This is a genomic window from Rhizomicrobium sp., assembly GCA_037200985.1.
In the GTDB taxonomy this organism is placed as follows: domain Bacteria; phylum Pseudomonadota; class Alphaproteobacteria; order Micropepsales; family Micropepsaceae; genus Rhizomicrobium.
Window position 1 is genome coordinate 801,549 of the sequence record JBBCGJ010000001.1, and the last position, 110,308, is coordinate 911,856.

115 protein-coding genes, 1 tRNA gene and 1 riboswitch (1 of these 117 running past the window's edge) are annotated in these 110,308 nt (G+C 66.9%); of the genes, 58 read left to right on the forward strand and 58 right to left on the reverse strand.

Translation table 11 applies throughout. The features are described from left to right. The 4 genes from WDN01_03570 to WDN01_03585 form a co-directional block, all read left to right on the forward strand. Nucleotides 1–1,414: the 3' portion of an aminodeoxychorismate synthase component I gene (locus WDN01_03570; GenBank protein ID MEJ0025087.1), read on the forward strand. 344 nt of this gene lie to the left of the window's left edge; only the last 1,414 of its 1,758 coding nucleotides appear in the window; its start codon lies off the left edge, out of view; it ends in the stop codon at nt 1,412–1,414. Between the two features lie 71 nt (nt 1,415–1,485). Further along, nucleotides 1,486–1,809 (forward strand): metalloregulator ArsR/SmtB family transcription factor, encoded by a 324-nt coding sequence (locus tag WDN01_03575; GenBank protein MEJ0025088.1) that lies wholly within the window; start codon nt 1,486–1,488, stop codon nt 1,807–1,809. Continuing rightward, on the forward strand, nt 1,806–2,213 hold the full coding sequence (locus WDN01_03580; GenBank protein ID MEJ0025089.1) for an SRPBCC domain-containing protein: 408 nt from the start codon (nt 1,806–1,808) through the stop codon (nt 2,211–2,213). Before WDN01_03575 ends, WDN01_03580 begins: the two co-directional genes overlap by 4 nt. After that, nucleotides 2,210–2,650 (forward strand): DUF1801 domain-containing protein, encoded by a 441-nt coding sequence (locus WDN01_03585; GenBank protein ID MEJ0025090.1) that lies wholly within the window; start codon nt 2,210–2,212, stop codon nt 2,648–2,650. Before WDN01_03580 ends, WDN01_03585 begins: the two co-directional genes overlap by 4 nt. Nucleotides 2,651–2,655: 5 nt before the next feature. On the opposite strand, the gene WDN01_03590 is transcribed toward WDN01_03585, so the two are convergent. Then, nucleotides 2,656–3,030, reverse strand: a complete 375-nt coding sequence (locus WDN01_03590; protein MEJ0025091.1) for a hypothetical protein — start codon at nt 3,028–3,030, stop codon at nt 2,656–2,658. Next, nucleotides 3,027–4,526 (reverse strand): GMC family oxidoreductase, encoded by a 1,500-nt coding sequence (locus WDN01_03595; protein MEJ0025092.1) that lies wholly within the window; start codon nt 4,524–4,526, stop codon nt 3,027–3,029. The genes WDN01_03590 and WDN01_03595 overlap by 4 nt, the downstream gene beginning before the upstream one ends. 244 nt (nt 4,527–4,770) lie before the next feature. On the opposite strand from WDN01_03595, the gene WDN01_03600 reads away from it, so the two are divergent. Continuing rightward, nucleotides 4,771–5,061: a hypothetical protein gene (locus WDN01_03600; protein MEJ0025093.1), complete on the forward strand. Its 291-nt coding sequence runs from the start codon at nt 4,771–4,773 to the stop codon at nt 5,059–5,061. A 3-nt stretch (nt 5,062–5,064) separates the two neighbouring features. On the opposite strand, the gene WDN01_03605 is transcribed toward WDN01_03600, so the two are convergent. Both WDN01_03605 and WDN01_03610 read right to left on the reverse strand, forming a co-directional pair. Next, a tRNA-Ala gene (locus WDN01_03605) sits at nt 5,065–5,140 on the reverse strand. A gap of 93 nt (nt 5,141–5,233) precedes the next feature. Next, a complete protein-coding gene (locus WDN01_03610; protein MEJ0025094.1) occupies nt 5,234–5,737 on the reverse strand; it encodes a TIGR02300 family protein in 504 nt (167 codons plus the stop codon). 142 nt (nt 5,738–5,879) lie between these two features. Between WDN01_03610 and aroA the strand changes: the two genes are divergently transcribed. The 15 genes from aroA (at nt 5,880) to WDN01_03685 (ending at nt 20,785) form a co-directional block, all read left to right on the forward strand. Further along, entirely contained in the window at nt 5,880–7,178 is a 1,299-nt protein-coding gene (aroA, locus tag WDN01_03615) for a 3-phosphoshikimate 1-carboxyvinyltransferase (GenBank protein ID MEJ0025095.1), read from the forward strand. Continuing rightward, nucleotides 7,175–7,843: a (d)CMP kinase gene (gene cmk / locus WDN01_03620; protein ID MEJ0025096.1), complete on the forward strand. Its 669-nt coding sequence runs from the start codon at nt 7,175–7,177 to the stop codon at nt 7,841–7,843. The genes aroA and cmk overlap by 4 nt, the downstream gene beginning before the upstream one ends. Before the next feature lie 144 nt (nt 7,844–7,987). Then, complete coding sequence (gene rpsA, locus WDN01_03625) at nt 7,988–9,730, forward strand: 30S ribosomal protein S1 (GenBank protein MEJ0025097.1); 1,743 nt, start codon at nt 7,988–7,990, stop codon at nt 9,728–9,730. 193 nt (nt 9,731–9,923) lie between these two features. After that, nucleotides 9,924–11,018, forward strand: a complete 1,095-nt coding sequence (locus WDN01_03630) for an ISAs1 family transposase (GenBank protein ID MEJ0025098.1) — start codon at nt 9,924–9,926, stop codon at nt 11,016–11,018. Between the two features lie 422 nt (nt 11,019–11,440). Then, a complete protein-coding gene (locus WDN01_03635) occupies nt 11,441–11,851 on the forward strand; it encodes a VOC family protein (protein ID MEJ0025099.1) in 411 nt (136 codons plus the stop codon). 9 nt (nt 11,852–11,860) lie between these two features. Beyond that, nucleotides 11,861–12,247, forward strand: a complete 387-nt coding sequence (locus tag WDN01_03640) for a TfoX/Sxy family protein (GenBank protein MEJ0025100.1) — start codon at nt 11,861–11,863, stop codon at nt 12,245–12,247. A 58-nt stretch (nt 12,248–12,305) separates the two neighbouring features. Continuing rightward, nucleotides 12,306–14,000, forward strand: coding sequence for an ATP-binding protein (locus tag WDN01_03645; GenBank protein MEJ0025101.1), 1,695 nt, complete (start codon nt 12,306–12,308; stop codon nt 13,998–14,000). 181 nt (nt 14,001–14,181) lie between these two features. Further along, complete coding sequence (locus WDN01_03650; protein ID MEJ0025102.1) at nt 14,182–14,478, forward strand: integration host factor subunit beta; 297 nt, start codon at nt 14,182–14,184, stop codon at nt 14,476–14,478. Between the two features lie 26 nt (nt 14,479–14,504). Beyond that, entirely contained in the window at nt 14,505–14,813 is a 309-nt protein-coding gene (locus tag WDN01_03655; GenBank protein ID MEJ0025103.1) for a hypothetical protein, read from the forward strand. Then, nucleotides 14,810–15,523, forward strand: a complete 714-nt coding sequence (gene pyrF / locus WDN01_03660; GenBank protein MEJ0025104.1) for an orotidine-5'-phosphate decarboxylase — start codon at nt 14,810–14,812, stop codon at nt 15,521–15,523. The genes WDN01_03655 and pyrF overlap by 4 nt, the downstream gene beginning before the upstream one ends. An 81-nt stretch (nt 15,524–15,604) precedes the next feature. Beyond that, complete coding sequence (locus tag WDN01_03665) at nt 15,605–16,264, forward strand: phosphoribosylanthranilate isomerase (GenBank protein ID MEJ0025105.1); 660 nt, start codon at nt 15,605–15,607, stop codon at nt 16,262–16,264. Beyond that, nucleotides 16,261–17,472 (forward strand): tryptophan synthase subunit beta, encoded by a 1,212-nt coding sequence (gene trpB, locus WDN01_03670; protein ID MEJ0025106.1) that lies wholly within the window; start codon nt 16,261–16,263, stop codon nt 17,470–17,472. The genes WDN01_03665 and trpB overlap by 4 nt, the downstream gene beginning before the upstream one ends. A gap of 181 nt (nt 17,473–17,653) precedes the next feature. Further along, nucleotides 17,654–18,472: a tryptophan synthase subunit alpha gene (gene trpA, locus WDN01_03675; GenBank protein ID MEJ0025107.1), complete on the forward strand. Its 819-nt coding sequence runs from the start codon at nt 17,654–17,656 to the stop codon at nt 18,470–18,472. Between the two features lie 22 nt (nt 18,473–18,494). After that, the gene (accD, locus tag WDN01_03680) at nt 18,495–19,457 is read left to right on the forward strand and encodes an acetyl-CoA carboxylase, carboxyltransferase subunit beta (GenBank protein MEJ0025108.1); all 963 of its coding nucleotides are present in this window, start codon (nt 18,495–18,497) and stop codon (nt 19,455–19,457) included. Further along, complete coding sequence (locus WDN01_03685; protein ID MEJ0025109.1) at nt 19,454–20,785, forward strand: folylpolyglutamate synthase/dihydrofolate synthase family protein; 1,332 nt, start codon at nt 19,454–19,456, stop codon at nt 20,783–20,785. The genes accD and WDN01_03685 overlap by 4 nt, the downstream gene beginning before the upstream one ends. 154 nt (nt 20,786–20,939) lie before the next feature. On the opposite strand, the gene WDN01_03690 is transcribed toward WDN01_03685, so the two are convergent. From WDN01_03690 to tsaE, 8 genes are all read right to left on the reverse strand, one after another. Beyond that, nucleotides 20,940–21,305: a hypothetical protein gene (locus WDN01_03690; GenBank protein MEJ0025110.1), complete on the reverse strand. Its 366-nt coding sequence runs from the start codon at nt 21,303–21,305 to the stop codon at nt 20,940–20,942. A gap of 54 nt (nt 21,306–21,359) precedes the next feature. Beyond that, a complete protein-coding gene (locus WDN01_03695) occupies nt 21,360–21,599 on the reverse strand; it encodes a hypothetical protein (GenBank protein ID MEJ0025111.1) in 240 nt (79 codons plus the stop codon). Nucleotides 21,600–21,673: 74 nt separating this feature from the next. Further along, nucleotides 21,674–21,997 (reverse strand): thioredoxin TrxA, encoded by a 324-nt coding sequence (trxA, locus tag WDN01_03700; GenBank protein ID MEJ0025112.1) that lies wholly within the window; start codon nt 21,995–21,997, stop codon nt 21,674–21,676. Nucleotides 21,998–22,030: 33 nt separating this feature from the next. Next, a complete protein-coding gene (gene addA / locus WDN01_03705) occupies nt 22,031–25,480 on the reverse strand; it encodes a double-strand break repair helicase AddA (protein ID MEJ0025113.1) in 3,450 nt (1,149 codons plus the stop codon). Further along, a complete protein-coding gene (gene addB / locus WDN01_03710; protein ID MEJ0025114.1) occupies nt 25,477–28,392 on the reverse strand; it encodes a double-strand break repair protein AddB in 2,916 nt (971 codons plus the stop codon). Before addB ends, addA begins: the two co-directional genes overlap by 4 nt. Further along, complete coding sequence (locus tag WDN01_03715; protein MEJ0025115.1) at nt 28,389–29,120, reverse strand: nucleotidyltransferase family protein; 732 nt, start codon at nt 29,118–29,120, stop codon at nt 28,389–28,391. The genes addB and WDN01_03715 overlap by 4 nt, the downstream gene beginning before the upstream one ends. Beyond that, on the reverse strand, nt 29,117–30,229 hold the full coding sequence (locus WDN01_03720) for a phosphotransferase (protein MEJ0025116.1): 1,113 nt from the start codon (nt 30,227–30,229) through the stop codon (nt 29,117–29,119). Before WDN01_03720 ends, WDN01_03715 begins: the two co-directional genes overlap by 4 nt. Then, nucleotides 30,219–30,698, reverse strand: coding sequence for a tRNA (adenosine(37)-N6)-threonylcarbamoyltransferase complex ATPase subunit type 1 TsaE (gene tsaE / locus WDN01_03725; GenBank protein MEJ0025117.1), 480 nt, complete (start codon nt 30,696–30,698; stop codon nt 30,219–30,221). The genes WDN01_03720 and tsaE overlap by 11 nt, the downstream gene beginning before the upstream one ends. Nucleotides 30,699–30,821: 123 nt before the next feature. Between tsaE and WDN01_03730 the strand changes: the two genes are divergently transcribed. Then, nucleotides 30,822–32,033, forward strand: coding sequence for an FAD-dependent oxidoreductase (locus WDN01_03730; protein MEJ0025118.1), 1,212 nt, complete (start codon nt 30,822–30,824; stop codon nt 32,031–32,033). Nucleotides 32,034–32,044: 11 nt separating this feature from the next. Beyond that, a complete protein-coding gene (locus WDN01_03735) occupies nt 32,045–32,365 on the forward strand; it encodes a 2Fe-2S iron-sulfur cluster-binding protein (protein ID MEJ0025119.1) in 321 nt (106 codons plus the stop codon). Nucleotides 32,366–32,543: 178 nt separating this feature from the next. Here WDN01_03735 and WDN01_03740 read toward each other — a convergent pair whose 3' ends face one another. The 3 genes from WDN01_03740 to WDN01_03750 all read right to left on the reverse strand — a co-directional run bounded on the left by WDN01_03740 (nt 32,544) and on the right by WDN01_03750 (nt 36,714). Beyond that, nucleotides 32,544–33,107: a DUF2807 domain-containing protein gene (locus WDN01_03740; GenBank protein ID MEJ0025120.1), complete on the reverse strand. Its 564-nt coding sequence runs from the start codon at nt 33,105–33,107 to the stop codon at nt 32,544–32,546. A gap of 123 nt (nt 33,108–33,230) precedes the next feature. Beyond that, the gene (locus tag WDN01_03745) at nt 33,231–35,618 is read right to left on the reverse strand and encodes an ATP-binding protein (protein ID MEJ0025121.1); all 2,388 of its coding nucleotides are present in this window, start codon (nt 35,616–35,618) and stop codon (nt 33,231–33,233) included. Between the two features lie 331 nt (nt 35,619–35,949). After that, nucleotides 35,950–36,714 carry an SDR family oxidoreductase gene (locus WDN01_03750; protein MEJ0025122.1) on the reverse strand — a complete coding sequence of 255 codons (765 nt, stop codon included), beginning with the start codon at nt 36,712–36,714 and terminating at the stop codon, nt 35,950–35,952. A 71-nt stretch (nt 36,715–36,785) separates the two neighbouring features. Here WDN01_03750 and WDN01_03755 point away from each other — a divergent pair, with 71 nt between their 5' ends. Then, a complete protein-coding gene (locus tag WDN01_03755) occupies nt 36,786–37,907 on the forward strand; it encodes a zinc-binding dehydrogenase (GenBank protein ID MEJ0025123.1) in 1,122 nt (373 codons plus the stop codon). 8 nt (nt 37,908–37,915) lie between these two features. Here WDN01_03755 and WDN01_03760 read toward each other — a convergent pair whose 3' ends face one another. Beyond that, nucleotides 37,916–38,311, reverse strand: coding sequence for a GFA family protein (locus tag WDN01_03760; protein ID MEJ0025124.1), 396 nt, complete (start codon nt 38,309–38,311; stop codon nt 37,916–37,918). Between the two features lie 87 nt (nt 38,312–38,398). Further along, nucleotides 38,399–39,802, reverse strand: a complete 1,404-nt coding sequence (gene ahcY, locus WDN01_03765; protein MEJ0025125.1) for an adenosylhomocysteinase — start codon at nt 39,800–39,802, stop codon at nt 38,399–38,401. 392 nt (nt 39,803–40,194) lie between these two features. Between ahcY and WDN01_03770 the strand changes: the two genes are divergently transcribed. From WDN01_03770 to WDN01_03780, 3 genes are all read left to right on the forward strand, one after another. Next, the gene (locus tag WDN01_03770) at nt 40,195–40,542 is read left to right on the forward strand and encodes a hypothetical protein (protein MEJ0025126.1); all 348 of its coding nucleotides are present in this window, start codon (nt 40,195–40,197) and stop codon (nt 40,540–40,542) included. A 118-nt stretch (nt 40,543–40,660) separates the two neighbouring features. Further along, nucleotides 40,661–41,305 carry an ankyrin repeat domain-containing protein gene (locus WDN01_03775; protein MEJ0025127.1) on the forward strand — a complete coding sequence of 215 codons (645 nt, stop codon included), beginning with the start codon at nt 40,661–40,663 and terminating at the stop codon, nt 41,303–41,305. Between the two features lie 53 nt (nt 41,306–41,358). Further along, entirely contained in the window at nt 41,359–41,922 is a 564-nt protein-coding gene (locus WDN01_03780) for a type 1 glutamine amidotransferase domain-containing protein (protein MEJ0025128.1), read from the forward strand. Between the two features lie 3 nt (nt 41,923–41,925). Here WDN01_03780 and WDN01_03785 read toward each other — a convergent pair whose 3' ends face one another. The 5 genes from WDN01_03785 to WDN01_03805 form a co-directional block, all read right to left on the reverse strand. Then, nucleotides 41,926–42,201 (reverse strand): HPr family phosphocarrier protein, encoded by a 276-nt coding sequence (locus tag WDN01_03785; GenBank protein ID MEJ0025129.1) that lies wholly within the window; start codon nt 42,199–42,201, stop codon nt 41,926–41,928. Beyond that, complete coding sequence (locus tag WDN01_03790; protein ID MEJ0025130.1) at nt 42,198–42,608, reverse strand: PTS sugar transporter subunit IIA; 411 nt, start codon at nt 42,606–42,608, stop codon at nt 42,198–42,200. Before WDN01_03790 ends, WDN01_03785 begins: the two co-directional genes overlap by 4 nt. A 61-nt stretch (nt 42,609–42,669) precedes the next feature. Further along, entirely contained in the window at nt 42,670–43,080 is a 411-nt protein-coding gene (locus WDN01_03795; GenBank protein ID MEJ0025131.1) for an HPr kinase/phosphatase C-terminal domain-containing protein, read from the reverse strand. Nucleotides 43,081–43,130: 50 nt separating this feature from the next. Then, on the reverse strand, nt 43,131–44,702 hold the full coding sequence (locus WDN01_03800; protein MEJ0025132.1) for a stimulus-sensing domain-containing protein: 1,572 nt from the start codon (nt 44,700–44,702) through the stop codon (nt 43,131–43,133). A gap of 101 nt (nt 44,703–44,803) precedes the next feature. Beyond that, nucleotides 44,804–45,505, reverse strand: a complete 702-nt coding sequence (locus WDN01_03805; GenBank protein MEJ0025133.1) for a response regulator transcription factor — start codon at nt 45,503–45,505, stop codon at nt 44,804–44,806. Between the two features lie 68 nt (nt 45,506–45,573). Here WDN01_03805 and WDN01_03810 point away from each other — a divergent pair, with 68 nt between their 5' ends. Beyond that, complete coding sequence (locus WDN01_03810; GenBank protein MEJ0025134.1) at nt 45,574–46,365, forward strand: class I SAM-dependent methyltransferase; 792 nt, start codon at nt 45,574–45,576, stop codon at nt 46,363–46,365. Here WDN01_03810 and greA read toward each other — a convergent pair. From greA to WDN01_03845, 7 genes are all read right to left on the reverse strand, one after another. Next, entirely contained in the window at nt 46,362–46,835 is a 474-nt protein-coding gene (gene greA / locus WDN01_03815; GenBank protein ID MEJ0025135.1) for a transcription elongation factor GreA, read from the reverse strand. The two genes, WDN01_03810 and greA, sit on opposite strands and share 4 nt — an antisense overlap. Before the next feature lie 191 nt (nt 46,836–47,026). After that, nucleotides 47,027–50,365: a carbamoyl-phosphate synthase large subunit gene (carB, locus tag WDN01_03820; protein ID MEJ0025136.1), complete on the reverse strand. Its 3,339-nt coding sequence runs from the start codon at nt 50,363–50,365 to the stop codon at nt 47,027–47,029. Between the two features lie 201 nt (nt 50,366–50,566). After that, on the reverse strand, nt 50,567–51,601 hold the full coding sequence (locus tag WDN01_03825) for an aromatic ring-hydroxylating dioxygenase subunit alpha (GenBank protein MEJ0025137.1): 1,035 nt from the start codon (nt 51,599–51,601) through the stop codon (nt 50,567–50,569). Nucleotides 51,602–51,708: 107 nt separating this feature from the next. After that, nucleotides 51,709–52,791 carry a DUF4340 domain-containing protein gene (locus WDN01_03830; GenBank protein MEJ0025138.1) on the reverse strand — a complete coding sequence of 361 codons (1,083 nt, stop codon included), beginning with the start codon at nt 52,789–52,791 and terminating at the stop codon, nt 51,709–51,711. A gap of 7 nt (nt 52,792–52,798) precedes the next feature. Continuing rightward, nucleotides 52,799–54,718: a Gldg family protein gene (locus WDN01_03835; GenBank protein MEJ0025139.1), complete on the reverse strand. Its 1,920-nt coding sequence runs from the start codon at nt 54,716–54,718 to the stop codon at nt 52,799–52,801. A gap of 4 nt (nt 54,719–54,722) precedes the next feature. After that, on the reverse strand, nt 54,723–55,457 hold the full coding sequence (locus WDN01_03840; protein MEJ0025140.1) for an ABC transporter permease subunit: 735 nt from the start codon (nt 55,455–55,457) through the stop codon (nt 54,723–54,725). Continuing rightward, nucleotides 55,454–56,413, reverse strand: a complete 960-nt coding sequence (locus WDN01_03845; protein ID MEJ0025141.1) for an ABC transporter ATP-binding protein — start codon at nt 56,411–56,413, stop codon at nt 55,454–55,456. Before WDN01_03845 ends, WDN01_03840 begins: the two co-directional genes overlap by 4 nt. Before the next feature lie 132 nt (nt 56,414–56,545). Here WDN01_03845 and WDN01_03850 point away from each other — a divergent pair, with 132 nt between their 5' ends. The 6 genes from WDN01_03850 to WDN01_03875 all read left to right on the forward strand — a co-directional run bounded on the left by WDN01_03850 (nt 56,546) and on the right by WDN01_03875 (nt 59,681). Further along, complete coding sequence (locus tag WDN01_03850; protein ID MEJ0025142.1) at nt 56,546–57,151, forward strand: TetR/AcrR family transcriptional regulator; 606 nt, start codon at nt 56,546–56,548, stop codon at nt 57,149–57,151. After that, entirely contained in the window at nt 57,148–57,696 is a 549-nt protein-coding gene (locus WDN01_03855; protein ID MEJ0025143.1) for an SRPBCC domain-containing protein, read from the forward strand. The genes WDN01_03850 and WDN01_03855 overlap by 4 nt, the downstream gene beginning before the upstream one ends. Before the next feature lie 12 nt (nt 57,697–57,708). Further along, nucleotides 57,709–58,071: a hypothetical protein gene (locus WDN01_03860; protein ID MEJ0025144.1), complete on the forward strand. Its 363-nt coding sequence runs from the start codon at nt 57,709–57,711 to the stop codon at nt 58,069–58,071. 63 nt (nt 58,072–58,134) lie between these two features. Next, entirely contained in the window at nt 58,135–58,500 is a 366-nt protein-coding gene (locus WDN01_03865; protein ID MEJ0025145.1) for a hypothetical protein, read from the forward strand. A 66-nt stretch (nt 58,501–58,566) separates the two neighbouring features. Beyond that, nucleotides 58,567–59,223, forward strand: a complete 657-nt coding sequence (locus WDN01_03870) for a class I SAM-dependent methyltransferase (protein MEJ0025146.1) — start codon at nt 58,567–58,569, stop codon at nt 59,221–59,223. Nucleotides 59,224–59,267: 44 nt separating this feature from the next. Further along, complete coding sequence (locus WDN01_03875; GenBank protein MEJ0025147.1) at nt 59,268–59,681, forward strand: DUF2794 domain-containing protein; 414 nt, start codon at nt 59,268–59,270, stop codon at nt 59,679–59,681. A 67-nt stretch (nt 59,682–59,748) separates the two neighbouring features. On the opposite strand, the gene WDN01_03880 is transcribed toward WDN01_03875, so the two are convergent. The 3 genes from WDN01_03880 to WDN01_03890 form a co-directional block, all read right to left on the reverse strand. Continuing rightward, complete coding sequence (locus WDN01_03880; GenBank protein MEJ0025148.1) at nt 59,749–60,495, reverse strand: Bax inhibitor-1/YccA family protein; 747 nt, start codon at nt 60,493–60,495, stop codon at nt 59,749–59,751. Between the two features lie 151 nt (nt 60,496–60,646). Further along, nucleotides 60,647–63,178, reverse strand: a complete 2,532-nt coding sequence (locus tag WDN01_03885; GenBank protein ID MEJ0025149.1) for an FtsX-like permease family protein — start codon at nt 63,176–63,178, stop codon at nt 60,647–60,649. Nucleotides 63,179–63,188: 10 nt separating this feature from the next. Further along, the gene (locus WDN01_03890; protein ID MEJ0025150.1) at nt 63,189–63,890 is read right to left on the reverse strand and encodes an ABC transporter ATP-binding protein; all 702 of its coding nucleotides are present in this window, start codon (nt 63,888–63,890) and stop codon (nt 63,189–63,191) included. A gap of 35 nt (nt 63,891–63,925) precedes the next feature. Between WDN01_03890 and WDN01_03895 the strand changes: the two genes are divergently transcribed. Genes WDN01_03895 through thpR form a run of 3 tightly spaced genes read left to right on the forward strand, consistent with a single transcriptional unit; the run spans nt 63,926 to nt 66,651 of the window. Beyond that, a complete protein-coding gene (locus WDN01_03895; protein ID MEJ0025151.1) occupies nt 63,926–64,564 on the forward strand; it encodes an arylesterase in 639 nt (212 codons plus the stop codon). 3 nt (nt 64,565–64,567) lie between these two features. After that, the gene (murJ, locus tag WDN01_03900; protein ID MEJ0025152.1) at nt 64,568–66,106 is read left to right on the forward strand and encodes a murein biosynthesis integral membrane protein MurJ; all 1,539 of its coding nucleotides are present in this window, start codon (nt 64,568–64,570) and stop codon (nt 66,104–66,106) included. A gap of 2 nt (nt 66,107–66,108) precedes the next feature. Next, nucleotides 66,109–66,651, forward strand: coding sequence for an RNA 2',3'-cyclic phosphodiesterase (gene thpR / locus WDN01_03905; GenBank protein ID MEJ0025153.1), 543 nt, complete (start codon nt 66,109–66,111; stop codon nt 66,649–66,651). 12 nt (nt 66,652–66,663) lie between these two features. On the opposite strand, the gene WDN01_03910 is transcribed toward thpR, so the two are convergent. Then, nucleotides 66,664–67,059, reverse strand: coding sequence for a metallopeptidase family protein (locus WDN01_03910; GenBank protein MEJ0025154.1), 396 nt, complete (start codon nt 67,057–67,059; stop codon nt 66,664–66,666). A gap of 36 nt (nt 67,060–67,095) precedes the next feature. Here WDN01_03910 and WDN01_03915 point away from each other — a divergent pair, with 36 nt between their 5' ends. Beyond that, on the forward strand, nt 67,096–67,383 hold the full coding sequence (locus tag WDN01_03915) for a 4a-hydroxytetrahydrobiopterin dehydratase (protein MEJ0025155.1): 288 nt from the start codon (nt 67,096–67,098) through the stop codon (nt 67,381–67,383). Between the two features lie 54 nt (nt 67,384–67,437). Here WDN01_03915 and WDN01_03920 read toward each other — a convergent pair whose 3' ends face one another. The 8 genes from WDN01_03920 to WDN01_03955 all read right to left on the reverse strand — a co-directional run bounded on the left by WDN01_03920 (nt 67,438) and on the right by WDN01_03955 (nt 75,711). Continuing rightward, a complete protein-coding gene (locus tag WDN01_03920; protein ID MEJ0025156.1) occupies nt 67,438–67,608 on the reverse strand; it encodes a hypothetical protein in 171 nt (56 codons plus the stop codon). 97 nt (nt 67,609–67,705) lie between these two features. Beyond that, nucleotides 67,706–68,563, reverse strand: a complete 858-nt coding sequence (locus WDN01_03925; GenBank protein MEJ0025157.1) for an MBL fold metallo-hydrolase — start codon at nt 68,561–68,563, stop codon at nt 67,706–67,708. Between the two features lie 193 nt (nt 68,564–68,756). Continuing rightward, nucleotides 68,757–68,918, reverse strand: coding sequence for a hypothetical protein (locus WDN01_03930; GenBank protein ID MEJ0025158.1), 162 nt, complete (start codon nt 68,916–68,918; stop codon nt 68,757–68,759). A 286-nt stretch (nt 68,919–69,204) separates the two neighbouring features. Next, nucleotides 69,205–71,721, reverse strand: coding sequence for a TonB-dependent receptor (locus WDN01_03935; protein MEJ0025159.1), 2,517 nt, complete (start codon nt 71,719–71,721; stop codon nt 69,205–69,207). Nucleotides 71,722–71,906: 185 nt separating this feature from the next. Beyond that, nucleotides 71,907–73,847 (reverse strand): acetate--CoA ligase, encoded by a 1,941-nt coding sequence (gene acs / locus WDN01_03940; protein ID MEJ0025160.1) that lies wholly within the window; start codon nt 73,845–73,847, stop codon nt 71,907–71,909. Nucleotides 73,848–73,918: 71 nt separating this feature from the next. Then, nucleotides 73,919–74,197, reverse strand: coding sequence for a type II toxin-antitoxin system RelE/ParE family toxin (locus WDN01_03945; protein ID MEJ0025161.1), 279 nt, complete (start codon nt 74,195–74,197; stop codon nt 73,919–73,921). Continuing rightward, nucleotides 74,194–74,472 carry a ribbon-helix-helix protein, CopG family gene (locus WDN01_03950; GenBank protein ID MEJ0025162.1) on the reverse strand — a complete coding sequence of 93 codons (279 nt, stop codon included), beginning with the start codon at nt 74,470–74,472 and terminating at the stop codon, nt 74,194–74,196. Before WDN01_03950 ends, WDN01_03945 begins: the two co-directional genes overlap by 4 nt. Nucleotides 74,473–74,535: 63 nt before the next feature. Next, nucleotides 74,536–75,711, reverse strand: coding sequence for a CoA transferase (locus tag WDN01_03955; protein MEJ0025163.1), 1,176 nt, complete (start codon nt 75,709–75,711; stop codon nt 74,536–74,538). 55 nt (nt 75,712–75,766) lie between these two features. On the opposite strand from WDN01_03955, the gene WDN01_03960 reads away from it, so the two are divergent. From WDN01_03960 to WDN01_03970, 3 genes are read left to right on the forward strand one after another with little or no spacing between them, the layout of a single operon-like run. After that, a complete protein-coding gene (locus WDN01_03960) occupies nt 75,767–76,357 on the forward strand; it encodes a hypothetical protein (protein ID MEJ0025164.1) in 591 nt (196 codons plus the stop codon). Continuing rightward, nucleotides 76,358–77,104: a creatininase family protein gene (locus tag WDN01_03965; GenBank protein ID MEJ0025165.1), complete on the forward strand. Its 747-nt coding sequence runs from the start codon at nt 76,358–76,360 to the stop codon at nt 77,102–77,104. Beyond that, entirely contained in the window at nt 77,101–77,583 is a 483-nt protein-coding gene (locus WDN01_03970) for a GNAT family N-acetyltransferase (GenBank protein MEJ0025166.1), read from the forward strand. Before WDN01_03965 ends, WDN01_03970 begins: the two co-directional genes overlap by 4 nt. Here the strand turns inward: WDN01_03970 and WDN01_03975 are convergent. Genes WDN01_03975 through WDN01_03985 form a run of 3 tightly spaced genes read right to left on the reverse strand, consistent with a single transcriptional unit; the run spans nt 77,573 to nt 78,856 of the window. After that, a complete protein-coding gene (locus WDN01_03975; GenBank protein ID MEJ0025167.1) occupies nt 77,573–78,079 on the reverse strand; it encodes a DUF2569 domain-containing protein in 507 nt (168 codons plus the stop codon). The genes WDN01_03970 and WDN01_03975 overlap by 11 nt on opposite strands. A gap of 57 nt (nt 78,080–78,136) precedes the next feature. Further along, nucleotides 78,137–78,403, reverse strand: coding sequence for a hypothetical protein (locus WDN01_03980; protein ID MEJ0025168.1), 267 nt, complete (start codon nt 78,401–78,403; stop codon nt 78,137–78,139). A gap of 9 nt (nt 78,404–78,412) precedes the next feature. After that, nucleotides 78,413–78,856 (reverse strand): GNAT family N-acetyltransferase, encoded by a 444-nt coding sequence (locus WDN01_03985; GenBank protein ID MEJ0025169.1) that lies wholly within the window; start codon nt 78,854–78,856, stop codon nt 78,413–78,415. 396 nt (nt 78,857–79,252) lie between these two features. On the opposite strand from WDN01_03985, the gene WDN01_03990 reads away from it, so the two are divergent. From WDN01_03990 to WDN01_04000, 3 genes are all read left to right on the forward strand, one after another. After that, on the forward strand, nt 79,253–79,591 hold the full coding sequence (locus WDN01_03990; GenBank protein MEJ0025170.1) for a hypothetical protein: 339 nt from the start codon (nt 79,253–79,255) through the stop codon (nt 79,589–79,591). A 61-nt stretch (nt 79,592–79,652) separates the two neighbouring features. Next, nucleotides 79,653–79,755, forward strand: a riboswitch (TPP riboswitch). Beyond that, nucleotides 79,747–81,564 carry a phosphomethylpyrimidine synthase ThiC gene (thiC, locus tag WDN01_03995; protein MEJ0025171.1) on the forward strand — a complete coding sequence of 606 codons (1,818 nt, stop codon included), beginning with the start codon at nt 79,747–79,749 and terminating at the stop codon, nt 81,562–81,564. Its footprint overlaps the riboswitch before it by 9 nt. 4 nt (nt 81,565–81,568) lie before the next feature. Then, nucleotides 81,569–82,150 (forward strand): isochorismatase family cysteine hydrolase, encoded by a 582-nt coding sequence (locus tag WDN01_04000; GenBank protein MEJ0025172.1) that lies wholly within the window; start codon nt 81,569–81,571, stop codon nt 82,148–82,150. Between the two features lie 55 nt (nt 82,151–82,205). Here WDN01_04000 and WDN01_04005 read toward each other — a convergent pair whose 3' ends face one another. The 3 genes from WDN01_04005 to WDN01_04015 all read right to left on the reverse strand — a co-directional run bounded on the left by WDN01_04005 (nt 82,206) and on the right by WDN01_04015 (nt 84,785). Beyond that, on the reverse strand, nt 82,206–83,078 hold the full coding sequence (locus tag WDN01_04005; GenBank protein MEJ0025173.1) for a hypothetical protein: 873 nt from the start codon (nt 83,076–83,078) through the stop codon (nt 82,206–82,208). A 147-nt stretch (nt 83,079–83,225) separates the two neighbouring features. Next, nucleotides 83,226–84,431 (reverse strand): HAMP domain-containing sensor histidine kinase, encoded by a 1,206-nt coding sequence (locus WDN01_04010; protein MEJ0025174.1) that lies wholly within the window; start codon nt 84,429–84,431, stop codon nt 83,226–83,228. A 93-nt stretch (nt 84,432–84,524) separates the two neighbouring features. Further along, on the reverse strand, nt 84,525–84,785 hold the full coding sequence (locus tag WDN01_04015; protein ID MEJ0025175.1) for a GlsB/YeaQ/YmgE family stress response membrane protein: 261 nt from the start codon (nt 84,783–84,785) through the stop codon (nt 84,525–84,527). A 72-nt stretch (nt 84,786–84,857) separates the two neighbouring features. Here WDN01_04015 and WDN01_04020 point away from each other — a divergent pair, with 72 nt between their 5' ends. Further along, nucleotides 84,858–86,117: a divalent metal cation transporter gene (locus WDN01_04020; GenBank protein MEJ0025176.1), complete on the forward strand. Its 1,260-nt coding sequence runs from the start codon at nt 84,858–84,860 to the stop codon at nt 86,115–86,117. A gap of 2 nt (nt 86,118–86,119) precedes the next feature. Here WDN01_04020 and WDN01_04025 read toward each other — a convergent pair whose 3' ends face one another. Continuing rightward, the gene (locus WDN01_04025) at nt 86,120–87,121 is read right to left on the reverse strand and encodes an NADPH:quinone oxidoreductase family protein (GenBank protein MEJ0025177.1); all 1,002 of its coding nucleotides are present in this window, start codon (nt 87,119–87,121) and stop codon (nt 86,120–86,122) included. A 101-nt stretch (nt 87,122–87,222) separates the two neighbouring features. Here WDN01_04025 and WDN01_04030 point away from each other — a divergent pair, with 101 nt between their 5' ends. After that, on the forward strand, nt 87,223–87,795 hold the full coding sequence (locus WDN01_04030; GenBank protein ID MEJ0025178.1) for a DUF6491 family protein: 573 nt from the start codon (nt 87,223–87,225) through the stop codon (nt 87,793–87,795). A 59-nt stretch (nt 87,796–87,854) separates the two neighbouring features. On the opposite strand, the gene WDN01_04035 is transcribed toward WDN01_04030, so the two are convergent. Continuing rightward, the gene (locus WDN01_04035) at nt 87,855–88,856 is read right to left on the reverse strand and encodes an asparaginase (GenBank protein MEJ0025179.1); all 1,002 of its coding nucleotides are present in this window, start codon (nt 88,854–88,856) and stop codon (nt 87,855–87,857) included. Between the two features lie 133 nt (nt 88,857–88,989). Between WDN01_04035 and WDN01_04040 the strand changes: the two genes are divergently transcribed. The 7 genes from WDN01_04040 to rlmN all read left to right on the forward strand — a co-directional run bounded on the left by WDN01_04040 (nt 88,990) and on the right by rlmN (nt 94,530). Next, complete coding sequence (locus WDN01_04040) at nt 88,990–89,523, forward strand: RNA methyltransferase (GenBank protein ID MEJ0025180.1); 534 nt, start codon at nt 88,990–88,992, stop codon at nt 89,521–89,523. Between the two features lie 35 nt (nt 89,524–89,558). Beyond that, a complete protein-coding gene (locus WDN01_04045) occupies nt 89,559–90,317 on the forward strand; it encodes an ABC transporter ATP-binding protein (protein MEJ0025181.1) in 759 nt (252 codons plus the stop codon). Further along, nucleotides 90,314–91,081, forward strand: coding sequence for an ABC transporter permease (locus WDN01_04050; GenBank protein MEJ0025182.1), 768 nt, complete (start codon nt 90,314–90,316; stop codon nt 91,079–91,081). The genes WDN01_04045 and WDN01_04050 overlap by 4 nt, the downstream gene beginning before the upstream one ends. 182 nt (nt 91,082–91,263) lie before the next feature. After that, nucleotides 91,264–92,007, forward strand: coding sequence for an SDR family NAD(P)-dependent oxidoreductase (locus WDN01_04055; GenBank protein MEJ0025183.1), 744 nt, complete (start codon nt 91,264–91,266; stop codon nt 92,005–92,007). Then, entirely contained in the window at nt 92,007–92,606 is a 600-nt protein-coding gene (locus WDN01_04060; GenBank protein ID MEJ0025184.1) for a 2-hydroxychromene-2-carboxylate isomerase, read from the forward strand. The genes WDN01_04055 and WDN01_04060 overlap by 1 nt, the downstream gene beginning before the upstream one ends. Nucleotides 92,607–92,724: 118 nt before the next feature. Further along, entirely contained in the window at nt 92,725–93,249 is a 525-nt protein-coding gene (locus tag WDN01_04065; GenBank protein MEJ0025185.1) for an invasion associated locus B family protein, read from the forward strand. A 156-nt stretch (nt 93,250–93,405) separates the two neighbouring features. Further along, complete coding sequence (gene rlmN / locus WDN01_04070) at nt 93,406–94,530, forward strand: 23S rRNA (adenine(2503)-C(2))-methyltransferase RlmN (protein MEJ0025186.1); 1,125 nt, start codon at nt 93,406–93,408, stop codon at nt 94,528–94,530. Between the two features lie 56 nt (nt 94,531–94,586). On the opposite strand, the gene WDN01_04075 is transcribed toward rlmN, so the two are convergent. Together WDN01_04075 and WDN01_04080 are read right to left on the reverse strand one after the other, a co-directional pair. Further along, complete coding sequence (locus WDN01_04075) at nt 94,587–95,174, reverse strand: flavodoxin family protein (GenBank protein ID MEJ0025187.1); 588 nt, start codon at nt 95,172–95,174, stop codon at nt 94,587–94,589. A gap of 77 nt (nt 95,175–95,251) precedes the next feature. Further along, nucleotides 95,252–95,692: an Rrf2 family transcriptional regulator gene (locus WDN01_04080; protein MEJ0025188.1), complete on the reverse strand. Its 441-nt coding sequence runs from the start codon at nt 95,690–95,692 to the stop codon at nt 95,252–95,254. Between the two features lie 155 nt (nt 95,693–95,847). Between WDN01_04080 and WDN01_04085 the strand changes: the two genes are divergently transcribed. Both WDN01_04085 and WDN01_04090 read left to right on the forward strand, forming a co-directional pair. Continuing rightward, nucleotides 95,848–96,591: an SDR family oxidoreductase gene (locus WDN01_04085; protein ID MEJ0025189.1), complete on the forward strand. Its 744-nt coding sequence runs from the start codon at nt 95,848–95,850 to the stop codon at nt 96,589–96,591. 107 nt (nt 96,592–96,698) lie between these two features. Continuing rightward, complete coding sequence (locus WDN01_04090; protein ID MEJ0025190.1) at nt 96,699–97,259, forward strand: AAA family ATPase; 561 nt, start codon at nt 96,699–96,701, stop codon at nt 97,257–97,259. On the opposite strand, the gene WDN01_04095 is transcribed toward WDN01_04090, so the two are convergent. Then, a complete protein-coding gene (locus tag WDN01_04095; GenBank protein MEJ0025191.1) occupies nt 97,231–97,821 on the reverse strand; it encodes a 2-hydroxychromene-2-carboxylate isomerase in 591 nt (196 codons plus the stop codon). The genes WDN01_04090 and WDN01_04095 overlap by 29 nt on opposite strands. 196 nt (nt 97,822–98,017) lie before the next feature. Here WDN01_04095 and WDN01_04100 point away from each other — a divergent pair, with 196 nt between their 5' ends. The 4 genes from WDN01_04100 to WDN01_04115 are packed head-to-tail and all read left to right on the forward strand — an operon-like array spanning nt 98,018 to nt 100,822. Beyond that, complete coding sequence (locus WDN01_04100; GenBank protein ID MEJ0025192.1) at nt 98,018–99,253, forward strand: argininosuccinate synthase; 1,236 nt, start codon at nt 98,018–98,020, stop codon at nt 99,251–99,253. A 34-nt stretch (nt 99,254–99,287) separates the two neighbouring features. Beyond that, nucleotides 99,288–99,638: a type II toxin-antitoxin system RelE/ParE family toxin gene (locus WDN01_04105; GenBank protein MEJ0025193.1), complete on the forward strand. Its 351-nt coding sequence runs from the start codon at nt 99,288–99,290 to the stop codon at nt 99,636–99,638. 16 nt (nt 99,639–99,654) lie between these two features. After that, nucleotides 99,655–99,936: a transcriptional regulator gene (locus WDN01_04110; GenBank protein MEJ0025194.1), complete on the forward strand. Its 282-nt coding sequence runs from the start codon at nt 99,655–99,657 to the stop codon at nt 99,934–99,936. A gap of 52 nt (nt 99,937–99,988) precedes the next feature. Further along, entirely contained in the window at nt 99,989–100,822 is an 834-nt protein-coding gene (locus WDN01_04115; GenBank protein MEJ0025195.1) for a class I SAM-dependent methyltransferase, read from the forward strand. Nucleotides 100,823–100,851: 29 nt separating this feature from the next. On the opposite strand, the gene gyrB is transcribed toward WDN01_04115, so the two are convergent. The 6 genes from gyrB to WDN01_04145 form a co-directional block, all read right to left on the reverse strand. After that, nucleotides 100,852–103,308, reverse strand: a complete 2,457-nt coding sequence (gene gyrB / locus WDN01_04120; protein MEJ0025196.1) for a DNA topoisomerase (ATP-hydrolyzing) subunit B — start codon at nt 103,306–103,308, stop codon at nt 100,852–100,854. 51 nt (nt 103,309–103,359) lie between these two features. Continuing rightward, nucleotides 103,360–104,562, reverse strand: a complete 1,203-nt coding sequence (gene recF / locus WDN01_04125; protein ID MEJ0025197.1) for a DNA replication/repair protein RecF — start codon at nt 104,560–104,562, stop codon at nt 103,360–103,362. Between the two features lie 2 nt (nt 104,563–104,564). Beyond that, a complete protein-coding gene (gene dnaN / locus WDN01_04130; protein MEJ0025198.1) occupies nt 104,565–105,686 on the reverse strand; it encodes a DNA polymerase III subunit beta in 1,122 nt (373 codons plus the stop codon). A gap of 214 nt (nt 105,687–105,900) precedes the next feature. Next, nucleotides 105,901–107,982 carry a tetratricopeptide repeat protein gene (locus WDN01_04135; protein ID MEJ0025199.1) on the reverse strand — a complete coding sequence of 694 codons (2,082 nt, stop codon included), beginning with the start codon at nt 107,980–107,982 and terminating at the stop codon, nt 105,901–105,903. A 126-nt stretch (nt 107,983–108,108) separates the two neighbouring features. After that, complete coding sequence (gene dnaA, locus WDN01_04140) at nt 108,109–109,521, reverse strand: chromosomal replication initiator protein DnaA (protein ID MEJ0025200.1); 1,413 nt, start codon at nt 109,519–109,521, stop codon at nt 108,109–108,111. Nucleotides 109,522–109,673: 152 nt separating this feature from the next. After that, nucleotides 109,674–110,072, reverse strand: coding sequence for a rhodanese-like domain-containing protein (locus WDN01_04145; GenBank protein ID MEJ0025201.1), 399 nt, complete (start codon nt 110,070–110,072; stop codon nt 109,674–109,676). Nucleotides 110,073–110,308: the final 236 nt, after the last annotated feature.

The following is a 110,308-nucleotide window of genomic DNA, read 5'->3' on the forward strand; positions in this document are numbered from 1 at the left end:
CGAGGCCGCCTATGGGCGCCGCTTCGACCGTGTTCATGCCTATATCGGCGCCGGCGACATCTATCAGGCCAATCTCAGCTTCCGCTCGCGCTTCGCCTTCGCCGGCGACCCGCTGGCGCTCTATCTGCGCCTGCGCGACCGCGCCCAGGCGGCCCACGGCGCCTATATCGACGACGGCGAACGGCAGATCTTAAGTCTCTCGCCCGAACTGTTCTTCCGCATCGCGCCGCAGGGCCGCATCTGGGCGCGGCCGATGAAGGGCACCGCGCCGCGCGGTGCCGACGAACTCTCCGACGCCCGCGCCCGGGCGGCGCTCGCCGTCTCGCCGAAGGACCGCGCCGAGAATCTGATGATCGTCGATCTCGTGCGCAACGATATCGGAAGGCTGGCGCTGATCGGCAGCGTCGCGGTGGAGGATCTCTTCGCGGTCGAGACCTATCCGACGCTGCACACCATGGTCTCCACCGTCACCGCGCAGCTCAAGCCCGGAACGCGCGTCGAGCAGATCGTGCGCGCGCTGTTTCCCTGCGGCTCGATCACCGGCGCGCCGAAAATCCGCGCCATGGAGATCATCCGCGAATTGGAGCAGAGCCCGCGCGGCCTCTATTGCGGCGCCATCGGCCATTTTGCGCCCGACGGCTCGGCCAGCTTCAACGTCGCCATCCGCACCATCGCGATAGAGCGGGGCCGAGGCACGCTCGGCATCGGCGGCGCCGTGGTCCAGGATTCGCGGGCGGACGCCGAATATGCCGAATGCCTCCTCAAGGCGCGCTATTTCGACAGCGTCCGCGAGCCCATCGGCCTGATCGAGACGCTGCGCTGGGAGAGCGGCTTCGTCCGCCCGGACCGCCATCTCGCGCGCATGGAAGCGTCGGCGGCATTTCTCTCGCTCCCCTTCGACCGCCACGCCGCGCTGGCGGCGCTGTCCGCCGCCGTCGCGCGGGCGCGCGAGCCGCTGCGCGTGCGCCTGACGCTGGACGAGCAGGGCGCCTTCGCCGCCACCGCGGCGCCGCTCGAACCCGCGCCGTCGGTCTGGACCTTCGCGCTGTCGCCGCGTCGCGTCGCGAGCTCGGACGTCCTGCTCCGCCACAAGACGACCTGGCGGTCGTTCTACGACGAGGAACCGGCGCGCCTCGGCGCCGACGAAGCACTGTTCTGCAACGAGCGCGGCGCGCTCACCGAGGGCAGCCGCAGCACCCTCTTCCTGCGGCGCGGCGGCACGCTCCTCACGCCGCCGCTCGCATGCGGCCTGCTCGACGGCGTCCTGCGCCGCGAGCTGATCGAGCAGGGGCGCTGCATCGAAGCGGTACTGACGCCGGACGATCTCGCCACGGCGGACGAAATATTCTTCGGCAATTCCCTGCGGGGCCTGATCCGCGCCGAACCGGCCGCCTTGGCGCAGGCAACCGGCTGAGCGACACGCTTGACCGATACATATCCCGTTGGTTATACGTTTATCGATAGCCAACGGGTTATTGATCGCGCATGCCGACCGCCCATGACATGCTCTTCCGGACCCTCGCCGATCCGACAAGGCGGGCCATCTTCGAGCGGCTGTGCCGCGAAGGCGAGGCGACCGTCGGAGCCCTGACGGCACGGGCCGGCGTCTCGCAGCCGGCCGTCTCCAAGCATCTGGGCGTCCTGAAGCAGGCCGGCCTGGTGCGCGACCGCCACGAAGGCCGCCAGACGCATTACAGCGCGCGGCTTCGCGCCCTGGCGCCGCTGATCGACTGGACGAGCCGGATGACCGGCTTCTGGCAAGGCCGTTTCGACAAACTCGAAGATCTTCTCAAAAGGATGGACCAATGAGCAACACCGCGACCGAAACGCGCTCCATCACCGTCGAGCGCGAATTCCCGTTTGCGCCGGAAAAGCTCTGGCGCGCGCTCACCCAGCCGCATCTGATCGCGGAGTGGCTCATGCAGAACGACTTCGAGCCCGTCGTCGACCGCCGCTTCAATCTCCGCGCCGATTGGGGAACGGTCGACTGCAAAGTCCTGACCGTCGAGCCGAACCGGACGCTGTCTTACACCTGGGAAGCGATGGGGCTCGAGAGCGTCATCGTCTGGACACTCACGCGGACGGACGCGGGAACCCATCTGCGCATGGTGCAGTCCGGCTTCCGGCCGGATCAGACCCGCGCCTATCAGGGCGCCACGTTCGGCTGGCAGAGATTCTTCGCGAACCTGGAACAGGTCCTGGCGCGGCCATGACGAGCGCGAAGAAGAGCGCTTCGAAGGATGCCGGCGGCGGGGCCTCCCGGCTGATCGATGCGAAGATCGAGCAATTGGGCGACTGGCGCGGCGAGATGCTCGGCCGGCTGCGTGCCCTGGTCCGGCAGGCCGATCCCGAAATCGTCGAGGAGTGGAAATGGAGAGGGGTGCCGGTGTGGTCGCATGACGGAATCGTCAGCACGGGCGAGACCTACAAGACCGTCGTGAAGATGACCTTCGCCAAGGGCGCTTCGCTGGCGGATCCTTCGGGTCTCTTCAATTCCAGTCTCGAAGGCAATATGAGACGCGCGATCGATTTTCGCGAGGGCGACAAGATCGACGCGCGCGCCCTGAAGGAGCTCGTCCGGGCCGCCGTCGAACTCAATCGGGCCAAGTCGAAGAAGAAAGCACCGGCCCGGGCGAAGAAACCCGAATAGCGCGCCTAGCTTTCCAGCGCCGCGAGCTCGCACAGAAGGACGAGCGTCTCCGGCAGGACCCAGCCCTGGACCTCCAAGAGCTTCCCCTCCGCCAGGTCCGAATCCGCGGCGACGAGCAGCGTGCGCTGGCCCAGCCGCGGCCGCAGCTCCTTCGCCAGTTTCGCGGGCGTGACCGGCCCGGCTGTCTTGAGCGCGGCGGCGCCGACCTTCACCGCCTCCTCGCGGTCGACAAGCTGGGCGAACAGGTCGTCATAGGGCGTCTTGCGATATTGGCGCCCGAACAGGCGCGGCACGGTGATGCCGAGCGCCGCGATGCCCAGCGCGGCGGCGATGCCGCCGCCGACCGTCACCGCCCGCCGGCTGTATCCGTTGGCGCTCATGCGAGCACCTTGCGCAGGTGCTGCGCCAGCCGCAGCGTCAGCGCCACGAGATTGAGCGTCGGATTGGAGGCGCTGTAGGTCGGAAACACCCCGCTGCCCGAGACGAACAGGTTGCCGATGCCGTGCACCTTCAGATTGGCGTCGACCACGCCCTGCCGCGGATCGGCATGCATCCGCGTGGTGCCCAGGTGGTGGTCGCCCCAGTCGAGCGCGCCTTCCCATTCCGCCCTGGTGTCGTAGTTCAGGCGGATCATGCCGCTCCCGGCGCTCAGCAATTGCCGGCCCAGCTCCTTCATCGTGTCGCGATAGCGGCGGAAATCCGCGTCGGCGACGCGATTGGTCAGCTTGAGCCGCGGCATGCCCAGCGCGTCGCGCTCGCTCGTGAGCGTCAGCCTGCGATCCGGGTCGGGCTGCAGTTCCAGGCCGCAGCCGATGGAATAGGCCTTGGCGTTGCTGGCCGCCGCGCCGACCGCCAGCGCCGCCGTCACGATCGCCGCCTTGTCCAGCTCGTTCAGCTCGACGGGATTTTCCACCGTCGACAGCGAGCCCGTCACCTGGCGCGTGCGCTTGAAATCGTCCGTCGGCGCGAAGGTGGCGCGCAGGATGGCGCCGCCCGTCGGCGTGCCGTTGAAATAATAGCCGGGCAGGTCGCCCGCGAAGCTGACCAGGGTCGCGGTGTCGCGCGGGATCGGATGGTCGGCGAAGAAGCGCCCGACCAGGTCGTTCTGGTTTCCGACCCCGGCCGGCGCGACCGCGTTGGACGCCAGCATCAGCCGCGCATTCTCGACCGCGCCGAGCGCCAGCACCGTCGCCTTCGGCCGCACCTTGAATGTGTGTCCGCCCAGCGTCGCCACGTCGAAGCTGTCGATCGCGGCGGCGTTCGGCGCCAGGTTCAGCGCGGTCGCATTGGCGCGCAGGAACACTTTGAGATTGGGGACGCGCTTCAGGTCGGCGCCATAGCGCTCGCCGAAATGGGTCGGCAGGATGCCGTCGCGGGTCTTGGAGAACTGGAACCAGCTCGTATAGACCCCGCCGCCCGCCAGCGTCATCGGCGGCGCCAGCGCCGCCATGGTGGGCGTTGCGCCGTCATAGAGCCAGGCGCCGACTTCGCACAGCGCCTGCGCCCGCTTGAAATACGGCTTCAATTCGCCGATGCCGAACGGCCAGCCGGAATGGGGCAGCCAGTCGCGCGTCTCGAAATCGATCGGATCGAGCGGCCGGCACCAGCCGCCCCAATGGTTCGAACTGCCGCCCAGATAGCGCATGCGCGAGGCGTCCAGCGGCAGGTAGCGCACGCCGCTCGTGGTGCCGGCATAGAGCGCCTGGGTGGCGCCGTCGAAGTCGAGGCCGCCGCTCTCGAACAGCATCATGCGGATGGGGGTATGCGCCAGCGCGAGGGCGAGCGTGATCCCCGCGGGGCCGCCGCCGATGATGGCAAGGTCCGGTTCCTGAAGGGTGCCCGCGGGAACGGTCCGGGCGTCGATGAAGGCATTCAAGGGAGGACGTCCGGGATGGGCTCTGGGAGGCGTGACGCTAGGCTTGCGGGGCGGGTGCTGTCTTGTCGGAAATGTCGCGGCGCCGCAAGCCGGCCCGAAATCCCATTGTTTTCAAGCACCGGCGCTCATCGCCGCGCCGCGCAAACTTTCATTGCCGCAGTGCACAAAACGCTTGCGTATAAGGTAAATGCTTGGAAAAATTGCGCAGGCGAGTGTTGCTTATCGCCTGCGTAGGGGAACTGAAATGCGACTGCGCTGCGTTTTGGCGCTGGCATTGCCGCTGGCTGCGTGTACCGGTGGGAACTGGTCCGGCACCGCCGCGTCTTCGCCTGCCCCGTCCGATCCCAACATCGTCCCGGTCGCCGTGCAGCCGGTCGCGACCGTCCCGCCCAAGATCGAAGGCTTTTGCCGCGACGTTGCGAATGCGCGGACGAGAGACACGGCCGATCAAGGCTTCGATACCTCGATTCAGCAAGCCGTCTACGACCATACCTATGCGGATTGCGTGCGCTGGTCGAACCAGCTTTCCCGGTAGATTTGGTGGAGCCAAGCGGGATCGAACCGCTGACCTCCTGCATGCCATGCAGGCGCTCTCCCAGCTGAGCTATGGCCCCGTACCAGAAAACAGATGTCGGGCATCAGGTATCAGAATTCGCCGGGCGGCGTCATCAGGTTTGATTCCCGATGCCTGATTCCTGATCCCCGGCCTAACGTTCGTCCTTCTCGATATCGGCGTCGATGATGCCGCTGACGTCGTCGTTCTCGTCTTCGTCTTCTTCGAGGAGGCTGTTGTCGTCCTCCTCGTCCTCGTCGTCTTCCTCGACGACGATGTCCTCGATGTCGTCCTCGTCGACCACCGACATGCCGGCGCCTTCGGTCTCGGTCTCTTCGGCGGCTTCTTCCTCTTCCTCGTCCTCGCCGGTGGCGGCGATCTGGATCGGCGCCTCGTCCGGGATCGGCTCGACGACTTCCTCGACCTCGGCCTCTTCGCTCTCCTCGTCCTCGTTCTCCGCCTCTTCATCGTCGGCTTCGGCGGCGGCGGGCTGCGCGGCGACGGCTTCGGGCTGGCGCGGACGGCGCTGCTTGTACATCGCCTCGGGCTCGAAGGTGAACTGACACTTCGGGCACTCGATGGGACGCTTCTGGAGGTCGTAGAACCGCGCCGTGCAATTGGGGCACACGCGCTTCAAACCGAGATCTGCCTTGACCAATCTATTGCTTCCCGTGAAGAAGGGTTTCTTTGGAAGGCGGGTCGTTTGCCACGCCTGACACCGGCTGTCAAAGAAGTTTTGGGGCGTAGAGATGCACGGTTCCGGCGCGGCCAGGCCCTTGAAATCGCGGAAATCTTCCGGGTTGCGGGGCATCGCGGCGGTTCCCGGCGACAAATCCATCTCCCACCGGGCCTTGATCCTGGGTGCCCTGACGGTGGGCGAAACCGCCATTACCGGGCTTCTCGAAGCCGAAGACGTCCTCAACACCGCCGCCGCGATGCGGGCGTTCGGCGCCGCCGTCACCCATGACGGTCCCGGCGCCTGGCGCGTCCGGGGCACCGGCGTGGGCGGCTGGGGCGAGCCCGACAATGTGCTCGATTTCGGCAATTCCGGTACCGGCTCGCGCCTCGTCATGGGCGCCATGGCAACCGCGCCGATCACCGCGGTGTTCACCGGTGACGCCTCGCTGCGCGGCCGGCCGATGGCCCGGGTGCTCGATCCTCTGACGCATTTCGGCGCGGTCTACACCGCGCGCGCCCACGGCCTGATGCCGGTGACGCTGACCGGCGCCAAGCTCCCGATCGCCGTCGAGCATCACGTCGCTGTCGCCTCCGCCCAGGTCAAATCCGCGATGCTGCTGGCGGCGCTGGGCGCGCCGGGCCGCTCGCGCATCGGCCAGGACGCGCTCACCCGCGACCACACCGAGAAGATGCTCGCCGCCTTCGGCGCGAAGATCGAGATCGAGCCGCTCGCGACGGGCGAAGCGGTCCATGTGAGCGGCGAAGCCGAGCTCAAGCCCTGCGCCGTCGACGTGCCGCGCGATCCGTCCTCCGCCGCCTTCGCGCTGGTCGCCGCGCTGATCGTGCCGGGCTCGGAGGTGCGCATTCCGTCCGTGCTGCTCAATCCGCGTCGCATCGGCCTGATCGAGACCCTGCTGGAGATGGGCGCCTCTATCGCCATCGAGAACGAGCGGATCAGCGGCGGCGAAAGGATCGGCGACCTCGTCGCGCGCTCTTCGCAGCTCAGGGGCGTCGATGTGCCCCCCGACCGCGCGCCCGCGATGATCGACGAGTACCCGATCCTCGCCGTGGCGGCCGCCTTCGCCGAAGGCCGGACGGTGATGCGCGGTCTCGAAGAGCTGCGCGTGAAGGAAAGCGACCGCCTCGCCGCGATCGCCGCCGGTCTCAAGGCCAACGGCCTTACGACATCCGAAACCCACGACACGCTGACGGTGGAGGGCAGGGGCCTGGACGGCGTCCCCGGCGGCGCCCGCGTGGCGACGCATCTGGACCACCGCATCGCGATGAGCTTTCTGGTCATGGGTCTGGCCGCCAAGGACGCCGTCACCGTCGACGACACCGCGATGATCGCGACGAGCTTTCCCGAATTCGAGCAGCTCATGCGCGACCTGGGCGCCGATTTCCAGGCGGTGAATGCATGAGCATCGTCATCGCCGTCGATGGGACCGCGGCCTCCGGCAAGGGAACGCTCGCCAAGCGTCTCGCCCGGCACTTCAACTTCGCCCATATGGATTCCGGCTCACTCTACCGCCTGACCGCGCTCGCGGTGCTGGAGGCCAAGGGCGATCCAACCCGCGAGGCCGACGGGCTCCAGGGCGCCCGCGCCATAGACCTCTCCCGCGCCGGCAGCCCCGCCATCCGCACCGACGTGGTCGGCAAGGCGGCGAGCCAGGTCTCGGCCATCCCCGCCGTGCGCCGGGCGCTGCACGACTACCAGATCGCCTTCCTGGACCACCCGCCCGGCGGCAGCTTGGGCGCCGTGATGGACGGCCGCGACATCGGCACCGTCATCGCCCCCGGCGCGACCGCCAAGCTGTTCGTCGACGCCGACCCCAAGGTCCGCGCCCATCGCCGGCTCCTGGAGCTGGAAGCCATGGGCATCCTCCGCGACGAGGCCGATCTCTTCCAGGAGATCCTGGCCCGGGACGCGGCCGACCGCACACGCCCGATCTCCCCCATGGTCCGGGCGGCGGACGCGGACTTGCTTGATACCACCGCTTTGGGTATAGACGCCGCGTTCGCGGCAGCCCTCGCTTTGGTCTCACCGAAGATCGAGGACGCGCTCAAGGCTCGCCACAGGGGTTAGGAGACCCGGCGGCCTCTTCGAGCCACCCGAACTTGACCGACAACCCAACCGCCCAAGCGGGCTTTGCGTCCGCGCGGGAAGTCCATCACGCCGAAGCCCGAGGGCAAGGCGGATCGGCACGACGAAGTGAATTGGAAATACCGAATGGCTCGCTACGCGACCGCAACCAAGATCAGAGAAACCACCCTTGCATCCCCGAGCCGCGACGACTTCGCGGCCATGCTCGAAGCCAGCTTCGAGACCCAATCCCCCCAGGAAGGCGCCGTCATCACCGGCACCGTCGTCGGCATCGAGAACGATTTCGCCGTCATCGATGTCGGCCTGAAGACGGAAGGCCGCGTCAGCCTCAAGGAATTCGCGATGCCCGGCATGCCGGTCAACGTGAAGATGGGCGACAAGGTCGAGGTCTATCTCGAGCGCGTCGAGAACGCGCTGGGCGAAGCTGTCCTCAGCCGCGACAAGGCCCGCCGCGAGGAAAGCTGGATCAAGCTCGAGCGCGCCTTCAACGAGCAGACCCGCGTCACCGGCGTGATCTTCGGCCGCGTCAAGGGCGGCTTCACCGTCGATCTCGACGGCGCCGTTGCCTTCCTGCCCGGCAGCCAGGTCGATGTCCGCCCGATGCGCGATGTCGGCCCGCTGATGAACCAGCCGCAGCCCTTCCAGATCCTCAAGATGGATCGCCGCCGCGGCAACATCGTCGTCTCGCGTAGAGCGGTGCTCGAAGAGCGCCGCGCCGAGGAGCGCACCAGCCTCGTCGCTTCGCTTCAGGAGAAGCAGGTGGTCGAGGGCGTGGTCAAGAACATCACCGATTACGGCGCCTTCGTCGATCTCGGCGGCGTCGACGGCCTGCTCCACGTCACCGACATCGCATGGCGCCGCGTCAGCCATCCGACCGAGGTTCTCTCCGTCGGCCAGACCGTCACGGTGCAGATCATCAAGATCAACCATGAGACGCAGCGCATCAGCCTTGGCATGAAGCAGCTCCAGACCGATCCGTGGGAAGGCGTCGCCGTCAAGTACCCGCCGGGCGCCAAGTTCAAGGGCAAGGTCACCAACGTCACCGACTACGGCGCCTTCGTGGAGCTGGAGCCGGGCGTCGAGGGCCTGGTCCACGTCTCGGAAATGTCGTGGGTCAAGAAGAACGTCGCCCCGTCCAAGATCGTCATTCCGGGCACCGAGGTCGAAGTGCAGGTGCTGGAAGTCGATTCCAACAAGCGCCGCATCAGCCTCGGCCTCAAGCAGACCCAGGAGAACCCTTGGGAGTCCTTCATGCGCGAGCATCCGGTCGGCAGCACGATCGAGGGCGAGATCAAGTCGATCACCGAGTTCGGCCTGTTCGTCGGCCTCGGCCACGACATCGACGGCATGGTCCATCTCTCCGACTTGTCCTGGGCGAAATCCGGCGACGAGGCGGTCAAGGACTACGAGAAGGGCCAGATCATCTCGGCCAAGGTTCTCGACGTCGACTCCGAGAAGGAGCGTGTCAGCCTGGGCGTGAAGCAGCTTGGCGACGATCCGATCGAGAAGGCCGGCGCCGGCGGCGGCGCGCTGCGCAAGAACCAGGTCGTCACCGTCACCGTGACCCAGGTCAATGACGGCGGCATCGAGGTCGAGCTGGCGGACGGCGTGAAGTCGTTCATCCGCCGGAGCGATCTGGCGCGCGACCGCGGCGACCAGCGTCCGGAGCGTTTCCAGGTCGGCAACAAGGTGGACGTGCTGGTGACGCAGGTCGACAAGTCGAGCCGCAGGGTCTCGGTGTCGATCAAGGCGCGCGAGATCTCCGAAGAGAAGGAGGCCGTGGCGCAATACGGCTCGTCCGACTCGGGCGCGAGCCTGGGCGACATCCTGGGCGCGGCGCTGAAGAAGCGCGGCAAGACCGACGAGTAATCGTCGTCGCCTTTAGGGAAGCGGAAAGGGCGCGGAGCGATCCGCGCCTTTTTCTTTGTCCATGGCCAAGCGTTCGGCATCGATTTTCCTCCCCCGTTGTTGCGGGCAGGGGAATCGCATATGGGATTTTGGCGGTTGCGGGCTTGGTCTTTGTGGCTTCTGAAGGTGTCTTCTGATTCTTCAGGAGACGGGAATGGACAGCTTCCACGAGGTATTTGGGGACTTGCCCGATCCGCGCGCGGACAATGCGCGCCACGATCTTGTGGAAGTCCTTTTCATCGCCCTGGTTGGGACGCTGTGCGGGGCCACGTCGTGCAGCGACATGGAAGAGTTCGGACTGTCGAAGGAACCGCTTCTTCGGCAAATCCTGGTGCTGGAGCATGGCATTCCGAGCCACGACACCTTCAGCCGGGTGTTCCGGATGCTCGATCCGCAGGCGTTCGAGGCGGCCTTCCGGACGTTCATGGCGGCCTTTGGGGCGGCGGCGAAGCTGGGCAAGACCAAGGGCGTCGTGGCGGTGGACGGCAAGTCGCTGCGCCGCGCCTACGAGGCGGGCCAAAGCCACATGCCGCGGCTGATGGTGACGGCATGGGGCGCCCAGACCCGCATGGCCCTGGCCAACATGCTGGCGCCGGACAACGACGAGGCCGGCACGGCGCTGAAGCTGCTCGAACTGGTGGCGCTGAAGGGCTGCATCGTCACCGCCGACGCGCTGCACTGCCATCGCAAGATGGCCCGGACGATCGTGAACCGCGGCGGCGACTATGTGCTGGCGGTCAAGGACAACCAGCCGGGATTGTTGGCCGATGCCAAGGCAGCCCTGGCGGTGCTGCCCAAGGACACCGAACCGGCCAGGAGCCGGGACGGCCATCACGGCCGCACCGAAAGCCGCGCCGCCCTGGTCACCTCGGCCCCAGGCATGGCCGACAAGCACGCCTTCCCGGGCTTGAAGGCGGTGGCCAGGATCATCTGCCGCCGCGGCACGGACAAGCCCGTCGAGCGCTACTTCCTGCTGTCGCGCTCCTGCACCGGTGCCGAACTGCTGCGCATCGTACGGGCCCATTGGGGTATCGAAAACCAGCTCCACTGGGCCCTCGACGTCGTCCTCGACGAGGATCTGGCGCGCAGCCGAAAAGACAACGCGCCGCAAAACCTCGCCGTCCTCAGACGAACCGCACTCAACATCGCAAGAGCACATCCCAATACAAAGACTTCCCTGCGCCGCAAAATCCTCCGCGCAGGATGGGACGACAACTTCCTCTTCGACCTCATCAGACATATGCGATAGCCCTGTTGTTGCGGGGGAGGTGCCGAGCGAAGCGAGGCGGAGGGGGCCCGCGCCGCAAAGCGGACAGCGGGCCTATCCCGAGACTTATCCAACACCCCCGGCGCGGCCTTATGATGCCGCCATGAACAAGCTGATCCAATTCGTCATGCGGGCTCTCGCGCACCGCGTCTTTCGGTGTCTGCCCGGCGCGCTCACGCACATCTCGAAAACAATTATCTTGCCGAAACTGTCTCAACATATTGCCCGGAAAGAGATATTCGCACGGCGTCGTGTGCTGCCAAGGCACGCATCGCGGTTGCCATCTGCCGGTCGTCGCGTCTCCGCATGGCGCCGATCCGTCCCGCGCGCGTCTCCTGCCAAGCTCCTGACAGAACCCTGGCAGGAGCGGCCCGCTACGGTCTCGCTCCATTGAGGAGGGTTCTATGAGATTCGTATCCATGGCCGCCGGTTTCGTGCTGGCCACGCTGATCACCATCGGCGCGCATGCCGCCGTTCCGGACGACGCCGACTATGTCGAGTTCACCGTGCACGACATCGCCCGCGCCAAGACGTTCTATCGCGCGGTGTTCGGCTGGACCTTCACCGACTACGGTCCGACCTATGCCAGCTTCGACGACGGCCGCATCGGCGGCGGCTTCACGACGGACGGCGCGCCGCGCGCCGCCGGCGGTCCGCTTGTCGTGTTCTACGCCGCCGATCTGGACGCCACGCTCGCCAGGGTGAAGGCGGCCGGCGGCACGATCGTCAAGCCGCCCTTTGCCTTTCCCGGCGGGCGGCGCTTCCATTTCACCGATCCCGACGGCACCGAGATCGCCGTATGGTCCCGCAGATAGGAGCAATCCATGCCGCACGATCCGCGCGCCCTGCAGAAGGCGATGGAAGCCGCGCTGCCCGCGCATGTCGATTGGCGCTTCAAGCCGATGTTCGGCGGCATCGGCGTCTATGCCGACGACAAGATGTGCGTCTCGCTGTCCGACATCGGCCTCGCCGTGAAGCTGGCGCCCGCCGAACAGGACGCGCTCCTCAAGCTGAAGGGCGCCAGGCGGCTGCAATACGAGCCGTCCGCGCCGCCGAGCAAGACCTACATCGTCGTGCCCGACGCGATGTTGTCCGACCGCAAGGCGCTCGGCCATTGGCTGTCCGTCAGCGCCGCCCATGCCGCCGCCTCGCCGGCCGCAAAACGGCGCAAATCCGCGGCTGCCAAGCCCGGGAAACCGCGCCGGACTTAACGGGGCATTATCCCCGTTCTGGGTAGTTTCGGCGATGTTGCGCCGGGATCCCGACTTCGTGAACGTGTCCGCCCAGTCCATTGCGCCCGCGTCGCGGGACCGCGGCGTGCCGCAGTCTCTGGCGCTGCTGGGTCTGGCGATCTTCGCCACCACTTGGGCCTGTGTCGCGCTCGTCGAGCATAACGGCCGCATCTCGCCCCTCTGGGTCAGCAATGCGATCCTGCTGGCCTGCCTGCTGCGCCGCCCGACGCGGGCCTGGCTGCCGATGCTGGCGGTCGCGGCGCTCGCGGCCATTGCCGCCGATTTCGCGACCAACGACACCGTGTTCAACGCCATGGGCTTCTGCCTCGCCAATCTGACGGAAGTCCTCATCGTGGCGGTGCCGCTGCGCTGGCTCGGCTTCGATCGGGTGTTCAGCCGCACCGAGGTCCTGCTGACCTTCTACGGGCTGGTGATCGCGGCCTGCGCCGTCTCCGCGGGCATGGCGGGCGCGATGCTGCACTATTCCTCGGGCGCGTCGTTCTTCTCGGTCGCGCGGAGTTGGTTCGGCGCCGACACGCTGGGCCTCAGCCTGCTGGTGCCGTTCTTCATGTGCGTACGCTATGCCGCGGTCGAGGAGATGTTCGCGCCCGGCGCGCGGTTCGGCACCTTCGTGCTGCTGGGTCTCGTCGCCGCCATCGGCTATCTCTGCTATGCGCTGCCCCATTGGGCGCCGAGCTTCCTCTACTTTCCGGTCCTGATCCTGCTCACCTTCCGCCGCGGCTTCGCCGGCGGCGCGCTCGGATTGTCCATGGCGCTGGTGGTCTCGTTCTACATGGCGATCGACGATCAGGCCTCGGTGTCGCTCCTGCAGCACAGCCAGGCCGAGCGCATCGCGATGGTGCAGCTCTACTACGCCGTGATCGGCTTCACCGTCATCCTGGCCGGCGCCACGCTCGACGAGCGGCGGGCGCTGGAGAAAAGCCTCGCGCTTTCCGCCCAGCGCGCCGAGGCGGCGCGCGAGGAGGCGCTGCTCGCCAAGGACATGGCGGAGAAGGCGAGCCACGCCAAATCCTCCTTCCTCGCCAATATGAGCCACGAGCTGCGCACCCCGCTGAACGCGGTGCTCGGCTTCTCGGAGATCATCCACACCGAGATGTACGGCCCCAATGGCGACACGCGCTACCGCGACTATGCCGGCCTCATCCACAGCGCCGGAACGCACCTGCTCGACCTGATCGGCGACATCCTCGACATGTCGAAGATCGAGGCCGGCAAGCTCGAGCTCCACCGCGAACGGGTGAACACCGCGGCGCTGGTGCGCGAATGCGTCGAGCTGGTCTCCGAGCGCGCCGCCGCCGGCGGCGTCGCGCTGGACATGCGCGAGGCCCTGACTCCCGTCTTCCTCAGCGCCGACCGGCGCGCCCTCAAGCAGATCGTGCTGAACCTTCTGTCCAACGGCATCAAGTTCACCCCGGTCGGCGGCGTCGTCGCCATCGGCGTCAGCGACGAGGGCGCCCTGTGCCGCCTCTCGGTATCCGACACCGGCGTAGGGATATCGGCCGCCGAGATCGACCGCCTCGGCAATCCCTTCGTCCAGCTCTCGAACAATTCGGGCAACCACGCCGGAACGGGCCTGGGCCTGGCCCTGGTCCGCGGCCTGTCCGAGCTGCATGGCGGCCGCATGCGCATCCACAGCATCGAGGGCCAGGGGACGACGGTGACGGTGAGCATGCCGTTCAAGGCCCCCGTGGCGGACAGCCTGGCGGCCTGAGAGGCGAAAATCCGCGCTCCGGCAAGGCGCCAACCCCGCGACAGCCGGGCGGAACTCGCGCGCGTTTTAAAAAAATGCTGAGCTTTCAGGGACTTCCATTGACGATCTGTCGAGGAATTGTCACAGTTAACAGGTCGGGGCGGGGGATTCTGTCCCGCGCTGTTTCCCTCAGGGGCAGGGGATGATCAAGTCCGAACTGGTTGCAAGGCTCACCGCTCGCTATCCGCACCTGTATCACCGCGATATAGAGCGCATCGTCTCGACGATGCTGGATGAAATCACCAAGGCGCTGGCGTCCGGCCATCGCGTGGAATTGCGCGGTTTCGGCGCCTTTTCGGTGAAAGTCCGTCCGGCGCGCCAGGGCCGCAATCCGCGCACCGGGGAGCCGGTGTCGGTGGAAGAAAAACGCGCGCCCTTCTTCCGCACCGGCAAGGAGCTGCGCGAGCGTCTGAACAATGGCGACGGACGCGAGGATTAGCCCGCTTTTCGAGCCAGGCCAGGGACATGCGACTCACCACCTGGATCGTCGGCGTGCCGGTCGCCCTGGTCGCGGTCTGGATCGCGCTGGCCAATCGGGGGCCGGTCGTCCTCAGCCTCGACCCGTTTTCCCAGGAAAGCCCGGCGCTCTCGCTGCAGATGCCGCTCTATCTGCTGCTGTTCGCGGCCGTCCTGGTCGGTGTCCTCCTGTGCGGCCTCGTCGTCGGCGTCCGCCGCGCGGCGCGGCGGGGCGCCGAATTGGCCGGGACGGCCTCGGCGAAAGCCGCTACGCTCTTGCCCGAGCGATTGCGCAGGACTAAGACCCTGCCCGGATGAGCCAGATGCGATTCTCCAATCCCGTCTTCGTCGCGCTCGATACGCCCGACGTCGAGAACGCCTTGGCGATAGCCCGCAGCGTCCGGCCCTATGTCGGCGGCCTGAAGATCGGCCTCGAATTCATCACCGCCGCCGGCCCCGAAGCGGTCCGCCGCATCGTCCAGACCGGCCTGCCGGTCTTCGCCGATGTGAAATTCCACGACATTCCCAACACCGTCGCCGCCGCGTCGCGCGAGCTCGCCCGGCTGGGCGCCCGGATGTTCAACGTCCACGCCTCGGGTGGCGAACGGATGATGCGCGACGCCGCGGCCGCGGCCCGCGCCGTCGACCCGCAGGTCAAGGTGATCGGCGTCACCGCGCTGACCAGCCTGGACGACGCGGTGCTCGAATCGGTCGGCCAGCGCGGTCCCGCCGAGGAACAGGTGCTGCGCCTCGCGCGCCTCGCCAAACAATCGACGCTCGACGGCGTGGTCTGTTCCGCGCATGAGATCGTGGCGCTGCGCAAGGCGCTCGGCCCCGACTTCCTTCTGGTGACGCCCGGCATCCGCCCCGCCGGCGCCGACCTTGCCGACCAGAAGCGCGTGATGACGCCGTCCGAGGCTCATCGCGCCGGCGCTGACATCCTGGTCGTCGGACGGCCCATCACCGGCGCGCCCGATCCGGCCGCCGCCGCGAAAGCGATCGCCGACGAGCTGAAACTGCCGGCCTGAATCGACCGCCGACCCGGCGGGCAACACTGCGCCAAGCCGTTGCTTGATCGGCCCGCCGTCGCGGTCCATAAGGCCGGTCCCATGGCAGTCCTGGTCAAAATCTGCGGCGTCACCTCGGCCGAAGCGGCCGACGCGACCCTGCGCGCGGGCGCCGACATGGCGGGACTGGTCTTCAATCCGAAGTCTCCGCGCCATCTGGCGCCGGAGCAGGCGGCGAGCCTCGCCGCCCGCATGCGCGGCCGCGTCCGGCTGGTCGCGCTGCTGTGCGACCCGGCCGACGAGGCCCTGTCCGCCATCCTGGACGCCATCCGCCCCGATTTCCTCCAGCTGCATGGCGGCGAAACCGCGGCCCGCGTCGGCGCCATCCGTTCGCGCTTCGGCGTGCCGGTGATCAAGGTGCTGTCGATCGCCGAGCCGGCCGATCTCGCGGGCGTCGCGGCCTATGAAGACGCCGCCGACATGCTGCTGTTCGATGCCCGCCCGCCCGCCGGCGCGAGCCGCGAAGGCGGTCACGGCGTCGCATTCGACTGGCAGATTCTCCGTGGGCGGAGATTCTCCAAGCCATGGCTGCTCGCCGGCGGCCTGACGCCCGACAATGTCGGCCGCGCGCTCGCCGTCAGCGAAGCGCCCGGCGTCGACGTCTCGTCCGGCGTCGAGACGGCGCCCGGCATCAAGAGCCCCGAGAAGATCGCGGCCTTCGTGAGCGCGGCGCGCAACGCCCGGGTCGGAGCGGCAGCATGAGCCAGCCCAATTCCTTCCGCACCGGGCCCGATCCGCGCGGCCATTTCGGCGCTTATGGCGGCCGCTTCGTCGCCGAGACGCTGATGCCCAACGTCATCGCGCTGGAGAAGGCCTATGAAGAGGCTAGGCGCGATCCCGCCTTCCACACCGAGCTCGACGGCATGCTCAAGCATTATGTCGGCCGCGAGAGTCCGCTCTATTTCGCCGAACGCCTGACGCAGCATCTCGGTGGCGCGAAGATTTATCTGAAGCGCGAGGACCTGAACCACACCGGCGCGCACAAGATCAACAACTGCCTCGGCCAGATCCTGCTCGCCCGCCGCATGGGCAAGACGCGGATCATCGCCGAGACCGGCGCCGGCCAGCACGGCGTCGCCACCGCGACCGTCGCGGCGCGCTTCGGGCTTCCCTGCGTCGTCTATATGGGCGAGGTCGATATCGAGCGGCAGAAGCCCAACGTCTTCCGCATGCGCCTGCTCGGCGCCGAGGTCCGCGCCGTCTCCTCCGGCTCGCGCACGCTGAAGGATGCGATGAACGAGGCGCTGCGCGACTGGGTAACCAATCCCTACGACACGTTCTACATCATCGGCTCCGCCGCCGGCCCGCATCCCTATCCGACGATCGTGCGCGACTTCCAGACCGTGATCGGCAACGAGACCCGCGCGCAGATGAAAGAGGCCGAAGGCCGGCTTCCCGATCTCGTCACCGCTTGCGTCGGCGGCGGCTCCAACGCCATCGGCATGTTCCATCCCTTCCTCGACGATCCCGAGGTCGAGATCCACGGCGTCGAGGCGGCGGGCGAGGGCACCGAGACCGAGCATCACGCCGCGACGCTCACCAAGGGCTCGCCCGGCGTGCTGCACGGCGCGCGCTCCTATCTCTTGCAGGATCGCGACGGCCAGATCCTCGAAGCCCATTCGATCTCCGCCGGCCTCGACTATCCCGGCGTCGGGCCCGAGCATTCCTGGCTCAAGGACCAGGGCCGGGTGAAATATTTCTCCGCCACCGACAAGGATGCGTTGGACGCCTTCGTGCGGCTTTCGAGGCTGGAAGGCATCATCCCCGCGCTGGAAAGCGCCCATGCCATCGCCCATGTGATGCGCATCGCGCCGCAGATGGAGAGGGACAAGCTGATCGCCGTCTGCCTCTCCGGCCGCGGCGACAAGGACGTCTTCTCCGCCGCCGCCGCGCTGGGCGAGACGATATGAGCACGAGCCGCCAGCACACTGTTTTTCATCCCCCGCTGTTGCGGGGGAGGGGGACCGCGAAGCGGTGGAGGGGGCCCGACTGGGCGATATCTCTCCGCACAGACCCCCTCCGCTTCGCTCGCGAAGGGCTCGCTCAGCACCTCCCCCGCAACAGCGGGGTAGGAAAGCAGGGGCGCTTGCCATGAGCCGCATCGCTGCCCGCTTCGCCGAGCTCAAGAAACAGAACCGTGCCGCCTTCGTGCCCTTCGTCACCGGCGGCGATCCGGATATCGACACGGCGTTCGATATCCTGTCGAAGCTCCCCGCCGCCGGCGCCGACGTCATCGAGCTCGGCATCCCGTTCTCCGATCCGATGGCGGACGGGCCGATCAACCAGGCCTCCTATCTGCGCGCGCTGCATGCCGGCATGACGCTGCCCAAGCTGGTGGAACTGGTCCGCCGCTTCCGCAAGACCGACGACAAGACGCCCATCGTCCTGATGGGCGCCTACAATCCGATCCACGCCTACGGCACCGCGCGTTTCATGAAGGACGCCGCCGAGGCCGGAGTCGACGGCCTTCTCATCGTCGACGTGCCGGCGGAAGAGGACGAGGTCCTGCGCACCCCCGCCTCGGCGCACGGCATCGACATCGTGCGCTTCCTCAGCCCCACCACCGACGACACGCGGCTTCCCGCCGTGCTGGAAGACGCTACGGGCTATCTCTATTACGCCTCCATCGCCGGCATCACCGGCACCCGAAGCTTCGCCGAAGACGAGGTCCGCGCCGCGCTGGCGCGCTTCCGGGCGAACACCGCCCTGCCGGTCGTCGTCGGCTTCGGAATCAAGACTCCGGAACAGGCGGGCGTCATCGCGCGTTTCGCCGACGGGGCCGTGGTGGGATCCTCCATCGTCGGCCGGATCGAATCGCATGTCGCCAAGGGAACGAAACGTGCGGAATTGGTGGCCGATGTGGTCGAATTCTGCGCCGAGCTCGCGAAATCCGTGCATGCGGCGCGCTAGGCTTTTGTGCTAGGCTGAGTTCATGAATTGGATCGCCAATTTCGTCCGTCCACGGATCAAAAGCCTGATGGGCGGCGGCGCCCGCGCTGAGACGCCGGAGAATCTGTGGAAGAAATGCCCGTCCTGCGGCGAGATGATCTTCCACCGCGACCTCGCCGTGGCGCAGTTCGTCTGCCCGCAATGCGGCTTCCACATGCGCATCGGCCCGACCGAGCGCTTCACCGCGATCTTCGATTCGGCGAGCTATGAGGAACTTCCCTATCCGGAGGTCCCGGTCGATCCGCTGAAGTTCCGCGGCGAGAAGCGCTACACCGACGAGATCAAGGCCTCGCGCGGCAAGACCTCCCGCAACGAGGCGTTGTCCGCCGCCAAGGGCACGCTCGAAGGTATGCCGGTCGTGGTCGCGGTGCAGCCCTTCGATTTCCTCGGCGGCTCGCTGTCGATGGGCGTGGGGGAGGGCCTCGTCCGCGCCATGGACGTCGCCGTTGCCGAGAAGCGGCCCTTCATCCTCTTCGTTTCGTCCGGCGGCGCCCGCATGCAGGAGGGTATCCTCTCGCTGATGCAGATGCCGCGCGTCACCATCATGGTCGACCGCCTGCACGAGGCGGGGCTGCCCTATATCGTCGTCCTGACCGATCCGACCTATGGCGGCGTCAGCGCCTCCTACGCCATGCTGGGCGACATCCAGATCGCCGAGCCCGGCGCGCAGATCGGCTTCGCCGGCCCGCGCGTCATCGCCAACACGATCCGCGAGCGCCTGCCCGACGGCTTCCAGCGCGCCGAATACCTGCTGGAGCACGGCATGATCGACATGGTCGTGCCGCGCCACGATCTGCGGCCGACCCTTTCGAAGGTCGCCCATCTGATGATGAAGCGCGCCCGTCCGCGCGCCCGCCCCGTCGTGGTGCCGCCCGTCGTCACCGCCACCGCGACGCGCGTCATCCCGCAAGCCGCGCCGGCTGCCGGCTCGACCGCCGCGGAATGAGCGTCCAGAACGACGCCGCCGATTTCCGCAGCACCGCCGTCCTCGAGCGCCTGCTGGATCTGCACCCGAAGAAGATCGATCTCGCGCTGGACCGCATCCTGCGTCTGCTGCACGATCTCGGCGATCCGCATCTGAAGATGCCGCCGACCATCCATGTCGCGGGCACCAACGGCAAGGGCTCGGTCTGCGCCTTCTCCCGCGCCATGCTGGAGGCCCAGGGCCTCAAGGTCCACATGCACACCTCGCCCCATCTGGTGCGCTTCCACGAGCGCATCCGCATCGCGGGCAGCCTGATCTCGGAAGACGAACTCGTCGCCACGCTGGAAGAGTGCGAGCGCGTCAATGCCGGAAGGCCGATCACCTATTTCGAGATCACCGACGCGGCGATGTTCCTCGCGTTCTCGCGCCATCCCGCCGACGCGCTGGTGCTGGAGGTGGGCCTCGGCGGAAAGTTCGACGCCACCAATGTGATCGACAAGCCGGCGATGACGGCGATCCAGCCCATCGGGCTCGACCATCAGGATTTCCTCGGCTCCGACATCCGCCAGATCGCCGCCGAGAAGGCCGGCATCATCAAGCCCGGCGTGCCCCTGATCGTCGGCCCGCAGGAGGATGCGCCGCGCGACGTGATCCTGCAGCGCGCCGACCGGCTGAGCGCGCCGGCCTATGTCTTCGGCCAGGATTTCTCCGCCCATCAGGAGCATGGCCGCATGGTCTATCAGGACGAGCACGGCCTGCTCGACCTGCCGCTGCCAAAGCTCATCGGCCGCCACCAGATCGAGAATGCCGCCGTCGCCATCGCGGCGCTGCGCCATGCGAACCGCGGCTGGGGCACCGACTTTGGCGTCGAGACCGGCCTGCGCACCGTCGACTGGCCGGCGCGGCTGCAGCGTCTGACGCGCGGCCCCCTGGTCGACATGGCGCCGAAGGGCGCTGAGATTTGGCTGGACGGCGGCCACAACCCGCATTGCGCCGCCGCCGTGTCGCGCGCCATCGCCGATCTGGAAGAAAGGTCGGAGCGGCCGCTCTATCTCATCTGCGGCATGCTGCGCACCAAGGATGCGATCGGTTTTCTCTCGGCCTATCGGGGCCTTGCCCGTCACGTCGTGACGGTGAACATCCCCGGCGAAGCCGCCAGCCTCGGCGCCGGCGCGCTCTACGACATGGCCCGCCATGCCGGCCTCGACGCACAGCCCGCCGAGGATCTGGAAGACGCGATGCTTCAGTTACAGGCCTGGTCGCGCGCCCATCCGAAAGAGCCGCCGCCCCGCATCCTGATCTGCGGCTCGCTCTACCTGGCGGGCCAGGTGCTGGTGGAGAATAGCTGATGGCGCGGAGCGCGACCATCTCTGTTTGAATCCCTTCTGTCATGCCCGCGCAGGCGAGCATCCAGCGACTGGGCGATCAGCGGGGTCTGGATTCCCGCCTGCGCGGGAATGACAATCTGGAATCGGTTTGACAAAGACTCTTGCGTCGCGAAGTTCACTGCACCGATTGCGCCATGCAGTCGCGATACGTATCGCTCTGCATCTTCGCCTGGTCGGCCGGCGAGGCGCCGAGCTGCCTGGCATCGTCGGCGCGATTGGCCGCCAGCGCATGGCAGCGGGCGTCGTAGTCGACCGGCGGCGGCGGGGCCGGCGGTGCGGTCTGCGGCTCGCTCTGCGATTGCTGCGGCGCCGGCCGCTCGACATGCGGCTTCGGCTTGGGCGGACGCACGGGCTCGGGCTTGGGAGCCGGCACGGCCGGCGCGCTCGGAGCGGGCGCGACCGGCGGCGGCGAGAGTTCCTGCCGCACCCAGGTGCAGCCGCTCAAGAGCAGCGCAACGGCGACTATGGCAACGAAACGCATGCGTCGGACCCGGCTTGATACCGGCCGACCTATAGCACGCGCCGCGCCGGAGCCTTAACCGTCCAAAGGTTCGTTGTTGAATTTCACGCAATCGTACTCCATCGCGCCATGGTCCGGAGGCCGCGCCGCCATGCAGGCGTCCTTCGTCTCATAGGCGCCGCGATAGAGCGCGTTCTGCTTGATGGGCGTGTTCAAGACGATGTACCAGCCGGGTCCGTGCCATCCGGCACCGACGGCCAGCGCCGCGGTCGTCGCCGCGAGCGTGGCGACGACCGACAGAAACAGCAGGCGCATGTGAGAATCCCCCTCGACGCGATCCCGTTCTAACGGAAAACGGCGCCGATTCCGTCACCGGAAAAAGGGGAGGGTCAGACCGAGGATTCGATCCATTCCTTGATCTTGTTCTTCGGCAGGGCGCCCACCTTGGTGGCCGCGACCTGGCCCTGGGCGAAGATCATCATGGTCGGGATGCCGCGCACGCCGTATTTCTGCGGCACATGGGGGTTCTCGTCGATGTTGATCTTGGCGATGGTCACCTTGCCGCTCATCTCGCCCGCCAGTTCCTCCAGCGCCGGCGCGATCATGCGGCAGGGCCCGCACCATTCCGCCCAGAAATCCACGACGACCGGCGTCTTGGAGTTGAGCACGTCGTTCTGGAAGGATGCGTCGGAGACTTTGATGGGTGCGGCCATGGCTTGTGTCCTTGAGATAGCTGGCTGCAATACTTAGGAACGCTGCCCCAAGGGGTCAAGGCGCGCCTTGATCAGGGTCATTTCCGCGTCCAACAAGCCATTGGACAGCGCCATGAGTGTGGGACCTTCCGTCCAGACCAGCCCGCACACGATTCGCCGTCCCGGGAATATCCTTTCCGCTGCGGCGCGGTAGAGCGCCATTTGCGTCCGATAGAGCGGCGCGACGTCGTCCTCCCGTGTCGGCGGCGGCCGGTTGGTCTTGAAGTCGACGATGAGGACACTGTCATCGGTGATCGCCAGCCGGTCGATCCGGCCGTTGACGCGCGCGGCCTGTCCGAGTTCCGGCAGATCCGCGACGATGGAAACTTCGGCGCGGCTCCCCTCCGCGAAGGCCGCGGCGAAGGCGGGATCGTCCAGCACGCGCAACGTCTCGTCCACCAGCGCCTCGGCTTCGTCGTCCGGCCGGTTTCGCAGGCGGAGGTATTGCCGCGCCCGGGCCGCGCGCTCGTCTTTCGCCACCTCCGGCAGATGCGTTAGCAGGGCATGCACCAGAAGTCCCCGGCGGAACCGCTGGTTGTCCGCCAGCGGCGAGAGCGTCGCCGGCTCGTCCATGCCCGCCGCGTCGAACGGTCGGACCAGCCGGGGCGCCGGCGCATCGCGCGGCGCAGGCGCGATCAGCCAGCCCGGCGCCGCCGTCACGGGCGTCGCGGCCGGCGCCGCGCCCGCCGCCGAGACCTCTTCCGCCTCGCCGACCAGGTGCAACGTCTCGCCGCCGCGCGTCAGCTTCACGCCGATGTCCTCGGCGGCGCGCTTTGCGAGCGTGTACCACGAGCCGTCCTTGACCCCGCGCTTGCCCTCGAAGCCGCAGACCACCAGCCGGTCGCGCGCCCGCGTCAGCGCGACGTAAAGCAGCCTGCGATGCTCCTCCAGCATGCGCGCCTTGGCCGCCGCCTTGGCCTCCAGCACGGCGCGGGGCGCCTGCGCGTCCGCGACCGGATAAAGCACGCCGTCATCCGTATAGAGAAGATTGCCCCGGTCATTGGCGAGCGAAGGAATGCCGGTCGTGTCCGGCAGGATGACGATATCGGCTTCGAGCCCCTTGGCGCCGTGCACCGTCATGACGCGGACCTCGTCGCGGGCGCGTTCCATGTCGCGCTTGATCTCGGCGCCGCCGCGTTCGATCCAGTGCAGGAAGCCCTCCAGCGAAGGCGCGTTCGCCGCTTCATAGGCGAAGGACAGCGACAGGAATTCGTCGATCGCATCGTTGGCTTCGTGGCCGAGCCGCTTCAGCAGCCGCTTGCGCATCCCGCGCGGCCCCAGCGCGTGGGCGTAGAATTCGTAAGGCGGCGCGAAATCGGCGCGCCCCCGCATCTCGGCGAGGAAATCGTGCGCTTCGCGGAACACGTCGTGCTCGTCCTGCCGCCTTTGCAATGTGCTCCACAATGAGCCCTTGCGGTCGTAGCTGAGCGCGAACAGCGCCTCCTCGCTCACCCGGCACAGCGGCGAGCGCAGCACCGTCGCCAGCGTGTAATCGTCCTGCGGCAGAAGGACGAAGCGGCCGAGCGCGATCAGGTCCATCACCGCGATCTGCTCGGTCAGCACGATGCGGTCGGCGCCGGCCACCGGAACGCCGCGCAGTTTCAGCTCGCGGATTACCGCGCTGCCGAACGGCTCGCGCCGCGGCAGCAGGATCATGATATCGCCGGCGCGCACCGCGGCCTTGTGGCCCGGCAGTTTGGCGCGCCCGACCCATTGGCGGATCTGCTCCGCCACCCGCCGCGCCAGTTGCGCGACCGGGCTCGCCTCGCCGACATAGTCGACCGGCGGCAATTCATAGGGATCGGTCTCCTCGGCATCGGCCGGCTTGATCGTGTCCCACAATTCGACGCGCCCACGGTCTTCGCGCAGGTGCCGGTGCTCGATCGCTCCGCCGCCCGAGGTCAGCCCGGCCCGCGCGTCCTCCGGCTGGAACACGGTGTCCACGAATTGCAGCACCTCGCGCACCGAGCGGCGCGACACCACCAGCGGCTGGTCGACGAAGCCGCGCTCGGCCGCCGCGGCGGCCTCGCCGAAGGCGCGGCGATGCACGTCGAACTGCGCCGGATCGGCGCCCTGGAAGGAGAAGATCGACTGCTTCTCGTCGCCCACCGCGAAGATGGTGCGCGTCGCCGGCTGCTTATCTTCGCCGCGCCGGCGCGGCGCCGCGTCGGGCGCGAAGAACTCCGCCGTCAGCGCCCGCACGATGCGCCACTGTTCCGGGCTGGTATCCTGCGCCTCGTCGATCAGCACATGGTCGATGCCGCCGTCGAGCTTGTAGAGCACCCAGGACGCCGCCTCGCGCTCTTCGAGCAATTGCCGCGTCTTGACGATGAGGTCGTCATAGTCGAGCGCCCCGCGCGCCTCCTTGGCGCGGACATATTCCGAGCGCACCGCATCGGCGATGGTCAGCGCCGCCTCGGTCAGCGCCGCCGCATGCGCCGCGCGCCGCCGTTCCTCCACCGCCAGCAGATCGGCCTGCAGCCGGTCCACGACCGCGCGCAGCTCCGGCCTAGTGGCGGAGTGCCGCTTGGTGACCGGCTCCTTGCGCGGCTCGCCCGCCTGGGTCAGCCACAGCCCGCGATAGGCCTCGTACATGGCGGCGCCCGGCGCCGTGTCCAGCGCGGCGAGCAGCGCGGCGGCGCGCTCGCCATCGGTCTTCGATCCCGCCGCCATCCACGCCGCGATGGAGCGCAGGTCTTCCGCAAGCTCCAGCAGCTCTTCGCAGAAGCCGCGGCAGATCGCGTCCGGTCCCTCGTCACCCGCGCCATGCGCCCGGCGTACCGCGGCGCCGACATCCTTGGTTCCCAGCGTCTCGAAGAAGCGGTCGAGCTTGCGCTTGTCGGCGCCCAGCGCCGCATCGAGGATCGCGTTCAGTGTCGCCTCGCTCGTCTGCGTCAGCAGGAAGGCCAGCGCCGAGGCTCGCGCCGCGTCGCCGCTGCCCGATCGCTCCAGGACGCGCATGCGCGCCTGCGCGATCAGCTCGCGGGCCGTCTGCTCGTCCAGCACGTCGAACGACGCCGGCACGCCGGCCTCGAGCGGAAAGCGCGACAGAAGGTTCTGGCAGAACGCGTGGATGGTCAGGATCTTCAGCCCGCCCGGCGTCTCCAGCGCCTTGGCGAAAAGCTGCCGCGCCCGCCGCATGTCTTCCGGCCCGCCAAGCCCCGCGCCGATCGCAGCGATGCGCCGCTCCAACTCCTTGTTCGGCAGCATCGACCATTCGCCGAGCTGCTTGAACAGCCGCCCCTGCATCTCCGCCGCCGCCGCCTTGGTGAAGGTCAGGCACAGGATGCGCTCCGGATCGGTCCGCGCCAGCAGAAGCCGCGTCACGCGATTGGCGAGCGTGTGCGTCTTGCCGGCGCCGGCATTGGCCGCGACCCAGGCCGAATGCGCCGGATCGGCCGCGACGACCGACGGGTCCGTCTCGATATCGCTGGCCCCGCTCATTCCTCCGGCGCCTCCCAGCCGCCCAGCGACCATTCGCGCACCCGCGCCAGGTGATCGTAGTCGCCGGCATATTTCACATTGAGGGGCCGCAGCCGCGGCAGATAGGGCGTCGATTGCTTGGCGAACAGCGCGATGTATCGCTTCAGTCGCGCCACCGCTTCGCCCACCAGCGAGACGTCGACGGGCTCGAGCGCGCCCGGCTCGCGCCCGCCGCTGAACCACACATAGATCAGCGCCTCGGCCTCGCGCGGATCGCCGAACGCGCCCTGGCGCAGCATCTCGGCTTCGAGCAGAAGCTGCGGCGCCAGGAATGCCTTGATCTGCTTGCCCGTCGGCGGCTTGCCGGTCTTGTAGTCGAAGATGACGCCGGTCCCGCCATGCAGGATGTCGATGCGGTCCGCGACGCCGCTCAGCGCGAAGCCGGGCGTCACCTGCCAAAGTCCCTTGATCTCGGTCAGCGACGTCTCGCGCGCCTCGCGCAGCACCCGTTCCTGCTCCACGAACCACAGCGCCGCATGGGCGAAGCGCGGCCGCCACAGCGCCAGCGCCGCCTTCGGCGTGCCCTCCGCCGCGAACACCTGGTCGGCGATCGCGATCAGCGTCAGCGCCGCATCGTCACCGAGCGGCCCGGGATACGCGTTCACGAAACGCTCCAGTGCCTTGTGCACGGCATTGCCGCGCTCCAGGGGACCGATCTCGGCGTCGAGCGGATCGAGCACGTCGAGCTTCAACACCCGCCGGGCATAGATCGCATAGGGATCGCGCACCCAGCGCTCGATCTCGGTCACCGACAGCTTCGGCGGCCGCGCGGCCGCCGGCGGGCGCGGCGCCGGACGCTTTTCCGGCGTCGCCATGCCGGCTTCATCGAGGTTGCGCGCCAGGGCGAGATAGTCGAGCCCCGGCTTCAGGACGTCATGCGCCTCCGTCCGCAAACCCAATCCGCCCGTGAGCTGCGACAGGCGCTCCACCCAGCGCGAGGCGACGGTCGGCGCGCCTTCCGACTTCTTGGCCCGCGTCAGCACCACGCGCGGCCCCGCGCCCAGCGTCGCGAAATCATGTGCCGCTTGGCCGATGGCGCGCTCGGGCTGTTCGAGGCCGAGCGCCTTGCGCATCGGCCGCGAGAACCACGGATCGGCCGCCGGCGTGCGCGGCCAGCTTCCCTCGTTCAGCCCGCCGAGGACGATGGTGTCGAAGCTCTGCAGCCGCGCCTCCAGCGGTCCGAGGATCGCCACGCGCGGATGCCCGCCGCGTTGAAGTCGGACCGCCTTGGTCGATGCGAGCTTGCGGAACAGGGCGGCATAGGCGCCGCTGTTCGCGTCGATATCGGACGCGGCGTCCAGCAGTTCCGCCACGAAGCGCGACGCGACGTCGCCGGCTTCGGCCCGCCACAGCGCATCGCCGGCCAGTGCCTCCGCCGCCTTCAGATGCGCCGCCACGATATCCGCGAGCGGCGCCTCGCGCCTGTCGAGCGCCGTTTCGAGCGGCGTCAGCACCTCGGCCACGTCCGCGAACCAGTAGAACAGGCGCGACAGCCGCGCTTTCGCCGCTTCGTTCGCGTCCTCGCGTTCGCGCTGGATCGCCTTGCGCACGCCCGCCAGCCCCGGATCGGGCCGCGGCCCGCGCAGCAGAACGTCCAGCTCCCGCGCCTTCTTGCGGAACGCGGCGCCGTCGCCGCCCATCGTGCTCAGGGGATGCTTGAGCAATGCCAGCAGCGGCACCGGCGCGAACGCCGCGTCCGCCGCATCGGCCAGGAGGCACAGGAACGTCCCCGGCGGCGTATGCGACAGCGGCCGGCCGGCGGAATCGTCGACCTCCACATCCCACCTTCGCAATTCGCTCGCCACCCGCCGCGCCAGCGCGCGGTCCGGCGTCACCAGCGTCGCGGTCGTGCCCGGCTGTTCCAGCGCCTCGCGCAGCACCAGCGCGATGGCGGAGGCTTCCTCTGCCGCATCCGCCGCCTCGATCAACGAGATGCCGGCGACGCCCTCCGCGATGGCGTTCTCTTCGCCGTTCTCGGCGATGGCGCGCCACGCATCGGTGGTGGGGGCAGGGCGCAGCGCCTCGCGCAGCACGCGCTCGCGCAAGGGATTGCGGGCGCCGTCCCAATCCCGCACCTCTTCGCGCCGGACGTCCAGGCGCCCCAGCAACTGCTTCATGCCGTATTGCGGATGGCCCGGATCGAGCCCCTCCCAGCTCTTCGCATCGAGTTCGCGGTCCAGCCCCGGCAGGATCACCGCGCCGTCCGGCCGCTCCGCGATGACCTTCAGCAGCGCCGCCGTCGCGGGGATCGAGCCGGTCGAACCCGCCGCGATCACCGGTTCGCGCGCGCGCGCCACCTGCGCCGCCAAAGCCTGCAGCGCCCGATTGCGCCGCTCCGCCGGACTGATCCGCTGCTCGGCCGCCAGGATCGCGGGCCACGCGTCCTTCAGCAGAAGAAGGAAACTCCGCACCCGATCCCAATGCGCCGCCAGCGCGACCGGCACGAAGCCATCGAGGTCCGACAGCTCGGCCCCCTGCGTCTCGATCTCGTCCATCACCGCGGCGAGCCCGTCCGCCAGCGCCGCCGCCTGCGCGAAGCCCGTCTCGCCGCCCTGCCAGCGCCGCACCATCGCCGCCAGCAGCAGGGTCCGCCGCATCGGCGCGATGGCGGGCGGCAGGTCGAGCGCCTCGGCCTCGAACAGCAACTCGTCCTCGTCGGCGTCGCCCAGTGCCTTGAACTGCGGCAGCAGCGCCGCGCCGCCCAGCGCCCGCGCGAAGGCGTCGCCGAAGGTCCGCTGCGCCCGCCGCGTCGGCAGGTAGATCGTGGTGTCGGCCAGCGCCAGCGGGCTCGGGCCAGCCTTGGCGATCAGCCCTTTTGCCAGCGTGTCGGCGAAGGGCGCGCTCGAAGGGATCGTGTAGACGTTCGCCGTCACCGCCGCACGGCCAGCGACTCCTCGGCGAGGAAGTCTTCCGCCTGCTTCACCGCCTCGGGCGTGCCGACATGGATCCACACGCCCTCGAGCCGGATGCCGAACAGCCGCCCTTTGGCGATCGCCTGGTCCCACGCCCGGTTGGTCGAGAAGCCGCCCTGTGGCGCGTGATCGAACAGGCGCGGATGGGCGATCTGCACGCCGGGAAAGGCGAAGGGCGACAGCCGCCGCTCCTCGACGCGCGACAGCCGCCCGTCGCCGTCCATGATGAAATCGCCCGGTCCCTCGAAGCCCAGCGCCGTCGTCATCGCCGCCATCAGCAGGAGCGCATCCATCGCCTCGGGGTCCCAGCGCGCGATCATCCGGTCGAGCGCATGGCCGATGCCCTCCACCCACACCGTGTCGGAGTTCATGATGAAGAAGGGCTGGCCCTCGAAATGCGGCAGCGCCTTCACCACGCCGCCGCCGGTGCCCAGCAGCGCGTCCTTCTCCACCGAATAGCGGATTTCGATGTCGTGGCGCCTGGCGAGATGCGCCATCACCATCTCGGCCTTGTAGTGCACGTTGACGACGGCCAGCTTCACGCCCGCCGCCACCAGGCGGTCGAGCGCATGGTCGATCAGCGTGCGGCCCGCCACCGTCACCAGCGGCTTCGGCTTGTCGTCGGTCAGGGGCCGCATGCGGGTGCCCAGGCCCGCCGCCATGATCATCGCGCGTTCCGGCTTGCTCACACTGCCAACCCCTCGGGTGTGCCGCGCTTCTCGCGCGGGATGGTGCGATCGTACCACGCCTTCAAGCCGGCCAGCGCCGGATGTTCGAGATCGCCGTTCAGATATCCCCACACCCGCGGCAGGAAGGCGAGATAGCGCGCCTTGCCGTCGCGTTTGTAGAGCCGGGAGAACACGCCCACGATCCGGGCGTTGCGCTGGGCCGCGATGATGGCCATTTCCGCGCCGAAGCGCTCGGCGTCCAGCGCCACGCCGTGTTCCGCCATGGCGCGCAGATAATGCGCCTTGGTCGCCGCTGCCAGCTCCGGCGACACGTCGCGCCGCGCATCCTCGACCAGATGCATCAGGTCCTGCGCCCGCGATCCGGCCACCGCGTCCTGGAAATCGATCAGCCCCACCCGCGCCACGCCGTCGCGCGCGGGAAGCCACAGCAGGTTCTGGGCATGGTAGTCGCGGTGGATGAAGACCGGCGCGGCCTTGCGGGTCTGGTTCAGCGCCTTGCGCCACAGCACGCGATGCTCGTCCACCTCGTCGGCGCGGGCCGTCCGGCCGAGCGCCAGCGGAAAGAACCAGTCGGTCATCAGGTCGATTTCGGCGATCTGCGCCGTCTCGTCGTAGAGATGAAGCGGCACGCCGACCGGCATCGCCGCAGGCGCCGCCTGCTCGTGCAGATGCGCCAGCACGTCGGCGGCGGCGGCGTAGAGCTCGAACGCGTCGCCGCCCCGATCGAGCACATCGGCATAAAGATCGTCGCCCAAATCCTCGAGGATCGCGAAGCCGAGCTTGGGATCGGCCGCCAGGATCTCCGGCGCGCTCAATCCGTTGCCGCGCAGGAATTTCGAGACCGCGACGAACCGCGCGACATCGCCGCCCGCCAGCCGCGCCAGGGCGTTGTAGCCCAGCGCCCGCCGCTCCTCCGGCGTCGCGTCGGCGGGGGCGGGCGGGGTCTCGGCCGATTGCGGCTGGTCCATCAGCATGGCGCGGCGCCCGTTCATCGAAAGGCGCACATAGCGCCGCGTCGAGGCATCGCCGGGGAGCGGGGTGCGCGTCGCCGGTCCCCATCCCGAGGCCGCCAGGAAGACGTCCATCGCCTCGGCGCGTTCAACCGCCATGATGGGGCTCCGCCATCGCCATCTGCCAGCGCGGCGGCCCGCTCACCACCGCCTGCCGCGTCCCGTCCTTCAGGCTCAGCGACACGTGCAGCCGGTCCCGCGGCAGCCAGGCCAGCGCCCGCTCCGGCCATTCGATCAGCGCCGCGCCGTCGTCCAGGGCTTCTTCCAGTCCCAGCTCCTCGACCTCCGCCGGACTCTCGATGCGGTAGAGATCGTAATGGCGGACATTCAGCTTCGGGGTCTCGTAATACTGCACCAGGGTGAAGGTTGGGCTCGGCACCTCTTCCGTCACGCCCAGGGCATGCAGGATGGCGCGCGCCAGCGTCGTCTTGCCCGCGCCCAGATCGCCCTGCAGCGCCACCGCGTCGCCGACTTTCAAGGATGCGGCAATCCGCGCGCCCAAAGCCTCGGTCGCTTCCAGGCCGGCAAGCGCCAGCGTCCGTTCAAAGCGTTGAGAATCCTTGGACATGGCAAGGTTCTAGCCCGCGCGCGCCCGCCGCTCAACGCCGCTAAGCGGTTGATTCAGCGGCAGGTCTCGGCCATGTTCGGACCTGTCCGGGGCGAAGGGTGCCGGACTTGAGCGGAAATCCACGTGTCCGAGCGAATCGTCATCATCGGCGCCGGCCAGTCCGGCGCGCAGGCCGTCGCGAGCCTTCGGGCCGACGGCTTTGCCGGTCCCATCGTCATGGTGGGCGACGAGCCCTTCGCGCCCTATCAGCGCCCGCCGCTCTCCAAGGCCTATCTCATGGGCACGATGGAGCGCGACCGCCTCTTCCTGAAGCCCGACGCGTTCTACAAGGAAGCCAATTGCGAGCTGATCCTCGGCGTCGCCGCGACGAAGATCGACCGCGCCGCGAAACAGGTTCACCTCGCCGACGGCCGCGCGCTGGCCTATGACAAGCTCCTGATCGCGACCGGCAGCCGCGTCCGCAAGATCCGGTGCCCCGGCGCCGATCTTCCCGGCGTGCATTATCTGCGCGGCATCGCGGACGTGGACGGTCTGCGCGACGTGTTCGAGCCCGGCAAAAAGCTCGCCATCGTCGGCGGCGGCTATATCGGTCTCGAAGTCGCCGCCGTCGCCGCCAAGCGCGGCATCGACGTGACGGTGTTCGAGGCGATGGACCGCGTCATGGCCCGCGCCGTCTCGATTCCGATTTCGGATTTCTACGATCATGTCCACCGCGCCGCGGGCGTGAAGATATTGCTCGATACCGGCGTCGAGGCGTTCGAAGGCGGCGGCAGGCTCGAAGGTGTGCGCGCCAAGGGCCAGCTCTATCCCGCCGATGTGGTGCTGGTCGGCATCGGCATCGTGCCGAACGACGAGCTCGCGCGCGAAGCAGGCCTCGGCTGCGACGACGGCATCGTGGTCGACGAACGCTCCAACGTCACCGGCGATCCGGCGATCTACGCCGCCGGCGACTGCACAAAGCATATCGGCCGCGAGGGAACGGCGCTGCGCCTGGAATGCGTGCAGAACGCGATCGACCAGGCCAAGCACGCCGCCCTCTGCATCACGGGCAAGCCCAATACCTATCGCGAAGTGCCGTGGTTCTGGTCCGACCAGTACGACCTGAAGCTCCAGATCGCCGGCCTCGCGCGCCCGTCGGACCGAATCGTGATCCGCGGCAATCCCGAGACGCGCAAATTCGCCGTCTTCCATCTGCGCGACGGCATCGTCGCCGCGGTCGAGGCGGTCAACGCCGCGCCGGAATATCTGGTGGGCCGCAAGCTCATCGCCGACGGCGCGAAGATCGCGCCCGAACGCCTCGCCGACACCTCCATCCCCATGAAATCCATCGCTTGAGCGGAGCCGCAATGCCGAAGATCAAATACATCGAACACAACGGCAAGGAACGCGAGGTCGACGTGCCCGCCGGCTGGTCCGTCATGGAAGGCGCCGTAAAGAACCTCATCCCCGGCATCGACGCCGATTGCGGCGGCGCCTGCGCCTGCGCCACCTGTCACGTCTTCGTCGACGAGGCGTGGGTCGCGAAGCTGCCGAAGAAAGAGGACATGGAAGTCACCATGCTCGACTTCGCGCCCGAGGTGGAGGTGAACAGCCGCCTCTCCTGCCAGATCAAGGTGACGCCCGAGCTCGACGGCCTCGTCGTGCGGATGCCGAAGAGCCAGCACTGAACTTCTCCTCCCTCGAGGAGTGGAATGTTTTAGCGTCGTTTCGGCCTGTGACTATCTGCACAAAAGTCGTCATTGCCCGGCTTGTCCGGGCAACCCATTTTTCTCGCTGCCAAATTGGGTCGCCCGCATGAAGCGGGCGATGACGACCTATGAGTGACGCTTCCAAGCCGAAATTGCTCTACTCCACCCGCTCGACGCTGCCGCCGCCCGCCACCGCCTGCGTGACCTGCGGATGGCCGCGATAGGTGATCGCGCCGCCGCCGTGCACCGCCGCCATCAGCATGCCGGTCGCGGTCACCGCGACCGAGCCGCCGCCATGCACCGCCGCCTCGACCGTGCCGGCGGAAATCGCATGCACGTCGATCTCGCCACCGCCATGGATGGCCGCCGCGAGATTGCTCTGCGCGGGGAAGGCGCCTTGCGTGCCGATCGCGCCGCCGCCCTCGATCGCGACGCCGGCGAGGTCGGGCGTCACGATCTCGATCTCGAGATCGTAGTGCTGCGGGCAATTCGCGTTGCAGGCGTCGATGTCGAGCTCCCGGCCGTTGCGCACGGTCAGGGTCGTGAACTGCGTGCTGCCTTTCAGAAGCGTCACGCGCTGCGCGTCGCCGTGCCGGAGCACCACATGCCCGCCGCCGCGCAGATGGATTTGCCTGAATTTCGCGACCGGCACGACGGTCGCGGCGGTCGCGGGGGCGATCATCAGGCAGGCGGCGGCGAGAAAGAGCGAAACGCGCGTCATGGGGCACTCCCGAGCGGTGAATCCGGCGGAAATCCTACGCGCCCATCGCTAGTTTCGCCGCATCGCAAAGCCGCGTCCCGGCCATGAGCGTAGGCGATGGTCGGAAAAATCCGCTCGGCGCGTTCACGCCGTTTTCTTCTCGCCCGCCGCCGGCGGCTCGTCGTGGATGCGGCGCGGGAAGTGGCAGCGCACCAGCGTGCCCCCCTCCTTGCCGTGGATATCGCTCTCGATCTCCACCCAGCCATCATGCAGCTCGACGAAGCGGTTGACCAGCGCCAGCCCCAGCCCCGCGCCGGCGCGCTGGCCGGAACGGTGCTTGGACGAGAACCGCTCGAACACATTCGCCTTCACCTCGGGCGCCAGACCCGGTCCGGTGTCCGCGACCGCGATCTGCACATCCTCGCCGGCGATGGTGCCCGACAGGGTGATCGTGCCGCCGGCCGGGGTGTATTTGAACGCGTTGGCGAGCAGATTGTAGACGACCTGCTGGATGCGCCGCTCGTCGCCTAGGAAGGCGCCGGCGTCCGGCTCCACGTCGACCTTGAGTTCGAGATCGACCTTCGCGGCCCAGTCGCGCGCCGACGCCGCCACGCCGTTCAGCAGCGCGGCGAGATCGATCCGCTCCAGCTCCAGCCGGAGCGCGCCGGATTCGATCAGCGACAGGTCCAGGATGTTGTCGATCAGGTTCTCCAGCGTCCGCGAGCCGGTGACGATGTCGTTCACGTAGTCGGTCTGCGCCCGGTTGAGCGCGCCCGGGATACCGCTCGCCAAATGTTCCGCGAAACCCTTGATTGTGTTCAGCGGCGTACGCAATTCATAGGACACATGCTTGATGAAATCGGATTTCAGGTTATCGGCCGCCTCCAGCGCCTCGTTGCGCTCGCGCAGCGCGTTCTCGATCCGCGAGCGGTCGGTGACGTCGGCGAAGGTCACCAGCGTCGCCCCGTCCGGCAGGGCCGACAGGGTCAGCGACAGGATGGTGCGGTCGTTGCGCTCGATCTCGCCCCAGTCGCGGCGCGTCGGGGCGCCCGACACGATGCTCTGGATCAGCCGCTCCCACACCGCCTCGTCGCCGAACTTGTCGGCGCAGGCCGCGGCGATGGTGCGGATATGCGGCTCGCCGTCGACATCCTTGCGGGACAACTCCCAGATCTTCAGGAATGCCGCATTGTGCAGCTTGAGCTTGCCGTCCGGCCCGAACACCGCCACCGCTTCCTGCAGGGTGTCGAGCGTCGCCGACTGCACCTTGATCTGGGTGTTGAAGGCGCTCTCCAGCGCCAATTTCTCGGTGATATCCTCGTAGAGATAGGTCAGCCCGCCGAAGGGGTGGGGCTGCGCCACCACCCGCAGCGTCTTGCCGCCGGGCACGTGCCAGGGCTCCTCCGTCGGATATTCGCGCTGCTTGTCGTAGAGCGCGAGCCGCTCGCGCTTCCAGGCCTGGTAGTCGCGCTGCTCCGGCAGCTTGCGTGCCTCGCGCAGCCTGTCGAGCATCTCGTCGTCGGTGGGGTGGCTTTCGAGCCATTTCTCCGGCAGGTCCCACAGCCGGACAAAGGCCTGGTTGTAGAAGGTGAGCTTCTGGTCGCGCCCGAAGATCGCCACCGCCGTCGCGAGCTTGTCGAGCGTATCGGCATGGGCGTCGACATGCTGCTGCAGCTTGGCTTCCGCCGCCGCGACGTCGGTCACGTCGACGGCGCTGCCGACCACGCCCCCACTTCCCAAGCCAGTGTCGTCGAGCGGCATTTCGGTGAAGGCCAGCGCCCGGCGCTGCCCTGCCACCACCGAGAACCGCCGCGCCTCGTAGACCGCGCCTTGGTTGCGCGCCGTCGCCGCGAGATCGCGCTCGGTGCGGTCGAGCGTGGCCTGTGTCGCCGCCGCGCTCTGCGCGTCCTTGGCGCCCGTCGCCGCCAGGAAGCTCTGATTGCCCCACACCAGCGACAGCGAGCGGTCGCGCAGCCAGACCGGCACGGGCAGCGCATCGAGGATGGCGCGGAAGTCGAAGGCGTCTTGTTCTTTCGCGGCGACATGCTCGACTTCGATCCACACCGCCGCCATGCCGCCGACGGCGCGCCCGCGCACGGTGAAGCCCCGTGCGTCCTTGTCGTGCGCGGTCATCGCGAAGGGCGCGCCGCGCTCGGAAAGATTGTCCAGCGCCTGGCTCAATTCCGTCGCCTCGGCGCCCTTCAGGCAGGCATCGAGCATTGTCTCCGCATTGGCGTAGGACATCGGCGTCTGGCCGTCGCGGCCCCAGACGATCAGCGATTCCCGCCCGGCCGTGATCAGCGCGTCGCGCTCGCCCACCGCCGCCCGCGTCCTTGCGCCGGACTGGCGCAACGCCCGGCGCAGCTTGCCGGCGCGGTTCTGCTCGGCCAGCGCCCAGAGCCCCGCCGCGACGGCAAGCGCCACAGCGCCCGTCGTGACCGCGCCCAGCACCAGAAGCTGCTGGGTCGCCGCGTCGGCGGTGGCGGCAAGAGCGGGGCAGGGCGCCAGCAGGAATCCGGTGAGGGCGGGCATCGCGGCCCGCAGCTTCCCGAATCCTCCCCTGACGCCAGGGCTCTTGTTCTGTCCCATCTTGGGACGCATGCCGGCTGGCCCCTCGTTCGCTTCCCAGCGACGAATCACTGTGGAATCAAGATGATAGGCGGGTTAATCGCAGCCGCAAGAGAAGGTGGTTAAGAAAGTGTAAAAAACTAGATGTGGCCAAATCCCCCAGATTTTGGGCTCATCGTCCAATAACAGAGTCATATCAGTGGATTAGAAATTCCGGGTACGGAGCGAAGCCGCTGTGGACGAATCGTCCGCGCGGCGGCCGAAGGCGTCGCCATTGCACCGACGCACCGATCGGTCAGCCCTGGAAGCGGCGATTGAGCTTGCGCATGCCGCCGATCCAGCGGGCATAGTTCGCCGCCTTGTTGCGCATGTAGTCGAGCACTTCGGGATGCGGCAGGATGAGGAAATCCTCCGCCGCGATGGCGCGCACGCACGCCTCCGCGACCTCTTCCGGCTCCATCATGCCGTCGATGCTGGCGACGCCGTCGGGATTGTCTGCCGTCATCGTCGTGCGCACCGCCTGCGGGCACAACACCGAGACCTTGATTCCCTGGTCGCCATGGGTGATGGCAAGCCATTCCGCGAGCCCGACAGCGGCGTGCTTCGTCACCGCGTAAGGCGCGCTGCCGATCTGCGACAGCAGTCCCGCCGCCGACGCGGTCGAGACCAGATAGCCGCCGCCGCGCGCCGCCATGCGCGGCACCAGATGCCGCGCCGCCCAGACATGCGCCATGACGTTGACGTCCCAGATGCGCTGCCAGCGGTCGTTCGAGACCTCCGCGCCGCCGCCGTAACCGATCCCGGCATTGGAGAAGAACAGGTCGATGGGGCCGTGTTCCTTCTCGACGGTCTCGATGAGGTGCACGATGTCCGCCTCCTTCGACACGTCCGTGGTGAAGGCAATGCCGCCGGTTTCTGCCGCGGTCGCCGCGGCGCCTTCGCCGTTCAGGTCGGAACACACGACGAGCCTGGCGCCGTCCTTCGCGAAACGCTGCGCCAGCGCCTTGCCGATGCCGCTCGCGGCGCCGGTCACGACGACGGTCTTCTCCTTGATGTCCACGAGGTTTCCTTCCGATTGCCTGCCGTCAGCTTAAGGGACAAACTCGCGCCAGAACATCCAGGGAGAACGACATGGAAGGCCTTCAGCTGCACTCGCTTTTCAAGGACAGCGGCGAACTCGAACTCTCGCTGCACAAGGTCCCCGTTGCAGAACCCGGTCCCGACGAAGTCGTCATCCGCATCCAGGCGACGCCGATCAATCCCTCCGACATCGGCCTCTTGTTCGGCGCCGCCGACATGCGCGCCGCGAAATTCTCCGGCGCGGGCGCCGACGCGAAGATCGTGGCGCCGGTTCCGGAAGGCCATCGCCGCGCCATGGCGGCGCGCGTCGGCCAGTCGCTTCCCGCAGGCAACGAGGGTGCGGGCGAGGTGATAAAGGCGGGCGCAAATGCCAAGCACCTGCTCGGCAAGACCGTCGCCGCGATCGGCGGCGCGATGTACGCGCAATACCGCACGCTGAAAGCGTCCGATGTGCTGGTGCTCCCGCCCGGCACGACGGCGGAGGAGGGCGCCTCCTGCTTCATCAATCCGCTGACCGCGCTCGGCATGGTCGAGACCATGCGCCGCGAAGGCCACACCGCGCTGGTGCACACCGCTGCCGCATCCAATCTCGGCCAGATGCTGCAGAAGCTCTGTCTCAAGGACGGCATCGGCCTCGTCAACATCGTGCGCAGCGAGGCGCAGGCGAAGATCCTGCGCGACATCGGCGCCGCGCATGTCGTGGACAGCTCCAAGCCGTCTTTCACGGACGATCTGATCGCCGCGCTGGTCGATACCGGCGCGACCATCGGCTTCGACGCCATCGGCGGCGGCAAGCTGGCCGGGCAGATCCTGGCCGCGATGGAAGTCGCGGCCGCGCGCAAGATGACGAGTTTCAGCCGCTACGGCTCGGCGACCTTCAAGCAGGTCTACATCTATGGCGGCCTCGACACCGGCCCCACCGAGCTCAACCGCGCCTACGGCATGGCCTGGGGCTTGGGCGGCTGGCTGCTCACGCTCTTCCTGATCAAGATCGGGCCGGCCGAGGTCGAGCGGCTGCGCCAGCGCGTCGCGGGTGAAATCAAGACGACCTTCGCGAGCCGCTACACCAGGACCGTGTCGCTGCCCGAGGCGCTGTCTGCCGGCGCCGTCGCCGCCTACAACAAACGCGCGACGGGCGAGAAATACCTGATCGATCCGAGCCTGGCGTTCTGAATCGCCCGTCAGTCGAGATGCTCGACATCGCCGGGGATGTCGATCCAGGCATGCTTGCGCTCCTCGTAGACCGAGAAGCTCGGCGCCGGAAACGCCGGGTCGGCGAAATTTCCCAGCGCCACCGCGACGACGTCCGGCACGTGGTCGAGCCGGTAGTACACCGTCGAGCCGCAGTCCGGGCAGAAGTGGAACGTGACCGTATTGCCGCTGTCGGCGGTGCGGACATAGCGGCTGGCGCGGCCCTCGACCGTCGCTTGCGCCGCGGGCCAGCGCGCCTGCGCCCCGAAGGGCGCGCCCGTCCGCTTCTGGCAGTCCAGGCAATGGCACACGGACACCCGCACCGGATCGCCTTCGCAGACGACGCGGAGCTGGCCGCAGGAGCAGGTGGCGGTGCGTGTGTTCATGGGCGCGACGCTATCACAGGAGCGGGCCGAAATCCGTCAGCACGAAGAAGCTCGGGCGGCATGCTGTTGCATGCCGCCCGTTTCCGATCAGTACCGGTAGTGGTCCGGCTTGTAGGGGCCGGCCTGCGGCACGCTGATATATTCGGACTGCTTGTCCGAAAGCTCGGTCAGCTTGGCGCCGATCTTCGCCAGGTGCAGCCGCGCCACTTTCTCGTCCAGGTGCTTGGGCAGGGTGTAGACCTTCTTCTGATACTTGCCCTGGTTCGCGAACAGCTCCATCTGGGCCAGCGTCTGGTTGGTGAACGACGCGGACATCACGAAGGAGGGATGCCCCATCGCGTTGCCGAGATTGACCAGCCGGCCCTCGGACAGAAGGATGATCTTGTGGCCGTCGGGGAATTCGATCTCGTCGACCTGCGGCTTGACGTTGCTCCACTTGAAATTGCGCAGGCCCGCGACCTGGATCTCGGAATCGAAGTGGCCGATGTTGCACACGATGGCCCGATCCTTCATCGCGCGCATGTGCTCGACCGTCAGCACGTCGACATTGCCGGTCGCGGTGACGAAGATGTCGGCGCGGGGCGCCGCGTCTTCCATCGTCACGACCTCATAGCCTTCCATCGCCGCCTGCAGGGCGCAGATCGGATCGATCTCCGACACCATCACGCGGCAGCCGGCCTGGCGCAGCGACGCCGCCGAGCCCTTGCCGACGTCGCCGAAGCCCGCGACCATCGCGACCTTGCCGGCCATCATCACGTCGGTGCCGCGGCGGATGCCGTCGACCAGCGATTCGCGGCAGCCATAGAGATTGTCGAACTTCGACTTGGTCACGCTGTCGTTGACGTTGATCGCCGGGAAGAGGAGCTTGCCCTCCTTCTCCATGATGTAAAGCCGGTGCACGCCGGTGGTGGTCTCTTCCGAGACGCCCTTGATGTTCTTGGCGAGCTCGGCGAACCAGCCCGGCTTCTCCTTCAGCGTGCGCTTGATCAGCGCGAAGAACACTTCCTCTTCCTCGTTGCCCGGCGTGTCGAGGAAGGCGGTGTCGCCCTTCTCGGCGCGCAGGCCGTGATGGACGAGCATGGTGGCGTCGCCGCCGTCGTCCAGGATCATGTTCGGCGTACCGCCGTCATGCCATTCCAGGATCTTGCGGGTGTATTCCCAATAGTCCTTCAGGCTCTCGCCCTTGATGGCGAACACCGGCGTGCCGCCGGCCGCGATCGCCGCCGCGGCGTGATCCTGCGTCGAATAGATGTTGCACGACGCCCAGCGGACGTCGGCGCCGAGCGCCTTCAGCGTCTCGATCAGCACGGCGGTCTGGATCGTCATGTGCAGCGAGCCGGCGATGCGCGCGCCCTTGAGCGGCTGCGCCTTGGCGAACTCGGCGCGCGTCGCCATCAGGCCGGGCATTTCGACTTCGGCCATCGCGATCTCCTTGCGCCCCCAGTCGGAAAGCGAGATATCCTTGACGACGTAGTCGGAAGCGGCTGTCATGGGGAGGAATCCTTCATGTTGGTCGAGCGTCGAAAGACGCATCTGGAATTGACGCACGCGAATTTCGAAATCGGCGACGGTCGCGCGTGACGAGCGCCGGCGCTTCACTTTCAACCGTCACGGCCGGGACCGGACACCCGGGATGACAGACGGCTTGGGCGCCGGCCGACATGGCACCCAAAACCTGGCCCCGACGGTTTCGCGGGCGGTATAGCAGCGGTCCGGAATGAGGGCAAGAAGGATATAAAGAAATCTACATATCTTTATCCGGCTGCCTTCCGTTGCCGTAGTTTCACTTGTTCCGCGCGTCGTAAAACGTCACAGTCCTATGCAAGTGTTCGAAAAAGCATCGGCGAGGAAGCGTCCCGGCGTTCACATGTCGGGGATCGCTTATGGTCAAGATCATCGAGCGTTCGGACAAGCGTCTGAAGGTTCATTGCGGCGAACGCAGCGCGAGCGCAAGCGTCTGCACCATCGACCGCGATCTCGATATCGCTGAAATTTCCTGGCTCACTCTGCGCATTCCGTTTCGCCGCAAGCGCGTGGCGTTGTCGAATGTGTTGGATATCGCGGTGCGGCGGAGGGCCCACCGAAAGGTCTATCAGCCTGTGGTCGAGTTGAGGGTCGGGGGCACGATATCGCTCGGCGGCTACACCAAGGAGGAGGCCATGGAAGCCGCGCGCGCGATCCGCGATTTCCTGCACCAAACCCGCGGAACGCTGGTCAAGACCCCGCCTTGATTTCGCGCGCGCCGGCGGTCCATCGCAGCGGACGGCGACACGATCGACATCCGCGATTTCGCGGATGCGCGCCGGGCTTTCGCGTTCTAACGTCCGAACAGGACGACGGAGCGGCTCCATGGCTTTCGAATATTTCGTGCTTGCCGCCGCCGACGATGCGGCCGCCCTCGAACCCGCTCTGGCGGGCGCCGATCTTTCCCGCATCCTCAACGAAGGCGGCGAGTCCCTCTATCGCTTCGCGCTGTTCCACGGTCATGCCAAATGCGCCGAGATGCTGAAGCGCCGCGGCGGCCTGCCGTTCCACGACGCGGCGCTGGCCGGCGAGGTAGCCCGGATCGAGACGCTTCTGGCGCAGGCGCCCTGGGCGATCGACCTGCTGTCGCCCGATGGCTGGACGGCGCTGCACCTCGCGGCCTTCTTCGGCAACGATGCCGCGGTCGAAACATTGCTCCGGCAGGGTGCGAACGCGCGCATCATGGGCCGCGCCTTCGAGCAGAACCTTGCGCTTCACGCCGCCTGTGCCGGCCGCCGAATCGGCCGTGCCGCCTTCGCCAGGCTGGTCGCCGCCACCTGCGACCCCGACGCAAAGCAGAAGCAGGGATACACCGCGCTGATGATCGCGGCCGCCAACGGCTTCACGGACGCGGTGGAGGTCTTGCTCGACGCCGGCGCCGATCGCACGACCAAGCTGCCGGACGGAAAAGCCGCGGCTGACTTCGCGCGCGAGCGCGGGCATCCGGAACTTGCGAAGCGCCTCTCCTGAGCCGGAACGCCTTTGGCCGTCGGCGGTTTTCCCTGCAGCAACAGGAGACCCGCATGACCGCCATCGCATCGTCCCGCATCCTCATCATCGCCACCGACGGTTTCGAGCAGTTGGAACTCGAGGTTCCGCGCGATCAGCTTCGCGCCAAGGGCGCAAAGGTCGACGTTGCGACGCCTGACGGCCGGCAGATCATGGGTTGGGACCGCAAGGATTGGGGTCGTCCGGCCGATGCGGATCTCAAGATCGCCGACGCGAAGATGGACGACTACCAGGCGCTCGTGATTCCGGGCGGCGTGATCAATCCCGACAAGCTGCGCATCGACGAGGACGCAATGACGCTGGTGCGCAATTTCCTCGGCGCCGGCAAGGTCGTGGCGGCCGTCTGTCATGGGCCTTGGCTCCTGGTGCAGGCCGATGCGCTCAGGGGCCGTCAGGCGACGTCCTGGCCGTCGCTGCGCAAGGATCTGGAGAATGCCGGCGCGAAATGGCTGGACGAGAAGGTGGTGGTCGACAACGGCATCGTCACCAGCCGCAAGCCGGAAGACCTTGATGCTTTCGTCGCGAAGATCCTGGAGGAAGTGGAAGAGGGCAGGCACTACCGGCGGCAGGCCGCCTGAGGCTCACTCCTCGCCGAACTTGGCCTCGGCCAGCGCGACGAGCGCGGTGATCGCCTCGACCGCGTCGGGGCCTTCGGCCTTCACTTCGATCTCGGTGCCGAGGCTCGCGGCCAGCATCATCAATCCCATGATGGAGCGGGCGTTCACCGCCTGGCCGTCCTTGGTCACCGTGATCTCGGCTTGGAATCGCGCCGCGGCTTCGACGATCTTCGCCGAGGCGCGTGCGTGCAGACCACGCTTGTTCGCGATCCGGACGATCGCGGACTTTCGCTCGCTCATTCCTTGGCGACACCGGCGAGGTCGGCGGAGCCGGCGCGCATATACTTGCGTCCCGCCTCGATCGCCTGTCGCACCGCCTCGTCCAGCGGCAGCCTGTTGCGCACATCGATCAGCTTGATGAGGCTCGGCAGATTGACGCCCGCCAGCACCTCGATCTTGCCGCGTTCGAGCACGGTCAATGCCAGATTGCACGGCGTGCCGCCGAACATGTCGGTGGCGATCACGACGCCGCGGCCGCAATCGACCGAGTTCGCCGCCGCAGCGATCTCGCGCTGGCGACGCTCGATGTCGTCTTCCGGTCCGATGCAGACGGCGCGCAGATGGGTTTGCGGACCCACCATGTGCTCCATCGCTGCAATGAATTCTTGCGCGAGGCGGCCGTGGGTGACGAGTACGATGCCGATCATGTGATGCCCCAAATGTGGGTGGAACGATAGCAAGGTTCAAGACCCGTGCCAGAGCCCAATTTCACTTGACAGTGCGCCGCTGGCGGGATTTGCCGAAAAGACCAAGTACAGCGGCGATTTTGTCGGGCGCCGACTCCTCGAAGGCATTGAGGACGATCAAGGGCGGCTGCGCGGATTGTCGCAAGGCGAGCGGTTTGGGCGGAACATAGCGCGCCGGTTCCGGCATTCGCGCCACCTGTCCCGACAGGTCGACCGCGAGGACCACCGCCGCGCTGGGCGCATAGGGAAGCTCCATAATACCGATACCGCGGACTTCCAGCAGTCCGGCGATCGTGGCCGGCGGCCTCGCGACAAGCGCGTCCTTTTCGATCGAAAGATCGCAGCGGTCGTCGGACACCAGCCTGGCATTGCGTCCGATCAGCCGCAGCGCGAGGTCGGATTTGCCGGCGCCGCTCTTGCCCAGCAGCAGCACGCCATAGGTGCCGAAGCAAACGCAGGTCGCATGGATGTTGACGCTTTTCGTCATGCGCGCGCCAGCGGCAGCTCGACGAGGAAGCGCGCTCCGCCGCCCTCGCGATTCTCGGCCCAGATGCGGCCGCCCGCGGCCTCCGCGATCTGCCGCGCGATGGAAAGGCCGAGGCCCGAATTGTTGCCGAAATTCGCGGTCGGCCGCTCGGTGTAGAAGCGCTCGAAAATGGTCTCGAGGTTGTCGGGCGGAATGCCCGGTCCGTCGTCTTCCACCAGCACCCGCGCCATGCCGTTCTCCGCCGTCGCGGTGACGGTCACCTTGCCGCCTTCCTTGCTGAACGACACCGCGTTGTCGATCAGGTTGCGGAAGACCTGTCCCAGCCGCTCGTCGCGCCCCAGCACGCGTGCCTGCGGCGGCAGGTCGACGGAAAGCGCGACGTCGATGCCTTTCGAGATTTCGGTGAAGCGATAGACCTCGACGATGGTCTCCAGCAGATGCGCTAGATCGACCGGCTCGCTCGTCTCGCGGCTGAGCTCGGCGTCGAGTCGCGAGGCGTCGGAGATGTCGGTGATCAGCCGGTCGATGCGCTTGACGTCGTTGCGCACGATCCCCATCAGCCGCGTGCGCTGCGCGTCCGTGTCGGCGCGCGCCAGCATCTCCACCGCGCTCTTGAGCGAGGTGAGCGGGTTTTTCAGTTCGTGCGCCACGTCGGCCGCGAAGCGCTCGATGGCGTCGATGCGGTCGTAGAGCGCCCGCGTCATCGCCGAGAAGCTGCCGGCCAGTTCGCCGATCTCGTCGCGCCGTTCCTCCATCGCCGGGATGGTGCTGCGGCCGGCATGGCCGCCGCGCACCGCGTCGGCGGCGCGCGCCAGGCGCTGGATCGGCTCGGCGATGAAGCGCGCCAGGAACAGCGAGGAAATCACCATCACCGCCACCGCCACCAGGAACACCTGGATCAGGGTGGCGCGCTCTTCGCGCAGGATGTCGTCGATGTCGCCGCCTTCTGTGGAGACCAGAAGCACGCCATAAATCGCCTTGAAGCGCTGGATCGGCACCGCGACCGAGAGCACCAGCTTGTTGCGCTCGTCGACCCGCTCGGCGGTCGCGCTGTCGCCACCGAGCGCGGTGGTCACCTCGCCATAGACACGCCCGTCATCGCCGGCCTCGAAATAGGGCTCGAGGCGCGAGAAGGGGCGGACCCCCATTACGCCCTCATAGAGCCGGGTCATCTCATCCTTGAAATGGTCCCACCAGTCGATCGGCGGCAGATCCTGGATCTGCACCACATTGCGCGCGAGCAGATAGCGCGAGTCGACCAGCAGCCTTCCATTGGTGTCGTAGAGCCGCGCGCGCAGGCGCGAGGGCGCGATGAGCTGGCGCAGCAGGGGCTTGGCCTGGCTGACGAACACCATGTGGTTGTATTCGTCGGTCGAATATTCGGCGAGGGTGGAGGCGACGATCTGTGCCTGCTGCTGGATGCCGGACAGCCGCTCGTCGACCAGACTGGCGCGGTTGGACTGGACGGCCAGAACGCCCGCGATCAGGACCACCAGCGCGAAGCCGTTGAACAGGATGATGCGCTGCGAAAGCGCGGAAAAACGCGGGCGCCGGTTGGTCGCGGCCATCCTTCGAGGCCTTGCGCGTCACCCTGAGGTGCGAGCGGAGCGAGCCTCGAAGGGCGACGCGCAGGGCACCTCAGGATGACGAATTTCCGCTGCGTTCACCTTCATCCCTCGCGATAGCGATAACCGACACCGTAGAGCGTCTCGATGGCGTCGAAATCGTCGTCCACCACCTTGAACTTCTTGCGCAGCCGCTTGATGTGGCTGTCGATGGTGCGGTCGTCGACATAGACCTGATCGTCATAGGCGGCATCCATCAGGCTGTCCCGGCTCTTCACGAAGCCCGGCCGCTGCGCCAGCGCCTGAAGGATCAGGAATTCGGTGACCGTGAGCCGGACCGGCTTGCCGTCCCAGGTGCATTCGTGGCGCTGCGGATCGAGCGCCAGCTTGCCGCGCACCAGCGCTTCCTTTTTGCCCTCCGGCCCGGGCGCGATGCCCTTGTTGGCCTCGGCGCGGCGGAGCACCGCCTTCACCCGCTCCAGCAGCAGGCGCTGCGAGAAGGGCTTGCGGATGTAGTCGTCGGCCCCGGCGTTCAGCCCCATCAGCTCGTCGATCTCTTCGTCCTTGGAGGTGAGGAAGATCACCGGCAGGTCGGCCGTCTGGCGCAGGCGGCGCAGCAGCTCCAGACCGTCCATCCGGGGCATTTTGATGTCCAGGATGGCGAGATCGGGCGGATTGGCCGATAGCGCGGTGAGCGCCGAGGCGCCGTCCGAGAAGGTGCGGACGTGATAGCCCTCCTGCTCGAGCAGCATGCTCACCGAGGCGAGGATGTTCTTGTCGTCGTCGACCAGCGCGATATTGGCCATGATTCGAAAGCCCTAGCAGCCTCAGCTAGTATAAGGTGCCCGGAGCCAAAGCAAAGCCGGGGTCTTTCGTGAGCCAGGACAGCTTCAATCCGCGCCGGTTCCGCACCACCGTGCCGTTCTACGCGCGCTACCGGCTGGCCTATCCGGAGGCGTTGATCGTCCGTGTCGCGGAATTCGTCGGGCTGAAGCCGGGCGATGCCGTGATGGACCTGGGCTGCGGCCCCGGCCTTTTGGCCGTGCCGCTGGCGAAGTTGGGATTCGCGGTGATGGCGGTCGATCCGGAGCCGGACATGGTCGAAGCCTGTCGCGACGCGGCTGCAGAAGCCGGCGTGACGGTCGATGTGCGGCAGGCAAGTTCGTTCGACCTGCCGAAGGATGTCGGTCCCTTCAAGCTCGTCACCATGGGACGCTCGTTCCATTGGATGGACCGCGCGGCGACGCTGGAATTGCTCGGGAGGCGCGTGACGCCCGACGGCGCGCTGGCGTTTTTCGGCGACGATCATCCGGTGACCGCCGAGAATGTATGGCTGAGGACTTTGCGCGATCTCGGCGACGCCTATGGCCGCGGATTGTCGCCGCATCTCCAGCAGGCGCGCCAGGCCGGCTATCGCACGAAGGAATCGCTCCTGTTGGATTCGGCGTTTCCGCGCCTTGCGGGTCTCAGTGAATTCATTCGCCGGACGATCACCGCCGACCAGATCGTCGGCCTCGCCTTTTCGTCGTCGACGACATCGCCCGAGCGGTTGGGCGAGAAGGCCGCCGCCTTCGAGGCCGAATTGCGCCAGGCGCTGGCCGCGCTGTCGCCGGACGGCCGGTTCACGGAAATCGCGGAGCTGGAGGCGCTGGTGGCGCGGCGCTAGACGAACTCGACCTTCAGGATCTCATACGACCGCGAGCCGCCGGGCGTCGTGACCTCCACCGTGTCGCCCTTGCCCTTGCCGATAAGGGCGCGCGCGATGGGTGAGGACAGCGAGATGCGGCCGTGCTTCACGTCGCTCTCCACATCGCCCACGATCTGGTATTTGCGCTTCTCGTCGGAATCCTCGTCGACCAGCGTCACGGTCGCCCCGAACTTCACGGTGCCGCCGCTCAGCTTGGACACGTCGATCACCTCGGCGCGGCCGATCTGGTCCTCGAGTTCCATGACGCGGCCTTCGATGAAGCTCTGGCGTTCCTTGGCGGCGTGATACTCGGCATTCTCCGACAGGTCGCCATGGGCGCGCGCTTCCGCGATAGCCTTGATGATCTCGTGGCGTTCGACGTTCTTGAGGTGGTTCACCTCGTCTTCGAGGGCCTTGTAGCCCGCGGCGGTCATCGGAATGCGTTCCATGTCACGTCGTCCTGCAATCGACAATAAAACTCCGCCCGGGCCCGCTTCTCGCGGATTGGCCGGTCGCGGAGGTTAAGGAGATTTCCTTAAGTCCTTGTTACGCCTAAGCTATCTCGTCCCAAAGGGGGGCGCCAACACACAAAGTGTAAGATCGGAAGGGGGCGAGTTCAAGGCCGCCTCACAACCTGCGGTCAGGCATAGCTCTGCAGAGGTCGCACATCGAGCTCGCCGTGCTGCAGCGAAGCGATGGCTTCTGCGGCGGCCGCGGCGCCGGCAATGGTGGTGTAATAAGGCACCTTCATGGTCAGGGCAGTGCGCCGGATCGACATCGAATCGGCCAGCGCCTGCGAGCCGTCCGTGGTGTTGAAGACGAGATGGATCTCGCCGTTCTTCATCGCGTCGACGACGTGCGGGCGGCCCTCCAGCACCTTGTTGATGCGCGTGACCTTCACGCCGGCGGCTTCGAGGGCGTCGGCGGTGCCGCGCGTCGCCACGATGTCGAAGCCGAGCGCGATCATCTGGCGCGCCGGGCCGATGGCGTGCGCCTTATCGGCGTCGCGCACCGAGATGAACACGCTGCCCGACAGCGGCAGTTTCAGGCCGGCGCCGATCTGGCTCTTGGCGAAGGCGCGGCCAAAGCTGGCGTCCAGGCCCATCACCTCGCCGGTGGAGCGCATCTCCGGTCCCAGGATCGGATCGACGCCGGGGAATCGCGCGAACGGCATCACCGCTTCCTTGACCGAGACATGGGGCGATTTCGAGGGCGTGAGGTCGAAGGTCGCGAGACGCTCGCCCGCCATCACCCGCGCCGCGATGGCGGCGACCGGCAGGGCGATGGCCTTGGCGACGAAGGGCACGGTGCGGCTGGCGCGCGGGTTCACTTCGAGGACGTAGATGTCGTCGCCCTGCACGGCGTATTGCACGTTCATCAGCCCACGGACTTTCAGGGCGCGGGCAAGCGCGATGGTCTGCCGCTCGATCTCCGCCACGGTCTCGGGCTTGAGCGAATGGGGGGGCAGGGCGCAGGCGGAGTCGCCGGAATGCACGCCCGCCTCCTCGATATGCTCCATGATGCCGGCGACGAAGACCTCGCCGTCGTCGTCGCAGATCGCGTCGACATCGACTTCGGTGGCGTGATGCAGGAAGCCGTCGATCAAAACGGGATTGTCGCCCGAGATGCGGAACAATTCGCCGGACTGGACCTGGGTCTTCAGGCTCGTCTCGTCGGCGCAAACGACCATGCCGCGGCCGCCGAGCACATAGGACGGGCGCAGGATCACCGGATAGCCGATCTGCCGCGCCGCGGCGATGGCGTCCTTCGCGGTCAGCGCCGTGGCGTTGCGCGGCTGGCGCAGGCCAAGCTCGTTGAGCAGCACCTGGAAGCGCTTGCGGTCTTCAGCGAGGTCGATGGCGTCGGCACTGGTGCCCAGGATCGGCACGCCTTCCTCGACCAGCGTGTTGGCCAGCTTGAGCGGCGTCTGGCCGCCGAACTGCACGATCACGCCGGCCAGCGTGCCGCGCGACTGCTCGACGCGCACGATCTCCAGCACGTCTTCCGCCGTCAGCGGCTCGAAATAGAGCCGGTCCGACGTGTCGTAGTCCGTCGACACCGTCTCGGGATTGCAGTTGATCATGATGGTTTCATAACCCTGCGCCGACAGCGAGAACGCCGCGTGGCAGCAGCAATAGTCGAACTCGATGCCTTGGCCGATGCGGTTCGGCCCGCCGCCCAGGATGATGATCTTCTTCTTGTCCGTCGGCTTGGATTCGCACTCGGCCTCGCCGCCGAACGGCGTCTCGTAGGTCGAGTACATGTAGGGCGTGAGCGCGGCGAATTCGGCGGCGCAGGTGTCGATGCGCTTGAAGACGGGATGCACGCCAAGCGCGAGGCGCGCCGTGCGCACCTCTTTCGCGGTCCTGCCCGTCAGCTTGCCCAGCCGCGCGTCGGAGAAGCCCATCTGCTTGAGCAGGCGCAGCGCGGAGGCCTCGGTCGGCAGGCCGGTGTGCCGCACCGTCTCTTCCATCGCGACGATGGCCTCGACCTCGCCGAGGAACCAGGGATCGTAGCGGGTGATGCGGCCGATTTCCGACATCGGAAAGCCGAACCGGATCGCCTGGGCGACGAGGCGCAGGCGATCCGGCGTGGCGCGGCCGAGCGCGGCGCGGATGGCGTTCGGTTCGTTTGCGAGTTCGATCTCGTCGAGGCCGGCGAGACCGGTCTCCATCGACCGCAGCGCCTTCTGCAGCGATTCCGCGAAGGTGCGGCCGATGGACATCGCCTCGCCGACCGACTTCATCGAGGTCGTGAGCAAAGGTTCGGCGCCGGGGAATTTCTCGAAGGCGAAGCGCGGGATCTTGGTCACGACATAGTCGATGGTCGGCTCGAAGGCGGCCGGCGTGACCTTGGTGATGTCGTTGGTGATCTCGTCGAGCGTGTAGCCTACCGCGAGCTTGGCCGCGACCTTGGCGATGGGAAAGCCCGTCGCTTTGGACGCAAGCGCGGAAGAACGTGAAACCCGCGGGTTCATCTCGATCACGACCATGCGGCCGTCCTGCGGGTTCACCGCGAATTGCACGTTCGAGCCGCCGGTCTCCACCCCGATCTCGCGCAACACCGCGATCGAGGCGTTGCGCATGCGTTGATATTCCTTGTCGGTCAGCGTCAGGGCCGGCGCGACCGTCATCGAATCGCCGGTGTGCACGCCCATCGGATCGATGTTCTCGATCGAGCAGATGATGATCGCGTTGTCGCACCTGTCGCGCACCACCTCCATCTCGAATTCCTTCCAGCCCAGCACCGATTCCTCGATCAGCACCTCGTTGGTCGGCGAGGCCTCGAGCCCCTGGGCGACGATCTCGTAGAATTCCTCGCGGTTATAGGCGATGCCGCCGCCCGTGCCGCCGAGCGTGAAGGAGGGCCGGATCACGGCGGGCAGGCCGACGAGCGCCAGCGCGTCCTTCACCCGCGCGGCGGATTCGGCGGCCAGCTCCATGATCGCGGCGCCCCGGGAGTCGAACATGAACTCGCCATAGGGATCCTTCTTGTGGCGCAGCTCGCCCTTGAGCGTGACGCCCTTGGGCACTTCGAGGCCGATCTTCAGCATGGCGTTGCGGAAGAGCTGACGGTCTTCCGCCTTGTCGATGGCGGCGGCCGAGGCGCCGATCAGCTCGACGCCGTATTTCTCCAGCGTGCCGCGCTTGCGCAGGCTGAGCGCGGTGTTGAGCGCGGTCTGTCCGCCCATGGTCGGCAAGAGCGCGAACACCCGGCCCTCCGGCACGTTGGGCTTCTCGCGGGCGATGATCTTCTCGACGAATTCCGGCGTGATCGGCTCGATATAGGTCGCGTCCGCCATGCCCGGATCGGTCATGATCGTGGCCGGGTTGGAGTTCACCAGGACCACGCGGTAGCCCTCGGCGCGCAGCGCCTTGCAGGCCTGGACGCCGGAATAGTCGAACTCGCAGGCCTGGCCGATGACGATAGGCCCCGCGCCGATGATCAGGACCGTGTGGATATCTTGGCGTTTGGGCATGCTTTATCTCGGTTGATCCCGGGCCGTTGGCCCGGGTGGCTCGCGCGCAAACGGGCCCACGCGGAAGTGCGCTTCGAGGCGGCCAGATTGCAGGTTAAGGGGATTGTCTAGAGGGGAGACGGGCAGGGAGCAAGCCCGCTATCGAAGCCAATTTGTCATCCCCGGTGGAATACCGCTTCGCGCGGCTGGCGGGAGTGACAGCTAGCTCCGCCACCTGAGCGTCCGCGGCTTCACGGGGTTCACGAAGGGTGTGCCGTCGGCGACCGATTCCGCCCAGGCCTTCTTCAGGCGGTGGTACCATATGGCAGGCACGTCGGAATCCTGGATCAGCATCAGGGAGGGATTGAACTTCAGACCCTCCTTCTGCAGCTCGACGATGCGCCGGTCGTCGCCCAGGAAGGTCGGTCCCAGCGCGATGAAAAACGGCTTGATGAAGCCGAGCCAGGCCGGCCAATAGAATATCTGCGTCACCTCGGTCGTGTCGGCGTCGCGCGGCGTGCAGGTGGTGAGCCCCACCACGTCGATGCGCCGGCCGAACAGGGTGCCCGCGATGTTCTCGAAGCGGATCGACGGCAGCTCGAAGGTGATCTCGGTCGAGACGTCGGCGCCGAGCACCCCGTACATCGGCTTCGTCGGCTTGTGCCGCGTCATGACGAAGCCGTTCGCCAGCGGGGCGTAGTTCTTGGTCTTCTCCTTCGGCCGCATCCGCCACCACCAGCGGCCATGGACATAAGGCGCATGCGCCGGGTCCATCAGGCCGATGACGGCGTGGTCGATGCCGCAATGGAAAAGCTGGCTCTCGTGCCAGCGCGGTCTGGCGTTCGGCACGCCGACGCGCGGCGGCTCGCTCCGCGGCGGCGCCGTCTCGCGTCCCGCCGCCGCCATATAGACCCAGATCAGCCCGTCCTGCTCCCGCACCGGATAGGATTTGACCTTGATGTTCGACGCCTCGATCGGCTCGCCGCCGACCAGGGAGGGAATTGCCGCACACACGCCGTCGCCGCGGAAGCGCCAGCCGTGATAGGGGCATTCGACTGTATTGTCCGCCAGCACGCGGCCCGCCGACAGCGGCACGCCGCGATGCGGGCAGATGTCCCTCATGGCGAAGGCCACGCCGTCGCGGCCGCGCCCGATCAGCACCGGTTCGCCAAGCATCATCTCGCGGTGCAGGCCGGCCTTGGCGACCTTGGCCGAGAGGCAGGCCATGTACCAGCAGTCGCGCAGGAACAGCGGCACATCTTCAGTGCCCCCTCCGCCCTTCGCACCTGACGGTGCTGCGGGCACCTCCCCCACAAGCGCTCCGCGCGCGGGGGAGGCGGGCCGCGGCACGGCGGGTTCTATAGTCACGGCTGCGGGGCCGACGGGGCCGGCGGCGGCTTGAGCAGGCTGTCGAGCGTCGTCATGAAAAGCTGACCCTTGAACGCCGGCAGTTTATACGCCCATCCCGAGGCATGTGCATTGATCGCCGCCGCTTCTTTTGCCGCGGCCGGTGTGCTAGGCGCCGCCGCTTCAGCCGAGACCACCGCCCAGTAATCCGCGCCGGTTTTGACGACATGCACGGTCACGACGAGGCCGTCGAAGGTCTTGGTGATCAGACGCGCCGCCGTCGCCGGATCGTTGAAATCCAGTCCGCGCGCGGGACGCACGTCGTCGAAACCGAAATCGGCGATGGCGGAGGCGACACCGTCGGGCACTGTCGGATCGCTCACGGCCTTGGCGGCGGGAATGGGCGTCAGGGTGAAATCCGGATCGCTCGGGCGCGCGCGGGAGACGACGAAGGACGGGCTGCCCGCCGGATCGGCGTCGACCTCGCGGATGCGGGCGCGATCGACATCCATCACATGCTTGTCGAGCCAGTCCGACACGGCGGCGCGCGGATCCATGACCGAGCGCACCAGCCAGCTCTGGTTCTCGCCCGGACGGCGCGCGAACAGACCCGTCGCGCCGGTCGTATCCCCGATGTCTTCGCTCTTGCCGGCGATGACGGCGCCGAGGGGGCGGCGCTTGTCGTCGCTGACCGCGATCAGGATGCCGTCGCCTTGCGGCGGCGTGTCGAGGTTCAGGAAATGGAGCCACTCCGGACGCGCCGTCTTGGGCTCGATGGTCCGAAGCGCACCGAGGCCGACCAGCGTGCGATGCACCAGGTCGATGGACGCCGGATAGTCGTTGCGCTGCCGCACGACCCAGCCCTTCTCGGGTCCCAGTTCGACGTCGAAGGCGCCGCTCTTCGATTCGATATGGATGCGCGCCGCCTCGCTTTCATGGGCCGCGAAGCCGGGGAGGAATTCGGTCTGCGCCGGCATGCTGCCTTGGCTGGATTCCTGCCACAGGGCGGCGATGGCGAGCAGCAGGCTCACCAACGCGGCGGCGGCAAGAATGCCGAGGTTGCGGCGGCGCGGATCGGCGAGGATTTGGTTCAGGTCCATCGCGGCCTCACTGCGCCATCGCGCGGGCGCGGCGGCGGCGCCTGAGCACCGCCAGCAGGATCGCGAAGCCGGCGACGAACAGCGGCACTAGCGCGATGTTCACGAAGGCCAGGATATCGCCCAGCGTGTCGACGTCCTTGCGCAGCCGGTGCTGCACGTCGCGCAGCTTGGTGCGGATGTCGACGAGCTGTTTCTTGAAGCGGTCGATCTCGGCCTGCTGCGCGGCCGAGAGGCCCTGCGCGTTGGTGGGATTGGCGCCGCCGCCCTGTTCGAGCTCGTGCAGGCGTTGCTGCACGGCGGTCATCTGGGCCTGCAAGGCTTCGGCCTCGGCCTGGAAGTCGGCCTGGGCCAGCGCCTGCATGCGCTTGACCACGATGAAAGGCCGGTCGTTGGTCGCGCGGGTGCGCAGCGTGATCAGGTCGCTCGATCCCGACAGGTTCTCGATGGCGTTCAGCACGAAGGCGCCGTTGTCGGCGAAGGGCGCGGCGACGCGCTTGCCGTAGAGGTTTTCGGTGTGCACCCAGAACCGATCGTCGAAAATGTCGCTGTCGGCCATCACGATGACGTTGATCGGTCCCGTCGATTCCTTGACCTGCGGCGGCAGCGGCGCCGGCGGCGGCTGGCCCGCGGTCGTCATCGGCGCCGGCGGACCGGCGGGGAAGGCGGTCGCGGCCGGTCCGGTGACGCGTGCCGCGAGGATGAAGCGCTCGCCGGTCGGGTTGATCGCGGCCAGCAGGGTCTCGGGGCGCGGGTTGAAGCGGACGGATTCAACGTCCAGCAGCGAAGCCTGGTCGGAAGTGATGACCAGCGGCAGGAAGCTCGTCGTCGCGCTCTTGAGGGGATGCAATACGCCGACGCTGGCGAGGTTCAGCGTCTGCAGCGAGGCGGTGACGGGGTCCTTGGCGTCGAAATCGCCTTGAACCAGGTGCAGCCAGATCGGATAGCTCGCCACCGGATTGCGCGGATCGGCGGAGACCTGCACCCGCTGCGCCAGCTCGCGGTCGGCGACCACCTTGGCCGGCGTGTAGCCGATGCCCCAGGCATGGAAAAGCTGCGGCAGGTCCGAGGTCGGATTGCCGCCGCCGCGCGGATCCATGCCGCCGCCGGCCTGGGCCAGCTCCGCGTTGGGATCGACGAAGACGAGCGCGTGGCCGCCCCTCAGCACGAACTGGTCGATGGCATAAAGCGCGGCGGCGCTCAGGTTGGTCGGATGCACCACCATCAGCACCGAGACCTCGGGCGGGATGCGGCCCGCGGCGGGATCGAGCATCTGCGTCGTATAGGTCTGGGCAAGCTCGGAATAGATCGCATAGGGCTGCGACGCGCCCTGGAGCGCCGCCTGCACGCCGCCCGCGCCGGTGTCGAGCGGCAGGCTCGAAATAATGCCGAGAACCGGCTTGCTCGGCTGCGACAGGTGATAGATCAGGGTCGTGAGATCGAGTTCGAGATACTGCTCGCGCTCGGTGGTGAAGTAGGGGATCGTCTCCTTGCCGTCGATGCGGTTGGTCCCGACCAGGCCGAAATAGACCGTGTCGCCGCTGTCGGTCGGCGCGCCGGAAAGCCCGTTCGCCGTCGCCTCGTCCTCGGCCGCGGTGAAGGGCTCGGGATCGACGGTCTTGAGGACGATCTTGCCGTGGCTGATCGAGGCATATTCCTCCAGAAGGTCGTGGACCCGCGTCGCATAGGCCTGGGTCTGGGCATAGTCGGCGGCGATCTTCTTGGAGAAGAAGAATTTCAGCGTGATCGGTTCGGGGATTTTCGCGATGATGTTGCGCGTGCCTTGCGCCAGCGTGAACTGGCCGGTCTCGGTCAAATCCAGCCGCGCATTGGTGATCGCGGTGTCCGCGGCGATGTTGACGCAGACGAAGATCACGACGGCGAGCGCCAGCGCGGTGACGGCATAGATCCGGCGGGACAGCGGCTTCATCGGCTCAACCGCTCTTCTTCAAGTCGACGGCCACGACATTGGCGGTCAGGAACAGCGCGATCAGCGTGAAGAAGAAGATCAGGTCGCGAACGTCGATGACGCCGCGGGCGATTGCCGTGAAATGGGTGAGGAAGCTGAAGGACGAGATCGCGGTGACGAGAGCCAGCGGCGCCCAGCCGCGGAAGAAATCGAGCACCAGCGGCGCGCCCGAGATCGTGAACAGGAAGCAGACCACCACCGTGACAACGAAGGCGATGACCTGGTTGCTCGTGGTCGCCGAGATGGCCGCGCCGATCGCGAGATAGCCGCCGGCCATCAACAGGCTTCCGACATAGGAGGCGACGATCACACCGTTGTCGGGATTGCCCAGATAGTTGACCGTCAGCCAGATCGGGAAGGTCAGCGCCAGCGCCACCGCGATAAACGCCCAGGCCGCGAGATATTTGCCGACGACCGTCGCCCATAGCGGAATGGGAAGCGTGAGCAGCAGCTCCATCGTGCCGGTGCGCCGCTCCTCCGCCCACAGCCGCATCGCGATGGCGGGCACCAGGAAGAGATAGAGCCATGGGTGATAGCCGAAGAACACCGACAGGTCTGCGATGTTATTGTCGTAGAAGCGGCCGACATAGAAGGTGAAGGCGCCCATCGCGAACAAGAAGATCACGATGAAGACATAGGCGAGCGGCGTCGCGAAATAGGCGGCGAATTCGCGCTTGAAGATCGGCCAGACCTGGTTCACGCCGCACCCGCCTTGCGCCTTGCGTCATGCGTGGTAATGGCGCGGAACACCTCGTCGAGGCGCCCGGCCTCGGCATACAGTTCCTTCACGTCCCAATTCTCGCGCACGGCGAGCGCGCTGACGTCCTCGATGGGAAGCGTGCCGATCTTCGGGAAAGCGGTGATCTGCGCCGCGCCGTCGCGCGCGGCAGTCGTCTCCACGGCGGACACCGAGGCAAGCGCCTTCAGCTTGGCGGCCGCGGCTTCGCGCTGCACCGCGGGCAGGGTCAGCGTCACCGCGTTGTGATAGCGCGAGCGCGCCAGCAATTCGGCCGGCGTGCCGTCGGCGACGATCCGGCCGCGGTCGATGATCACCGCGCGGGTGCAGATCGCCTCGACCTCTTCGAGCAGATGGGTCGAGACGATGATGGCCTTCTCCTGGGCCATGCCGCGGATCAGCGTGCGCACCGCATGCTTCTGGTTGGGGTCCAGGCCGTCGGTCGGCTCGTCCATGATGAGCACCGGCGGATCGTGCAGGATCGCCTGCGCCAGTCCGACGCGGCGCTTGAAACCCTTCGACAGCGTCTCGATCGGCTGGTCGAGCACGCCTTCGAGCTCGGTCTTGGCGACCGAGGCGGCGACCCGGGCCTTGCCCTCGGCACCCTTGAAGCCGCGAATCTCGGCGATGAAGGTCAGGAACTGCCGGGCCGTCATGTCGCCATAGGCGGGGGCGCCTTCCGGCAGGTAGCCGATGCAGGCCTGGGCGGCGAGCGCATCGCTCTCCACGTCATGGCCGCAGATGCTGACGCGGCCGCCATCCGGCGCGAGAAAGCCGGTGATCATCTTCATCGTGGTGGATTTGCCGGCGCCGTTCGGTCCCAGGAAGCCCAGAACCTCCCCCTTGGCGACTGTCAAAGACAGGCCCGCGACGGCGGTATAGGGGCCGAAGCGCTTGGTCAGTCCCTCGATCTCGATCATGGCGCCCGACTGCGGAAATCGAGGGTTTGCTTAGAGAAATTGCCCCCCGGCCGCAAGTTGCGCGGCGCTTAAACTTCGGTCACCGCCGACACGGCTTCTTGACTTGGTTGATCGTTCAATCAAGTATTCAGCATGGCTGAGGACACCAAGGACAGGCTTTGGATGACCGCGATGCGCCTGTTCGCCGAGAAGGGCTACGAGTCGACCTCCGTCGCCGACATCCTGCGCGGCGCGGGCGCCAACAGCGGCAGCCTCTATCATTTCTTCCCGACCAAGCAGGACCTGCTGATCGAGGTGCTGAAGCGCTATCGCGACGGCATCGGGCCGATGCTGCTGGCGCCGGCCTGGGACGGCGTCGCCGATCCGATCGAGAAGGTGTTCGCGTTGCTGGCGCGCTATCGCCAGGCGCTGGCCGACAGCGACTGCGTCTATGGCTGCCCCATCGGCAATCTCGCACTCGAAATCCATGAGCCCGATCCGCCGGTGCGCGACCTGCTGGCGGTGAATTTCGACGGTTGGGTCGATGCCATCGAAACATGCTTCGTCGAGGCCGGCGACCGGCTGCCGCGCGACCTCGACTGCCGCGCGCTCGCGATCTTCACGCTGACCACGATGGAGGGCGGCGTGATGCAGTCGCGCACCCACCGCAGTCTCGCCCCCTTCGACCGCTCGGTGGCGATGCTTCGGGACTACGTCGCGCGCCTGGAAAAATCCGCAGGGGAGGAAAAACGGACATGAGACGGCTACTGGGAATTGCGGTAATGGCCGGGCTGCTGGCGGCGCCGGCCGTTGCAAGCGTGAAGGACGATTCCTACAACGACGCGTCCGGCGCGCGCGTGCTGCGCGAATGGATCGTCGTCGGCGCGCCGGTCGACGCGGTGTGGAAGGCGTTCACGACGGATGACGCCTTCTCGAAATGGGCGGTTCCCGTCGTGCACATCACGCCCGGCAATGGCGGATTGATCGAATTCGGCCTTGAGCCGAATTCCAAGATCGGCGATCCCGGCAATGTGCGCAACCGCATCGACGTCTTCCTGCCCGACGAATTGCTGGTTTTCCACAACGAGTCCGTCCCCGCCGGCGGCCCCTTCGATCCGGCGATCTTCGCCACGGTGCGCACGCTCCTGCGCTTCGAGGACGCCGGGTCGGGAACGACCCGCGTGACGGAGATGGTCGTCGGTTTCGGCACGGGCGCGCTTTACGACCAGCTCTACGATCATCTGCGCGGCGGCAACGCGGAATATCTCGCGACGCTCCAGTCCTATTTCGGCAAGAGGCCTTAAAGGGGGGACAACATGTTCGACACGAAATCGCTTTGGACCGCGACCGCCATCGGCACGGTGCTGCAGCTCGTCATGGTGATCGCCGGTCACTTCGATCCTTTCGTTGCCAACAACGTGTTCCTGCTCGGCGGCATGGGGATCTCGGCCTTTGCCGGTCTGCTGTGTGGTCGCGGCGCGGGCGGCTATGCCGGCGCGGCGCTGGCGGGCGCCGTCGCGGGTGGCGTGTGCGCGCTCATCGGCATCGCCGTTTCCGTGGGCCTCGGTGACACGTTGGCGATGATCTTGGTCGTCGGCACGGCGAGTTCCTCCGTCACCGGCGCCGTTGGCGGTGTCATCGGGCGGGCGGTCATGGGAACCCGCGTCGCGGCTGCGTAAGCGCGCCGTCGATCCGCCACGATTGCCGCCTAGAGACGAATCGAATTCCAAGGCGGAGCGGATGTGTTCGACGGCAAGCTTGTGCAACGCGCGGCGATCACCGGCATCGCGCTCCAGGTGACGATGGTGGTCGTCGCGCATTACAGCCTCTGGCTGCGCGTCAACGTCTCGGAATTCGCCGGCATGATGATCGCGGGCCTGGCCGGGCTGTTCTACGGCCGCGATTATGCGCGCGGCTATGCCAGGGGCGCGCTCGGTGGCGCCATTGCCGGCGGCACCAGCGGCCTCATCGGCGTCGCGGCCGCGAACATCCTGGGCGACGCGGCGCTCATCGTGCTTCCCATCGGGACGGCCGTTACCGCGCTGACCGGCGCCGTCGGCGGCCTGTTCGGCCAGATGGATGCGAACATCCGCAACCTGAATGCCTGAGGCGCCGAGGCTGGCGCCGGTGCGGCGGCCTGCTAGGCTTGGGCCGAGACACGCCGGGAGCGGCCCATGGGAAATTTCGTGCAGGCGACGGACGCGGTGATCGCCTATCTGAGCGAGGTCGGCGCGCGCGAGACGCCAGCGCAGATCCGCTGCCGCGAGGAGACCCAGAAGCACCCCGCCGCGATCATGCAGATCGCGCCGGAGCAGGGCGCTTTCCTCCAGGTCCTCGCCAAGCTGATCGGCGCGCGGCGCTATCTCGAGGTCGGCGTCTTCACCGGTTACAGCGCGCTCAGCGTCGCATTGGCGCTCCCGAAGGACGGCCGGGTCGTGGCCCTGGACGTCAACAAGGAGTTCACCGACCTGGCGCGCGGTTACTGGAAGGAGGCCGGCGTCGACGCCAAGATCGATCTTCGGCTCGGGCCAGCCGTCCCGGCAATGGACGCGATGATCGCCGAGGGCGAGGGCCCGTTCGATTTCGTCTTCATCGACGCCGACAAGCCGGCCTATGACGCCTATTACGAGCGCGCCCTCACGCTGGTGCGGCCGGGCGGGCTGATCGCGCTGGACAATGCACTGTTGTTCGGCATGGTCGCCGACAAGTCGAATACCTCCGAGATGCCGACCGCACTGCGCGCCCTGAACGCCAAGATCCAGGCCGATCCCAGAGTGGACATGGCGCTCGCCACGGTCGGCGACGGCGTGATGCTGGCCGTGAAACGCTAATTTCGGTCTTGCGACAACTTCGTGACGGGACCACACTCCACGGGATGGCGGAAGAACCCATAGCATTCGTCCGTGCAGGCCATGCGCCGGCCGCACGGACGGGTTACCAGGGCGGGCAGGGCAGAGCGCCGGCCGCTTCCGGCGCGACCCTTGCGCAAGTTCGCTTCGACCGCGCTGAGCTCAATCGCATCCTGGTCCTCTACGGCCGCATGGTGGCCGCGGGCGAATGGCGCGATTACGCCATCGATTTCCGCGACGAGGTCGCGGTGTTCTCGATCTACCGGCGCACCTCGGAGATGCCGCTGTTCCGGGTGGAGAAGCGGCCCAAGCTGCGCGAGAAGCAGGGGATGTATGCGGTGATCGCCGCGACGGGCCACATTCTCAAGCGCGGCCACGACCTCGCCGCCGTCCTGCGCGTCTTCGACAAGAAGCTGATCAAGGCCCTGGCGAGCGAATAGCGGCGCCTCCAACAAAAAAGCCCCGGTGTTTCCACCGGGGCTCTTGTTCGTTGCGAGGGGTCCGCGCTCAGCGGCGGCCGTTGCCCATCAGCCTCAGGATCATCAGGAACAGGTTGATGAAGTCCAGGTAGAGTTTGAGCGCGCCGTAGATAGCCTTCTTGCCGGCGGTTGCCGCATCGTCGGACTCCGCATAGGCGTTCTTGATCCACTGCGTGTCGTAGGCGGTCAGACCGGTGAACACCAGCACGCCGATCACCGAGATCACGAAACTCACCATGCCCGACTGGAAGAACAGGTTCACAACGGAGGCGATCACGACGCCGATCAGGCCCATGAACAGGAACGAGCCGAAGCCGGTGAGATCGGTCTTTGTCGTATAGCCCCACAGGCTCATGGCGCCGAAGGTCGCCGCAGTCACGAAGAACGCCTGCGCCACGTCCGCGCCGGTATAGACGAGCACGATGGGCGCCAGCGCAATGCCGTTGATGCCGGCATAGAGCCAGAACGTGGTCTGTGCCGTAGCCAGGCTCATCGTGGTGATGCGGAACGAGAGGAAGAACACCAGCCCGATCGGCGCGATCAGCGCGACCCAGCCGAGCGGCGACAGGCCGACGCGGCCGGTCTGCGCGTTGAGCGCGAAGAACAGGTCTCGGATCGCCGGCACCTCGGCCACGGCGAAGGCCGTCGCGCCGGTGAGCAGCAGGCCCACCAGCATGTAGTTGTAGACGCGCAGCATATAGGTGCGCAGGCCGCTATCGATCAGGCCGGCGGTGGCCGTCTGGCCGCGCAACACCCGATTGTCGAAGTCCGCCATGGTGTGAGATTCCTTTCCTGCCGGTGGTTGGGCCGGCCTACGCTACTATATCGTGTTTCGCGGGCGTCGTATCAAGAGGCGTAAGCCCGCGATTTGGCTGCGAAATCGTGACATGCCGGCCCCGGACCATTCGCGGCAGCGGATTCGCCGGTCACGGCGCCCGCAGCTGCTCCGCCGGCTTGGCGGCCAGCGCCGCCCAGGCGCCGACCAGCCCGAACAGCAGCGTCGCCGCGCCGCCGCCCAGCACGGTGATCAGCGCCGCGCCGGCGTCGAAGGTCAGCGCGACACCCAGAACCTGCTCACAGATGAGATCGGCCGCGAGCGCGCCGGCGCCGAAGGCGATGACTCCGGTCAGAAGGCCGGTGATGCCGTATTCCACGATATAGACGGTCGCGATCCGCGCCCGCGTCGCGCCCAGGACCTTGAGCACCGTGGCGTCGTAGAGCCGCCCCCTGCTTCCCGCCGCGATGGCGCCGGCCAGCACCAAGAGGCCCGACAGGATGGTGAGCAGGCTGGCCGCGCGCACGCCGTCGCTCAATTCCTGGAGCAGCGCGTCGACCTGCGCGATGGCGTCCTTGACCCGCACGGTCGAGATGTTCGGGAACCTATCGGTTATGGCGCGGTAGAGCGGCTCTTCCTCGGTGGGATCGACGCGCACGGTCGCGAGAAAGGAATGCGGCGCATGGACGATCGGCTCGGGCGTTGTCACGATGATGAAATTCTGCCCGCCGGTGGTGAAGTCCACCTTGCGGAAATTCGCGATGGTGTAGGCGATCTCGCGCCCCAGCACGTTGAGCACGATCCTGTCGCCGAGCTTCAGTCCCATGCCCGGCGCCAGACCGGCGTCGAAGGAGACCAGCGGCGGGCCGGTATAATTCTCCGGCCACCATTTGCCATCGGTGATGATGGTGCCCTCCGGCGGGGTCGCGGCATAGGTGATGCCGCGGTCGCCGGACACCGCCCATTTCGCCTCGGGCGCGATCTTCGCATCCTTCGCGGCGACGCCGTTCAGCGAGACGATCCGTCCACGGATCATCGGTGTGCGCTTGTAGTCCTCGGCCGTCCGGAATTTGCGGATCGCGGCGTCGAACCGCGCGGCCTCATCCGGCTGGATGTCGATGAAGAAGAAGCTCGGTGCGGTGCCCGGCAGGCGATCCTTCACCTGGGCCGAGATCGTGCGGTCGAGCAGCGTCACGGTGGCGAGCAAGGTGAGGCCGAGGCCGAGCGCCGTCACCACGCCCGCCGTCGCGGCGCCGGGCCGCGTCAGGTTGGCGAGCGCCAGGCGGATCGCCGGATTGCGCGGCCGGGGCAGCCTGCGCAGCGTCCAGCGGAACGCGCCCGCGATCAGCCGCAGGACGACAAGGCTCGCCGCCACGCCGCCCAGGAACTCGGCGGCGAATTCCGGCGACGGCGACAGGACCAGCGCCAGCGCGACCACCAAGGCGCCCGCCACGCCCGCGCCGAGCAGATAGGGCAGGGCGCCGCGCCTATCGGACGGCGCCACGATATCGCGGAACAGGCTGGCCGGCGCGATCAGGCGCGCGCGCGCGAGCGGCGGCACGGCGCAGGCGATGGCCGAGAGCAATCCGAACGCCGCCGCGAAGGCCAGCGGCGCCGGATAGAGCGCGAAATGCGCCGGCGCGGGAATGTCGCTGCCGAGGAAATATTCCACCGCGAAAGGAAGGGCGGCGCCCAACATCAGCCCCACGATCACGGCGGCGGTCGCGATGGCCATCACCTGGAGGAAGAAGACGAGGAAGATCAGCCCGCCATCGGCGCCGAGCGATTTGAAGATCGCGATCTCGCCGCGCTTCCTGTCCAGGAATGCGCTCACTGCCTGGCCGGCGCCGACGCCACCGACGGCGAGCGCGGTCAGCCCGACCAGTGTGAGGAACATCGTCACCTGCTCGACGAAGCGGCGGATGCCGGGCGCCGCGTCGGAGCGGTCGCGGATGTCCCAGCCGGCGTCGGGAAACGCCTTCGCGGCGTCGCGCTTGAATGCCTTGATGTCGGCATCGGGCGGCAGCACGACGTGGTAATTGTAGTCGATCAGGCTCCCCAGGGTGACGAGCCCGGTGCGTGCCAGCGCCGCGTCGGAGACGATGATGTGCGGCCCCAGGCTGAAGCCGCCCGAGATGCGGTCTGGCTCGCTCACCAGGATCGCGGCGAACCGAAAGGTCTGCGTCCCGATCCGCACTAGGCCGCCGGGCGCGAGGTTCAGCCGGTCGAGCAGCGTCTGCTCGGCCACCGCGCCGCAGATATCGCCATCGCAGGCGAGCGCCTTGTGAAAGTCCCGCGCGGGCGACAGCGTGACGCCGCCGAAGAACGGATAGGCGCCGTCCACGGCTTTCAGCTCGACGAGCTGGCGCTCCGCCCCCGCGCCGTTTTTCGGCGCATAAGCCATGCCGCGCAGCGACACGGTCTGCGATACGCGGCCGCGCGCCGCGAGCCAGGACCGCTCGGCCGTGCTCGCCTCGCGATGGACCAGGTGCACCACGACGTCGCCACCCAGCAGCGTGCGGCCCTGCTCGGCCAGGCCGGTCAGGAACGCAGCCGACAGCGACTCGACGCCTGCGATGGCGGCGACGCCGAGCACAAGGCAGGCGAAGAAGATGCGGAAGCCGGAAAGCCGCAGCCGCATCTCGCGCCGCGCGAAACGCAGGGCGAGGGCGAGGCGGTTCACGCGGTCACCATCATGCCGAACCCGCCGAAGCATCGTCGGCCACGATGCGGCCATCCTTGAGCCGCACGATCCGTTGGCAGCGCCTGGCGAGGCTCTCCTCATGCGTGACCAGAAACAGCGTCGTGCGCGCGCGGGCATGCAGTGCGAAGAGGAGATCGGAAATCTCCTTGCCGGTCGCGCCGTCGAGATTGCCGGTCGGCTCGTCGGCGAAGAGCACGGTGGGCCGCGGCGCGATGGCGCGGGCGAGCGCCACGCGCTGCTGCTCGCCGCCGGACAACTGCCCCGGATAATGTTCGAGTCGCGCGTCGAGGCCGACCGCTTCGAGTTCCGTCCCGGCGCGGTCGAAGGCGTCGGCGATGCCGGCCAGTTCGAGCGACACAGCGACGTTTTCCAGCGCCGTCATGGTCGGGATCAGGTGGAACGACTGGAACACGATGCCGACGCGCCCGCGCCGGAACCGCGCAAGCGCGTCCTCGCCCAGCCGCGTAATGTCGGTACCGGCGACGCTCACCCGCCCCGATGTCGCTGCTTCCAGTCCCGCCGCCACCATCAGCAGCGACGACTTGCCCGAGCCGGATGGGCCGAGCAGCGCCACCGTCTGGCCCTCCGGCACCGTCAGCGACACGCCGTTCAGGATGTTCACCGGCCCGGCGACGCTGGACAGCGTCAGCCGCACGTCTTCCAAAACGATGGCGTCTGGGGGATTGTGCATCGATGACTCGGGCGAGACCTTACAGGCGATATGGGATGAGCACCGCCCGATACAAGCATTTGCTTAGCATGTTTGCCGCCTTTGTCCTTTCCATGACGGCGGTTCACGCCGCGCCGGTGAAAATCCTCGCGCTCGGCACCAGCCTGACGCAGGGCTATGGCGTGCCGCCCGGACAGGACTTCACGGCCGTGCTGCAGGATCGTCTCCGCGCCGACCATATCGACGCGACGCTCATCAATGCCGGGGTCTCCGGCGACACCTCCGCCGGCGGGCTTTCGCGGCTGGACTGGTCGCTGGCCGACCACCCCGACGCGGCCATCGTCGAGCTCGGCTCCAACGATGCCTTGCGCGGCCAGTCGCCGGCGCAGACCGAGGCCAATATCGCCGCCGTCCTGACCCGGCTGAGGGCGGCGCATGTTCCCGTCCTACTTACGGGCATGAAGGCGCCGCGCAATCTGGGGCCGGAATATGCCGCGCAGTTCGATCCGATCTATCCGAGGCTCGCCAAGAGGTTCGGCATGCTGTTCTATCCCTTCATCCTCGACGGCGTGGCGCTGAACCCGAAGCTCAACCAGGCCGACGGCATCCATCCCAATCCGGCCGGCGTGAAAATCGTCGTCGCCCGCATCCTGCCTTACGTGAAACAGCTCATCGCGCAGGCGGGCAAGCGCTAGACGATGTTCCAGCGGCTCCTCTCCGTCGGCGGCTTCACGCTCCTGTCGCGCCTGACGGGCTTCGGCCGCGACGCGCTGATGGCGTGGGTCATCGGCCATGGCATCCTGTCCGACGCCTTCATCGTCGCCTTCATGTTCCCCAACTATTTCCGCGCGATCTTCGGGGAGGGCGCGATCAATCCCGCCTTCCTGCCGCGCTATGCCGCGCTGCAGGCGCAGGGCGAATCCGACACAGCCGCCCGCTTCGCCGATCAGATATTCTCCTGGCAGATGCTGGCGCAGCTTGCGATCCTGGTCGGCGGGCTCTTCGCGATGCCCTATATCGTGACCGTGCTGGCGCCGGGTTTCGCCGCCAATCCGGCGCAGATGGCGCTGACCGTCGGGCTGGCGCGCATCACCTTCCCCTATCTGATCCTCACCCTGGTGGCGATCCAGCTTTCGGCGATGCTGAACGCGATCGACCGGTTCTGGGCCGCCGCGGCGTGGTCGAATTTCCAGAACCTCGGCATGATCGCGACGCTGGTCTGCTGGCGCTGGTTTCCCAATGCCGCCTATGCCGCCGCCTGGGGCGTGCTCCTGGGCGGCTTCGCGCAACTGTTCTTCATGCTGTGGGCGGCCAGACGCGACGCCCTCGACCTGCGCATCGTCTGGCCGCGCTGGACGGCGGAGGTCAAGGACTTCTTCAAGGCGCTGGGCGCCGTCACGCTGGGCACCGCCACGACGCTGATCGCGCCGATGATCGACACGGTGCTGGCGAGTTTCCTCGCCACCGGAAGCCGCACCGCGCTCTATTACGGCGACCGGATCAACCAGTTGCCGCTGGGCGTGCTGGGCATCGCATTGGGCACGGTGCTGCTGCCGCGGATGTCGGCGCTCCTTGCGAAGAACGACCGCGCCGGATCGGACGCCGCGCAGAACAACGCCGCGGCGCTGACGCTGCTGCTCACGCTGCCTTTCGCGGCGGTGTTCGTCGCGATCCCGGATACCATCATGATGGCGATCTTCGCCCATGGCGCCTTCGATGCGGACGCCGCGGCGCAGGCCGCGACGGCGCTCGCGGCCTATGGCGTCGGCCTCCCCGCCTTCGCGCTGGTGCGCATCTTCGCCTCGACCTTCTATGCCCGCCACGACACCGCGACGCCGGCGCGGATCACCTTCATCGCCTTCGCCGCGAATATCGTCATGAAGCTCGTCCTGGTTTGGGGACTCCATCTGGGCGTCGCCGGCATCGCGCTCGGGACCGCCTTCGGTGCCTGGCTCAATGTCGGGCAATTGATCTGGACCGGCCGTCGCCGTTCGCTGCTGGCGATCGATGCCAATCTCAGGCGTGCCCTTCTTCCGACCCTGCTGGCCGCCGCCGGCGCGGGCCTCGGTGCCTGGTTCGGCGCCGGCTTCGCCCACCTCGCCGAGGGTGCGCCGTGGCTGAAAGACCTGGTCAAGCTGGCCGCGGCCGGCGCGTTGGGCGGCTCCCTCTATCTTGCGATCGTCTTCGCCTTTCGCCGGATGCTGCCGCTCGGCCGGCTGTTGCGTTCCCGGAGCTGACCATGCAGCGCCTGTTCGTCGCCCTTTCGATCCCCGACACCGTCGCGCAGTCGCTTGCGCTGCTCCAGGCCGGCGTGCCCGGCGCGCGCTGGCAGACACGCGAGCAGCTTCATCTCACCCTGCGCTTCATCGGCGAGGTCGACGGCCGCGACGCCGCCGCGATCCACGACGCGCTGTCGGGTATCGTGGCGCCCGCCTTCACGCTCGAACTGCACGGCGTGGGCGAATTCGGGACCAAGCACCCACATGCGCTCTGGGCCGGTGTGCGGCCTAACGAGGCGCTGCTGCACCTGCAGAAGAAGATCGAGACCGCGATCCAGCGCGCCGTCCTTGCCGCCGAACGTCAGAAATACACGCCGCATGTGACGCTGGCGCGCCTGCGCGGCACGCCGGTCGGCCGCGTACTCGATTATCTCACCGACCACGCGCTCTATAGCTCGACGCCGTTCCCGGTGGCGGGTTTCATCCTTTATTCCAGCGTGCTGACCAGCGACGGCAGCATCTACCGCGCCGAGCAGGCGTACCGATTGCTACCCTCCCCCTGAGGGAGGGTAGGTTCAACCGTCCTCGATCGCATGCATGTCGTCGTCCGACAGGCCGAAATGATGTCCGATCTCGTGGATCAGCACATGGCGCACGATGTCGCCCAGCGTGTCGTCATGCTCGGTCCAAAAGTCGAGGATCGGGCGGCGATAGAGGAAGATCATCGTCTGATGGCCGTGGATGCGCCCGGCGATCTCGTCGGCGAGGCGCGGACCATGGAATAGGCCCAGGATGTCGAACTCGCTCTCCAGCTTCATGTCGCGGATCACGTCCTCGTCCGGGAAATCCTCGATACGGAAGACGATGTCGCCGGTAAGGCTGCGGAATTCCTTCGGCAGTGCCTCGAAGGCGCGCCGCGCCAGCTCTTCGAAATCGGCGAGCGAAGGCGACTCGATATCGTTCCAGTCCATGGGGCGCTAGGATAGCGCCAAACCGGGAGAGAATTCATGACAAAACTGCCCGCCGCCGCGCGCGACGCCGCCCTGAAGACGCTTGCCGGATGGAAGACGGCCGACGGCCGCGACGCCATCGCCAAGACGTTCGAGTTCCAGGATTTCAACCGCGCCTTCGCCTTCATGACGCGGGCCGCGCTGCTGGCCGAAAAGATGGATCATCATCCCGAATGGTTCAACGTCTACAACAAGGTCGTGGTGACACTTGCGACCCACGACGCCGGCGGCGTGACGCAGAAGGATATCGACATGGCCAAGGCGATGGACGGTTACGCCGGCTGACTTGCGCCCCGCCCGCCGCTATCTCTGCGGCGGGCGTGCGGTTGCCGTTCGGAATCAGAACGGGATCTGGTGGTAGTAGAACGCTGCCGCCGTCGCCGAAGCGATGGATGCGGCGAGCAGGAGAAGCAGCACGGGATGCCGGAACGGCGATCTGCGCTGCGCAATCCGGTCGAAATGGTCTTCGAGCGTGTTCGGATTGACCAAGGGCCCAACGAGCGACGTCATGTCAGTGCCTCCTATTACAACCAAGGGGCGGCGCATGTAGGCCCCATTGCCCCCCATTGCAATAGGAATTTGCCCAAGCGTGTTTTTTCTTCGCTCGCTATCCCTCGAAGCGATAGCCGTCGCCGTCGCGCTTGATCCATCCCGCCGTCGGCGCGGCGAAGTGCGTGCCGATGACGAGGATCGGCTTGTCCGCCCAATCCATGAACACCGCGCGCCGCGTGACCGCCGACGCTTTCTTGTCGCTGTCGTATTCGGTCGACCAGTCCGGCTGCCCGATCTGGCAGGGATGATGGATCATGTCGCCCGTGATCACGGCGGTTTCGCCCTTGGACTCGATCATTACGCTGACATGGCCCGGCGTGTGCCCGGTCGTCGGGATCAGGCGCAGCTCCGGCGAGATGCGATGGTCGAGCGCCACCGGCCGGGCCAGGCCGGCTTCGACGATCGGCGTCACCGAATCCGCCATGATGTCGGCCATCTGGTCCTCATCGGACGCGATCCAGTGGTCGTAATCGGTCTTGCTGAACAGATAGCGCGCCTTCGGGAAGGTCGGCACCCATTTGCCGCCCTCCAGCATCGTGTTCCAGCCGACATGATCGACATGGAGATGCGTGCAGACCACCGCGTCCACGCTTTCGCGCGAGAAACCCGCGGCCGTCAGGTCCTCGAGGAAAGCGGTGTGCAGGGCGTTGCCGCCGAGCTCCTTGCGCGGCTTGTCGTTGCCCATGCAGGTGTCCACCACCAGCTTCAGGCCCGGCGCATCCACCAGCAGGGCATGGAACGACAGCCGCAGCTCCCCCTTGGGCGTCACATAGTTCGGCCAAAGCCACGGCATGGCCCGAAGCGCCTCCGGCGTCGCGTCCAGCATGAAGGGGATGGGGCCGTCGACGGCGGCGTCCACCGCCATCTCCACCACCCGCGTGACGGTCACGTCGCCGATCTTCCACGTCAGCATGTCGTTGCCTCCCGTTTTCGCCGAGCCTAACGCGCGCGGCCCTGCGGGCAAGAGCCGAACGAGCGATCTGCATTCGCCGTCGGCGCCTTATCGGACGACTTCGCCGTAAAATCCGAACCGCAGCGCTGCTGGTGGAGAATGTCGGCGCCCTGTCGCCGTTGGGCGGCCGAAACGGCTCGAGCTCCGAGGATTCTCAGAAAGAGAAATAGAGAATCGTGCCGATGGCGAGCCAGAAGGCGATGCAGCCCACGACGACCAGACCCGTCGTGTTGCGGGCGACCCAGTCGGACGGCGTTCGCCGGCGGAATTCGCCTTCGCGCGGACGGTGGCGGATGAGCGGTTCGGTGAGAGTCATGGCATGCACAACCCGATTGATGCGTGTCGTAGCCTGCGTCGAAACCGGCCGACGCGGAATTCGGGCAATATACTTAGGGCCGCTTAAACTTTCCTGAAGTGGCGGCGCGCACCTTGAACGAATCGGCCATTTCTCCGATGCGGGTTCATCCAAGATTGCAGGATCGGTCGGGGTTGATATGTCGCCCGGCGCATTGGGGGCGCCGTTGTGCAGCGCACCAAACAGCTTCGCACGCGGCTCGCGAAGCGGACCCGCCTATTGCGGGTCCGCTTCGTCGCCGTCTGCGCTATTTCCGGATCGAGATGCTCACGCCGTAAAAGCGGGGCTCGCCGGCGATGAAGGTCGGGATGCCGAAGGCGTCGCCTGTATTGCCGGCATCCTTGATGTATTTCTCGTCGAACAGGTTGTTGGCGAACAGGCCGACGGTCCAGTTCCTGTCGTCCGGCCGATAGGTGAGGCGGGCGTTGAACAGGCCATAGGGTTTCTGCAGCTCGTCCTGCTTGGTGTCGGGCAGGATATGGCTGGTCTGCAGCGCCGGTATGTCGTTGTCGTCGTCGAAGAAGATCTCGGACTGCCAGGTGAAGCTCGGCGTCAGCGCGAACTGGCCGCCGAGCGCGTTCTGCCGCAGCGACAGGCCGAGCGAGACCTTGTGATCGGGCGTCAGGCGGAACTGGTTGCCCTTGAAGATGCCGCTCGCGAAGCGGGCGTGGCTGTAGGCATAGGTCGCGAACAGGTCGGCCCAGTCGGCGATCGCCCAGTCGGCTTGGCCTTCGAAGCCGTAAGCGTTGGCCTTGCCGGCATTGGTGGTGATCAGCACCGCGCCCTGCTGAATCGTGGTCTGGAAGTTGGTGTAGTCGTAATAGTAGAGCGCCGCGTCGAACCTGAGCGCGCCGTCGAGCGTCAGCGCCTTGGCGCCGACCTCGTAGGAATCGACGATCTCTGACGGCACCGCGGTGAACACGCCGGCGCCGAACGGCGCCGCCGGCGACTGCGCTTCCAGGTCGACCGGGCGGCGGCCGCGGGCATAGGAGGCGTAGAGGCTGGTATCCTCGTCCATCGCATAGCGTGCCACGGCGCGCCAGGTGAAGGCGCCGTCATTGTCGCTGTCGGAGACGCGCGCGCCGTTGCCGGCGGTCGGCTGCGCCACGATGCCGAATTGCGGCAGGAGGGCTGCGGGGATGAGCGCGGCGCTGTTGGCGCCCGGCAGCGCGAGGCCGCCGAGGATTGCGTTGCGCAGCGGCGCGGGCAGGCCGAGCGCGCCGATCACGCCGCCGAGGACGGAGCGGCCGTCGTTCAGCTCGCTCGCGGAGACGCCGCTGGTCTTGTCTTCGGTGCTGTAGCGCAGGCCGGCGGTGAGCTCGAGCTTGTCGGTGACGTGCCAGGTCGCCTCGCCGTACCAGTCATAGGCGTTGGTGAGGCCGAAATTGGTGAACTGCTCCTTCGCATTGTGGCGCAGATTGGCGGCGATGCCTTGCGCCTGGGCGAGGGGCAGGGCGACGCCGGCGTGCGCGGCGAGACCCTGCAGCAGGGCCGGCGCGATGAGCGTGGCGTAGGTCGGCGAGCTGAAGAACGCCGCCGGCTGCGGCGTCGGCGCCGTGATCTGGCCGGTCAGAAGCGCGAGCGCCATGTACTCGTCGATCTCGTCCGGCACGCGCTGGAAGCCGTCGTCGTGGTAGTAGCTCACGCCGGTGAACCAGCTGACCGGCCCGCCATTGTCGAAGTTGAGGCGGAATTCCTGGCTCGCCTCTTCGCCCCGCGCCTGTTCGGCGAAGGTGAGCAGCGGCAGCGAGAAGCCGTCGGGATCGAACACTTCGAGGCTGTCGAATTCGCGATAGGCGGTGATCGAGCTCAGCTTGTAGTCGCTGTCGATGTCGTAGCTCATCAGGCCGGTGACGCCCCACACGGTGCGGTGGATGCCGAGCGGACCGTCCGGGAAATCCGCCGCCGCCGAGGCCGCCAAGCCGGACGTGTGGTCGAGATTGCCGATCACCGCGCCGGTCACGGGATTGGTCGGCAGGAAGGTGCCCGACTTGAAGCCGGTGTCGCTCGGCGTGTCGCGCTGATAGTTGAAGATCAGGTCGGCGCGGAAATCGGAGGCCGGCTGCCAGCCGAGCGAGACGCGCCCGGCGCCGGTGCGCACGCCGTTGAAGTCCGGTCCGCCAAGAAGATTGTCGCTGTAGCCGTCGCGGATCTTGTAGCGGCCGGCGGCGCGGATCGCGAGCGTGTCGTCGATCGGCATGTTCACCATGCCTTCGACCATGCCGTAATCGTCATTGCCGTATTCGCCTCCCGCCGACCAGTCGAAGGCGGAGGGATCGGCCTTGGCCTGCACGATGTTGACCGCGCCGATCAGCGCGCTGCGGCCGTACAGGGTGGATTGCGGGCCGCGGGCGATCTCGATGCGGTCGAGGTCGAACAGCTCGACATAGGCGCCGCGCGATTTGGAGATCGAGACGCCGTCCTGGAACACCGAGACGCGGGGCTCCTGCGTCGCCTCGCCCGAATCGGAGGTCACGCCGCGCATCACGAAGCCCGGATTGTTCACCGACTGGTTCTGCACCTCGAAGCCGGGCACGTAGAGCGACAGCCGGTCGAACTCCTGGATTCCGACGGCGTCGAGGAACTTGCGGCCATAAGCGGTGAGCGCGATGGGCACGTCGATCGAATTCTGCGCGCGCTTCTGCGCGGTGACGACGACGACCTCGATGCCGCTCTGATCGACGGCGGGCGTTTGCGCCACGGCGCAGGTGGGAAGGACGGACGCCGCGACGGCGTATTTCAGGAAACGCATTCTGCTCGACATGATGAACCCCTACGCAATGCGTGCGGTGCGTAGGGGAGGCACATGTCAGTCGCGTGACTGCGATGCGTCGACTTTGTCGCGGTCGCGCGCAAAGCACGACATTGGCTATGCGGTGAAACCGCGCAGAGAAAATTTACAATGTTCGTCCGCTTGCGACGCAATCACGATGGCGCGCAAACGTGCGATCAAGACTTGACGACCGCGTTCTTCACCAGGTCCGCCACCACGCTGGGATCGGCGAGCGTGGATGTGTCGCCGAGATTCGACGTGTCGCCTTCGCCGATCTTGCGCAGGATGCGACGCATGATCTTGCCGGAGCGCGTCTTGGGCAGACCGGGCGCGAACTGGATGACGTCGGGCCTGGCGATCGGGCCGATCTCCTTGCCGACCCACTGTTTGAGCTCGTGGTTGAGCGCCTCGCTCGGCTGCACGCCGACCTTCAGCGTCACATAGGCATAGATGCCTTGGCCTTTGATGTCGTGCGGATAGCCGACCACCGCGGCTTCCGCTACGTCGTGATGCGCCACCAGCGCGCTCTCGACCTCGGCGGTGCCGAGGCGATGGCCCGAGACGTTGATCACGTCGTCGACCCGGCCGGTGATCCAGTAATAGCCGTCCTCGTCGCGGCGGCAGCCGTCGCCGGTGAAATACTTGCCTCGATAGGTCTTGAAGTACGTGTCGATGAAGCGCTGGTGATCGCCATAGACCGTGCGCATCTGCCCGGGCCAGGAATCGAGCAGGCACAGATTGCCGCTGACCGCGCCCTCCAGCACATTGCCGTCGGCATCCACCAGTTGCGGCCGCACGCCGAACAAGGGCTTGGTTGCCGAGCCGGGTTTCAGGTCGGTCGCGCCGGGCAGGGGCGAGATTAGGATCCCGCCGGTCTCGGTCTGCCACCAGGTGTCGACGATGGGGCAGCGCCCGTCGCCGACGACACGGTGATACCACGCCCACGCTTCCGGATTGATCGGCTCGCCGACGCTGCCGAGCAGGCGCAGGCTGGCGCGGCTGGTCGTCTTCACCGGCCCGTCGCCTTCGCGCATCAGGGCGCGCAGCGCGGTCGGCGCGGTATAGAAGATGTTGACCTTGTGCTTGTCGATCACCTCCCAGAAGCGTGAGGTCGTGGGATGGTTCGGCACGCCTTCGAACATCAGCGTCGTGGCGCCGTTGGCGAGCGGGCCGTAGACGATGTAGCTGTGCCCCGTCACCCAGCCGACATCGGCCGTGCACCAGTAGACGTCGCCGTCATGGTAGTCGAACACGTATTGATGCGTGAACGCGGTGTACATGGCGTAGCCGCCCGTGGTGTGCAGCACGCCCTTGGGCTTTCCGGTCGAGCCGGAGGTGTAGAGGATGAACAGCGGATCCTCCGCACCCATCTCCTCGAACGGACAATCCGCCGACACCTTCGCCGCCGCCTCGTGATACCAGACATCGCGTCCGTCCTTCATGTCGACGGTGCCGCCGGTGCGCTTCACCACGATAACCGACGTCACGTCGGGGCACTTTGCCAGCGCCTCGTCGGTGTTCTTCTTGAGCGGGATGGGCTTGCCGCCGCGCAGGCCCTCATCCGCCGTGAGCACGATGGTCGAGGCGCAGTCCGTGATGCGTCCGGCGATGCTGTCCGGCGAGAAGCCGGCGAACACCACCGAATGCACCGCGCCGATGCGGGCGCAGGCGAGCATGGCGTAGGCGGTCTCCGGGATCATCGGCAGGTAGATGGTGACGCGGTCGCCCTTTTTGACGCCCTGGGCTTTCAGCACATTGGCGAAGCGGCAGACTTCGCGGTGCAACTCCTCATAGGTGATGTGCTTGGACTCGGCCGGATCGTCGCCCTCCCAGATGATCGCCGTCTGTCTGGCGCGCTTGGGCAGGTGCCGGTCGACGCAGTTAGCCGAAATGTTCAGCGTGCCGTCCTCGAACCATTTGATGTGCAGATCGTCCGGATCCCACGAGACGTTCTTCACCTTCATGAAGGGCTTGATCCAGTCGATCCGCTTGGCCTGTTCGCCCCAGAACCCGTCGGGGTCCTTGATCGAGCGTTCGTACATCGCCTCATATTTGGCGCGGTCGATATAGGCGCGCTCCTTCCATTCCTTCGGAACGGGGATCAGGGTGTCGGACATGGCGTTTCCCAGCTTGTTTGCCGCGATATTGGCGGGGGCGGGCGGGCGGTTCAAGAAGGCTTGGGGTCACGTCAGGGCGGCCATTTGCGTGCGCCGTGAAGGACATAGGCGATATCGATACGGTCCGGGCCGACACGATAGATCAGAATATAAGGCGTTCCGGTAACGACGAGTTCGCGCGTGTCGGTTATTCGCCCGCTGCGCCCTATATGGGGGTGCTCGGTCAGCAAATCCGAAATCGACCTGAGGCGTTCGACAATTCTATCCGCCGTGTCCACGCTGTCCGCGGCGATGTACTCCCAAACTTCGTCCAGATCCCGTTCCGCGCGCGGCGACCAGATGACCTTCATGCGGCTTTCTTGCCCATGGCTTTCCGACGCGCCGCCGACTTTTCGCGAAGTTTACGGAACACTTCCTCGTGCGGCACGCCAAGCCCGGCATCGAGTTCGCGGATGCCTTCGTTCACGGCTTCGACGATCGCCATCTCGTTGTCGACATAGCGGTCAAGGATGTCTTCGATCACCCAGGAGCGCGTGCGCTTCGCCGCCTTGGCATAGGCTTCGAGCTTCTTGGCCAATGCGGCGGGCACCCGGGCAGTGATCGTGACGGACTTGGTGGCGGTCATTGTGTACCTCGTATTCAGTTGTACACATTGTATACAAAATGACGCGGTTGGGCAAGATTCCGTCTATCCCGCCGCCTTACCAACCCGCCCCAGCACTGCCTCCGTGCTCGCGCCAGGCTTCTCCGGATTGCTCCGCACGCTCGCCGGCGTCTTGGAGAATTTGACCGGCGGCTTCATCGAGCGCCACTGGCCTTCCGTCTCGTGCGGCAACACCTCGAAGAATCCCACCGCCTTCAGATGCGGGTCCTCCAGCACGTCGTCCATCTTGTTGGCGCGCATGATCGGGATGCGGTGGCGCTCGCCCAGGTCCATCCATTCCTCGGTCGTGTGCGTCAGCGCCGCCTGCCGCATCGCCTTGTTGTAGAGCGCGACCTTCTCCTTCGCGGTCTTCAGCGAAACGAATTCCTCGCTGTTGTAGAAGTCGGCGATGCCGCCGAGCTTCAGGAAAGTGTCCGCGCCCTCGCGGCCCGAGGGCATGGTGGCGACCCAGCCGTCCTTGGTGCGGAAGCAGGCGCGGTCCGGCGCGAGTGCCGGGGTCGAGCCGACATGGCCCATCACCGGCTCGAAGGCGGCGCCGTAGAGATGCTCGACCATCAGGAAGCTCGTATAGCTCTCCAGCATCGGCACCTCGACGAACTGGCCCTCGCCGGTGCGCTCGCGATGAAAGAGGGCGGCCAGCGTCGCGTAGAGCGCGTGCAGCCCGCTGACCTTGTCGGCGACATAGGACGGGAACATCCGCATCGTGCTCTCGCCGTTGCCGTCGAGGATCATATCGGCGCCGCCGCTCGCCGCCTGCACCAGATCGTCGAACGCCTGCCGCCCGCCATAGGGCCCTTCCGAGCCGTAGCCGACGCAATGGACATAGACCATGGACGGGTTCACCGCATGTACCTGCTCATAGCCGAAGCCGAGCTGGTCCATCGCGCTGGTACGGACATTGTGGATGAACACCTGCGCCGTCGGCAGCAGGGCGCGCAGCTTCTCGCGGTCTTCCTCGACCTTGAGGTCGAGCGTCACCGACCTTTTGTTGCGGCCGAGCATCATGAAGGTCGAGCCCATGTCCTTGGATTTGTTCTGCTTGAAGCCGAAGCGCTGCTTGTCGCCGCCCGGGGCCTCGATCTTGATCACCTCGGCGCCCAGATCGCCCAGCGTCTGGGTGGCATAGGGGCCGAAGATGAAGCTCGTCAGGTCGATGACCGTGACGCCGTGCAGGGGCCCCTTTTTCGAATCGGAGTGCATGGGAGAATTCCTCGAAATTGCATATGATCGGATGGCGATCGAGAGAGACTAAGCCATGGCGGGAAAGGGGCAAGCGGCGAAGCCCAGGGCGGCGGCCAAGCGGGCGAAGCCGATCATGACCGACGCGGGCATCGCGGCGAAGACCGGCCATGGCTGGGACTGGTGGTTCGCGGCGCTCGACAAGGCGGGCGCGGCCGGGCTCGACCACAAGGGCATCACCGCGCTGCTGGACAAAAAGTTCAAGCCGGGGCCGTGGTGGGGCCAGATGATCGCGGTGTCCTATGAGCGCGCCCGCGGCATCCGCGCCGCCAACCAGAAATGCGACGGCGAGTTCTCGGTCGGCGTGACCAAGGTGTTCCCGGTGCCGCTGGCGAAGCTCTACGCGGTCGTGACCGATGCGAAAGCCTGGTCCAAATGGCTGCCCGCCGGCGCGTTCGAGGAGACGTCGCGCACGCAGAACAAATATCTCCGCGCCAAATGGAAGACGGAGGCGCGCATCGCGATCGGCTTCTACGCCAAGGGCAACGGCAAGGCGCAGGTCGCGTTCGACATCGGCAAACTTGCGGATGGCGACGCGGTGGAGACCGAACGCGCCGCGTGGAAGAAGGCCCTCGACAAGCTCTCAAAAATACTCGAAAGCAACTGAATGCAGCTTCATCTCTCCGCCTGGCCTGAAATCGAGGCCTATCTCGCCAAATCCAAGGCGATCGTGATCCCCATCGGCTCGACGGAGCAGCATGGCCCCAACGGCCTGCTCGGCACCGATGCGCTCTGCCCGGAAATCATCGCGCGCCGCGCCGGCGACGAGGCCGGCATCCTGATCGGCCCGACCTTCAATGTCGGCCAGGCGCAGCATCACATGGCGTTCCCCGGCACGATCACGCTCAGACCCTCGACCATGATCGCGGCGATGACCGACTGGGCGCAGTCGCTGACGCGCCACGGCTTCGAGCGCATCTATTGGCTGAACGGCCATGGCGGCAACATCGCCACCATCACCGCGGCGTTCTCGGAGATGTATCACGGCGTCACCTTCGGCGATCAGGGTTCGAACAAGCCGCCGCTGCGCTGCATGCTGCGCAATTGGTGGGAACTGGGCGGCGTGATGGATTTGTGCCGCCAGCTCTTTCCGGTGGGAGAGGGCAGCCATGCGACGCCGTCGGAGGTTTCCGTCACCTATTTCGGTTATCCCGAGGCGATCAAGAGCGTGGCGATGACGCCGAAAATCGCGCCCAACGGCCCGATCTACGACGCGGAGGATTACCGCCGCCGCTTCCCCGACGGCCGCATCGGCTCCGATCCGTCCCAGGCGAACGCCGAAGCCGGCGGCAAGATCGTTACGGCCGCGGTCAAATCCGTCATCGGCGAATTCCGCGCCTTCGCAGCGTCGTGACCGCTGTCCGCCCGAAGCGGGCGCAAGACCGTGACGACCTTGCGGCGCTCTGGACCGCGCATTTCGGCGCGCCCGTTGTGGTGGCGCGCGGGCGTCTGCACGACCCGCTTGCGCTCGAAGGCTTCGTCGCGGAGGCGGGCGGGGAATTGCTCGGCGCCGTGACCTTCGTCCGCGATGGCGACGCCATCGAGATCGTCACGCTCGATAGCGCGCTCGAGAACCGAGGCGTGGGCACGACCCTGCTCGACGCCGTCGCGGCGTTGGCGCGCGCGGAAGGCGTCCGTCGCCTGTTCCTCGTGACCACCAACGACAACATCCGCGCCCTCCGCTTCTACCAGAAGCGCGGCTGGGACATGGTGGCACTTTATCGCGGCGCGGTCGGCGAGGCGCGCAAGCTCAAGCCCGAGATTCCGGCGACCGGCGAAGACGGCATCGCCATCCGCCACGAAATCGAGTTCGAATTGATCCTCAGCGCGTGAAAGTGTTGGCGACCCGCACCGAGGCCTGGAAATAGGAAATCCACACCGCGCCGGCGATCACCGCTTGGATGACGCCCTTCCAGGCGCCGAACATGTCCTTGTCCGGATTTTGGACCAGGTCGGGGAATATCAGCAGTAGCGACAGGTTGACGACCGCCTTGGCGATGACGAGCGAATAGAAAATGATCATTAGCCTTGGCACCTGATGTTTCTTCTGAAAGAAGCGGACCAGGCAATAGAGCGCATAGACGACGACCGCCGCATCGAACAGAAAAAAGATCGTGGACGCGGCCAGCGCCAGTGCGGAAGGCCCCGCGCTACCCGTGCCGGCGGTCGCGGAGGTCTTCGCCAAATCCACGAAGAGAAGCGCGAAGACGATGGCATCGACGGCAAGATGGATCGGCGGAAGGATCAGCCAGCCGCCGATGCCGGATAGTTCATCGTCCGTCCGCGATTCACCGGACCGCAGGTCCAACGGCTTTGCGTTGTCGCTCATGATGTCCCCCAACCAGACGACACGAAGGATAGCGACCGTTCGATCTTGGGTACAGCGTTAGCGTCGGCCGCGACGCGGCGCGAAGTGGATGCGGCCGACAACCAGATCGTCGATCTCCAGCCGTCCGATCCGTGCCCGGCCGACAACCAGATCGTCGATCTCCAGCCGTCCGATCCGTGCCCGGCCGATGCCCAGCGCGCCGATCGCCAGACTGCCGATGGCAAGCGCGCCGATCGCTGCCGCGCCGGTTGCCAGCGCAAAGACGGCCATGCCAACCAACGCGTGGCTGCGGCGGCGAAGCTTCACGTTCGTCTCGGCCGCCATCGCCGGGTCCTAAGGCGCCGGCCAGATATAAAGCGCGTCCGGCGTCTTCTCTTCGTTGTCGGCGCCGTCGGTGAGCCGCACCAGGGCGCAGCCGTGCCGCTCATAGAACCGCCGCGCCCCGGCGTTCGCCTGAAAGGTCCAGAACTGGAAGCCTTGCGGATGGTGCTTCGTCACCGTCTCGAACAGCCGGCTGCCCGTGCCGGTGTTGTGCCGCGACGGGTGGACATAGAGATGCTCCAGCCAGCCGCCATCGACGCAGGCAAGGCCCACGACATGGCCGTTGCGTTCCGCGACCCAGGTTTCCTTGTCGGCGATCAGGTTGCGGACGAATTCGCGGTCCTCCTCGGCACTGTGCAGCTTGGGTACGAAGGTCATGCTCGCAAAGGCGGCGGTGAAGACCGCTGCGGTCTCTTCGGCATCGGCATCGGTGGCGCGGCGGATGGTGGTGGGCATGGTTCCTCTTGGGCGTTCTTCTTGTCGTGGAGCGTCAGCCAGTCGCGCAGGGGCGAAAGTCCCCTGGGGGTCGCATGATAGACGCGCCGGCGGCCTTCCGTCACGGGCTCAACCAGGCCGTGCCGGCGCAGGACCGTCAGATGCTGCACCACGGCGGCGCGGGTGATGGGCAGCCCCTGCGCTAGGTCGCCGGCGGAGGCGGGGCGTCGCGCCACGCGCTGGAACACCGCCAGGCGCTGGGGAACGCCCAGGATGCGGAACAGGGCCATCGCCGGATGAAGATGCATGGGTGGGATCACGGGCGCCTCGCCGAACCTGTAAGGCCACACTAACACATTTGGCGCCGCCCGCGCCGACGGGATTAGACTGGCCGGCGGCCACAAAGGGGCAAGATCCATGATCAACGGAGCGCATGTCATCGTCTATTCGACGGACGCCGAGGCGGACAAAGCCTTCTTCCGGAACATCCTGAAATTCGCGCATGTCGATGTCGGGCATGGCTGGCTGATCTTCAAGCTTCCGCCGGCGGAGATCGCGGTTCATCCGTCCGATGAGAACGACCGGCACGAATTCTATCTGATGACCGACGACCTCGACGCCGAGATGGCGCGCCTCAAGAAGGCCGGCGTGGCCTGCGAGCCGCCCGCGATGCAGCCCTGGGGCAATCTCACCCGGATCAAGCTGCCCGGCGGCGGCAGGCTCGGTTTGTACCAGCCGAGGCATGCGCGGCCATAGTTCCCCGCGTCGCGAATCGCGACATTGCCGATGACAATGTCGGGATTCGCGACTAGTCTCCGCGCCATCCCAGGGGCGCCGGAAACGGCTGAGATCGCAATCCCGCGAGTCCCTTTGAACCTGATCCGGCTCATACCGGCGTAGGGAGAGGTGCGATGAACAAGCCTATCTTGAATCCCAAATCCGTTGCTGTCACGCGGGGGCCGCTGCCCGGCTCGAAGAAGGTGCTGGTGGACGGCGTGCCGTTCCGCGAAGTGGCCCTGAGCGGCGGCGAGGCGCCGGTGCGCCTCTACGACACATCAGGTCCGTATACGGACGAAACGGCGGCGATCGACATCGACAAGGGCCTCGGCGCCGCGCGCCGCGCCTGGATCCTCGCGCGCGGCGATGTGGAGGAATATGATGGCCGCGCCCGCAAGCCGGAGGATGACGGGCTCAAGCGCGGCGAGCTGCTCTCCGTGCCGCAATTCGACCGTGCCGGCCGCAAGCCGCTGCGCGCCAAGCCGGGCCGCAATGTCAGCCAGCTCCATTATGCGCGCCAGGGCCTGATCACCGAGGAGATGAAATACATCGCGGCGCGCGAGAATCTCGGCCGCTCGCCGAAGCGCGACGGCAATTCCTTCGGCGCATCGATCCCCAACGAGATCACGCCGGAATTCGTGCGGGACGAAGTGGCCCGCGGCCGCGCCATCATCCCGGCCAACATCAACCATCCCGAGACCGAGCCGATGATCATCGGCCGCAATTTCCTCACCAAGGTCAACGCCAATATCGGCAACTCCATCGTCACCTCCGGCGTGGCGGAGGAGGTGGAGAAGCTGGTCTGGTCGATCCGCTGGGGTGCCGATACCGTGATGGACCTTTCCACCGGGCGGCACATCCACACCATCCGCGAATGGATCATCAGGAATTCGCCGGTGCCGATCGGCACGGTGCCGATCTACCAGGCGCTGGAGAAGGTCGGCGGCGTCGCCGAGGACCTGACCTGGGAGATCTACCGCGACACGCTGGTCGAGCAGTGCGAGCAGGGCGTCGACTATTTCACCGTCCATGCCGGCGTGCGCCTCGCGCATATCCCGCTGACCGCGGATCGCGTCACGGGCATCGTTTCACGCGGCGGCTCGATCCTGGCGAAATGGTGTCTGGCGCATCACAAGGAGAATTTCCTCTACACGCATTTCGAGGAAATCTGCGAACTGCTGAAGCAGTACGACGTGTCGTTCAGCCTGGGCGACGGCCTGCGCCCCGGCTCCATCGCCGACGCCAATGACGCGGCGCAATTCGCCGAGCTCGACACGCTGGGCGAGCTCAACAAGATCGCGCAGAAGCACGACGTCCAGACGATGATCGAAGGCCCCGGCCATGTGCCGATGCACAAGATCAAGGAGAACATGGACCGCCAGCTCGCGGCTTGCGACGAGGCGCCGTTCTACACGCTGGGGCCGCTGACGACCGACGTGGCGCCGGGCTACGACCACATCACCAGCGCCATCGGGGCGGCGATGATCGGCTGGTTCGGCTGCGCCATGCTCTGCTACGTCACGCCGAAGGAGCATCTGGGCCTGCCCGACCGCGACGACGTGAAGGCCGGCGTGATCGCCTACCGCATCGCGGCGCATGGCGCCGACCTCGCCAAGGGCCATCCGGCGGCGCGGATCTGGGACGACGCGATGAGCAAGGCGCGCTTCGAATTCCGCTGGCGCGACCAGTTCGCCCTGGCGCTCGATCCGGAGACGGCGCAGACCTATCACGACGAGACGCTGCCGGCCGATGGCGCCAAGGTGGCGCATTTCTGCTCGATGTGCGGCCCGAAATTCTGCTCGATGAAGATCAGCCAGGAAGTCCGCGACGCGGCGCGCGGCACGAACGACTCGATGTCCACCGCCGAAATCCGCGCCGCGATGGCGAAGAAGGCGGCCGAGTTCAAGCAGGGTGGCGGCGAGATCTACGTCCACAAGCCGGCGGCGGAGTAGGGCGGTGACGGATTTCAATCCGGCGCGTTCCGCGCTCCTCCTGATGGACTTTCAGAACGCCATCGTCGGGATGGTGGGCGAGGGCGGGCCGGCCCTGCTCGAGCGCGCCACCCGGGCGCGCGCCGCGGCCAAGGCGTCCGGCATGGCGGTGATGCATGTCCGCGTCGCCTTCGCCGAGGCCGACTACGCCGCGGTCTCGCCGCGCAACAAGGCTTTCACCGCGCTCAAGTCGAGCCGCTTCCTCGCCGACGGCACGCCGCCCGCCGCGATCCACGACGCACTCGCCCCGGCGAGCGATGAGGAAGTCTTCACCAAGCATCGCGTCGGCGCCTTCAGCACGACCAACCTTGCCGAACGCCTTATCGCGCGCGGCATCGATACGCTGGTGCTCGCCGGCATCGCCACCAGCGGCGTGGTGCTGTCCACGCTGCGCGACGCCGCCGACCACGATTACCGGCTGTTCGTGCTGGGCGATGTCTGCGCCGACCAGGACCCGGAGGTCCACCGCGTGTTGCTGGAGAAGGTCTTCCCGCGCCAGGCCGATGTGATCGGACTGGCGGATTTTCTCGGCGCCTTGGGAAAATGAAGGCGTTCGAAGGCCGCGCCCGGGCGCAACCTGTCGCAGCGCCGGCGCGGACCGTCTATCGCGGCTGTTCGATCGGCGTCTGAGGGTTGTTGTCCGGCATCGCCGGTCCGTTCGCGCCGCCGCCGCCATTGGGCTCCGCCGGATGGTTCGGATCGTAGACCGTGCTCGATCCGCTCGGCTGGTCGGTGATGATCGCGATCGTCTGCACCGAGTTGTCGCCGCCGACGATCTGCACCGTCGACGCATGGGCGGTGTCGTCGCACGCGACCTGCCGATTGGCGGGAAGCGTCCGGCAGCCGCCATTGGTCCACACAGCGCCCGGCGGCGGCTGCACTTCGCGGATGGTGACCGGACCCGACGGCACCTGGATCGCCGGCGAGCACGCGCCGGCGGGAACGGTGATGGTCCCCTTCATGCCGTCGACGCTGAAGACGGCATTGCCGCTGATGCCGTTGCCGAGCTTGCAGATTTCCAGCGGGCCGAAGGGAAGCCGGTGCTGATACCAGAAGATTTCCGTCACGCCGGGCCCGACTTCGACCGTCACCGACGCATGCTGCGGATCCTTGGCCTTGAGCCGGGCTGCGATCGCCGTCGCGATGTCGGTGACGGTGTAGCCGAGCGTCGGCGTCTCGACGATCGTGACGGTCGAGCCGATCGGATAGGGATAGCGGCCGAAGATGCAGTAGCCGCCCGGCGCCGGTCCCGCCGGGACGAAGAACCGGTTGATGCCCTGGGTGTCGGAAAATTCGAAGGGAATGCCGATCATGTCCGGAGAGTCGGCGATCTTGCACACCTTGACCGTTCCGTTCGCGGCGCTCGGCTTTTCGTAGATGGACGGTTTTGGCTGGTCGACCTTCTGCGCCGATGCGGCGAAAGTCGCGACAAGCAAGAATGCCGCCGCCAGCGATGTCGAAGAGAATATCCGCATCGGAGCCCCCCACAGGCCAAACGCAGATAGCATCTTAGGGTTATTAGGGTCCTCTGCCAACCAGGGCTCGAACGGCGGCCGGAATCCGGCCTATTCCCGGGGTTCTCGCTATCGCCGCCGCGAAGGGCGTGCCCAAAAGGCCTTGCGTCAGGCCGCCGCCGTCTCGTCGGCGAAGACGGAGCGGCCGCGCGGGAACGTCACGCGCACGCAGGTGCCCTTGTTCACCGCGCTCTCGATGACGAGGGTCGCGTCGTGCTGTTCGGTCAGCGCCTTGACCAGCGACAGGCCGAGACCGGTGCCTTCCTGGCTGCGCGACAGCGGGGAGTCGATCTGGCGGAAGGGCTCCAGCGCGAGCGGTATCTGCTCCGTCGACATGCCGATGCCGGTGTCCTTCACGCTGAGACAGATGCCGCCTTCCGCGCTCAGCATTGCGCTCAGGCGCACATGCCCGCCGGCCGGCGTGAACTTGATCGCGTTGGAGAGGAGGTTGAGAAGTATCTGCTTCACGCGCCGCGGATCGGCGTCGAGCTGCGGCAGCCCCGGCGTCAGGTCGAACGCGACGTCGATGCCGCTTTCCTGCGCCCGCACGGACACCATGCGGCGGCAGTCGCGAAAGAGATCGTCCAGGGCGAAGGGCTCGCAGCGCAGATCCATCTTGCCCGCCTCGGATTTCGACAGGTCGAGGATGTCGTTGATCAGCGCCAGAAGATGCTGTCCCGCGCCGTGGATGTCGGCGGAATATTCGCGGTAGCGCGGCACGCCATGGGCGCCGAACATCTCCGACGCCAGGACCTCCGAGAAGCCGATGATGGCGTTCAGCGGCGTGCGCAGTTCGTGGCTCATCAGCGCAAGGAAGCTCGACTTGGCGCGGTTCGCGGCCTGCGCGTCCGCCAGCGCGTGGGCGAGCTGGGTCTCGCGCATCTGCAGAAGGTGCAGCTTGCCGCTGACCAGCGCCTCGCAGGTTCCGATGCCGAGATAGCGTCCGCCGCGCGTCACCACGAAGCACTCGCGCAGGGCATCCGGCCAGTCCAGCGTCAGCATCTTGCCGAGTTCGGTCAGCTTCAGGTGCTCGTCCACCACCAGCGGACGAACGTTCGCCAGCTGCAGGATCGAGCGCTTGGCGTAGAGCTCCGGGATGAAGGGCTGCGCGTAGCGTGCGAGGAATCGCAGGCGGTTGACGATGCCTTTCACCGCGCCGTCGTCGTCGACGACGGCCGCGGCAACCTGGTCGCGGCGGTCGCCGAACCATTCGAAGACCTGGCCGCAGGTCGTGGCGACCGAGAAGGTCGGCATCGCGATGGCGAGTTGGCCCGCGGTCCAGTTGGACGAATCCGTCTCGGCTTCGTTCAACATGTCCCGCTATCCCGTGATTGGCTGCGGCACGCTAGCGAGACGCGGTTTTCGCGCGGTTAATTCCCGGGTGAAAGAATTGCGACACTAACGTGCCTAGCGCAGCGTCCGCCGCCCCGTCACCGCGTTCCACAGGAACAACGCGATCACCGCGCCCAGGATTGCCACGACCATCGACACGAGATTGAAGCGGAACATGTCGAAGTCCGACAGCGCGCGGAAGATCAGGCCGCCGACCACCGCGCCCACCAGCCCGAGCGCGATGTTGAGGATGCAGCCTTCGCCGCGCTTGTTGACGATCAGGCTGGCCAGCCAGCCGGTGATCGCTCCGAAGAATATCCAGCCCAGAACCGACATCGGCGAAACCCCTTTCCCTTTACTGCATTAGGTAGATAGTTGGAGCGGGCGGCACAAGCGCGAGCGGGATGGATGGCGGACGAAGCGGTCAAATCCCGCAATATCTTGCGTGTTCTTGGCCCGGGCCTCATCACCGGCGCGGCCGACGACGATCCCTCCGGCATCGCCACCTATTCCCAGGCCGGCGCGCAGTTCGGCTACGGCCTGACCTGGACCATGCTGCTCACGCTGCCCTTCATGGTGGCGATCCAGATCATCAGCGCCTGCATCGGCTGGGACACGCATAAGGGCCTCGCCAGCAACATCGCCCGCCGCCTGCCGGCGCCGGTGCTGCTCGGCCTCGTGGCGCTGCTTGTGATCGCCAACACGCTCAACATCGCGGCCGATCTCGCGGCGATGGGGGAGGGCCTGCGTCTCATCGTCGGCGGGCCGTCGGTCGCCTATGCGATCGGCTTCGGTGTCGCCTGCCTGATGGCGGAGGTGTTCATCCCCTATCACCGCTACGCCGGCTACATGAAATATCTGACGCTGGTTCTTTTCGTCTATGTCGCCGTGGCGTTCAGCGTGAACATCCCCTGGGGCCAGGTGCTGCTGGCGACCTTCCTGCCCTCGCTGTCGCTGAGCAAGGATGAATTGCTCACCGTGGTCGCGGTGTTCGGCACCACGATCAGCCCCTACCTCTTCTTCTGGCAGGCTTCGCAGGAGGCGGAGGAATCCCATCTCAGCTACCGCCACGGCGCGCGCCGCCTGCCGAGCCTGACCAAGGGCGCCTTCCGGCACATCGCCGTCGACACCGCCTTCGGCATGGTGGTCTCCAACTCCATCGCCTTCTTCATCATCGTCACCACCGCGGCGACGCTGCACGCCCACGGCATCACGAAGATCGACACCGCGGCCCAGGCCGCCGAGGCGCTGCGCCCGATCGCCGGCGCCTTCACCTTCGTGCTGTTCGCGGCCGGCATCATCGGCACCGGGCTGCTCGCGGTGCCGGTCTTGGCGGGCTCGGCGGCCTATGCGGTGGCCGAGTCCTTCCACATGCGCGGCAGCCTGGAGCTTCCCGCCAACCGCGCCATCGGCTTCTACGCCATCGTCAGCGCCGCGACACTGGCCGGCGCCGCCCTGACGCTCACAAGCATCGATCCCATCGCGATGCTGTTCTGGTCGGCGGTGATCAACGGCGTGGTCGCGGTGCCGATCATGGTGGCGATGATGATCGTCGCGGCCAGCCCCGACGTGGGTCCCACCCTGCCGCGCTGGCTGATCGTGCTCGGCTGGCTGGCGACCGCGCTGATGGCCCTCGCCGTCGCCTTATTGGGCTGGTCGAGCTTCTGAATTCAGCCCATCGTCACCACGACCTTGCCCATCGCCTTGCGGTCCATCAGCATACGGATCGATTTCCCGGCCTCGGCCAGCGGAAAAGTCGCCGACACGTCGGGATGGAGCTTGCCCTCCGCGATCATGCCCAGGATTTCGCGCAGCGAGTCGTTGGCGGCCTTGGGATCGCGCGCCGTGAAGGCGCCCCAGAACACGCCGAGGATGTCGCAGCCTTTCAGCAGCGTCAGGTTCAGCGGGATCTTCGGGATCTCGCCGGCCGCGAAGCCGATCACCAGATAGCGCCCCTCCCAGTTCATCGCCCGCAGCGCCGGCTCGGCATACTGGTCGCCCACCGGATCGTAGAGCACATCGGCGCCCTTGCCGTCGGTCAGTTCCTTGATCTTGTCGGATATCGCCTTCTGCTGGTCGCGCGACAGCGGCAGCTTGGGGTAGACAAATCCCGCCGTGGCACCGTGGCGGATCGCAAGATCGACCTTCTCCTGACTCGACGCGCCGGCTATCACCTTGGCGCCCATCGCGACGCCGAGCTCCACCGCCGACAGTCCGACGCCGCCGGCCGCGCCGAGCACCACCAGGCTCTCACCGGCCTTCAGCCGCGCGCGGTCCTTGAGCGCATGATAGGACGTGCCATAGGTCACGATGAAGGCGCTCGCGACTTCGAAGCCGACATTCGCCGGCACCGTCACGCAGCGCCGCGCATCCGCGACGACCTGCTCCGCGAAGCCGCCATTGCCGATCGACACCGCGACGCGGTCGCCGACCGCGATGCCGCTCACCCCTTCGCCCAGCGCCGTCACGACGCCGGCAACCTCGCCGCCCGGCGGGAAGGGTAATGCCGGCTTGAACTGATACTTGTCCGCCAACATCAGCACGTCGGGAAAATTTACACCGCAAGCCTTCACCGCGATCAGAACCTGGCCCTTGCCCGGCGCGGGCGACGGCACGTCGCGCAGCTCCATCTCTTCCGGCGGTCCGTAATGCGTGCAGAGCATGGCTTTCATGGCGGTTCTCCCGATGGCTTACGATGTTTTAATGACGAATGCCGCGACCATAAGCGATGCCTCGCGCGGCGCAAAGCCGGGCCCGATTGTCGCGACGGCGCATGGATGGGACGATCGGCTCATGTTTTGCGGCGGCGTCTCGCGCGGCCGGCATCCGCGCCCTCCGTCCGACTGGATCGAAAGCGGAACTTGCGCGTATTATGGAACTGGATGGGCGTTTACCTTCAACGAAGGATCGCACGCATATGCGTAAAATCATTTTGGGCGCGGCCGCGGCGGCCGCATTGCTTTCGAGCACACCGGCCTTTGCCGCATCGTCTCAGATCTGCATTCGCCACGACGATATCCGCAACTGGTCGGCCACCGACGACAAGCATCTGGTGCTGGAGAACTACAGTCACCAGAAGGCGCTGCTGACGCTGATCGGCACCTGCAGCGGCTTCAGATTCGCGGAGACCATCGTGATCCGCTCGCCGGGCGCATTCGGCCTGAGCTGCATCGAGCGCGGCGATTCGGTGCGCGCGCGGGAGCGGACGTTCCCTGGCACCTGTTCGATCGCGAAGATCGAGCCTTATACCGGCCCGGTCGGAAAGAACCACGACAGCAGCAACGCCAACAGCACCAACGCCGGCGGCAGCAACAACACCGGCGATCCGAGCAGCAACAGCCACTAGCGCCACCGTCATCCCCGGCCGAACGCCGCTTCGCGATCGCTCGGCCGGGGTGACAGGTGCTAGCCGACCCGCATTTCTTCCAATGTCCGCGCCGGCCGTCGTTCGCCCACAATCGTCCCCCGCGTGTTGAGCACCGGCGCCCGCAGCACCTCCCGCGCGCCGTCTCCCAGCAGTCCCAGTTTCTCCAAAACCGCCGCGATGACTGTCTCCGCCGCGCGGCTCGCCCCGTCGTCGATCTTGATCGCGATGCCGAGGCCGCGGCCCGGAATCCAGCCGCCGAAAAAGCCTTCCGCGCCGGTCTTCACCGCCGCCTTGCCGCTGCTGGCCTGGATCAGGGTGGCGCAGACCCGTCCCGTGCCCGACATCAGCTCGGGATGCGCGACCATCGCGCCGAGGATCCGCCTCGCCGCATCGGCGCGTGGTTTGGTTAGGCCCTTGCCCGACGCCATGTGCGCCGCGGCCCGCGCGAATTCGGTCAGCGAGGTCGCGAAATTCGGCGCGGCGCAGCCGTCGATGCCATAGGGCAGCTCGGCCGCGCCCGACAAATCCTTAAGCACCGCTGCCACCGCTTGCTGCACCGGATGGTCGATCCGCTCATAGCCTTCCGTGGCGACATCCCAATGCCGCGCCACGGTCAGGAATCCCGCATGCTTGCCCGAGCAATTGTTGTGGAGGCGCGTCGGCTTCTCGCCGCGGCGGATCATCGCTTCGGCGACCGGCTCGTAGCGCGACGGATGCGCGCCGCAGGCGAGATCCTTCTCGGAAAGACCGATCCGCGCCAGCCAGGCCGCGACGCGCGTGGTGTGCATCGGCTCGCCGGAATGCGACGCACAGGCGAGCGCGATCTCCTCGTCCGAAAGGCCGAACGCTTCCGCCGCGCCGGATTCCACCAGCACCATCGCCTGCATGGGCTTCAAGGAGGAGCGCGAATAGACCGGCGCCGCGATGTCGCCCAGCGCGGCGACGACCGCGCCCTCGGCATCGACCACGGCCAGGGCGCCGCGATGGACGCTCTCCACCAGGCCGCCGCGCGTCAGTTCGACTAGAATGGGATTTGCCATGGACTCCCTATAGCATCGTGCGCCGGAACGAGCAGCACTATAGGCCCGCCTCCCCCGCGCCGAAGCGAAGCGGAGGCTGGCGGGGGAGGTGCCCGTAGCACCGTCAGGTGCAAGGGGCGGAGGGGGACGCGAATTGCGAGGGTATTTTGCGGTAGGCGTCGACGGCATCTCCAAGCCGATGAATCTCGGCAATCTTATGCGCATCGCCAATGCGTTCGGCGCAAGCTTCTTCTTCACCGTCGCCGAGCAGCTCCGCCTCAACGACGCGCGTAACGCCGACACCTCCAAGACGCAGGGCGCGCTGCCCCTCTACAGCTACAAGGACGCGGGCGAGTTCCGCCTGCCGGTCGGCTGCCGGCTCGTCGGCGTCGAGATCGCCGAGGATGCGGTCGAGCTGCCGCGCTTCCGCCATCCGAGCCGCGCCGCCTATGTCTTCGGGGCCGAGCGCATGTCGCTGTCGCCCGAAATGCTGTCGCGCTGCGAGTTCGTGGTGAAGATCCCGACTCGCTTCTCGATCAATGTCGGCATGGCGGGCGCCATCACCCTGTACGACCGGCTGATCTCCACCGGCGGTTACGGCAGCCGCCCGATCGCCCCGGGCCGCGAGCCGCCGGAGGTCCCGCCGCAGCACAAATGGGGCGCCCCCATCGTGCGCACGAGAAAGTGACATTCGAAAATCCGGCGCTATAGTCCCGCCCGCTCATGACCACCGCCGCTCTCGATATTTCCCATCTGCGCAAGGTCTATCGCGGCGGGACCGTCGCCGTTCAGGACGTCTCGCTTACCGTTCAGCCCGGCGATTTCTTCGGCTTCCTCGGCCCCAACGGCGCCGGCAAGTCGACCACGATCCATTGCATCACCGGCATTTCCAACCCGACCTCGGGCACGATCCGCATCTTCGGCGTCGACGCGGTCGCGGACTATCGCGAGGCCCGCAAGCTGGTGGGCCTCAGCCCCCAGGAATTCAACGTCGACCCCTTCGCCAGCGGGCGGCAGATCGTCGATTGGATGGGCGGCTATTTCGGCATGCGCAAGGCCGAGCGCAAGAAGCGCGTCGACATGCTGATCGAGCGCTTCGATCTCGTGGCCCATGCCAACAAGCCGTTCCGCGAACTCTCCGGCGGGCTCAAGCGCCGCGTCATCCTCGCCCGCGCCATGATCAACGATCCGGCGCTCTTGATTCTCGACGAGCCGACGGCGGGCGTCGACGTCGAATTGCGCATGGATCTGTGGCGCTACCTCCAGGAGCTCAACCGCGACGGCAAGACGATCCTTCTGACCTCGCACTATCTGGAAGAGATCGAGCGGTTGTGCCGCACCATCGCCATCGTCGCCGGCGGCCGCATCGTGCGCCACGGCCCCAAGGAGGAATTCTTCACCGAGCCCGGCGGGCTGGAGCGCGCCTATCTCGCCGCCACCGGCCGCGCCGCCGATCACATCGCGGCGGCGGCCGCGCGATGACCGTCAACTGGATTGGCCTGTGGACGATGATCCGGCGCGAGCTGCAGCGCCTGGCGCGCGTGCCGATCCAGGCCGTGGTCGCGCCGCTGATCTCGGCACTGCTGTTCATCTTCATCTTCGGCTTCGTGGTCGGCGGCAGCATCCGGCACATCGGCGGCTTCCGCTATCTCGAATTCGTCCTGCCGGGCGTGGTGATGATGAACGTCATCAGCGCGTCGTTCCTGCAATCGACCGCCCAGGTCTATTTCCAGCGCTTCCAGAAGAGCATCGAGGAAATCCTGGTCTCGCCGCTCTCCTATGTCGAGATGATCGCCGGCACGGTCAGCGTCGTGATCCTGCGCTCGGTGCTGACCGCCCTCGGCATCATGCTGATCGGGGTTGCGTTCGGCGCGGTGCACATGCACTCGCTGCCGGAATTCCTTTTCTGGACGACCTTCGTCTCGATGATCTTCGGCTTCCTCGGCATCGTCATCGCGCTTTGGGCCAAGACCTTCGAGCAGCTCAACATGCTCATGGTGTTCTTCATCCAGCCGCTGTCGATGGTGGGCGGCGTGTTCAACACGGTCGAGATGCTGCCGCCCTGGCTGCGCTGGCTGGCCTATGGCAATCCGCTGTTCTATTTCATCAACGGCCTGCGTCATTCGATGATCGGATTCTCCGAAGGCTACGAAACCTTCGGCGCGATCTTCACCGTCGTCCTCGCGGCGGCCCTTGGCGGGCTCGTCTGGCGTCTCTACGCCATCGGCTGGGGCCTTAGAGAATAGCTCCTTTACCGGTGTCATGGTCCGCGAATGCAGGCCATCCAGGCGAGGTCTTCCGCGACCTCGATAGGTTCGCGATCATCCTGTTTATAGCCGCGCAGATTTCAACAGGGTCGCCCGCATTCGCGGGCGATGACAAATCGGGTTTGTTATATTATACCCGTCATCTAATCTTGGAGGCCGCCATGACGCCCCGCAACGCCACCGCCGCCATTATCGGCGCCGGCGACTATATCGGCTCCGCCATCGCGCGGAAATTCGCATCCGAGGGCTACACCGTCTTCGCCGGTCGGCGCACCGCCGACAAGCTCGCCCAACTCAAATCCGACATCGAATCCGGCGGCGGCCGCTGCGAGGCACGGGCTCTCGACGCCCGCAGGGAAGAGGACGTCGCGGCCTTCCTCAACGAGGCCGACGCGCATGCGCCGCTCGAAGTCTGCGTCTTCAACCCCGGCGCCAACGTCAACTTCCCGATCCTGGAGACCACCGAGCGCGTCTTCCGCAAGGTCTGGGAGATGGCCTGTTACGGCGGCTTCCTCACGGGCCGCGAGGCCGCCCGCCTGATGCTTCCGCGGGGCAGGGGCACCATCCTCTTCACCGGCGCAACCGCGAGCCTGCGCGGCGGCAAGGGCTATGCCGCCTTCGCCTCGGCCAAGTTCGGCCTGCGCGCCGTGGCGCAGAGCATGGCGCGCGAGTTGGGGCCCGAGAACATCCACGTCGCCCATCTCATCATCGACGCCGGCGTCGACACGGCCTTCGTCAAGGAGCGCATCCGGGCCCGCGGCGGCGACGCGGCGGTCGCCGCCATCGCGCCGGACCAGCTCATGAATCCGGAGTCCATCGCCGCCGCCTATTGGTATCTTCACACCCAGACGCGAGACGCCTGGACCTTCGAACTCGACGTGCGGCCCTACAAGGAGAGCTGGTGATGTCCTCCGTGGAATTCCTGTTCGATTTCGGCAGTCCCAACGCCTTCTTCGCCCACCGGGTCATCCCCGAGATCGAAAAGCGCACCGGCGCCAAATGCGAGTACATGCCCGTCCTGCTCGGCGGCATCTTCAAGGCGACGGGCAACCAGTCGCCGATGCAGGCCTTCGGCCACATCCAGAACAAGATGGCCTATGAACAGCTCGAGACCCAGCGCTTCATCCGCCGCCACCACATCGACGACTTCACGTTCAACCCGTTCTTCCCGATCAACACGCTGAACCTGATGCGCATGGCGGTCGCGGCGCAGAACGAGGGCATTCTGCCCGCCTACATGGACGCCGTGTTCCGCGCCATGTGGATAGAGCCCAAGAAGATGGACGACCCCGAGGTCGCGAAGGCGGCGCTGGCCGCGTCCGGCCTCGACCCGGCGCTGTACGAGCGCGGCCAGGCCCCCGACGTGAAGGCCAGGCTGATCGCCAACACCGAGGCCGCCGTCGCCCGCGGCGCCTTCGGCATCCCGACCTTCTTCGTGGACGACGAGATGTTCTTCGGCAAGGACCGCCTGCGGGACGTGGAGGAGGCGATCCGGGGCTTTTGACAATTGCCGTGGACCTGCGCCGCGCGCGCCCCTATTCTTCCTCCCGGAATTCAACGTCACCACAGAAGTGCCTGAATCCGCTGCCAGAAGGGATATCAGGCTTCCGGAGCAAACATTCATGATTCGGCCGACCCTTCTTGTCGCCCTCATCGGCGCCGCCGTCCTCGTCGCCGGTCCCGCCGCGGCCGACGACGCGACCCTTCTCGGCGTGTCCCGGGACTGGTCTGCCTTCACCTCCGGCACGGGCGCGGACAAGACCTGCTACGCCATGTCCAAGCCTACTGACAGCACGCCGCGGAAGATCAAGCGCGATCCGATCTTCTTCCTGATCACCGACTGGCCGGCGCGCAAGACGAAGTCCGAGCCCGAGGCCGTCCCCGGCTACCAGTACAAGGACGGCAGCACCGTCACCGCCCAGGTCGGCTCCGATTCGTTCGAATTCTTCACCCAGAACGACGGCGGCGCCGGCGCGGCCTGGATTCGCAAGCGCGCCGACGAGGTCCGCCTGGTCACGGCGATGCGGAACGGCCAGTCGCTGGTGGTCACAGGCACGAGCAAGCGCGGCACGGTCACCAAGGACACCTATTCCCTGGCCGGCCTCGGTGACGCGCTGGACCGCATCCACAAAGCCTGCGGAATGTAGGAGTTCCTACCCTCCCCTTGAGGGAGGGTCGAAAAATCCGAAGGATTTTTCGGGGAGGGGTCGGGCCGCGGCGCCAAACCCCTCCCCGAAAAATTTCTCGCTCCGCTCGAAATTTTGTCGACCCTCCCTCAAGGGGAGAGTGATAATAGCTCCCCCATGACCGTCTCCACCCTCATCGGCCTTTCGCCCGACGCGCTGCAAACCGCGCTGCGCGATGCCGGCCTGCCCGAGAAGGCCGCGCCGATGCGCGCGCGGCAGCTTTGGAACTGGGTCTATGTCCATGGCGCGAAGGATTTCGCGTCCATGACCAATCTCGCCAAGGACGTCCGCGCGACCCTCGCCGACAGCTTCACGCTGGCCCGCCCCGAAATCGTCACGGAGCAGATTTCCAATGACGGCACGCGCAAATGGCTGCTGCGCACAGGCCCGGGCATCGAGTTCGAGACCGTGTTCATCCCGGAACCGGGCAGGGGCACGCTCTGCGTCTCCTCCCAGGTCGGCTGCACGCTGAATTGCCGCTTCTGCCACACCGGCACGCAGAAGCTGGTGCGCAACCTCACACCCGCCGAGATCGTCGGCCAGGTGATGGTCGCCAAGGATTCGCTGGCCGACTGGCCGTCCACCAAGGAAGAGCGCCGCATCACCAATGTCGTGATGATGGGCATGGGCGAGCCGCTCTATAATTTCGACAATGTGAAGGCGGCGCTCGCCATCGTCGCCGACGGCGAGGCGCTGGCGCTGTCGAAGCGCCGGGTCACGCTCTCCACGGCCGGCGTGGTTCCGATGATCCCGCGCGCCGGTGCCGAGATCGGCTCGTCGCTGGCGATTTCGCTGCACGCGGTGCGCGACGACATCCGCGACGTCATCGTGCCGATCAACAAGAAATACCCGCTAAAGGAATTGCTGGAGGCCTGCCGCACCTATCCCGGCGTCTCCAATGCGCGGCGCATCACCTTCGAATATGTGATGCTCAAAGGCGTGAATGACAGCCTGGCCGAGGCGCGCGAGCTGGTGAAGCTGATCAAGGGCATCCCGGCCAAGATCAACCTGATCCCGTTCAACCCCTGGCCCGGCGCGCCTTACGAGTGCTCCGACTGGAGTCAGATCGAGGCCTTCGCCGAGATCGTGAACCGCGCCGGCTATGCGAGCCCGGTCCGCACCCCGCGCGGCCGGGACATCATGGCCGCCTGCGGCCAGCTCAAGAGCGAGAGCGTGAAGCTGAAGGCGAAAGACCGCCTCGCCGACCTCGAAAGCGCGTCGCTTGCGCGGTTGCCCAGCTAGATATTGGACAACACAGGCAAGGTCGCGTGCCGCGTCGCCGCGGCACGCGCCTCACGTCAGGCCGCCAGCGGGAGGATACGCCAGCGGCGGGCTGCTTCTGCAACGCGCTGGCCGAGATGCTCGGCGGTGCGCTTGTCGGATGCGGTGGGACCGACCTCCGGGCCGCCATCGGCCGGCGACTGCGCCATGGCGCCGAGGAAGCCGCCGAGACGGTTCAGATCCTCGGGCGAGCCCTTGGAATGGTTGTTGCCCGGCATCAGGCCGAGATTGACCCACACCATGCCGTGCTGCGCGGCGAAGATCGAAAGCTGGATCAGCGAATTCAGCTTGTCGCCGCTATGGCTGGCGGAATTGGTGAAGCCGGCCGCGATCTTGTCGTTCAGCTTGCCCCACACCTTGGACGTCGCGTCCATGAAGGTTTTGAACGGCCCCGACACGCTGCCCATATAGGTCGGCGAGCCCAGGATGATGGCGTCGGCGGCTTCGAGCTTCGCCAGCACCGGTGTGAAATCCTTTTCGCCGCCTTCGATGCGGATCAGCTCGACCTGCGTGCCGGGCACCCGGCCCGCGCCGGCGGCGACGGCCTTGGCCTGTTCGGCGGTATGGCCATAGCCCGAATGATAGACAACAACGACCTTGCTCACGATGACCTCCGTTTGATTGATATAGTAACTGTTACAGTTACAAATATGGGTCGGGACAGCCGCCGGCAAGGCCTGCGTCAAACCGGCTCGGCGGGGGCGGTCTCGACCGTCTTGAGCACGCTGGCGAGCGTTGTTTTCACAAGGGAATTCCGCGCCGCCTCGTCGATCGAGCGGACGATGCCGCAGATCACGCCGGGGGCGGCGCGGCCGATCGGGCACTCCGTGTCGGCTTTCTCGCGAAAGCCCAGCGCGGCGTTTTCCTCCACCGCGTCGTAGATGTCGCTGAGATGGATTTTCCGGGCATCGCGCGCCAGCCAGGTGCCGCCCAGAGCGCCCGCGCGCGTCTCCAAGAGCCCGGCCGAAGCCAGCGCGCCGATCACCCGCCGCACGACCACCGGGTTCGCGCCGATGCTGTCCGCCAGATAGCCGGACGTTACGGCATGCTCGGCCGAGGTGGCGTCCTCATGCGCGAGAAGCACCATGACGTGCACGGCGGTTGCAAAGCGAAGGCTGGCCATGCACTAGCAATAATACCGCGTATAGATAATTCAAGCTGCGGCTCGTCCATCCGCAAGCGCCCGCGTTCACGTCTGCGTTCCTCCGTTCTCACCCGGACAATCGGCGTCGCCAGATTCCGCTTGCCCGGACCGCGCCGGAGCCGGAGAGTTTCGCGATGGAAAATCTCTTTGATCTGTCGAACAAGATCGCCCTGGTGACAGGCGGCAGTCGCGGGCTCGGCCGCGCCATGGTGCTGGCCTTCGCCAGGGCCGGTGCCGATATCGTGATCGCCAGCCGCAAGCTCGACGCCTGCGAGGCCGTCGCCCGGGAGGTCGAGGCGCTCGGCCGCCGCGCGCTGCCCGTCGCGGCCCATGTCGGCAAATGGAGCGACAATGACCGCCTGGCCGACGCGGCTCATGCGCATTTCGGGCGCGTCGACATCCTGGTCAACAATGCCGGCATGTCGCCGCTGGCGCCGTCGCTGTCGGCCACGACCGAAGAACTGTTCGACAAGATCGTCGACGTGAACTTCAAGGGCCCGTTCCGCCTCTCGGCGCTGATCGGCGAGCGGATGATGGCGGGCGCGGGCGGCACGATCGTCAATCTGTCGAGCTCGGCTGCGTTCAAGCCGGAGCCGGCGACGGTTCCCTATTCCGGCGCCAAGGCGGCGATCAATGCGATGACGGTGGCGCTGGCCAAGGCCTTCGCGCCCAAGGTGCGGGTGAACGCCATCGCGCCCGGCCCGTTCCTCACCGACGTCTCCGGCGCCTGGCGCGACAACGAGGCGTTCAAGCGCCAGCTCGGCCTCAAGCGCTTCGGCGAGCCGGACGAGATCGTCGGCACCGCGCTCTATCTCGCGAGCGACGCGTCGTCCTTCACCACGGGCGCGACGATCCGCGTCGACGGCGGCGTCTGGTAGCTTGACTTGGCCGCGGCGGCGTTTCACCATCGCGTCTCTCCTCCAAAATCCGTCCAACCGTCCCGCGGCCGCGCCTTTGCGTCCGCGCGCGATATCCGTGAGGCATCATGCTGCGAAACAACTTTCACATCCTCTCCGGCGGTCCCGGCGCCGGAAAGACCACGCTGCTCGAAGCCCTGCGCGGGGCCGGCTATCTTTGCGTCGATGAGGCGGCGCGAAAGGTCCTGCGGCAGCAGGCGGCCATCGGCGGCAATGCCACCCATGATGGCGACCGCGCCCGCTATCGCGATCTCACCTTCCAGCAGGAATTGGCAGACTACCACGCGGTGGTGGAGACCTCCGCGCCGGTGTTCTTCGACCGCGCCATTCCCGAGCTTTCCGGCTACGGCAATCCGCCGGGCGCCGGCGATCCGCCCGCGCTGACGGATGCCATCGCGCAATGCCGCTACAACGAGACGGTTTTCCTCTTCCCGCCCTGGCCGGAAATCTACGTCCCCGACGAAGAGCGCAAGCACGATTTCGCCGAGGCGGTCGCGGTCTTCGAGACCATCGCCGCCACCTACCGCCGCCTGGGTTACCGCCCCGTCGAGGTGCCGCGCGCCAGCGTCGAGGAACGCCTGCGCTTCGTGCTGGACGCCGTCAGGGATTTCGCGCTGCCCATGCAATAGCCTCTTCCAGGCGGTCATTCCCCCAGAACATCTCGCCGCCCGCAATGACGCTCGGCGCGCCGAACACGCCCCTTGCGACGGCTTCCTCGTTTTGCGTCCGCAATCTTGCCTTGTTCTCGGGCGTGTTGGCGGCCGCCACGGCCGCCGCCGGGTCGGTGCCGACCCGCGCCAGCATGTCGGCCAGCACGTCGTCGTCGGCTATGTCCTTTCGCTCGGCGAAATTCGCCGTATAGACCGCGCGCACGAAATCCGGCATCCAGTCTTCGCCTTCAGCCGCCAGCGCGATCCGCGCCGCCTTGAGGCCGTTCTGCGGAAACCGCAGCGGCGGCAGCGCGAGGGCCACGTCTTCCCGCGCGCAGATGCGCGCCAGATCGCGCCACATATACGCGCCCTTCGCGGGGTTGAGATTGAACGGCGAGTCGCCCCACCCCTGCGCGGCGAAGATCGGCCCCAACAGGAACGGCCGCCAGCGCAGGTGCACGCCTGCCGCCTGGGCGAGCCGCCCCACCCGCATCGCCGCGGGATAGGAATAGGTGCTCGCGAACTCGAACCAGAAGTCCATCGCCGCCGCTCCGCATCGTGCCGCCGCCATCCTTAGCGCAAGTCGTTTCCGCGATGGCGCATTGCCATCGCGCCGCAAACGCATGCCGCGCCCGCTTGACGACTGCGTGGACCGGCTATCTAACCGACGGTCAGTCCGAATTGTCCGGTCGGGACGGGTCGGAAATGATTAAACCGTTGATTTCATGGGACAAGTCATGGCGCAAAAGGGCGTGAAGAAAGTCGTGCTGGCCTATTCGGGCGGCCTCGACACCTCGGTCATCCTGAAATGGCTGCAGACCGAATACGGCGCCGAGGTCGTCACCTTCACCGCCGATCTGGGGCAAGGGGAGGAGCTCGGTCCGGCGCGCGAGAAGGCGCTCTTGCTCGGCATCAAGCCGCAGAACATCTACATCGAGGACGTGCGCGAGGAATTCGTGCGCGACTACGTTTTCCCGATGTTCCGCGCCAATGCGCAGTACGAGGGCGTCTACCTGCTCGGCACCTCCATCGCGCGGCCCTTGATCGCCAAGAAGCAGATCGAGATCGCGCAGAAGGTCGGCGCCGACGCGGTCAGCCACGGCTCGACCGGCAAGGGCAACGACCAGGTGCGCTACGAACTCAGCTATTACGCTCTCAAGCCCGACATCAAGATCATCGCGCCCTGGCGCGAATGGGACCTCACCAGCCGCACCAGGCTCCTGGAGTTCGCCGAGAAGCACCAGATCCCGATCGCCAAGGACAAGCGCGGCGAGGCGCCGTTCTCGGTCGACGCGAACCTGCTGCACTCCTCCTCGGAAGGAAAGGTTCTGGAAGACCCCGCCGTCGAAGCCGACAGCATCGTCTATCAGCGCACCATCTCGCCCGAGGACGCACCGGACAAGGCGACGGTGGTCGAGATCGGCTTCGAGAACGGCGACGCGGTCTCCATCGACGGCCAGGCGCTATCGCCCGCCACGCTCCTTGCCAGGCTCAACGAGCTCGGCAAGGCCAACGGCATCGGCCGGCTCGACCTGGTGGAGAACCGCTTCGTCGGCATGAAGTCGCGCGGCATCTACGAGACGCCGGGCGGCACGATCCTGCTCGCCGCCCATCGCGCGATGGAATCGATCACGCTCGACCGCGGCGCAGCCCATCTGAAGGACGATCTGATGCCGCGCTATGCCGAGCTGATCTATAACGGCTTCTGGTTCACGCCGGAGCGCGAGATGCTCCAGGCCCTGATCGACAAGAGCCAGCAATTCGTCACCGGAACGGTGCGGCTCAAGCTCTACAAGGGCAACACGATGACGATCGGGCGCGCGTCGCCCTATTCGCTCTATGCGCAGGATCTGGTGACGTTCGAGGACGACCAGGGCGCCTACGACCAGCGCGACGCCACCGGCTTCATCAAGCTCAACGCGCTCAGGCTGCGCACCCTGGCGATGCGCAAGCGGAAGGCGGAGAAGAAATAGCTTGCGCTATGGTAACGCATACGGTACCATCTAGATGATCAGATTGCTCGAATATCTGGATGCAAGCGGTCGCAATCCATTTGTTCGGTGGCGAGAGAAATTGGATGACGTCGCACGTGCGCGCGTGACTACCGCGCTGCTTCGGCTGGAAGAAGGCAATATATCGAATCTAAAAGGCGTCGGCGGCGGTCTTGTCGAACTGAGGATCGCTTTCGGTCCCGGCTATCGCGTCTATCTCGCCTGGGATGGTCCGGCATTGATCGTGTTGTTTGGAGGTGGGACCCAAGGCACGGCAGCAGGCGGATATCGAGACGGCGCGCGGACGGCTGGCGGACTACCGTCGGCGCGTCAAGCAAGGAGGTTAGACAATGCCCCTGACCCATGAGTTCCGGGAAACGGTCATGGCGGACCTGCGGAAGAACCCCGGTTTCCGCGACGCCATGCTGCGCGAGGCGGTGGAGTCGCTGCTCAATGGCGAGTTGGCCGTCGGCAAGAGAATTCTGCGCGACTATGTCAACGCCACGATCGGATTCGAGAATCTCGCCAAGAAGGTGAAGATACCGCCGAAGAGCCTGATGCGGATGTTGGGCTCGTCCGGAAATCCGCAGATGAGCAATCTGTTCGCCATCATCGGCGCCTTGAAGGACCACGCCGGCATCGAGTTGCATCTCGCTGCCGAATGACCGCCGCACTGTCGTGATGCACCGGAACCGCCTCGGCCCAAGGATTGTCGACATGAGCGCAAACGCCGATCAGATCGAACATTGGAACGGGCCCGCCGGCCAGCGCTGGGCCGAGGCGCAGGACGCCATGGACCGTACCATGGCGTCCATCAGCGCGGCGCTTCTCGCCTTCGTCTCGGCGAAGCCGGGTGAGCGCATCCTCGATATCGGCAGCGGTTCGGGCGGCACGACACTGGAATACGCCAGGGCCGTCGGCGCAACGGGCCGCGCCGTCGGCGTCGACATTTCCCGGCCCATGCTCGCCGTCGCGCGCGCCCGCGCCGAAGCGGAGAGCTCCGCGGCCCGGTTCGTCGAGGCCGACGCCGCGGTGCATCCCTTCGCGCCGGAATTCGACACTGTCGCGTCGCGCTTCGGCGTGATGTTCTTCGCCGATCCCGTCGCCGCCTTCGCGAATATCCGCAAAGCCTTGAAGCCCGGCGGCCGCCTCGCCTTTGTGTGCTGGCGCACGATGCCGGAGAATTTCTGGGCGGCCGCGCCCTTCGCCGCGGCGCGGCCCTTACTTCCCGAGCAGCCGGCGCCCGATCCGCACGCGCCCGGACCTTTCGCTTTCGCCGATCCGGCGCGCGCCGCGTCGATCCTCGAGGCGGCCGGCTTCAAGGCGGTCGAGGTCCAAAAGCTCGATACGGCGATGCATGTCGCGAAAACCGCCGCCGACGCGGCGCAGTTCTCGCTGTCCATCGGCCCGCTGTCGCGCGCCGCGAGCGGCGTGGACGATGCCGTACGCGCGAAGATCGTCGAGGCCGTCACGGCCGCGATGGCGAAATACGAAACGCCCGACGGCGTTTCGCCTCCCGCCGCCTGCTGGCTGGTGCGCGCCCGGGTCTAACCGCCGGTCCCGTCCTCGCTATTTGCGCGTCACACGTCCAGCGTCGCGTTGAGGGCGTGGTCCTGGATGAATTCGCGGCGGGGTTCGACGACTTCGCCCATCAGCTTGGTGAAGAGATCGTCCGCCTCGTCGACATGCTCGACCTTCACGCGCAGCAGCGTGCGGACGTTCTCGTCCAGCGTCGTCTCCCAGAGCTGCTCCGGGTTCATCTCGCCCAGGCCCTTGTAGCGCTGGAGCGACAATCCCTTGCGGCCCCAGTCGAGCACCGCCTCCAGAAGCTGGCTCGGCGCGCGCACCTCCACGATCTCGTCCTTGCGCCGAAGCTGGCCGACCTTCAGATAAGCTTGTTGCAAATCCGGCGCCATGCGGTCGAGCTTGCGCGCGTCGGCGCTGTCGATCAGCGCCCCGTCGATGGCGACCGCCTCGCGCACGCCGCGCACCTCGCGCCAGAATTTGAGGCCGCCGTCCGGCGTCGGCTCGCCATGCCAGCCGCGCTCGAACTCCTCGGAGAGCAAATCGAGGCGCTGCGCGATATAGGTCGCCGCGGCCGCGACCTTCTCCTTGTCCGCCACGATCTCGGGATTGAGCGCGCCGGCGATCGCCGCCTGCTCCAGCACGAAGCGCGGATAGTGCAGGGGAAAGCCGTTCAGCGCGGCCACGGCGGTCCGCGCCTTGGCGACCAGGGCGTCGAAATCCGCGCCGGCCACCACTTCGCCCGAATGCAGCGTGAACACCGCGCCCTCCGAACCCTCGGAGAGGATGTAGTCGTCGTATTCCTGCTGGTTCTTCAGGTAGACCTCGGTCTTGCCGCGCGTCGCCTTGTAGAGCGGCGGCTGGGCGATATAGACGTGGCCGCGATCGATCAGTTCCGGCATCTGCCGGTACAGGAACGTCAGCAGCAGCGTGCGGATATGCGCGCCGTCGACGTCGGCATCGGTCATGATGATGATCTTGTGATAGCGCAGCTTGTCGGCGTTGAATTCCTCGCGGCCGATCCCGGTGCCGAGCGCGGTGATCAGCGAGATGATGGAATCGCTCGTCAGCATGCGGTCGAAGCGCACGCGCTCGATGTTCAGGATTTTGCCGCGCAGCGGCAGCACCGCCTGGTTCTCGCGGTTGCGCGCCTGCTTGGCGCTGCCGCCGGCGCTGTCGCCCTCGACGATGAAGATCTCGCATTTGGAGGGATCGCGCTCCTGGCAGTCGGCCAGCTTGCCGGGCAGCGAGGCGCCGTCGAGCACACCCTTGCGCCGCGTCAGCTCGCGCGCCTTGCGCGCCGCCTCGCGCGCCAGGGCGGCTTCCATCACCTTGCCGACGACCTGCTTGGCCTCGCCCGGATGCTCCTCGAGCCAGCGGCCGAGCTGGTCGATCACGACGCTCTCCACCACGGGCCGCACTTCGGAGGAGACGAGCTTCTCCTTGGTCTGCGACGAGAATTTCGGGTCCGGCACCTTGACCGACAGGACGCAGGTCAGACCCTCGCGGCAATCGTCGCCGGTCAGCGGTACCTTGTCCTTCTTCGCCGTGGTCATCTCGTCGGCGTATTTCGTCACCACCCGCGTCAGCGCGGCGCGGAAGCCGGCCAGATGCGTGCCGCCGTCCTTCTGCGGGATGTTGTTGGTGAAGCACAGCATGCTCTCGTGGTAGCTGTCGTTCCAGGTCAGCGCCACTTCCACGGTCATGCCGTCGCGCTCGGCGGTGATCATGATCGGGGCGGAGATCAGCGAACTCTTGGTGCGGTCGAGATATTGCACGAAGGCCTTGAGGCCTCCCTCATAGTGCAGCGTCGTCTCCTTCGCCTCCACGCCGCGCTTGTCGGCCAGGATGATGGTCACGCCGGAATTGAGGAAGGCGAGCTCGCGCAGCCGGTGCTCCAGCGTCGCGAAATCGAATTCGGTCTTGGTGAAGGTGCCGGTCGAGGGCAGGAAGGTCACTTCCGTGCCGCGCTGGCCTGGCCTCGCATCGCCGACGATCTTCAGCGGCGCCTCGGGCTCGCCATGGCGGAAGCGCATATAGTGCTCCTTGCCGTCGCGCCAGATGCGCAGGTCGAGGAATTCGCTGAGCGCGTTGACCACCGACACGCCGACGCCGTGCAGGCCACCCGACACCTTGTAGGCATTCTGCTCGAACTTACCGCCGGCATGGAGCTGGGTCATGATGACCTCGGCCGCGCTGACGCCCTCGCCTTCATGGATGCCGGTGGGAATCCCACGGCCGTTGTCGCGCACCGTGACCGAGCCGTCGGCGTTCAGCGAGACGTCGACCCGCGTCGCATAGCCGGCCAGCGCCTCGTCGATCGCGTTGTCGACGACTTCGTAGACCATGTGGTGCAGGCCCGAGCCGTCGTCGGTGTCGCCGATATACATGCCCGGCCGCTTGCGCACGGCATCGAGGCCCTTGAGGACCTTGATGCTGTCGGCGCCGTATTCCTCGGCGCCGTCGCCGGTGCCGCCGTTCAGGCCGTGGCCGTTGGTGGTATCGCCGGACATCAGTGCGAAGCCATGCGGTGGGTCGTGAGGGAAGGGACGAAATGCAAAGTGCTACTCCTGACGGGCGAATTGGCCGTCGTTGACATGAAACACGTCCGCGCGGCCGCCGAGGCCCGCGAACAGCGACAGATCGGTCCCCGTCATCCAGGCTTGCGCGCCCAGAGCCGCGATCTCCTCGAACAGCGCCGCGCGCCGGACGGCGTCGAGATGCGCCGCGATCTCGTCCAGCAGCAGGAGTGGGGCGTGGCCGCTCCGCGCCGCCGAAAGCTCCCAGGCGTCCGCGAGGACGATGGAGATCAGCAGCGCCTTCTGCTCGCCGGTCGAGCATTCGCGCGCATCGGCCCGCTTGGCGGTGTGGCGCACCGAAAGATCGGTCAGGTGTGGTCCGGCCGTCGTGCGCCCGGCCTCCGCGTCGCGCACCCGCGACCGCGCGAGTTTCTCGCGCAGCGCCTCGCGCGCGCCGTCGCCGAGCTCCGCCAGCAGCGCGTCGGTCTCGCCGTCCAGCGCGAGCTGCGCGCTCGGGAAGGCGCCGGCTTCGCCCCTTGCAACCAACGCATGGTTCAGCCGCTCGACCGTCTGCGCGCGGGAGACCGCCATCGCGATGCCGGCCTCGACCATCTCGGCTTCCAGTCCGTCCAGCCAGGCCGGATCGCGCGGCCCGAATTTGAGCAGCCGCGCCCGCTCGCGCATCGCGGTCTCGTAGCGCGTCGTGGTCCGCGCATGGCCGGCGTCGAAGCCGAGCACCAGCCGGTCGAGGAATTTGCGCCGCCCGCTCGCGCCCTCGATGAACAGCCGGTCCATCGCCGGGGTCAGCCACAGCATCTGCACCAGCTCGCCGAGCTCGGATGAGTTCTGCGCCGGCGCGCCGTTCAGGCGCACCTGCCGCCGCTCCCCGCCATTGGGTCCGAGCGTCAGCCCGGTCCCGATCTCGTAAGTCTCGCCCTGGCGCATCACCGTCGCCGCCACGGCCCACAGCGCATCGCTGGAGACGCTCGGCCCGCGCCGCACATGCTCGCCGAGCCTGGCGCCGCGCAGTCCGCGTCCCGGCGACAGCAGCGAGATCGCATCCAAAAGGTTTGTCTTGCCCGCGCCGTTCGGTCCCGCCAGCACCACCGGCGCGCCGCTCACGCCAAGCTCCGCTTCCGCGTAGGAGCGGAAATTGCGCAGCACCAGGCGCGTCACCGCCAGGCGCGCGGGCATCGCGTCAAAGGCGGACGCCGCGCCGTCGGGGCGCTGTGTCGGCTGGGTGTCCAATCTCAGACCCGCATCGGCATGAGGACGTAGAGCCAGCGGGCATCGTCGCCGTCCTCGATGATGGTGGGCGAGCCGGCGTCCGACAGCAGGAAGCGGATGTCCTTGCCCTCGATCTGGCTCGTGATGTCGAGGAGATATTTGGCGTTGAAGCCGATCTCCATCGCCGGCGCGTTGTAGGTCGCGCTCAGTTCCTCGGTCGCCGTGCCGCTTTCCGGATTGACCACCGAGAGCGTCACCTTGTCCTTCGCCACCGACAGCTTCACCGCGCGCGTCTTGTCGGCGGAGATCGTCGAGACGCGGTCGACCGAATGGGAGAACTCCTTCGCCTCTAGCGCCAGCGCCTTGTCGTTGCCGGAGGGAATGATCCGCTGATAGTCCGGGAAGGTGCCGTCGATCAGCTTGGAGGTCAGCTCCACGCCGTTGAAGGTGAACTGGATCTTGGTGTCCGACAGCGAGATCTCGATCGCGCCGTCGGCGTCGTCGAGCAGCCGGCGCAGCTCGGTCACCGTCTTGCGCGGCACGATGATGCCCGGCATGTCGGCGGCGCCGTCCGGCAGGTCGAGTTCGAAGCGCGCCAGCCGGTGGCCGTCGGTCGCCGCGGCGCGCAGAACCTTGGTCTTGGCGTCCTTGGTGACGTGCATGTGGATGCCCATCAGGTAGAACCGGGTCTCATCGCTCGCCATGGCGAAGCGGGTCTTGTCGATCAGCCGCTTCAAATCGTCCGCCGCGAGGCGGAAGCGGTGGGGCAGGGCGCCCGCCGCCATCTGCGGGAAGTCTTCCTTGGGCAGGCAGGCGAGCTCGAAGCGCACCGTGCCGGCCGAGACCGCAAGCCGTCCGCCCTCGCTGGTCAGAAGCTCCGCCTGCACCTGCGCGCCCTCCGGCAGCTTGCGCACGATGTCGTACAGCATGTGCGCCGGCGCGGTCGCCGAGCCGTTGCGCAGCACGTCCGCCGGAATGGCTTCCACGATCTCGATGTCGAGATCGGTGGCGGTCAGCTTGAGCTGGCTCTTGCCCGCTTCGATCAGGACGTTGGAGAGGATCGGAATGGTGTTGCGGCGTTCGACGACACTCTGGACGTGGCTCAGCGCCTTCAGGAAGGCACCGCGTTCGACGTTGATTTTCATCGTTCTCGCTGCAAGGTTTTGGGCCGCTGGAAAACCCCGGGCCCGGCCCCTGGGAGGGGGTCTGCAAGCCATTGATTTCCTTGAGCTTCCAGGCGGCCGGGACTCAGGTTTCACAGTATAGCAAAAGCCCCGGAAAGGGCGAAGACATAATGTGCCCGCCGGGACCTTCCGGACAGGCCCGTCGGGGCGCGATTTCCGCCGTATTCCGGTCTCGTCAGGGCAGGATCCCGAAGCGTCGGAGGCGCAGGGCGAGGAACGGATCGAGGGCCGCGCCCAGGGCGCGATCGGCCGCGCCGTCCTCGCCCAGGCGGAGTTTCACCGCCGCTCTGAGCAGAAGCGCCTCGGCGCGGCGCGGCTGCTCGCCGAGGATCGCGTCCAGCGTCGCCAGCGCCGTGTCGAGCCTGCCTTGACGGAACTGGACGAGTGCCAGCGAGCCGCGCGCGGCCAGGGAATTCGGCCGGTCCTTGAGCGCCGCCTCGCAATCCGCCTGCGCCGCGCCCAGTTCGCGATCCAGCAGGCCGCGCGTCCAGCACCGGTTGTTGAGCACGATGCCGGCGGCTTCGTCGGGCTGCGCCTGCGCCTTGGCGAGATAGCCGAGCGCTGCGTCATAGTCCTTTTCGTCCGTCTTGACGCTGGCGAGTTGCAGATAGGCGTCGCCGTCGCCCGCATCGATCGTCAACGCGGCCTCGATGTCGGCCTCGGCGTGGGCATATTGGGCGGTGTACCAATAGGCCGTGGCGCGTTCGAGATAGGCCGAGGCATAGCCGGGATCGAGCGCGATCGCCCGCGTCTCGTCGTCTATGGCGCCTTGCGGATCGCGGCACGCCAGATCGGAGAAGCCGCGGTGGTAATATGCCAGCCGGTCCTTGGCATCGGCCGCGATCGCGGCCGAAAAGATCGCGACGGCCTTGCGGCAATCGGCCCTTGTGCCGTCGAGATCGCCGACTTCGTTCTTCAGCCGCGCCCGCGCATTCAGCCAGCGGCCCTCGCTCGGCGCGGTGGCAACGGCCCGGTCGTAATCCGCCATGGCCGCGCCGTAGTCGCCGAGCGATTTGTGCAGGTCCGCCCGCGCGACGACGGGCGCCATGTCGTCCGGCGCCAGCGGCACGGCCTTGTCCCAATCCGCGAAGGCGTCGGCATAGCGCCCGGAGCTGCGATAGCAGAAGCCGCGGTTGAGCAGGGCGAGCGACGAATTCGGCTCCAGCGCGAGGGAGGCGGTATAGTCCTCGATCGCATGGCCGCAATCGTGGCTGGCGGTCCGCGCAAAAGCGCGCATGCGCAGGTCGAGCGCGGAGGGCGCCGCGATCGCGAAGGCGCGGTCGAAATCGGCGATGGATTGCGGATATTTGCGCTGGCGGAACAGCGCGACGGCGCGGTTGTAGAGCGCGGCGCGGTCGTTCGCGTCGACCCCGAGCGCCATTGTGTAGTCGGCGATGGCGGCGTCGAGATCGCCTTTGCGCTGATGGACGGTGCCGCGATTGTTGTAGGCGGCCGATTGCGGCTTGAGCGCGATCGCCGCCGTCAGGTCGTCGATCGCGCCCTGATAGTCCTTCAGCGTCTCGCGCGCCTGCGCCCGGTGCAGCAGCGCGGCGGCGTCCTTGGGATCGCGCGAGGCGACGATGCCGAAATCGGCGGCGGCGCCCTGGGTGTTGCCTTGCGCCTCGCGCGCCAGGCCGCGGTTGAAATAGGTGTCGGCGTCGTTGGGATCGGCGGCGAGATAGGCGGTGTAGTCGGCCTCGGCCTTGTCGAACCGGCCCAGCGCCGCGAAGCTGATGCCGCGCAGCCGGTAGGCCGGCGGATAGTCGGGAAAGCTCGCGAGGATGAGGGTGAAATCGTCCACCGCGAGCGCGTTGCGCCCAGCGAGCTGATAGGCCCAGCCGCGCTGGAACACCGCATCGGAATCGGTGGGATCGAGCTCGACCGAAGCGCTGAAATCGCCGATCGCCGCGTCGAAATCCCGGGCGTCGAGCTGGAGCAGGCCGCGGTCGTAATGGATCGAGACGGAGTAGGGCTGGAGCTTGAGCGCCGCCGTCAGGTCGGCCAGCGCGCCGTGCCTGTCGCCGAGATTCTGCTCGGCGCGGGCGCGCAGGGTCAGCGCGTCGGCGCCGCCGCCCTGTTCGAGGCAGCGCGACGCCGCGTCCTTCGCGGCGCGGAAGTCGGCGCTCCCGTCGCCCGCATGCGTGCGCTCGAGCAGGGAGGTCGCTTCCGCGCAGGCGGGAATGACGGACGCGCGGTGCGGCTGCGTCGCGGGCAGCGTCGCCGTGCCGAGGGCCGCGAGGAGGACCATGTGTTTCATGCCATCGACACTACGTCATACGGCTTGCGGAGACCGCATCCTTAGCGCGGCGGACGGCTCGCGCGAAATGGAAAGCGCCGCGCCCGATGGTCACGATCGGGCGCGATGACGCATTCCACGGTCCGGCTAACGGCTGCGCGCCAGCAGATCCCGCAGGAATTCGACCTCCTGCCGGAAGTTCTTGTCCTCGACGCACAGCGCCTCGACGCGGCGGCAGGCATGCAGCACGGTGGTGTGGTCGCGGCCGCCGAAACGCCGGCCGATCTCCGGCAGGGAGCGCGAGGTCAGCTTGCGCGACAGGTACATCGCGACCTGGCGCGGCCGCGCCACGCGGCGGGCCCGCTGCGGCGAGTGGAAGTCGCGCACATCGAGCTTGTAATACTCCGCGGTCTTCCTCTGGATGTCCTCGATCGAGGTTTTGGCGCCCGGCGCGCTGCGCAGGCCCACCACGTCCTCGATGGTCTCCAGCGTCACCGGCTTCTTGGTCAGGTCGGTATAGGTCGCCAGCTTGGTGAACACGCCGATCAGCTCGCGCGGAGAGGCATCGTCCATGTCGGCGATGTGCTCCAGCACGTCGTTGGGCAGCAGGGCTTGCGGCTTGTGCCGCGCGAAATCGGCGGCGCGCGCCTTCAGGATCGCCAGCCGCGTCGCGCGGTCGGGCTTGTCGAGCGTCACGACGAGGCCGCCGGCCAGCCGCGACTTCACGTCGGCGCCCAGCCCTTCGAGCGCCGCGGGGGCGCGGTCCGCCGCGATCACCACGCGGCGGCGCAGATCGGAGAACGCGTTGACGGTGTAGAGGAACTCCGACGCCGTCGCGGTGGAGCGGCAGATATGCTGCAGGTCGTCGATCAGCAGCACTTCGGCGGTGCGCAGCTCCTCCTTGAAGGCCAGCGTGTCCTTGCGATAGAGCGCGCCCAGGAAGTGGCGCATGAAGTCCTCCGAGCGCAGGAACAGCGCGCGCTTGCCGCGCTTGCGGAATTCCAGCGCCGCGGCGTTCAGCAGATGCGTCTTGCCGAAGCCGAAGCCGCCATGGATGTAGAGCAAAGTGAGGTCGCTCTGCGCGCCCTCGGAGAAGCTCCGCGCAGCCGACAGGCCGAACTCGTTCGCCGGACCGGCCACGAAGGTGTCGAAGGTCTGCTGCGGATGCAGCATGCGGGTCCAAAGCCCCTTGGTCGCCTCGGTGACCGGCTCGTCTTCGGCGTGGTCGACGGCGACGCTCTGCGCTTCGGCGCGCGGAAGCTCGCGCACCAGCCCGCCGCCGACGACCGGCTTGGGCGTGACGAGGATGATGGCGATGGATTGCGGCTCGGCCCCTTCGCCGCGCAGCGCACGCTCGATGCGGGTGACGTAGCGTTCGGCGACCCAGTTGCGGATGAACGACTTGGTCGTCCCGATCCGGATCTCGTCCTTGTCGAAACCGTCCAGCGTCAGCGGTCCGATCCAGGCATCGAACACCGCATCGCCCAATTCGCGGCGCAGCCGCTCGCGCGCGCCCGCCCAGGCCGCCGGCCAATCCGGCCGCATCGGCTTACTCGTCATCTGTCCCATTACTTTACCCGCCTCGCTTGTCCGGCGTCTTATGCGCCGGCGTGCCCTTGTTCGGTCCGGGCTTTGCGCCCGGTTCGTCCTTCACGCGGCCTGTTCTAGGCCGCAATTCCTCGTCGCATACGTCGAACCTCCCCTGCGTTCCGTCACGTCTGTTTCCAAGGGAGGCCGGAGGCCTTCCAACCGTTCTTGAGGCCGCGATGGCGCTCGCCGTCGAGGTCGCCCTCGAAGCCGCCCGCGACGTTGTAGGCCTTGGCATAGCCGGCTCGGGTCATGGCGATGGCCGCGGCGCGCGAGCGCGCGCCCGAGCGGCAGAGGAACAGGACCGGCGCGCTCTTGTCGGCGGCGTCCCCCTCGGCCTCGGCTACGAAGCCCGGATTGACCTGCATGGTGGGGAAGACCTGCCACTGGACCAGCGCGACCTCGCGGCCGAGCTCGCTGAGATCGGGGATGCCGACGAAGTTCCACTCCGCATTGGTCCGCACGTCGACCAGCCGCGCCCGGGGGTCGCTCTTGAGCAGCGCCCAGGCGTCCAGGACGCTCAAGTCGCCAGCGTAGTCGGAAGAAGGATTATCGGCTGCCATCGGTCGAAGGTCCCGGCAAAATTCCACGCCGACCGGGCAAAGCCCAGTCTGCACGGTCGGAGATTTCAGGAATTCAGTGGTTACAGTATTTGCAGTCGGTGCTGAAATACTGCGTCGATGTCTCGAATACTGTTCTTATCTTTGGTGATTTGTTCGACATCTTTTTTCTCTTGCCACCGAACGAAGGTTAATCTCAC

Excerpts from the sequence above, each read along its gene's own strand:
- WDN01_03600 (MEJ0025093.1), top strand. The coding sequence starts at position 4,771 with ATGCGACTGCGCTGCGTTTTGGCGCTGGCATTGCCGCTGGCTGCGTGT.
- WDN01_03980 (MEJ0025168.1), bottom strand. The coding sequence starts at position 78,403 with ATGGCGGCCGAGACGAACGTGAAGCTTCGCCGCCGCAGCCACGCGTTG.
- greA (MEJ0025135.1), bottom strand. The coding sequence starts at position 46,835 with ATGGAACGCATTCCGATGACCGCCGCGGGCTACAAGGCCCTCGAAGAC.
- WDN01_03585 (MEJ0025090.1), top strand. The coding sequence starts at position 2,210 with ATGACGAGCGCGAAGAAGAGCGCTTCGAAGGATGCCGGCGGCGGGGCC.
- dnaN (MEJ0025198.1), bottom strand. The coding sequence starts at position 105,686 with ATGAAAATCAACGTCGAACGCGGTGCCTTCCTGAAGGCGCTGAGCCAC.
- WDN01_04085 (MEJ0025189.1), top strand. The coding sequence starts at position 95,848 with ATGGAAAATCTCTTTGATCTGTCGAACAAGATCGCCCTGGTGACAGGC.
- WDN01_03925 (MEJ0025157.1), bottom strand. The coding sequence starts at position 68,563 with ATGCTGACGTGGAAGATCGGCGACGTGACCGTCACGCGGGTGGTGGAG.
- rlmN (MEJ0025186.1), top strand. The coding sequence starts at position 93,406 with ATGACCGTCTCCACCCTCATCGGCCTTTCGCCCGACGCGCTGCAAACC.
- WDN01_03760 (MEJ0025124.1), bottom strand. The coding sequence starts at position 38,311 with ATGAACACACGCACCGCCACCTGCTCCTGCGGCCAGCTCCGCGTCGTC.
- WDN01_04135 (MEJ0025199.1), bottom strand. The coding sequence starts at position 107,982 with ATGAAACACATGGTCCTCCTCGCGGCCCTCGGCACGGCGACGCTGCCC.
- WDN01_03745 (MEJ0025121.1), bottom strand. The coding sequence starts at position 35,618 with ATGCCCGCCCTCACCGGATTCCTGCTGGCGCCCTGCCCCGCTCTTGCC.
- WDN01_03850 (MEJ0025142.1), top strand. The coding sequence starts at position 56,546 with ATGGCTGAGGACACCAAGGACAGGCTTTGGATGACCGCGATGCGCCTG.
- WDN01_03975 (MEJ0025167.1), bottom strand. The coding sequence starts at position 78,079 with ATGAGCGACAACGCAAAGCCGTTGGACCTGCGGTCCGGTGAATCGCGG.
- WDN01_04060 (MEJ0025184.1), top strand. The coding sequence starts at position 92,007 with ATGTCCTCCGTGGAATTCCTGTTCGATTTCGGCAGTCCCAACGCCTTC.
- WDN01_03860 (MEJ0025144.1), top strand. The coding sequence starts at position 57,709 with ATGTTCGACACGAAATCGCTTTGGACCGCGACCGCCATCGGCACGGTG.
- WDN01_03880 (MEJ0025148.1), bottom strand. The coding sequence starts at position 60,495 with ATGGCGGACTTCGACAATCGGGTGTTGCGCGGCCAGACGGCCACCGCC.
- WDN01_03965 (MEJ0025165.1), top strand. The coding sequence starts at position 76,358 with ATGCAGCTTCATCTCTCCGCCTGGCCTGAAATCGAGGCCTATCTCGCC.
- WDN01_03800 (MEJ0025132.1), bottom strand. The coding sequence starts at position 44,702 with ATGGCCGCGACCAACCGGCGCCCGCGTTTTTCCGCGCTTTCGCAGCGC.
- WDN01_03790 (MEJ0025130.1), bottom strand. The coding sequence starts at position 42,608 with ATGATCGGCATCGTACTCGTCACCCACGGCCGCCTCGCGCAAGAATTC.
- trxA (MEJ0025112.1), bottom strand. The coding sequence starts at position 21,997 with ATGGCCGCACCCATCAAAGTCTCCGACGCATCCTTCCAGAACGACGTG.
- WDN01_04065 (MEJ0025185.1), top strand. The coding sequence starts at position 92,725 with ATGATTCGGCCGACCCTTCTTGTCGCCCTCATCGGCGCCGCCGTCCTC.
- tsaE (MEJ0025117.1), bottom strand. The coding sequence starts at position 30,698 with ATGTCCAAGGATTCTCAACGCTTTGAACGGACGCTGGCGCTTGCCGGC.
- WDN01_04095 (MEJ0025191.1), bottom strand. The coding sequence starts at position 97,821 with ATGGACTTCTGGTTCGAGTTCGCGAGCACCTATTCCTATCCCGCGGCG.
- WDN01_03665 (MEJ0025105.1), top strand. The coding sequence starts at position 15,605 with ATGGCAGTCCTGGTCAAAATCTGCGGCGTCACCTCGGCCGAAGCGGCC.
- WDN01_03740 (MEJ0025120.1), bottom strand. The coding sequence starts at position 33,107 with ATGACGCGCGTTTCGCTCTTTCTCGCCGCCGCCTGCCTGATGATCGCC.
- pyrF (MEJ0025104.1), top strand. The coding sequence starts at position 14,810 with ATGAGCCAGATGCGATTCTCCAATCCCGTCTTCGTCGCGCTCGATACG.
- WDN01_03780 (MEJ0025128.1), top strand. The coding sequence starts at position 41,359 with ATGACCGCCATCGCATCGTCCCGCATCCTCATCATCGCCACCGACGGT.
- WDN01_03695 (MEJ0025111.1), bottom strand. The coding sequence starts at position 21,599 with ATGCGCCTGCTGTTTCTGTCGGTCGTCGCCACGCTCGCGGCGACGACC.
- rpsA (MEJ0025097.1), top strand. The coding sequence starts at position 7,988 with ATGGCTCGCTACGCGACCGCAACCAAGATCAGAGAAACCACCCTTGCA.
- WDN01_03870 (MEJ0025146.1), top strand. The coding sequence starts at position 58,567 with ATGGGAAATTTCGTGCAGGCGACGGACGCGGTGATCGCCTATCTGAGC.
- carB (MEJ0025136.1), bottom strand. The coding sequence starts at position 50,365 with ATGCCCAAACGCCAAGATATCCACACGGTCCTGATCATCGGCGCGGGG.
- trpA (MEJ0025107.1), top strand. The coding sequence starts at position 17,654 with ATGAGCCGCATCGCTGCCCGCTTCGCCGAGCTCAAGAAACAGAACCGT.
- WDN01_03895 (MEJ0025151.1), top strand. The coding sequence starts at position 63,926 with ATGAGCACCGCCCGATACAAGCATTTGCTTAGCATGTTTGCCGCCTTT.
- WDN01_04055 (MEJ0025183.1), top strand. The coding sequence starts at position 91,264 with ATGACGCCCCGCAACGCCACCGCCGCCATTATCGGCGCCGGCGACTAT.
- WDN01_04010 (MEJ0025174.1), bottom strand. The coding sequence starts at position 84,431 with ATGTTGAACGAAGCCGAGACGGATTCGTCCAACTGGACCGCGGGCCAA.
- WDN01_03580 (MEJ0025089.1), top strand. The coding sequence starts at position 1,806 with ATGAGCAACACCGCGACCGAAACGCGCTCCATCACCGTCGAGCGCGAA.
- WDN01_03920 (MEJ0025156.1), bottom strand. The coding sequence starts at position 67,608 with ATGACGTCGCTCGTTGGGCCCTTGGTCAATCCGAACACGCTCGAAGAC.
- WDN01_03960 (MEJ0025164.1), top strand. The coding sequence starts at position 75,767 with ATGGCGGGAAAGGGGCAAGCGGCGAAGCCCAGGGCGGCGGCCAAGCGG.
- WDN01_04035 (MEJ0025179.1), bottom strand. The coding sequence starts at position 88,856 with ATGGCAAATCCCATTCTAGTCGAACTGACGCGCGGCGGCCTGGTGGAG.
- WDN01_03630 (MEJ0025098.1), top strand. The coding sequence starts at position 9,924 with ATGGACAGCTTCCACGAGGTATTTGGGGACTTGCCCGATCCGCGCGCG.
- WDN01_03835 (MEJ0025139.1), bottom strand. The coding sequence starts at position 54,718 with ATGAAGCCGCTGTCCCGCCGGATCTATGCCGTCACCGCGCTGGCGCTC.
- WDN01_03650 (MEJ0025102.1), top strand. The coding sequence starts at position 14,182 with ATGATCAAGTCCGAACTGGTTGCAAGGCTCACCGCTCGCTATCCGCAC.
- WDN01_03590 (MEJ0025091.1), bottom strand. The coding sequence starts at position 3,030 with ATGAGCGCCAACGGATACAGCCGGCGGGCGGTGACGGTCGGCGGCGGC.
- cmk (MEJ0025096.1), top strand. The coding sequence starts at position 7,175 with ATGAGCATCGTCATCGCCGTCGATGGGACCGCGGCCTCCGGCAAGGGA.
- WDN01_03690 (MEJ0025110.1), bottom strand. The coding sequence starts at position 21,305 with ATGCGTTTCGTTGCCATAGTCGCCGTTGCGCTGCTCTTGAGCGGCTGC.
- WDN01_04110 (MEJ0025194.1), top strand. The coding sequence starts at position 99,655 with ATGGCGGACCTGCGGAAGAACCCCGGTTTCCGCGACGCCATGCTGCGC.
- WDN01_03875 (MEJ0025147.1), top strand. The coding sequence starts at position 59,268 with ATGGCGGAAGAACCCATAGCATTCGTCCGTGCAGGCCATGCGCCGGCC.
- WDN01_04030 (MEJ0025178.1), top strand. The coding sequence starts at position 87,223 with ATGGATGGGACGATCGGCTCATGTTTTGCGGCGGCGTCTCGCGCGGCC.
- trpB (MEJ0025106.1), top strand. The coding sequence starts at position 16,261 with ATGAGCCAGCCCAATTCCTTCCGCACCGGGCCCGATCCGCGCGGCCAT.
- thpR (MEJ0025153.1), top strand. The coding sequence starts at position 66,109 with ATGCAGCGCCTGTTCGTCGCCCTTTCGATCCCCGACACCGTCGCGCAG.
- WDN01_03935 (MEJ0025159.1), bottom strand. The coding sequence starts at position 71,721 with ATGTCGAGCAGAATGCGTTTCCTGAAATACGCCGTCGCGGCGTCCGTC.
- accD (MEJ0025108.1), top strand. The coding sequence starts at position 18,495 with ATGAATTGGATCGCCAATTTCGTCCGTCCACGGATCAAAAGCCTGATG.
- WDN01_04115 (MEJ0025195.1), top strand. The coding sequence starts at position 99,989 with ATGAGCGCAAACGCCGATCAGATCGAACATTGGAACGGGCCCGCCGGC.
- WDN01_03955 (MEJ0025163.1), bottom strand. The coding sequence starts at position 75,711 with ATGCACTCCGATTCGAAAAAGGGGCCCCTGCACGGCGTCACGGTCATC.
- WDN01_04050 (MEJ0025182.1), top strand. The coding sequence starts at position 90,314 with ATGACCGTCAACTGGATTGGCCTGTGGACGATGATCCGGCGCGAGCTG.
- WDN01_03950 (MEJ0025162.1), bottom strand. The coding sequence starts at position 74,472 with ATGACCGCCACCAAGTCCGTCACGATCACTGCCCGGGTGCCCGCCGCA.
- WDN01_03735 (MEJ0025119.1), top strand. The coding sequence starts at position 32,045 with ATGCCGAAGATCAAATACATCGAACACAACGGCAAGGAACGCGAGGTC.
- WDN01_03930 (MEJ0025158.1), bottom strand. The coding sequence starts at position 68,918 with ATGACTCTCACCGAACCGCTCATCCGCCACCGTCCGCGCGAAGGCGAA.
- WDN01_03785 (MEJ0025129.1), bottom strand. The coding sequence starts at position 42,201 with ATGAGCGAGCGAAAGTCCGCGATCGTCCGGATCGCGAACAAGCGTGGT.
- WDN01_04015 (MEJ0025175.1), bottom strand. The coding sequence starts at position 84,785 with ATGTCGGTTCTGGGCTGGATATTCTTCGGAGCGATCACCGGCTGGCTG.
- WDN01_03845 (MEJ0025141.1), bottom strand. The coding sequence starts at position 56,413 with ATGATCGAGATCGAGGGACTGACCAAGCGCTTCGGCCCCTATACCGCC.
- WDN01_03890 (MEJ0025150.1), bottom strand. The coding sequence starts at position 63,890 with ATGCACAATCCCCCAGACGCCATCGTTTTGGAAGACGTGCGGCTGACG.
- WDN01_03855 (MEJ0025143.1), top strand. The coding sequence starts at position 57,148 with ATGAGACGGCTACTGGGAATTGCGGTAATGGCCGGGCTGCTGGCGGCG.
- WDN01_03770 (MEJ0025126.1), top strand. The coding sequence starts at position 40,195 with ATGGTCAAGATCATCGAGCGTTCGGACAAGCGTCTGAAGGTTCATTGC.
- WDN01_04005 (MEJ0025173.1), bottom strand. The coding sequence starts at position 83,078 with ATGCGGATATTCTCTTCGACATCGCTGGCGGCGGCATTCTTGCTTGTC.
- gyrB (MEJ0025196.1), bottom strand. The coding sequence starts at position 103,308 with ATGTCCGGCGATACCACCAACGGCCACGGCCTGAACGGCGGCACCGGC.
- WDN01_04090 (MEJ0025190.1), top strand. The coding sequence starts at position 96,699 with ATGCTGCGAAACAACTTTCACATCCTCTCCGGCGGTCCCGGCGCCGGA.
- WDN01_03720 (MEJ0025116.1), bottom strand. The coding sequence starts at position 30,229 with ATGGCGGTTGAACGCGCCGAGGCGATGGACGTCTTCCTGGCGGCCTCG.
- WDN01_03915 (MEJ0025155.1), top strand. The coding sequence starts at position 67,096 with ATGACAAAACTGCCCGCCGCCGCGCGCGACGCCGCCCTGAAGACGCTT.
- WDN01_03830 (MEJ0025138.1), bottom strand. The coding sequence starts at position 52,791 with ATGGACCTGAACCAAATCCTCGCCGATCCGCGCCGCCGCAACCTCGGC.
- acs (MEJ0025160.1), bottom strand. The coding sequence starts at position 73,847 with ATGTCCGACACCCTGATCCCCGTTCCGAAGGAATGGAAGGAGCGCGCC.
- thiC (MEJ0025171.1), top strand. The coding sequence starts at position 79,747 with ATGAACAAGCCTATCTTGAATCCCAAATCCGTTGCTGTCACGCGGGGG.
- WDN01_03910 (MEJ0025154.1), bottom strand. The coding sequence starts at position 67,059 with ATGGACTGGAACGATATCGAGTCGCCTTCGCTCGCCGATTTCGAAGAG.
- WDN01_03805 (MEJ0025133.1), bottom strand. The coding sequence starts at position 45,505 with ATGGCCAATATCGCGCTGGTCGACGACGACAAGAACATCCTCGCCTCG.
- WDN01_03755 (MEJ0025123.1), top strand. The coding sequence starts at position 36,786 with ATGGAAGGCCTTCAGCTGCACTCGCTTTTCAAGGACAGCGGCGAACTC.
- ahcY (MEJ0025125.1), bottom strand. The coding sequence starts at position 39,802 with ATGACAGCCGCTTCCGACTACGTCGTCAAGGATATCTCGCTTTCCGAC.
- WDN01_03640 (MEJ0025100.1), top strand. The coding sequence starts at position 11,861 with ATGCCGCACGATCCGCGCGCCCTGCAGAAGGCGATGGAAGCCGCGCTG.
- WDN01_04045 (MEJ0025181.1), top strand. The coding sequence starts at position 89,559 with ATGACCACCGCCGCTCTCGATATTTCCCATCTGCGCAAGGTCTATCGC.
- WDN01_03990 (MEJ0025170.1), top strand. The coding sequence starts at position 79,253 with ATGATCAACGGAGCGCATGTCATCGTCTATTCGACGGACGCCGAGGCG.
- dnaA (MEJ0025200.1), bottom strand. The coding sequence starts at position 109,521 with ATGACGAGTAAGCCGATGCGGCCGGATTGGCCGGCGGCCTGGGCGGGC.
- WDN01_03775 (MEJ0025127.1), top strand. The coding sequence starts at position 40,661 with ATGGCTTTCGAATATTTCGTGCTTGCCGCCGCCGACGATGCGGCCGCC.
- WDN01_03575 (MEJ0025088.1), top strand. The coding sequence starts at position 1,486 with ATGCCGACCGCCCATGACATGCTCTTCCGGACCCTCGCCGATCCGACA.
- murJ (MEJ0025152.1), top strand. The coding sequence starts at position 64,568 with ATGTTCCAGCGGCTCCTCTCCGTCGGCGGCTTCACGCTCCTGTCGCGC.
- WDN01_04025 (MEJ0025177.1), bottom strand. The coding sequence starts at position 87,121 with ATGAAAGCCATGCTCTGCACGCATTACGGACCGCCGGAAGAGATGGAG.
- WDN01_03685 (MEJ0025109.1), top strand. The coding sequence starts at position 19,454 with ATGAGCGTCCAGAACGACGCCGCCGATTTCCGCAGCACCGCCGTCCTC.
- WDN01_03985 (MEJ0025169.1), bottom strand. The coding sequence starts at position 78,856 with ATGCCCACCACCATCCGCCGCGCCACCGATGCCGATGCCGAAGAGACC.
- WDN01_04080 (MEJ0025188.1), bottom strand. The coding sequence starts at position 95,692 with ATGGCCAGCCTTCGCTTTGCAACCGCCGTGCACGTCATGGTGCTTCTC.
- WDN01_04105 (MEJ0025193.1), top strand. The coding sequence starts at position 99,288 with ATGATCAGATTGCTCGAATATCTGGATGCAAGCGGTCGCAATCCATTT.
- WDN01_04020 (MEJ0025176.1), top strand. The coding sequence starts at position 84,858 with ATGGCGGACGAAGCGGTCAAATCCCGCAATATCTTGCGTGTTCTTGGC.
- WDN01_03635 (MEJ0025099.1), top strand. The coding sequence starts at position 11,441 with ATGAGATTCGTATCCATGGCCGCCGGTTTCGTGCTGGCCACGCTGATC.
- WDN01_03945 (MEJ0025161.1), bottom strand. The coding sequence starts at position 74,197 with ATGAAGGTCATCTGGTCGCCGCGCGCGGAACGGGATCTGGACGAAGTT.
- WDN01_03655 (MEJ0025103.1), top strand. The coding sequence starts at position 14,505 with ATGCGACTCACCACCTGGATCGTCGGCGTGCCGGTCGCCCTGGTCGCG.
- addA (MEJ0025113.1), bottom strand. The coding sequence starts at position 25,480 with ATGAGCGGGGCCAGCGATATCGAGACGGACCCGTCGGTCGTCGCGGCC.
- WDN01_04100 (MEJ0025192.1), top strand. The coding sequence starts at position 98,018 with ATGGCGCAAAAGGGCGTGAAGAAAGTCGTGCTGGCCTATTCGGGCGGC.